The sequence below is a fragment of the Pseudomonas sp. BP01 genome, from assembly GCF_022760795.1.
GTDB classification, from domain to species: domain Bacteria; phylum Pseudomonadota; class Gammaproteobacteria; order Pseudomonadales; family Pseudomonadaceae; genus Aquipseudomonas; species Aquipseudomonas putida_Q.
This window is the reverse complement of sequence record NZ_JAFBKA010000021.1, coordinates 1-101,564: the sequence shown is the minus strand read 5'-3', so window position 1 is coordinate 101,564 and position 101,564 is coordinate 1. Positions and strand designations below refer to the sequence as shown.

At 63.6% G+C, this 101,564-nt stretch carries 73 protein-coding genes; 21 read left to right on the top strand and 52 right to left on the bottom strand.

Translation table 11 applies throughout. From position 1 onward, the window contains the following. Positions 1-139: 139 nt before the first annotated feature. The 3 genes from JOY50_RS19220 to JOY50_RS19210 all read left to right on the top strand — a co-directional run bounded on the left by JOY50_RS19220 (position 140) and on the right by JOY50_RS19210 (position 4,184). Positions 140-637 (top strand): RNA polymerase sigma factor, encoded by a 498-nt coding sequence (locus tag JOY50_RS19220; RefSeq protein WP_019470155.1) that lies wholly within the window; start codon positions 140-142, stop codon positions 635-637. A 54-nt stretch (positions 638-691) separates the two neighbouring features. After that, positions 692-1,666, top strand: coding sequence for a FecR domain-containing protein (locus JOY50_RS19215; RefSeq protein WP_138737731.1), 975 nt, complete (start codon positions 692-694; stop codon positions 1,664-1,666). Between the two features lie 97 nt (positions 1,667-1,763). Further along, positions 1,764-4,184 (top strand): TonB-dependent receptor, encoded by a 2,421-nt coding sequence (locus tag JOY50_RS19210; RefSeq protein WP_243055643.1) that lies wholly within the window; start codon positions 1,764-1,766, stop codon positions 4,182-4,184. 54 nt (positions 4,185-4,238) lie between these two features. On the opposite strand, the gene JOY50_RS19205 is transcribed toward JOY50_RS19210, so the two are convergent. The 8 genes from JOY50_RS19205 to JOY50_RS19170 form a co-directional block, all read right to left on the bottom strand. After that, entirely contained in the window at positions 4,239-5,291 is a 1,053-nt protein-coding gene (locus tag JOY50_RS19205; protein ID WP_138737733.1) for an AI-2E family transporter, read from the bottom strand. 12 nt (positions 5,292-5,303) lie between these two features. Next, on the bottom strand, positions 5,304-6,098 hold the full coding sequence (locus JOY50_RS19200) for a DUF4892 domain-containing protein (protein WP_132841999.1): 795 nt from the start codon (positions 6,096-6,098) through the stop codon (positions 5,304-5,306). A 109-nt stretch (positions 6,099-6,207) separates the two neighbouring features. Beyond that, a complete protein-coding gene (locus JOY50_RS19195; RefSeq protein WP_132842001.1) occupies positions 6,208-7,062 on the bottom strand; it encodes an alpha/beta hydrolase in 855 nt (284 codons plus the stop codon). After that, complete coding sequence (locus JOY50_RS19190) at positions 7,059-7,847, bottom strand: alpha/beta fold hydrolase (RefSeq protein WP_243055642.1); 789 nt, start codon at positions 7,845-7,847, stop codon at positions 7,059-7,061. Before JOY50_RS19190 ends, JOY50_RS19195 begins: the two co-directional genes overlap by 4 nt. A 93-nt stretch (positions 7,848-7,940) precedes the next feature. Beyond that, positions 7,941-8,315 (bottom strand): hypothetical protein, encoded by a 375-nt coding sequence (locus JOY50_RS19185; protein WP_132842138.1) that lies wholly within the window; start codon positions 8,313-8,315, stop codon positions 7,941-7,943. Positions 8,316-8,427: 112 nt separating this feature from the next. Continuing rightward, complete coding sequence (gene sixA, locus JOY50_RS19180; protein ID WP_243055641.1) at positions 8,428-8,886, bottom strand: phosphohistidine phosphatase SixA; 459 nt, start codon at positions 8,884-8,886, stop codon at positions 8,428-8,430. Continuing rightward, entirely contained in the window at positions 8,883-9,230 is a 348-nt protein-coding gene (locus tag JOY50_RS19175) for a DUF4389 domain-containing protein (protein WP_016498711.1), read from the bottom strand. The genes sixA and JOY50_RS19175 overlap by 4 nt, the downstream gene beginning before the upstream one ends. Positions 9,231-9,266: 36 nt before the next feature. Next, positions 9,267-10,292, bottom strand: a complete 1,026-nt coding sequence (locus JOY50_RS19170) for an NAD(P)H-dependent glycerol-3-phosphate dehydrogenase (protein ID WP_132842007.1) — start codon at positions 10,290-10,292, stop codon at positions 9,267-9,269. Positions 10,293-10,532: 240 nt separating this feature from the next. Here JOY50_RS19170 and JOY50_RS19165 point away from each other — a divergent pair, with 240 nt between their 5' ends. The 5 genes from JOY50_RS19165 to fabB all read left to right on the top strand — a co-directional run bounded on the left by JOY50_RS19165 (position 10,533) and on the right by fabB (position 17,453). After that, complete coding sequence (locus JOY50_RS19165; RefSeq protein ID WP_243055640.1) at positions 10,533-12,680, top strand: TonB-dependent siderophore receptor; 2,148 nt, start codon at positions 10,533-10,535, stop codon at positions 12,678-12,680. Beyond that, positions 12,680-13,570, top strand: coding sequence for an ABC transporter substrate-binding protein (locus tag JOY50_RS19160; RefSeq protein ID WP_243055639.1), 891 nt, complete (start codon positions 12,680-12,682; stop codon positions 13,568-13,570). The genes JOY50_RS19165 and JOY50_RS19160 overlap by 1 nt, the downstream gene beginning before the upstream one ends. Then, on the top strand, positions 13,567-15,498 hold the full coding sequence (locus tag JOY50_RS19155) for an ATP-binding protein (RefSeq protein ID WP_243055638.1): 1,932 nt from the start codon (positions 13,567-13,569) through the stop codon (positions 15,496-15,498). Before JOY50_RS19160 ends, JOY50_RS19155 begins: the two co-directional genes overlap by 4 nt. Positions 15,499-15,705: 207 nt before the next feature. Beyond that, entirely contained in the window at positions 15,706-16,221 is a 516-nt protein-coding gene (gene fabA, locus JOY50_RS19150; RefSeq protein WP_016488267.1) for a 3-hydroxyacyl-[acyl-carrier-protein] dehydratase FabA, read from the top strand. A gap of 11 nt (positions 16,222-16,232) precedes the next feature. Then, complete coding sequence (gene fabB, locus JOY50_RS19145; protein WP_016488268.1) at positions 16,233-17,453, top strand: beta-ketoacyl-ACP synthase I; 1,221 nt, start codon at positions 16,233-16,235, stop codon at positions 17,451-17,453. 91 nt (positions 17,454-17,544) lie between these two features. Here fabB and JOY50_RS19140 read toward each other — a convergent pair whose 3' ends face one another. Then, positions 17,545-18,549, bottom strand: coding sequence for an amidohydrolase family protein (locus tag JOY50_RS19140; RefSeq protein WP_243055637.1), 1,005 nt, complete (start codon positions 18,547-18,549; stop codon positions 17,545-17,547). Between the two features lie 117 nt (positions 18,550-18,666). On the opposite strand from JOY50_RS19140, the gene JOY50_RS19135 reads away from it, so the two are divergent. Continuing rightward, positions 18,667-19,530, top strand: a complete 864-nt coding sequence (locus tag JOY50_RS19135; protein WP_132842016.1) for a pirin family protein — start codon at positions 18,667-18,669, stop codon at positions 19,528-19,530. Positions 19,531-19,646: 116 nt separating this feature from the next. Here the strand turns inward: JOY50_RS19135 and JOY50_RS19130 are convergent, their stop codons facing one another. The 4 genes from JOY50_RS19130 to JOY50_RS19115 form a co-directional block, all read right to left on the bottom strand. Next, positions 19,647-20,372, bottom strand: a complete 726-nt coding sequence (locus JOY50_RS19130) for a dienelactone hydrolase family protein (RefSeq protein ID WP_132842018.1) — start codon at positions 20,370-20,372, stop codon at positions 19,647-19,649. A gap of 78 nt (positions 20,373-20,450) precedes the next feature. Beyond that, positions 20,451-22,355 (bottom strand): molecular chaperone HtpG, encoded by a 1,905-nt coding sequence (gene htpG, locus JOY50_RS19125; protein ID WP_132842021.1) that lies wholly within the window; start codon positions 22,353-22,355, stop codon positions 20,451-20,453. Between the two features lie 70 nt (positions 22,356-22,425). Beyond that, a complete protein-coding gene (locus JOY50_RS19120; protein WP_019472032.1) occupies positions 22,426-22,908 on the bottom strand; it encodes a PaaI family thioesterase in 483 nt (160 codons plus the stop codon). Then, positions 22,905-23,381, bottom strand: a complete 477-nt coding sequence (locus JOY50_RS19115) for a PaaI family thioesterase (RefSeq protein ID WP_019472033.1) — start codon at positions 23,379-23,381, stop codon at positions 22,905-22,907. Before JOY50_RS19115 ends, JOY50_RS19120 begins: the two co-directional genes overlap by 4 nt. Before the next feature lie 153 nt (positions 23,382-23,534). On the opposite strand from JOY50_RS19115, the gene JOY50_RS19110 reads away from it, so the two are divergent. Continuing rightward, the gene (locus JOY50_RS19110) at positions 23,535-23,819 is read left to right on the top strand and encodes a hypothetical protein (protein WP_019472034.1); all 285 of its coding nucleotides are present in this window, start codon (positions 23,535-23,537) and stop codon (positions 23,817-23,819) included. A 67-nt stretch (positions 23,820-23,886) separates the two neighbouring features. Here the strand turns inward: JOY50_RS19110 and JOY50_RS19105 are convergent, their stop codons facing one another. The 11 genes from JOY50_RS19105 to sdhC all read right to left on the bottom strand — a co-directional run bounded on the left by JOY50_RS19105 (position 23,887) and on the right by sdhC (position 38,052). Next, complete coding sequence (locus JOY50_RS19105; protein WP_132842023.1) at positions 23,887-24,636, bottom strand: DUF599 domain-containing protein; 750 nt, start codon at positions 24,634-24,636, stop codon at positions 23,887-23,889. A 374-nt stretch (positions 24,637-25,010) separates the two neighbouring features. Beyond that, the gene (gene brnQ / locus JOY50_RS19100; protein ID WP_019472036.1) at positions 25,011-26,324 is read right to left on the bottom strand and encodes a branched-chain amino acid transport system II carrier protein; all 1,314 of its coding nucleotides are present in this window, start codon (positions 26,322-26,324) and stop codon (positions 25,011-25,013) included. A 390-nt stretch (positions 26,325-26,714) separates the two neighbouring features. Further along, positions 26,715-27,599, bottom strand: a complete 885-nt coding sequence (gene sucD / locus JOY50_RS19095; RefSeq protein ID WP_003254203.1) for a succinate--CoA ligase subunit alpha — start codon at positions 27,597-27,599, stop codon at positions 26,715-26,717. Continuing rightward, positions 27,599-28,765, bottom strand: a complete 1,167-nt coding sequence (sucC, locus tag JOY50_RS19090; protein WP_008091914.1) for an ADP-forming succinate--CoA ligase subunit beta — start codon at positions 28,763-28,765, stop codon at positions 27,599-27,601. Before sucC ends, sucD begins: the two co-directional genes overlap by 1 nt. A 172-nt stretch (positions 28,766-28,937) precedes the next feature. Further along, entirely contained in the window at positions 28,938-30,374 is a 1,437-nt protein-coding gene (lpdA, locus tag JOY50_RS19085) for a dihydrolipoyl dehydrogenase (protein ID WP_019472037.1), read from the bottom strand. 95 nt (positions 30,375-30,469) lie between these two features. Continuing rightward, the gene (gene odhB, locus JOY50_RS19080; RefSeq protein WP_132842026.1) at positions 30,470-31,693 is read right to left on the bottom strand and encodes a 2-oxoglutarate dehydrogenase complex dihydrolipoyllysine-residue succinyltransferase; all 1,224 of its coding nucleotides are present in this window, start codon (positions 31,691-31,693) and stop codon (positions 30,470-30,472) included. 42 nt (positions 31,694-31,735) lie between these two features. Beyond that, on the bottom strand, positions 31,736-34,567 hold the full coding sequence (locus JOY50_RS19075) for a 2-oxoglutarate dehydrogenase E1 component (protein WP_019472039.1): 2,832 nt from the start codon (positions 34,565-34,567) through the stop codon (positions 31,736-31,738). 244 nt (positions 34,568-34,811) lie between these two features. After that, the gene (locus JOY50_RS19070) at positions 34,812-35,516 is read right to left on the bottom strand and encodes a succinate dehydrogenase iron-sulfur subunit (protein WP_019472040.1); all 705 of its coding nucleotides are present in this window, start codon (positions 35,514-35,516) and stop codon (positions 34,812-34,814) included. Between the two features lie 11 nt (positions 35,517-35,527). After that, a complete protein-coding gene (gene sdhA, locus JOY50_RS19065) occupies positions 35,528-37,300 on the bottom strand; it encodes a succinate dehydrogenase flavoprotein subunit (RefSeq protein ID WP_016488281.1) in 1,773 nt (590 codons plus the stop codon). 3 nt (positions 37,301-37,303) lie between these two features. Beyond that, positions 37,304-37,672 carry a succinate dehydrogenase, hydrophobic membrane anchor protein gene (sdhD, locus tag JOY50_RS19060; RefSeq protein ID WP_003254214.1) on the bottom strand — a complete coding sequence of 123 codons (369 nt, stop codon included), beginning with the start codon at positions 37,670-37,672 and terminating at the stop codon, positions 37,304-37,306. After that, on the bottom strand, positions 37,666-38,052 hold the full coding sequence (sdhC, locus tag JOY50_RS19055; RefSeq protein ID WP_008091902.1) for a succinate dehydrogenase, cytochrome b556 subunit: 387 nt from the start codon (positions 38,050-38,052) through the stop codon (positions 37,666-37,668). The genes sdhD and sdhC overlap by 7 nt, the downstream gene beginning before the upstream one ends. Positions 38,053-38,404: 352 nt before the next feature. Between sdhC and gltA the strand changes: the two genes are divergently transcribed. Continuing rightward, positions 38,405-39,694 carry a citrate synthase gene (gene gltA, locus JOY50_RS19050; RefSeq protein ID WP_019472041.1) on the top strand — a complete coding sequence of 430 codons (1,290 nt, stop codon included), beginning with the start codon at positions 38,405-38,407 and terminating at the stop codon, positions 39,692-39,694. A gap of 104 nt (positions 39,695-39,798) precedes the next feature. Here gltA and JOY50_RS19045 read toward each other — a convergent pair whose 3' ends face one another. The 9 genes from JOY50_RS19045 to JOY50_RS19005 form a co-directional block, all read right to left on the bottom strand. Beyond that, positions 39,799-40,404: an START domain-containing protein gene (locus JOY50_RS19045; RefSeq protein WP_243055644.1), complete on the bottom strand. Its 606-nt coding sequence runs from the start codon at positions 40,402-40,404 to the stop codon at positions 39,799-39,801. A gap of 33 nt (positions 40,405-40,437) precedes the next feature. Then, the gene (locus JOY50_RS19040) at positions 40,438-40,692 is read right to left on the bottom strand and encodes a YkgJ family cysteine cluster protein (protein WP_009684718.1); all 255 of its coding nucleotides are present in this window, start codon (positions 40,690-40,692) and stop codon (positions 40,438-40,440) included. Between the two features lie 129 nt (positions 40,693-40,821). Next, positions 40,822-41,298, bottom strand: a complete 477-nt coding sequence (locus JOY50_RS19035) for a hypothetical protein (protein ID WP_243055636.1) — start codon at positions 41,296-41,298, stop codon at positions 40,822-40,824. 64 nt (positions 41,299-41,362) lie between these two features. Continuing rightward, on the bottom strand, positions 41,363-42,805 hold the full coding sequence (locus tag JOY50_RS19030) for a PLP-dependent aminotransferase family protein (RefSeq protein ID WP_132847007.1): 1,443 nt from the start codon (positions 42,803-42,805) through the stop codon (positions 41,363-41,365). A 281-nt stretch (positions 42,806-43,086) separates the two neighbouring features. Next, positions 43,087-43,899, bottom strand: coding sequence for an OmpA family protein (locus JOY50_RS19025; RefSeq protein ID WP_132847008.1), 813 nt, complete (start codon positions 43,897-43,899; stop codon positions 43,087-43,089). Then, entirely contained in the window at positions 43,896-44,249 is a 354-nt protein-coding gene (locus tag JOY50_RS19020; protein ID WP_019472047.1) for a DUF4398 domain-containing protein, read from the bottom strand. Before JOY50_RS19020 ends, JOY50_RS19025 begins: the two co-directional genes overlap by 4 nt. 9 nt (positions 44,250-44,258) lie before the next feature. Beyond that, positions 44,259-45,080: an ABC transporter substrate-binding protein gene (locus tag JOY50_RS19015; RefSeq protein ID WP_132847009.1), complete on the bottom strand. Its 822-nt coding sequence runs from the start codon at positions 45,078-45,080 to the stop codon at positions 44,259-44,261. A gap of 75 nt (positions 45,081-45,155) precedes the next feature. Beyond that, positions 45,156-46,085: an electron transfer flavoprotein subunit alpha/FixB family protein gene (locus tag JOY50_RS19010; protein ID WP_028613362.1), complete on the bottom strand. Its 930-nt coding sequence runs from the start codon at positions 46,083-46,085 to the stop codon at positions 45,156-45,158. Then, positions 46,086-46,835, bottom strand: a complete 750-nt coding sequence (locus tag JOY50_RS19005; protein ID WP_132847011.1) for an electron transfer flavoprotein subunit beta/FixA family protein — start codon at positions 46,833-46,835, stop codon at positions 46,086-46,088. Between the two features lie 532 nt (positions 46,836-47,367). On the opposite strand from JOY50_RS19005, the gene JOY50_RS19000 reads away from it, so the two are divergent. Then, a complete protein-coding gene (locus JOY50_RS19000; protein ID WP_080956764.1) occupies positions 47,368-49,050 on the top strand; it encodes an electron transfer flavoprotein-ubiquinone oxidoreductase in 1,683 nt (560 codons plus the stop codon). Positions 49,051-49,120: 70 nt separating this feature from the next. Here JOY50_RS19000 and JOY50_RS18995 read toward each other — a convergent pair whose 3' ends face one another. From JOY50_RS18995 to JOY50_RS18980, 4 genes are all read right to left on the bottom strand, one after another. After that, complete coding sequence (locus tag JOY50_RS18995) at positions 49,121-49,522, bottom strand: type II TA system antitoxin MqsA family protein (RefSeq protein WP_132847013.1); 402 nt, start codon at positions 49,520-49,522, stop codon at positions 49,121-49,123. A 2-nt stretch (positions 49,523-49,524) separates the two neighbouring features. After that, entirely contained in the window at positions 49,525-49,821 is a 297-nt protein-coding gene (locus tag JOY50_RS18990; protein WP_243055635.1) for a type II toxin-antitoxin system MqsR family toxin, read from the bottom strand. 94 nt (positions 49,822-49,915) lie between these two features. After that, a complete protein-coding gene (locus JOY50_RS18985) occupies positions 49,916-51,241 on the bottom strand; it encodes an MFS transporter (protein WP_132847015.1) in 1,326 nt (441 codons plus the stop codon). 73 nt (positions 51,242-51,314) lie between these two features. Next, a complete protein-coding gene (locus tag JOY50_RS18980) occupies positions 51,315-51,794 on the bottom strand; it encodes a histidine kinase (protein ID WP_132847016.1) in 480 nt (159 codons plus the stop codon). Positions 51,795-52,055: 261 nt separating this feature from the next. Between JOY50_RS18980 and azu the strand changes: the two genes are divergently transcribed. Next, positions 52,056-52,517, top strand: a complete 462-nt coding sequence (azu, locus tag JOY50_RS18975) for an azurin (RefSeq protein ID WP_063423103.1) — start codon at positions 52,056-52,058, stop codon at positions 52,515-52,517. 37 nt (positions 52,518-52,554) lie between these two features. Here azu and JOY50_RS18970 read toward each other — a convergent pair whose 3' ends face one another. Beyond that, positions 52,555-53,055, bottom strand: coding sequence for a sigma-70 family RNA polymerase sigma factor (locus JOY50_RS18970; RefSeq protein ID WP_132847017.1), 501 nt, complete (start codon positions 53,053-53,055; stop codon positions 52,555-52,557). Between the two features lie 231 nt (positions 53,056-53,286). Between JOY50_RS18970 and JOY50_RS18965 the strand changes: the two genes are divergently transcribed. Genes JOY50_RS18965 through JOY50_RS18955 form a run of 3 tightly spaced genes read left to right on the top strand, consistent with a single transcriptional unit; the run spans position 53,287 to position 57,852 of the window. Next, the gene (locus JOY50_RS18965; protein ID WP_243055634.1) at positions 53,287-54,468 is read left to right on the top strand and encodes an efflux RND transporter periplasmic adaptor subunit; all 1,182 of its coding nucleotides are present in this window, start codon (positions 53,287-53,289) and stop codon (positions 54,466-54,468) included. Position 54,469: 1 nt separating this feature from the next. Further along, complete coding sequence (locus JOY50_RS18960) at positions 54,470-56,437, top strand: MacB family efflux pump subunit (protein WP_243055633.1); 1,968 nt, start codon at positions 54,470-54,472, stop codon at positions 56,435-56,437. Further along, complete coding sequence (locus JOY50_RS18955; protein WP_138737683.1) at positions 56,434-57,852, top strand: efflux transporter outer membrane subunit; 1,419 nt, start codon at positions 56,434-56,436, stop codon at positions 57,850-57,852. Before JOY50_RS18960 ends, JOY50_RS18955 begins: the two co-directional genes overlap by 4 nt. Positions 57,853-57,910: 58 nt before the next feature. On the opposite strand, the gene JOY50_RS18950 is transcribed toward JOY50_RS18955, so the two are convergent. Next, entirely contained in the window at positions 57,911-59,521 is a 1,611-nt protein-coding gene (locus JOY50_RS18950) for a PvdJ/PvdD/PvdP-like protein (RefSeq protein ID WP_243055632.1), read from the bottom strand. Between the two features lie 146 nt (positions 59,522-59,667). On the opposite strand from JOY50_RS18950, the gene JOY50_RS18945 reads away from it, so the two are divergent. Genes JOY50_RS18945 through JOY50_RS18930 form a run of 4 tightly spaced genes read left to right on the top strand, consistent with a single transcriptional unit; the run spans position 59,668 to position 64,977 of the window. Next, a complete protein-coding gene (locus JOY50_RS18945) occupies positions 59,668-61,050 on the top strand; it encodes a dipeptidase (protein WP_243055631.1) in 1,383 nt (460 codons plus the stop codon). Further along, entirely contained in the window at positions 61,047-61,922 is an 876-nt protein-coding gene (locus JOY50_RS18940) for a formylglycine-generating enzyme family protein (protein ID WP_138737686.1), read from the top strand. Before JOY50_RS18945 ends, JOY50_RS18940 begins: the two co-directional genes overlap by 4 nt. A gap of 58 nt (positions 61,923-61,980) precedes the next feature. Then, positions 61,981-63,309, top strand: coding sequence for a lysine N(6)-hydroxylase/L-ornithine N(5)-oxygenase family protein (locus tag JOY50_RS18935; protein ID WP_138737687.1), 1,329 nt, complete (start codon positions 61,981-61,983; stop codon positions 63,307-63,309). 18 nt (positions 63,310-63,327) lie between these two features. Further along, a complete protein-coding gene (locus tag JOY50_RS18930; RefSeq protein ID WP_138737688.1) occupies positions 63,328-64,977 on the top strand; it encodes a cyclic peptide export ABC transporter in 1,650 nt (549 codons plus the stop codon). A gap of 1 nt (position 64,978) precedes the next feature. Here JOY50_RS18930 and JOY50_RS18925 read toward each other — a convergent pair whose 3' ends face one another. From JOY50_RS18925 to JOY50_RS18905, 5 genes are all read right to left on the bottom strand, one after another. Beyond that, positions 64,979-65,188, bottom strand: a complete 210-nt coding sequence (locus JOY50_RS18925; protein WP_243055630.1) for a hypothetical protein — start codon at positions 65,186-65,188, stop codon at positions 64,979-64,981. Between the two features lie 116 nt (positions 65,189-65,304). After that, on the bottom strand, positions 65,305-67,683 hold the full coding sequence (locus tag JOY50_RS18920) for a TonB-dependent siderophore receptor (protein WP_063423112.1): 2,379 nt from the start codon (positions 67,681-67,683) through the stop codon (positions 65,305-65,307). A gap of 158 nt (positions 67,684-67,841) precedes the next feature. Beyond that, entirely contained in the window at positions 67,842-68,795 is a 954-nt protein-coding gene (locus JOY50_RS18915; protein WP_138737690.1) for an alpha/beta hydrolase, read from the bottom strand. 52 nt (positions 68,796-68,847) lie between these two features. Continuing rightward, the gene (locus JOY50_RS18910; RefSeq protein ID WP_243055629.1) at positions 68,848-83,580 is read right to left on the bottom strand and encodes a non-ribosomal peptide synthase/polyketide synthase; all 14,733 of its coding nucleotides are present in this window, start codon (positions 83,578-83,580) and stop codon (positions 68,848-68,850) included. A gap of 165 nt (positions 83,581-83,745) precedes the next feature. Beyond that, positions 83,746-90,156 carry a non-ribosomal peptide synthetase gene (locus JOY50_RS18905; protein WP_243055628.1) on the bottom strand — a complete coding sequence of 2,137 codons (6,411 nt, stop codon included), beginning with the start codon at positions 90,154-90,156 and terminating at the stop codon, positions 83,746-83,748. Between the two features lie 175 nt (positions 90,157-90,331). Here JOY50_RS18905 and JOY50_RS18900 point away from each other — a divergent pair, with 175 nt between their 5' ends. Next, a complete protein-coding gene (locus JOY50_RS18900; protein ID WP_138737693.1) occupies positions 90,332-91,285 on the top strand; it encodes a siderophore-interacting protein in 954 nt (317 codons plus the stop codon). 141 nt (positions 91,286-91,426) lie between these two features. Here JOY50_RS18900 and JOY50_RS18895 read toward each other — a convergent pair whose 3' ends face one another. The 8 genes from JOY50_RS18895 to JOY50_RS18860 form a co-directional block, all read right to left on the bottom strand. Next, a complete protein-coding gene (locus JOY50_RS18895; RefSeq protein WP_243055627.1) occupies positions 91,427-92,818 on the bottom strand; it encodes an aspartate aminotransferase family protein in 1,392 nt (463 codons plus the stop codon). 213 nt (positions 92,819-93,031) lie between these two features. Next, complete coding sequence (locus JOY50_RS18890; RefSeq protein WP_132845252.1) at positions 93,032-94,354, bottom strand: ATP-binding protein; 1,323 nt, start codon at positions 94,352-94,354, stop codon at positions 93,032-93,034. Next, positions 94,351-95,034 (bottom strand): response regulator transcription factor, encoded by a 684-nt coding sequence (locus tag JOY50_RS18885; protein ID WP_028613374.1) that lies wholly within the window; start codon positions 95,032-95,034, stop codon positions 94,351-94,353. The genes JOY50_RS18890 and JOY50_RS18885 overlap by 4 nt, the downstream gene beginning before the upstream one ends. Positions 95,035-95,284: 250 nt before the next feature. Then, positions 95,285-95,851 carry an NTP transferase domain-containing protein gene (locus JOY50_RS18880; protein WP_132845255.1) on the bottom strand — a complete coding sequence of 189 codons (567 nt, stop codon included), beginning with the start codon at positions 95,849-95,851 and terminating at the stop codon, positions 95,285-95,287. Beyond that, on the bottom strand, positions 95,848-96,819 hold the full coding sequence (locus JOY50_RS18875) for an XdhC family protein (RefSeq protein ID WP_243055626.1): 972 nt from the start codon (positions 96,817-96,819) through the stop codon (positions 95,848-95,850). Before JOY50_RS18875 ends, JOY50_RS18880 begins: the two co-directional genes overlap by 4 nt. Before the next feature lie 2 nt (positions 96,820-96,821). Next, complete coding sequence (locus tag JOY50_RS18870) at positions 96,822-98,048, bottom strand: cytochrome c (protein WP_132845259.1); 1,227 nt, start codon at positions 98,046-98,048, stop codon at positions 96,822-96,824. A gap of 2 nt (positions 98,049-98,050) precedes the next feature. Continuing rightward, positions 98,051-98,587, bottom strand: coding sequence for a (2Fe-2S)-binding protein (locus JOY50_RS18865; protein ID WP_243055625.1), 537 nt, complete (start codon positions 98,585-98,587; stop codon positions 98,051-98,053). Then, positions 98,580-101,411, bottom strand: a complete 2,832-nt coding sequence (locus tag JOY50_RS18860) for a xanthine dehydrogenase family protein molybdopterin-binding subunit (RefSeq protein ID WP_132845264.1) — start codon at positions 101,409-101,411, stop codon at positions 98,580-98,582. Before JOY50_RS18860 ends, JOY50_RS18865 begins: the two co-directional genes overlap by 8 nt. Positions 101,412-101,564: the final 153 nt, after the last annotated feature.

The window sequence follows — 101,564 nt, the reverse complement described above, 5'->3', positions numbered from 1 at the left end:
GTCGGGGGATGGGGATGGCTATAAAGAATGCGTAAAGATCAGGTTTTTTGGGCTGATGCCCGGGCAAAAAGACCAATCAAAACAATTCTCATTTATGGTATTTTGCCGTCCTCGCTCAAATCCCTGCCAAGGTGGCTTCATGTCCGGCTCAGATCTCAAGGCACTCTACCTCGCCCACCGCGAAGAGATTCAGGAGTACCTGGACCGTCGCCTGCGCTGCAAGGAAACCGCCGCCGACCTGACCCAGGACACGTTCATTCGCCTTTCCGAGCAAATGGGCCGCAGCCGCATCGAGAACTTTCGTGCCTACCTGTTTTCCAGCGCGCGCAACCTGTTCATCGACCACACCCGTCGCCAGCAGCACCGCAAGAGCGAGCCACTGGACTCGCCCGAAGCCAGCGCAGTGGCCCAGCCAACGGCCACCCTGGAACAGGCCGCCATCGCCAACCAGCAGCTTGCAGCCTTGAACACGGTGATCCAGAACATGCCTGAGCCCTGCCGCGAGGTGTTCCTGATGGTGCGGGTCGAAGGCATGACCTACGTGGAAATCGGCGAGCGCTTGAGCATTTCCCCCAAGACGGCCTACAGCCGCATGGTCAAGGCACTGGAACTGTTGAAACAGGGCATGTCACAGTGACGCCCTGCCTGCCACAATGCACCGACTGTGCTGCCCTTGTGAAGCGTTGAAGCCATGAATCGCGAACCGCCGTCAAACGACCACGCCGCCCCGACTGCCGATGACATTGGTCATCAGGCCAGTGCCTGGTTCGCGCTGTTTCATGGCGGCGCGCCCTCCCCCGCACAGCGCATAGCGTGGGAAACGTGGATGGCAGCCGATGCGCGCCACGCCCAGGCCTATGCCGAAGTGGAGAACCTGTGGGCCGTCTCAGCCCTGCTGTGCCAGCCCGCCCCGGTTGCGCCACGCGTGCCCGCGCGCCTGTCCCGTCGCCGGTTCATGGGCATGGGGCTTGCCGCCAGTGCAGCGGCGGCAAGTGCTGGCGCCGGCCTGTTCTGGCTCAAGGGCATGGACGCCCCATTCGCCGATTTGCGCACGGCAGTCGGTGAACGGCGTATCGCCCGCCTGCCAGACGGTTCGACGGTGGAAATGGCCGGGCACACGGCGATGAACCTGGACTTCTCAACCACCCGCCGCACGGTAGAGCTTTTGCACGGCCAAGCGTTTTTCACGGTACGCCCAAGCACTGCAGGCGATTTCACGGTCATTACCCAAGCCGGCCGACTGCGCGCGGACGAGGCCGAGTTTTGCCTGTCGTGCAACCACGATACAGCGCAGGTCGCGGTTCATCGGCGCCGTGTACAGGTGCTGAGTGCCAGCCAGCAGACTGACCTGGAAGAAGGCCTGTCGCTGCGGTTCAGCCCGCGCTCGACCGGTGAGATCCAGCGTGCGGAGCTGGAGCAGTTGCTGGCCTGGCGCAGTGGCCGTCTGGTGTTTTTCAACGAGCCTTTGCAAGCGGTAGTCGAGGAATTGCAGCGCTGGCGCGAAGGGCGCATTTTCATCATGGACAAGCAACTGGCCGCTCGGCGAGTCAGCCTGATCCTGAACCTGGAGCAGCCCGAGCAGATGCTCGACGTGATGTCCAGGGCACTGGCCGTGCGCACGGCGCAATACACCGACCTGGTTACCCTGCTCTACCCCGCTGCCTGAAAAAACTTGCAGGCTCCATCAGATATTCAAATGCCTCATGCGTCTTAACGGCACTGAGAGTTATTCGCATATCTGCACTTGCATGGGGCACGCCTGAATGGCCAAGCGACACGACCAACACTCCACCCTTACCCTACGCTGGCAACAGGGCGCCCTGGGCGCAGCAATGGCGTGCTGCTTGCTGGCCGGGGCAACCCAGGCGCATGCAGCGCCGGGCCAGCCTGCCACGCGCACAGCGCAAAAGCTGGCCCTGAACATTCCTGCCCAGCCCCTGCGTCAGGCCCTGTTGGTATTCAGCCAGCAGTCCGGGCAAAACGTGCTGTTAGACGGTAATGTCGATGAAAGCCTGCGCAGCACAGCAGTGGTCGGTAGCTACTCGCTGGAAGAAGGCCTGGCCAGGTTGCTGCAAGGCAGCGGTTACAACTTTGCCCGCACCGACGCCAGCACACTCTACTTGCTGCCAGGCGCTGCACAAGGCGTCAGCAACGAAGTCACCCTGGCCCCGACGCAGGTGCAGTACCAACTGACCCAGGCCGATGGCCAGAGCCGTGGTTATCAGGCCAGGCCCGCGTCCAGCACCACGCGCCTGGGCCTGAGCAACCGTGAAACGCCACAGGCCGTGTCGACTGTCACCCGCGAGCAGCTCGACGACTTCAAGCTCAACAGCGTGAAAGACGCGTTGCGCAATGCACCCACCGTTACGGTCGAACAGTTCGAAACCGACCGCACGGCCTTCACTTCGCGCGGTTTCACCATCGACAACTTCGAGTACGATGGCATGGGCATGCCCTTCTCGTCCGGCGTGCTGCTGGGCGACCAGGACCTGGCAGAGTTCGAGCAGATCGATGTGCTGCACGGCGCCAACGGCCTGATGAGCGGCGCGGGCAACCCATCGGCCACCGTCAATTTCGTGCGTAAACGGCCGACTGATACCTTGCAGGCCAAGCTCGGCACCAGCATCGGCGCCTGGGACAACCGCCGGGCAGACTTTGATGTCAGCGGCCCGCTGACCGACGACGGCAACGTGCGTGGGCGCTTGATCTACGCACATGACAAAGGCAATTCATACCTCGACCGTTACAGCCATGAACTGAATGTCACCGCAGGCCTGCTGGCTTTTGACCTGTCCTCCGCCGATACCCTCACCGTGGGATTCTCGGAACAGAAGAGCGACGCCAACGGCAGTACCTGGGGCGCGCTGCCGATGGCCGACTACCTCGGCAACCCGATCCACTACAGCAGCCGCAGTTCCAGCATCGGCCAGCCCTGGACCTACTGGAACATCCACACGCAGCGGGCCTTTGCGGAGCTGGCACATGACTTTGGCGAGGGTTGGCGAGGCACGGTCACCGTAACCGGGGTCAACCAGCATCAGGATACCCAGATGCTCTATGCCATCCCTTTCACGGCCGACGACGTGCTTGCCTACATCAACCGTACCACCAGTACCGAGCATCAGGTAATCGGTGAAGCACAGCTTTCGGGCCCGTTCGCACTGTTTGGCCGCCAGCATGAGCTGACCCTGGGCGCCAACTACGGGCGTAGCCGTCATGATGAACGTGGCTACTACCGCAACAGTTCGGGCAGCGAAGTGGTCAGCCTCGGCGATGCCCTGGCCGGTGCTGTGCAGAAGCCGCCGCTGACCTACACCGACGAACTCAACACCCAGCACTTCACCGACCGCCAGAAAAGCCTGTATGCCGGCGCCCGCTTCAGCCTGACCGACGACCTGCACTGGATTGCCGGGGCCCGCATGCTCAGCGCCGATGGTGAAGGGATGGGATACGGCTCGGCCCACGACACCCGGGTACATGGCAAAGTCACGCCTTACACCGGCCTGGTGTATGACCTGAACGCGCAATGGAGTGTGTATGCCAGCTGGACAGAGATCTTCAAGCCCCAGTACCTGCGCAGTACTGCAGGGGGGGTGATCGAACCTCTGGAAGGCAAGAGCACCGAGGTGGGTGTGAAAGGCAACCTGCTCGAAGAGCGTCTGACCGTGAGCGCTGCGTTGTTCAAAACCGAGCAACAGAACGTGGCCGTGACTACCGGCGAGATCATCGGCGGGCAGTATGCCTACCGTGGCGAGGACAACAAGAGTCACGGCGTGGAGCTGGAAGCGTCCGGTGAAGCCATGCCCGGCCTGGACCTGGCAGCGGGCTATACCTACGTGCACATCGAGGATGGCGACGGCGAAAAGACCCGCCGCTACGTACCCAGCCATAGCCTGCGCGGCAGTGTCACCTATCGCCTGCCCGCGTTGCCACAGGCCAAGGTCGGGACGCGAGTGCAGTGGCAGAGCGCGACCAAGGCTGACGGCAACCACCAGGTACGCCAGGAGGCTTATGCCCTGATGGACCTGATGGGCAGTTTCGACTTCGACGAGCACTGGAGTGCGTCACTGAACCTGAACAACGTGTTCGACCGCAAATACCTGTTGTCGCTGTATCAGTCGGCTGGGTCTACCAACTATGGCGCGCCGCGCAACCTCACGGCGTCGGTAACCTGGAAGTACTGAATGTGGCGCCGCTGCCTGCTTCGCGGGCGTGCCCGCGAAGAGACCCTTACAGGATTAACACTGAGGCGGCTGTTGCACCGCGTTACGGCTCCAGTCCAGCAGCAGGCTGTAGCCTACCGCCAGCAAGGTCGGCCCGATGAACAGCCCAATGAAGCCAAAGGCGAGCAAGCCACCGAATACACCCAACAGCACGATCACCAGCGGCAGGTTGCCGCCTCGGCTGATCAGGTAAGGTTTGAGCACGTTGTCCACGCCGCTGATGACGAAGGTGCCCCAGATACCCAGGAACACCGCCATGCCGTATTCGCCCTTCCACACCAGCCAGGCGGTGGCCGGGATCCAGGCCAGTGGCGGGCCCATGGGGATCAGGCTGAGCATGAAAGTCACCAGGCCCAGCACGATCGCCCCGGGCACCCCCGCGATCAGGAAGCCGATCAGCGCCAGCAGGGCCTGCGCGGCCGCCGTGCCGATCACCCCGTTGACCACCCGCTGCACGGTACCGGCTACCAGCTCCAGGTAATACTCGGCGCGCTCGCCCACCAGGCGGTGCAGCAAGCGCAACACGAAGGCTGCCAGGCGCGGCCCGTCCCGGTAGAAGAAGAACACGAAGACCAGGCTCAGGGTCAGTTCCAGCACGCCGCTGCCAATCTGCGCACTGCGCGCCAGCAACCAGTTACCCACCTGCCCGAAGTATGGCTTGGCCGAGGCCAGCAAGGCCGCGCCCTGCTGGTCCAGCGATTGCCACCCGTTGACCAGGCGCTCGCCCACGAATGGAATGCCACCCAGCCAGGCCGGCGCGTCGGGCAGGCCGTCGACCTGCACGTCACGCACAAACGCCGTAGCATCGCGAATGTGATCGGCCAGGTTGAACCCCAGCCACACCAGCGGCAGTGCCACAATCAGGATCCAGGCCGTGGTCAGCAGGCTGGCCGCCAGGGTTTCACGCCCACCCAGCAGGCGCGTAAGCAAGCGCATCAACGGCCAGCTGGCAAAGGCAAGAATGGCCCCCCACAGCAATGCCGAAATGAACGGTGCCATCACCCAAAGGCCCGCACCCAGCAAGGCGAGCAGCAGAATCTGGATCAGCAGGCGGTCATTGTTAACCATGGTGGCGCTCGTTCAACGGATCAACTCAAGGTGCAGGCCCTTGGTGGGTGCGCTGCCGACCTCAAGGCGGCCATTGCGCACCCCGGCCTTGACCAGCGCCTCGCGCCAGGCTTCGGCCTGGGCGCCACTGAGGCTGGCGCGCAGGGTGCTGTCGAGGTTCAGGCTGCGGGCCAGCAGGTTCACCCAGGTGTCTTGCGGCGCAGCAAGGTCAGGGTAGTCGAGCTTGCCGGTGTCGCGCATTTCGCGCAGCACCGTGGCGGCGGTTGGCAGCAGCTCGCCCAGCGGGCTGGCGGCGACGAACTCCTCCACATGCAGGTAGGCGCGGCGGTTGCCACGGGTAACGCTGTACAGAGCGACCAGCGTGTCGGCCTCCTCTGCCGAGCGGCGTAGCAGGATGAACGCCTGCTGCTCGTCACCACCGTTGAGGCGGGCATTGGCGAACACATCGTTGCCCCACAGGCTGGCCTCGCCGCAATCGCGGCCCTGGCACCAGAACAACGGGTAACCACCCTCGCGCTGCAGTGCTTCGCGGGCACTGGTAAAGGCTTCACGGGCCGTACGTTCGACCGGCAGTTCGTAGGTTATCGAGCTGACCTGGCCACGGCTCTCGACCTTGTTTTCGACCCGCAGGCGGCCGCTGATCTTGCGCAGCGGGCCCATGGGGTAGACGCGCTCCTGCTCCACGGCCGGACGCTGCTCAACGACCTTGCCGTCCACCGGCACCGGCAGGCTGCCAGCCCACAACACAGGGCTGGCCAGCGCCAGGCAGGCGGCGACAGCATTACGGATGGCAACAGGCGCGCTCATTGGCGAACCAGGCGGCGCACTGCGCCGAAATGAAGCTCCAGGATGTCTGGCAGTTGCATGGTTGTCTCCCTGTTCAACCCGCCAAGCCTCGACACTTGTCCGGTGCAAGTCAAGCAAAGCCAAAGAAGCGATTGATACAGTCTGCGACAAGCACCGCGCCGTGCTCGTCATTCAGGTGCAGGTGATGGCCACCGGGCAGCGTCGCCAGTTCAAAGGGTAGCTGCTCCAGCAACGCGGCGTGGCGCGCCAGCATGCCGTCGGCGGCCACTACCAACAGCGCCGGGCAACTCACCCGGCGCACATGGGCCATGGCCTGGGCTTCACTCAGGCGTACCGGCGATGGCAGGGTGAGGCGGCTGTCACTGCGCCAGCTGTAACCTCCAGGCACCGGCATCAGGCCACGTTGCGCCAGCAATTCGGCAGCCTCGCGGCTGACCGCGACCATGCCTTTCATCCGGGCCTGCACGCCTTCCTCCAGCGTGGCGTACACCGACTTGCGTTTGCCATCCAGCCGCAGCTGGGCTTGCAGTGCCATCCCTAAACGCTCGCCGGCGTCCTGCTCGGCACCGGTCGGCGGGATGACACCGTCGATCAACGCCAGGTGGCTGACCCGGTCGGGCAAGGCACCGGCCAGTTGTACCGAAATGATTGCGCCCAGCGAATGGCCTAACAGGGCGAAACGCTGCCAACCCAGCTGCTCGGCAACCCGCAGCACGTCGTGGGCATAGTCGGCCAGGGCATAGCCCGCGCCAGGCGGGCGGTGTTCCGAGTAACCGTGCCCGGCCAGGTCCAGGGCGACGATGCGCAGGCCCTTCAGTTGCGGCGCCAGGCGGGCGAAACTGTTGGCGTTATCCAGCCAGCCATGCAGGGCAATCACCGGCAGCCCGTCCTCAGGGCCGAACAGGTGAGCCGCCAGTTCGATATGGCCCAGGCTCAGGCGCACTTCCTGCACCTGCGCGCTCATGCCTGGCTCCAGCGGTCGAACAGGCCCTTGATCAGGCTGGCGGTGTCGGTCGGGCGCTCCAACGGGAACATGTGGCCGCCGGGCACACTGTGATATTCGCCTTTGGGCATACCGCGCACCGCCAGGGTGTGGTGGCGGCGAATGACGTTGCTGCGCTCGCCGCGCACCATGGCCAGCGGCACCTGCAACTGCCGCGCAGGCGCGGGGCTGGTGTGCGGGATGCTGCGGTAGATACTGATTTCGGTAGCAGGATCGAAGCGCAATTGCAGCCCCTGCGCCATCGCCTGCAGGCCATGTTCTACATAGGCTTCGAGGCAGTCGGGGTCAAAATGGCGAAACAGCGATTTGCCGGCAAAATAGCGCCAGGCACTGTCGCGGTCATTGAACACTTCGCGGCGCCCCAACGTGCGGCCGGCCGGGGTGATGCGGTCAATGAAACCGAAACGCTTGGCGGTGCGCAGCAGCCACTGGTCGGCACGGGTGAGCACCGGCGAGTCGAGCATCACCACCCCGCGGTAGTACTCGGGGCGACGCAAGGCAGCGTGCAGGTGCAACACACCCCCCAGCGAATGCCCGACACCCCAGATGGGCTGGTCCTGCTGCGCCAGATGATGCAGCAGCTCATCCACCAGGCTCTGCCAGTTGTCGTCCACCGGAAAGCGCGGATCGTGCCCGTGCTGGGCCAGGTGCTGCACCTGGTAGTCCGGCGCCAGGGCAGCGAACAGCTTGCCGTAGGTGGCCGAGGGGAAACCGTTGGCATGAGCGAAGAAGATCTGCTGCGACATGGCGCCTGGTCCGGACGGAAAATGATGGCTCATTGTCGGCATCGGGGCGCCATTCAGCAACATCCGGAAAGGTCATCGCCGAGGGCTATCAGGTCATGCCGACCGGTCGAAGCTGGCCAAAGACCGGCGCAAGCAGGCCTGCATGTAGGCCAACTGGCTTTCCAGCGCCTCACGGGCCAGGCGCTGGTCCTGAAAGTCGAGTTGCAGCCGGCGCAAGGCCAGGCAACTGGTTTGCAGCAGGTGGGAGACCCGCAGGCAGGCGTCGTGTAGCGTGCGCAGGTCTTGCTCGCTTTGCTGCCGGGCAACAGGCTCCAGGGTGCCGTTGCTGTTGACCTTGTGCAGCAGTTGGTAGAGCTTGGCGTCGGCCGAGTCGCGCAGCAGGCTGTACTGAGCAAAGTCCAGGGTAATGCCTTGCCCCACCTTGTCTACGGTGGTTTGCAAGTCCAGGGAACTCAACAGTACCCGCATTCCATCGCTCATCCGCTGCTCCCTGACTGATTGCTTTGAGCAACGCTAGCAAGAGGCAATCCAGTGCGACAACTGACAAAAATGCCAGTTGCCTTATCGATTTACCGGGAGATCACACCGGTGGGTGGATCGCCCGAAGGGTCATCAGCCCAGCCAGTGGCCACTCCCCTTCCAGCTCCGCCAGGCTGGCAGTACTCATGGCCGCTGGCTGCTGTAGATGACCCTGCTCCAGCGCCCCGACCAAGGTCCCCACCAGCGGCTGATGGCTGACCAGCAGTACATGCTCCAGGCCCAGCCGTTCGATTTCGCCGATCACCTGCTGCACATCACTCTCTGGCGTCAACCACGTTACGGTGCGCACGGGTTCCCTGAAACCCAGGGTGTCGTGCACCAGCGCAGCCGTTTGCTGGGCGCGCACGTACGGGCTGGCGATAATCGCCTGCAGCGGCTGGCCCAGCAGGCGAGCAGCGCTGCGCAGCACCTGCTCGCGGCCATGCCCGGTCAGGCGGCGCTCGGCATCGGTATTGGCCCGCGGCTCTGCCTCACCGTGGCGCAGCACCCACAGCTTCACAGCTTGGGTTCCTCGTCCCGCACCGGGTGCGGGGCCGGGGCCACGGCATGCGGCGCCTCGCCTTCCGGGGCACGCGGTGCTGGCCAGTCGGCAAACGGCCAGGGCTTCTGCTCAGTGTGAAAGCTGCCGTAGCGGCCGATCTGCGCCAGGTACTGGCTCAGGCTATCGCCGAAGTTCATCAGGCTGGCGCTGGGCGCGCCATACACCAGGCGGTAGATCAGTTGCACCAGCACCAGGCCGCCGAGCAGCAACTCGGCCAGTTGCCAGACCACCAGGAACACCAGCATCCACAGGACCCGCAGGATGATCGACTCACGCTGGGCGCGTTCGGGCGTATCGTTCATGTGTTGCTCCTTGCTCGTGTCAGAGCCGCCAAGGGCTCAGTTGAAACCGCTGATGGAAATGAAATCGACATCGGTCTTGGGCTCGGCGCGCATCAAGTGCTCGATCACCTGGTTCAACGTGCGACCTTCGAACAGAATGGCATGCAGGCCCGCTACCAGCGGCATGTACACCTGCACCTCCTGCGCCTTGGCCTTGAGCACCTTGAGGGTGTTGACACCTTCGGCCACTTCGCCCAGGCGGTTGACCGCCTCGTCCAGGCTCAGGCCCTGGCCCAGCGCATGGCCCACCTGGTAGTTGCGGCTCTTGGGCGAGGAGCAGGTGACGATCAGGTCACCGACACCGGCCAAGCCAAGGAAGGTCATGGGGTTGGCGCCCTGGCTGACGGCAAAGCGGGTCATCTCGGCCAAGGCCCGGGTAATCAGCATGCTCTTGGTGTTCTCGCCCATCCCCAAGGCCACAGCCATGCCTGCGATGATGGCGTAGACGTTTTTCAGCGCCCCGCCCAACTCGACGCCGAAGCGGTCGGCGCTGGCGTAGACACGGAAGGTGCGCCCGTGCAGTACAGCCTGCACTTGCTGGCAGAGTTGTTCGTCCTCGCTGGCGACCACCGTGGCGGTCAGCGCATGTTCGGCGATCTCGCGGGCCAGGTTGGGGCCCGACAGCACGCCGATGCGGGCATCGGGGGCGATTTCTTCAAGGATCTGGCTCATCAGCTTGAAGCTTTGCGCCTCGATACCTTTGGTCAGGCTGACCAGGCCCTTGCCCCGCAACAGCTCGGCGTGGGGCGCCAGCACACTGCGCAAGGCGCTTGATGGCAGGGCGACGAAAATCAGCTGGCTGGCCTGCAAGGTGCCTAGCAGGTCGTTGACCGGTTCCACGCCATCATGCAGGCGGATGCCCTTGAGGTAGCGCGGGTTCTCGCGGTTGACGCGCATGGCCTCGGCCTGCGCCGGGTCGCGCATCCATTGGCGCACCGGCACACCATTTTGCGCCAGCAGGTTCGCCACGGCGGTGCCGAAGCTGCCGCCTCCCAGAACTGCAACAGGTTGCTGTTCAGTCATATTCAATCCGTTAAAGCCAAAAGTTAAGTGGCGACGCCGCCATTATACGGCTCGCCTGCCTTGCGCCAAGGCCAGCAACGCAGATGACACTGTCATGGCCACGTCGCAACAACTGTAGGAGCGAGCTTGCTCGCGATGCGCCGCCCAAGGGGCTCTCGATTTCCGCCCCCATGAAGCGTCAAGGCAGACACGCTGCAAAACCGCCGCAGATCACTGGAAAATACGCCAAGGTCAGTTACCATGCCTGTTTCAATCCTGATACAAGGCCGCCCCGTGTTCTCTGGCTCGCCCCCGTTCCCGCGCCTGCTGATAGTGACTGCCCTGCTCGCAGGCCCAGCCATGGCCGACGACCTGTTCATCGACAACAGCGACCTGCCGCAGGTTCTGACCGCCACGCGCCTGAAACAATCCCCGGCGGCAGTCCCGGGCAGCATGACCGTGCTCGACAGCGAACTGATCCGCGCCAGCGGCGCGCGCGACATCCCCGAACTGCTGCGCCTGGTACCGGGCATGATGATCGGCTACGGCGCCGGCAACCAGCCGACGGTCAACTACCACGGCAGCAACGCCAGCGAAGCGCGGCGCATGCAGGTGCTGATCGATGGCCGTTCAGTGTACCGCGCTGGCCTGGCCACGGTGGACTGGAGCGACATCCCCCTGGCTATGGAAGACATCGAGCGCATCGAGGTGTTCCGCGGCCCCAATACGGTCAGCTACGGCGCCAACGCGCTGATGGCGGTGGTCAACATTCTCACCCGCAACCCCGCCGACAGCCATGGCACACGGCTGAAGGTGACCCGCGGCGAGGACGGCATCAACGACTTCTATGCCAGCCACGGCTTCGGCTGGGACGGCGGCGACATGCGCCTGTCGCTGTCAGGCCAGCAGGACGACGGTTTCGACCGCGACCAGTTCGGCCAGGATTACCGGGACAGCCGCCGGCTGACCCGTTTCAACCTCAGTGCCAGCCACAACCTGTCGCTGAACCAGACCCTGGAGTGGCAACTGGCGGCAAAAGAAGGCAGCAACCAGCGGCCCTATACCTACCAGCCGGTATTCCCCTACGTCACCCAGCGCGGCGACAATGCCGACGTCAATGCCAAGGACTACGCAGGGTCGGTTCGCTGGAACATCGATTTCAACCCCGATCACAGCCTGTATGTGCAGGGTTCGGCACAACACTTCGACCGCCAACAGGTCTGGCGGGCCTGTGATGCCGCACTGTCGTTCAGCCCCGAACTGACCCGGCTGTGGCAGATGAACCCCAATTACGCCGAGCTGGTAGCACGCGGTGCCAACAATCCACCGCCCAGCAACAACCCGGCAGAACAAGCGCTGGTCGATGCCATCAAGGATCAGTGGAACAACCAGGGCGGCAGCAGTGTGGTGTGCGGCGATGTCGACCAGAGCACCCGCGAAACCCGCTATGACCTGGAAATCCAGGACACCCTCAGCCTGACCGACAGCCTGCGCCTGCTCAGCGGCGTGAACTACCGCTATGATCGTGCCGACTCGCAGACTTACTTCAACGGCAGCCTCGACGACCAGACCTGGCGCCTGTTCGGCCAACTGGAATGGCGCGCCGACGAACACTGGATCCTGCAGGGTGGCGCCATGTTCGAGGATTCGCGGCTGTCTGGCAGTTCGCTGACCCCGCGCGTCGCGGTCAACTACCTGATCACCCCGCGCCACGGCCTGCGCGCAGTGTATTCCGAGGCGGTGCGCTCGCCCGACATGTTCGAGAACAACATCAACTGGAGCTACACGGTCAAAAACCTCAGCCCCAACGCGTTCGGCCAGCAGCACGGCGAGTATTTCGTCAAGACCCGCGGCCCGGGCGACCTCGACCAAGAGCGCATGCGCTCGCGCGAACTGGGCTACAACGGCTACTTCAGCGACATTGACCTGAGCATGGATGTGAAGCTGTTCTACGACGAGATCACCGGCATGATCAGCGAGCCCCTGAAGAACAACCAGTACGTCGCCAGCAACGCCAACAAGGCGCGGTTCAGCGGTAGCGAGACGCAACTGGACTGGCGCCCCACCCTGCGTGACCGCCTGCGTCTGACCTATGCCTATGTCGATGCCTGGGCCAGCAACCCCGAAGACCGCCGCCTCAGCGCCCGCAACAGCGGCTCGGTCGGGTGGATGCGCGAATGGGGCGATGGCTGGTCGAGTGCGCTGTTCTACTACGGTGACGATGCGCTCAACCAGTACCGCTACGAGCGCCTGGACCTGCGACTGGCCAAGCGCTTCAAGGTACAGGGCAGCAACCTGGAACTGGCGGCGTTGTGGCAGCAGCGCCTGGACGACGAGCCGACCACAACCGTTCAGAACCGCTACGACAGCCGCCACCGTTTCAGCTTCAGCGCGGAGCTGGCGTTCTGATGGCTCTGGTGCTGCGCCTGTTGCTGCTGTGCCTGTGGCCATTGGGGCCGTTGTCCGCCAGTGAAATTCTGCTGGTCGGCGCGCAAGACCAGCCCGGCATCCGCAGCTTCGTCGCCGCCCTCGAAAACCGTCGGCCGCACGATCATGTGCGTTTCCAGACCACGGCCGACCTGCCAACCCCTGGCCAGCTCAAGACTGACCAGCGCCTGATTCTGCTGGACAATGCCGCCCTGGAATGGCGCCTGGGTGAAAACGCCGGCCCGCCCGCCCTGGCCATGCGGGTAACCCGTGTGCAGGCTGAACAGCGCCTGGGAAAGTCGCGCCCAGCGTTTCTCACCCTGCTGTGGAGCGACCCGCCGCTGGGCCGTCAACTGCGCCTGGCGCGTTACCTGCTGCCACAGGCACAGCGCATTGGTGTGCTGTACGGCGAGCACAGTGGCTTCCTGCTTGAAGAGCTGCGCCATGCGGCCCGCCCCTTGGGCCTTCAGATCATCGCCCAGGACTGGCCCGACCTGCGTGACAGCCGGCCCCTGCAGCACCTGCTGGGTAACAGCGATGTGCTGCTGGGCCTGGATGACCCGGACCTGTACAACTCCAAGACAGTAAAGAACCTGCTGTTGAGCAGTTATGGCCGGCAGATGGCGCTGATCGGCCCGAACGCCGGCTTTGTTCGCGCCGGCGCCCTGGCCAGCACCTACAGCGACCAGGACGACTGGCTGGCGGTACTGGACCAGTTGCTCGACCAGCCGCCGGGGCGCTGGCCGCGCAGCCTGTACCCGGCACGTTTCGGGGTCAGTGGCAACCAGCAGGTGGCACGTGCCCTTGGCCTGGAACCGATCGATCCGAACGCCGCCGCCAAGGCCCTGGCAGAAGGAGAGCCCACGCCATGAGCAAAGGCCTGAGTTGGGACATCCATACCCGCACGCAGATCATCAGCCTGGGCCCTGCCCTGCTGCTGACCTTGCTGCTGATCAGCTTCTTCACCTTCGTGCGCATCCAGGACCTGCGCCAGGAGCTCAACCACACCGGGCAGCTGATCGCCAACCAGTTGGCCCCGGCTTCGGAGTACGGGGTGATCTCGGGCAACAACGAAGTGCTCGAAGGCCTGATGCGCGCCACCCTTAGCATCCCGCACGTGCGCTTCCTCGAGGTACAGGACAGCCGCAACCACATACTCGTGTACGTCGAGCAGTCCGACGAAAGCGCCAACCGCGCGCAACGCGTCGAGGTGTTCCAGGCGCCCATACGCCTGCAGCAAATCCGCCTGGACAGCGACTTCCTGCAGCAGGGCAAGGCCGCCACACCCGCCATCGGCGATGACTACCTGGGCCGGGTGATCGTCGGCATGTCCGATGACGCCTTCAGCCAACGCCAACAGGAAATCGTGATCAAGGCAGGCATCCTGGCGCTGTTCGCCTTGCTGTTCACCTTTTTGCTGGCGCGCCGCCTGGCCGTGAGCCTGGCCAAGCCGATCAGTGACATGGGGCATGCGGTCAAGGCCATCCAGCAAGGCGAGTACAACACCCCCTTGCCGGTGGTCGACGACAGCGAACTGGGCCACCTGGCGCGCCACATCAACAACCTGGCCAGCGCCCTGGAACAAGCCAGTGATGAACAGAAGCAGGCCATTGCCGAACTGATCCAGGCCCGCGAGGAGGCCGAACAGGCCAACCGTGCCAAATCGGACTTCCTGGCGATGATGAGCCATGAGCTGCGCACCCCGATGAATGGCGTGCTGGGCATGCTGCAACTGCTGGAAACTACCACGCTGAGCAACGAACAGGCCGACTACACCGCAGTGGCCAGCGAGTCCACCGGGCATTTGCTGAAAGTCATCAATGACATCCTCGATTTCTCGCGTATCGAGCGCGCCGCACTGCAACTGGAACACATCGACTTCAACCTCGGCGAGCTGATCACCAGCAGTGTCCAGTCGTTCCAGCACAGCGCCCAGCACCGCGGCCTTGGGCTGCACCTGCAACTGCCGGCTGATATCGCGCAGCTGCAGGTGAACGGCGACCCCACGCGCATCCGCCAGATCCTGCTGAACCTGGTAGGTAATGCCCTGAAGTTCACCGAACGCGGGCAGGTGCAGGTCGAAGCGCGATGGCAGGTACTCGACCGGCACCTGATCTGGTTGACCTGCAGCGTACGCGACACCGGCATAGGCATTGACAGCGCCCGCCTTGAGATGATGTTCGTAGCCTTCCAGCAGGCCGACAGCTCCATCTCCCGCCGTTATGGCGGTACCGGGTTGGGGCTGTCCATCGCCCGCACCTTGGCCGAGCGCATGGGCGGCAAGCTGCGCGGTGAAAGCCGTGAAGGCATGGGTTCGACCTTTACCCTGGAGATGCCGCTGGCCCTCGCCGGCCCTGCCCCCATGCCGCTGGCGCCGCCAACGGCTGCGCTGCCCACGGCATCCGACAATGACCAGGTACTGCTGGTAGAGGACAATCCGGTCAACCAGAGTGTCATCGAAGCCATGCTGCGCAGCCTGGGCCTGGCGGTATGCACGGCCGAGGATGGCCTCGAGGCGGTAGATCTGGTCGGCCGGCAGCGCTTTGCCGCCGTGCTGATGGACTGCCGCCTGCCGCACCTGGATGGCTACGAAGCTACCCGGCGCATACGCCAGCTGCCCAATGGCGCCGGGCTACCGATCATCGCCCTGACGGCCAACGCCTTGCAGGGCGATCGCGAGCGTTGCATGGCTGCCGGCATGGACGACTACCTGAGCAAACCCTTGCGCCGCACCGAACTGCAGCGGGTGCTGCAACGCTGGTTACCCGGTCAGACAACCGCGACTGGCGATAAATGCTAAAGTGCGGCAGTCTTAAACACTGGACAGGACCTTCATCGGACCTGAAAATAGACGTTTCAGTGCACACCTGTACTTCTTTCGGCAGGTGCGCTGTGACTTTCACCACAACGCAATAGTCTACCTGTAGGCTGCCGTCTCGAAGCCGTTGGTTTTCGGGCCGGCCGGGAAGATTCATCCCCTGCCACAGGGGGTTATTGAGGAGCTCGCATGACCAAACAACACGCCTTTACTCGGGAAGACCTGCTGCGCTGCAGTCGCGGTGAGCTGTTCGGCCCAGGTAATGCGCAACTGCCCGCGCCGAACATGCTGATGGTCGATCGCATCACCCATATCAGCGAAGAAGGCGGCAAGTACGGCAAAGGTGAATTGGTCGCCGAGCTGGATATCACCCCGGACCTGTGGTTCTTCGCCTGCCACTTCGAAGGCGATCCGGTCATGCCGGGCTGCCTGGGCCTCGACGCCATGTGGCAGCTGGTAGGCTTCTTCCTCGGCTGGCAAGGCCTGCCGGGCCGTGGCCGCGCCCTGGGCTCGGGCGAGGTGAAATTCTTCGGTCAGGTACTGCCCGAAGCCAAGAAAGTCACCTACAACATTCAGATCAAGCGTGTCCTGAAGGGCAAGCTGAACATGGCCATCGCCGATGGCTCGGTCAGCGTCGACGGCCGTGAGATCTACACTGCCGAAGGCCTGCGGGTCGGCGTGTTCACTTCCACTGACAATTTCTAAGGGTTATTCGCATGCGCCGCGTCGTTATCACTGGTCTGGGCATCGTATCGTGCCTGGGCAATGACAAAGCTACCGTCACCGAAAACCTGCGCAACAGCCGTCCGGGTATCCGTTTCAACCCGGATTACAAGGAAATGGGGCTGCGTAGCCAGGTTTCCGGGTCCATCGACCTCAACCTCGAAGAACTGATCGACCGCAAGGTCTACCGCTTCGTCGGCCATGCCGCTGCCTATGCCTACCTGGCAATGCAGGACGCGATCAAGGACGCTGGCCTGACCGAAGAGCAGGTTTCCAGCCCGCGTACCGGCCTGGTGGCGGGCTCCGGCGGCGCCTCGACCCTGAACCAGATGGAAGCGCTGGACACCCTGCGCGAGAAAGGCGTCAAGCGCGTCGGCCCATACCGCGTTACCCGCACCATGGGCAGCACCGTTTCGGCGTGCCTGGCGACTCCGTTCAAGATCAAGGGCATCAACTACTCGATCTCGTCGGCTTGCGCCACCTCGGCACACTGCATCGGTACCGCCCTGGAGCAGATCCAGTGGGGCAAGCAGGACATCGTCTTCGCCGGTGGCGGTGAAGAAGAACACTGGAGCCAGTCGTTCCTGTTCGATGCCATGGGCGCCCTGTCGACCAAGCGCAACGAGACCCCGGAACTGGCCTCCCGCGCCTACGACGCCGACCGTGATGGCTTCGTCATCGCTGGCGGTGGCGGCATGGTGGTGGTCGAGGAGCTGGAACACGCCCTGGCCCGTGGCGCCAAGATCTACGCCGAAATCGTTGGTTACGGCGCTACTTCCGACGGCTACGACATGGTTGCCCCGAGCGGCGAAGGTGCCATCCGCTGCATGCAGCAGGCATTGTCCACCGTCGACACCCCGATCGACTACCTGAACACCCACGGCACCTCGACCCCGGTGGGTGACGTTGCCGAGATCAAGGGCGTTCGCGCAGTATTCGGCGACAAGGCACCGAAAATCAGCTCGACCAAGAGCTTGTCGGGCCACTCGCTGGGCGCCGCTGGCGTGCACGAGGCGATCTACTGCCTGCTGATGATGGAAAACAACTTCATCGCCGGCTCTGCCAACATCGACGAGCTGGACCCGGAGGTCGCTGACCTGCCGATCCTGCGCAAGACCGAAGAAAACGCCAAGATCGACACGGTCATGAGCAACAGCTTCGGCTTCGGCGGCACCAACGCCACCCTGGTGCTCAAGCGCTGGGAAGGCAAGTAAGACGCTGATGCGGTAATCGAAAACGCCCCGACTGGTTCGGGGCGTTTTCATTTGTAGCCTGTGCCGGCGATAGGGCCAGTACAGGTAACCCTTATTTTTGCCTGGGCAGTACAGCCAGAAAGTTATCGCGGGCTACTTTGGTCGCCACATTCTCAGGCAAAGCATCCAGAAACGGCCTGAACCCGTGCATCTGCTCCCCCAGGCTGCCAAAGCGCCCCACCACATCCGACCCCAGCATGAACCGCTCCGGGTATCGCTCGACCAATGCCAGCCATTCCTTGCGCGGCACACCCTTGTCATCCAGCAGATAAGGCTGCAGCACGCTCCACGACAGGTCGACATACAGGTTCGGGTAGTCTTCCAGCAACCGCGTCAGCACGGGTAGCAAAAAGTCCATTTGCGTCTGGTGCCGGTGGATCTCCATGCTGCTGCCGGCGTGCGCCCAGATAAACCGCGTGTGCGGGTGATTGCGCAGCGGCTCTTCGATCTCCGCCAGGTAAAGCGGATTGCGCTCGCGCTTGGAGGTGATGTTGGAATGCAGGAGTACCAGCAGGTCGCGCTCGGCCGCCAGGTGGTAGATACGTGTCATGGCTTCGTTGTTGGCGCGTGGCGTGTCACCACTGGTCAGCGCCGTCAGGTCATCATGGCGGGTAAATACCTCGCCAATGCCCTGCCATAGCCCTGGATACATGTCGAGCATGCGCTCGATATGACTGACGGCATTCTTGTCCACCGGGTTGAAACCGGTCAGGAACGGATGAAAGCGTTTGCGCTGCTCGATCGGCAACTGCTGCAGGGCTGCGGCCACGTAAGTGTCGGTGGCGCTGTACCAGTAGGCATCGGCATCGTCACCTGCGTAATAGCGCGGGCGCTTGGGCTCGTCTTCATGCCATTTCTTGGCCACCGGTATGCCAGAAATCATCGACTGCTCGATGCCCGCGGCATCCATGGCTTTGAGCAACGCCGGCATGCCTTCGCTTTCCTGGAAGAAGTCGACGTAGTGCAGGTGGGCATCGCTGTAGCGGTAGTCGCGCGCCAGTGCCACCTGGCACAGCCAGCCAGACAACAACACGCAGGCCAGCGCTCGGGCAATCATGGGCAGCTTCCTTCTACGAGTATGGAAACAGTAGACCGGCCGGCAAACGAGACGGTTCAGCCGCTGCGGGCAAACCGCTATGCTTGAGGCATTCCCACCTCGCCTGGAGCCCACCGCATGAGCCGCCCCCTGATCATCCGCCCACGCGCCGAATCAGTCGAGGGCCAGCCGATCCTGCGCCCGCTGCCGGCAGCCCAGTGCCGTAGCGTCGGCCCATTCGTGTTTTTCGACCATATGCTCGAAACCGACTATGCCCCAGGGCATGGCATGGACATCCGCCAGCACCCGCACATCGGTCTTTCGACGCTGACCTATCTGTTCGAGGGGGCGATCCTGCACAAGGACAGCCTCGGCTCGGAGCAGCGGGTACTCCCTGGCGATGTCAGCTGGATGACGGCTGGCAGCGGCGTGGCCCATGTCGAGCGTACCCCTGCAGATGCCCTGGCCCACGGCTCGCGCCTGCACGGCTTGCAAGTGTGGCTGGCGTCGCCGCGCGCGCATGAGCAAGGCCCCGCGAGCTACAGCCATCATCCGGCGGCGAGCCTGCCGGTCAGTGACAACCTGGGGGTGCGTATCTGCATGATTGCCGGCACCGGGTTCTGCCTGAAGTCACCGGTGCCGGTGCTCTCCCCTACCCTTTATGCGCTTGTACAGATGCAGCCGGCGACGACACTGCTGATACCAAGTGACCACGTGCAGCGGGCGGTTTACCTGCTGGATGGCGAGTTGTTGCTGGGCGATGAGGACGTGGAGCCTTGCAGCCTGGCGGTGCTGCCGGGAGGTGAGGACGTGATGCTGTATGCAGAGGGAGAATGCCAGTTGGTGCTGATTGGCGGGGAGCCACTGGATGGGCCCCGGCGGATGAACTGGAATTTCGTGGCCAGTGACCCGGAACTGATCGAGCAAGCCAGGGCCCGGTGGGCTGCGGGGGATTGGCCGGTGGTACCGGGGGAAACCTCAAGAATCGAGTTGCCCCGGTAATTTCGGGGCTGCTGTGCAGCCCATCGCCGGCAAGCCAGCTCCCACAAAGAGCGGCGTACGCTGTACCAGTGGGAGCTGGCTTGCCGGCGATGGGGCGCAAAGCGCCCCCTGCTATATCAGCGCTGGAACACTTCAGTCAGCAGATTGTGCATCGAGCGGAAGGCCCGCTCCGAAGTGCGACGGTCATACTGCATCTTGCCCGGTACATTGGCATTCGGGTCGGTAAACGAGTGCACCGCCCCGCCATAGCTCAGCAACTGCCAGTCGACCTTGGCCGCGTTCATCTCCTCCTCGAACGCTGGCAACTGCTCCTTAGGCACCAGCGGGTCGGAGGCACCATGCAACACCAGCACCGAGCCCTTGATATGCTTGGCATCTTCAGGGTTCGGCGTGTCCAGCGTGCCATGGAACGACACCGCCGCACGCAGGTCGGCGCCGCTACGGGCCAGCTCCAGGGCACAGCAGCCACCAAAGCAGAAGCCGAACGTGGCAACTTTGCCAGGTTCCAGCAGCGCCTTGGACTGGCCCAGCAGTTGCGCCAGGGCTTCCTGCATACGCTTGCGCAGCTCGCCACGGTCGTTCTTCAACGGCATCATCGCCGCACCGGCCTCGTCGGCATTGGACGGTCGCACCGATTGGCCATACAGGTCGGCAATCAGCACCACATAGCCCTTCTCGGCCACTTCCTTGGCGATGCGCTCGGCACCTTCGCCAATCCCCATCCAGTTCGGCGCCATCACCAGGCCTGGGCGGCCCAGCGCCCCAGGCTCATAGACCAGGCGGCTTTCGTAAGCCTTGCCGGACAGGTGATAAACCAGCGATTCGACGATTACCTTGCTCATCAAGCACTCCTTAGGCACTTTGTATAAAAAGCCCGCCATGAAAAAAGCCCGCCGAAGCGGGCTTTCCTTGACATCAACTCAAGCAGACAGCTCGACCAGCAGCTTGTTCAGGCGACGAACGTAGGCCGCCGGGTCCTTCAAGCTGTCACCGGCCGCCAGGGCCGCCTGATCGAACAGGATGTGCGAGAGCTCGGCGAAACGGTCTTCGCTCTGTTCGTTGTCCAGCTTCTCGATCAGCGGGTGGCTCGGGTTGAACTCGAAGATCGGCTTGGACTCCGGCACCTTCTGCCCACTGGCCTCCAGAATCTGGCGCATCTGCAAGCCCAGGTCCTGCTCGCCAATGGCCAGGATCGCCGGCGAGTCGGTCAGACGGTGCGACACGCGCACGTCGGCCACGCTGTCACCCAGCGCGCCTTTCAGGCGCTCTACCAGGCCTTCCTTGTTCTTGGCGACTTCTTCCTGGGCTTTCTTGTCTTCTTCCGAATCCAGGTTGCCCAGGTCCAGGTCGCCACGGGCGACGTCGACAAAAGCCTTGCCGTCGAACTCGTTGAGGTAGCTCATCAGCCACTCATCGATACGGTCGGTGAGCAGCAGCACTTCGATGCCTTTCTTGCGGAAGACTTCCAGGTGTGGGCTGTTCTTGACCTGCGCGTACGACTCGCCGGTGAGGTAGTAGATCTTGTCCTGGCCTTCTTTGGCGCGGGCCAGGTAGTCGGCCAGGGCCACGCTCTGCTCGCCGCTGTCGTCCTGGGTGGAGGCGAAGCGCAGCAGGCCGGCGATTTTCTCCTTGTTGGCGAAATCTTCGGCCGGGCCTTCCTTCAGCACCTGGCCGAAGTTCTTCCAGAAGCCTTTGTACTGCTCGGGTTCGTTTTTAGCGAGCTTCTCCAGCATGTCCAGCACGCGCTTGGTCAGCGCAGTCTTCATCGACTCGATGATCGGGTCTTTCTGCAGGATTTCGCGGGACACGTTCAGCGACAGGTCGTTAGAGTCGACCACACCTTTGATAAAGCGCAGGTACAGCGGCAGGAACGATTCGGCCTGCTCCATGATGAACACGCGCTGCACGTACAGTTTCAGGCCGCGCGACGCTTCGCGCTGATACAGGTCGAACGGTGCGCGGGCCGGCACGTACAGCAGCGAGTTGTATTCGAGCTTGCCTTCGACCTTGTTGTGGCTCCAGGCCAGCGGGTTTTCAAAGTCATGGCCAATGTGCTTGTAGAACTCCTGGTATTCCTCGTCCTTGATCTCGGTACGCGGACGGGTCCACAGGGCACTGGCGCGGTTGACGGTTTCCCACTCTTCGGCTGGCTGCTCTTCGCCTTCGGCGGCAGCCTGCTCCTTCGGCAACTGGATAGGCAGGGCGATGTGGTCGGAGTACTTCTTGACCACGTTGCGCAGGCGCCAGCCATCGGCGAACTCCTTCTCTTCCTGCTTCAGGTGCAGGACGATGCGGGTACCGCGCTGTGGCTTGTCGATGGTGGCCACCTCGAACTCGCCCTCGCCTTTCGACGACCAGTGCACGCCTTCGGCAGCAGGCTGACCGGCGCGACGGCTATACACGTCGACCTTGTCGGCCACGATGAACGCGGAGTAGAAGCCCACACCGAACTGACCGATCAGGTGCGAGTCCTTTTTCTGGTCACCGGTGAGGTTCTTCATGAAGTCAGCGGTGCCGGACTTGGCGATAGTGCCCAGGTGGGCGATAACGTCTTCACGGCTCATGCCGATGCCGTTGTCTTCAAGGGTAACGGTACCGGCGTCCTTGTCGAAGCTCAGGCGAATCTTCAGTTCATCGCCACCTTCAAGCAACTCTGGCTTGGCCAGGGCTTCGAACCGCAGTTTATCCACCGCGTCGGAGGCGTTGGAAATCAGTTCCCGCAGGAAGATTTCCTTGTTCGAGTACAGCGAATGAATCATGAGGTGCAGCAGTTGCTTTACCTCGGTCTGGAAGCCCAACGTTTCCTTTTGTGTTTCCACAGTCATGGTCTTCGAAACTCCGATCTGATTGCAGTGGCGCCTGGCGGCCGGTTTGGCCTGCGTTAAATGGCGGATGTCATTCAGATGGGGGCTGCCCGGATGATTTCAAGGGCTTTTCCGGCTCGATCTTGAAATGCGCACGGGCGGTGGCGATTGGCGCCTGCCTATCGCCCTGCCAGGCCGTAATGGCTACGTTGGTGACCCGGCGGCCCTGGCGCCACAGCTGGCACTGGGCGTAGGTATCGCGAAAATGCCCAGCACGCAGGTAGTCGATGGAAAAGTCGATAATCTTCGGAATGCTCGCGCTTTCGCTGTAGATCAGCAGGTACAGCGCGGCGGAAAGCTCCATGAAACCCGCAATTACGCCACCATGGATGGCGGGCAGCAATGGGTTGCCGATGTTGTCGGGGTTGGCTGGGAGGCGGAACAGAAGGTCATCGCCCTGGCGCTCGCATTCGATGCCGATCAGCCCTGCGTAGGGGATCAGCGCCAGTAATGGCCGGTAATCACCGACCGCGTGGGCGGCGTTCAGTTGCTGGCGAACCGCGTGCGGAATCATGCGCCGCCCTCCTTCAGGCTGTTGCCGAAACGGATACCGCCCTTGATTTCCTGGCCCAGACGCATGAACGTCCCCACCACTTGGCAGATAGGCTGGTCAGGGTCGTCCTGATAGGCGGTGCCGCGGGTGAAGATCACGTCACGGGTAACGCGGTAGCACTGGGCGTGACCGTAGATGTCCTTACCGGCTTCGGCCGGGTGCATATAGTCGATGCGCAGGTCCAGCGTGGGGCACACTTCGAAGCGCGGCAACACGCACAGCGTAGCCATGCCGCAGGTGGTGTCCATCAGCGTGGTCAGCGCACCGCCGTGCACCGCGCCGGTTTGTGGGTTGCCGACAATGGCGGGTGACCAGGGCAGGACCAAGGTCATGCCATCAGCGTCGGCCTGCGCCACACGCACCTGCAAAAGCTGACAATGTTTTAACGCCGAGAGAAAACGCTCGGCCCTCGCCATCAAGGTTGAATCGCTCATGGGCTGTTCCACCGGCCGCCACGCGGCTGCATAAATTCGTTAAAAAATCCATATAGAACACGGCGTTATATATCTGTAATCTTCGTGGAACTTATTCCGTGTAGTTAGACTCGAAGGAACAAGTCACTTATTCCACCAAGGAGAAACACACCCATGCGTAAACCTTTTGCTTTTGCTCTGATGCTGGCTGCTGCGATGGGCCTGGCCGCTTGCGATAAAGCGAGCGAAGACAAAGCCCAAGACGCACAGGAACACGCCGAGCAAGCCCAGGAAAAGATGGGCGAAGCTCAGGATAAAATGAACGATGCTGCCAAGGAAAACGCCGAAGCCGCCAAAGATCAGGCCGAAGCTGAGCAGAAGGCTGCCGAAGAAGCCGCACCGGCTACTCCGGCGCCAGAAGCCGCGCCCGCTACTCCGGCCGAACCAGCCAAGCAGTAATTGGCTAAAACAAAAAAACCCGACGATGTCGGGTTTTTTTGTGCCTGCAACTTTTCGATTAAACGTTTCAGTTTCCGACGGCGGCACTTTCCTTGGCAGGCTCCGCCGATACACTTTCGGTCGGCGTGAACACCATCACATCCAGTACATCCGAATGGAACTCTCGACGGTACAGAATCAGCACTACTCCCACACTCATCGCCATGAACAACCACGGGCTGATGAACCAGCTCAACATGGCCATGCCAAAGTAATACGAACGCAGGCCCAGGTTGAACTGGTTGGCGGCAAGTGACAGTACCCGTGCCGCCCGCGAGGCGAATGCCTTGCGCTCCAGCTCGTTGACCAGCCGCTCCCCGATCATGGGCGCCGACCCCACCAGCACTGCGGCAAAGTTGTATTGGCGCATGCACCAGCTGAACGTGAAAAAGGCGTAAACGAAGACCGTGGCCAGGCACAGCAGCTTGATCTCAGACATGCCCTGGGAGGTCTGCTGCACCAGCGGCAGGTCGGCCAGCAGCGACAGCGCCCGGTCGGAGGCACCGAGCACGGTAAGGATGCCGGCGAGGATGATCAGCGTGCTGGAAGCAAAGAACGACGCGTTGCGCTCAAGGTTGCCGATCACGCTCGCATCGGCAATGCGGTTGTCGCGCAGCAGCATGCGCCGCATCCAGTCCTCGCGGTACAGGTGCAACACACTGGCAAGGCACGCAGTGTCGCGGCCCTTCCAGATGGCATAGCGGGTATAGCCACCCCAGCACAGGGCGAACCAGACGATGGCCAGCAGGTTGTTGAGGTTGCTTTGGATGAAGTTCATGCAGGGTTCCCGAAAGGGCCAGGTGCCTAGAGGATAGGGACCAGGTTTCGACGCTGGCAAGCGGCAAAAGACACAGCTGCACTGTGAAATATGCTTACACAGCTTTTGAGCTGACGCGGTCTGTGCAGGAGCGGCCTTGCGTCGCGATAGGGGTGCGCAGCGCCCCCAGGAATTCAGCTTCGCAGGATAGATTGCCGGGGCCGCTTTGCGGCCCTTTCGCGACGCAAGGCCGCTCCTACACAGGCTGCGCAAGGCAAAGAGGGTGGCACAAAAAAGCCCCGTATCCTTGCGGATACGGGGCTTTCCAGTCTAGACCTTTGGCGAGCACCCTTCGGCTTGTGGCCGGTGCCGCCCTCAGGCTTCAACTTGCCAGGTCAGGCCAGCGCCTCGCGCGGCTTGCCAAGCATGCGGTCGCAGGCCACGGCACCAACCAGGGTCACCACCGAAGGTACCAGCCAGGCAAGGCCCTGGTCGCTCAGCGGCAAGTGCGCCATGAAGTCTGGCAGCACGTGGGCGATGCTGCTGCCCTTGATTGCGTCGACCATGCCGAACAGCAGCGACACCAGCATCACTGGCGCCAGGATGCGGGCTGGCGAGTTCCACAGGTCTTTCACGAAGCTCAGGCCGACTACCACGATGCAGGGTGGGTAGATGGCGGTGAGCACCGGAATGGAGAACATGATCAGCTTGGTCAGGCCCAGGTTGGAGATCAGCAGCGAGAAGCCTGCAAGGATCACCACCAGCGCACGGTACGACAGCGGCAGCACCTGACTGAAATACTCGGCGCAGGCGCAGGTCAGGCCAACCGCGGTCACCAGGCAAGCCAGCGCGATGAGGACGGCGAGGAAGCCGCTACCCAGCGAGCCGAAGGTGTGCTGCACGTAGGCATGCAGTACCGCCGCACCGTTGGTGGCGTCAGCCGCGATGTCGTGGCTGCCGGCCCCCAGACGGAACAGGCTGATGTACACCAGCGCCAGGCCAACACCCGCGATCAGGCCGGCGATGATGGCATAGCGGGTGATCAGCTTAGGCGACTCGACACCGCGCGAGCGGATGGCGTTGACGATGACAATGCCGAACACCAGGGCGCCCAGGGTATCCATGGTCAGGTAGCCATCGGAGAAGCCCTTGGAGAAGGCGGCGGCGGCATAGGCCGGCTGTGCCTCACCAATGGTGCCGGCGGGCAGCGCGAAGGCAGCGATGCCCAGCACGGCTAAGGCAATGATCTTCAACGGTGCCAGGAAGCGGCCGACGGTGTCGAGCAGCTTGCCCGGGTACATGGACACGGCCAGCACCACGGCGAAGTACACCAGGCTGTAGATGAACAGTGCCAGTGGGCTTTCACCGGTCAGCGGTGCAACGCCCACTTCGAACGACACGGTTGCCGTACGCGGAGTGGCGAACAGCGGGCCGACCGACAGGTAACACACAGCCGCCAGCAGGCCGCCGAAGAACTTGCCGATCGGGCTGCTCAGTGCATCCATGCCGCCACCGACCTTGGCCAAAGCGACCACGGTGATGACCGGCAGGCCCACGGCGGTCACCAGGAAGCCCAGTGCTGCCATCCATACGTGCGGGCCAGACTGCAGACCGACGATAGGCGGGAAGATGATATTGCCCGCGCCAACGAAAAGCGCAAACGTCATAAAGCCAAGCGCCAGGATATCCTGGCCTTTGAGAACTTTCATTTAAGGTAGTACCACACTGCTGAAATCGGGATTCGAGAGGGGATTTCCCTTTGGATGAGGGGAAATGCTGCCCGGCTTGATAGGCCAGACCCGTTTAGCGTGTCGTTCCCTTTTGGGGTACGGGCACAGAGTGAACGCGTAATGTAACTGTTTTGTCAGTCAAACGCACTGGCACAGTGCTGCTTGTCCGATGTGCGTACATGTTTGTCGTCTGTGCGACCGAGGACAGTGGGAATTATCCTCGGATTGAAACATTAGTCTGTGTGAAAATTCCTATCAAACCCATCGAAAAATCCCGCCGCGAAGAGGTCGACATAGAAATACACAACCCCCGAAACGACAAAGGCCACCCGAAGGTGGCCTCTGTGCGCGTGGGGGGGTGTAGCAGTATTACTTCTTGGCTTCCCAGCCAGTCAGCTCGGCCAGGGCCTTGCCGATATCAGCCAGGGAACGCACGGTCTTCACACCAGCGTCCTGCAGGGCGGCGAACTTCTCGTCCGCAGTACCCTTGCCGCCGGAAATGATGGCGCCAGCGTGGCCCATGCGCTTGCCCGCAGGTGCGGTAACACCAGCGATGTAGGAAACGACAGGCTTGGTCACGTGGGCCTTGATGTAGGCTGCGGCTTCTTCTTCTGCCGAACCGCCGATCTCACCGATCATCACGATCGCTTCGGTCTTCGGGTCTTCCTGGAACAGCTTCAGGATGTCGATGAAGTTGGAGCCCGGGATTGGGTCACCGCCGATGCCGACGCAGGTCGACTGGCCGAAGCCGGCGTCGGTGGTCTGCTTCACAGCTTCGTAGGTCAGGGTGCCGGAACGCGAAACGATACCGACCTTGCCTGGCAGGTGGATATGGCCTGGCATGATGCCGATCTTGCACTCGCCTGGGGTAATCACACCTGGGCAGTTAGGGCCGATCAGGGTCACGCCCAGCTCGTCGCACTTGACCTTGGCATCCAGCATGTCCAGGGTAGGAATGCCTTCGGTGATGCAGACGATCAGCTTGATGCCGCCGAAGGCAGCTTCCAGGATCGAGTCTTTGCAGAAAGGAGCCGGTACGTAGATGACCGAAGCGTCAGCGCCGGTAGCTTCCACGGCTTCCTTGACGGTGTTGAACACCGGCAGGCCCAGGTGGGTGGTGCCACCCTTGCCTGGGGTTACGCCGCCAACCATCTTGGTGCCGTAGGCGATGGCTTGTTCGGAGTGGAAAGTACCCTGCGAGCCGGTGAAGCCCTGGCAGATGACTTTGGTGTCTTTATTGATCAGGACGCTCATTACTTGCCCTCCGCAGCTTTGACAACTTGTTGAGCAGCGTCGGTCAGGCTGGTTGCCGCAATGATGTTCAAACCGCTTTCTGCCAGTACTTTAGCGCCCAGTTCGGCGTTGTTGCCTTCGAGGCGAACCACAACCGGAACTTTGACGCCGACTTCTTTCACTGCACCGATGATGCCTTCGGCAATCATGTCGCAGCGAACGATGCCGCCGAAGATGTTGACCAGGACGGCCGCGACATTGCTGTCGGACAGGATGATCTTGAAGGCTTCGGTAACGCGCTCTTTGGTAGCACCGCCGCCAACGTCGAGGAAGTTCGCTGGCTTGCCGCCATGCAGGTTGACGATGTCCATGGTACCCATGGCCAGGCCGGCACCGTTGACCATGCAGCCGATGTTGCCTTCCAGGGCCACGTAGTTCAGCTCGAAGCTGGCAGCGTGGGCTTCACGAGGATCGTCCTGCGACGGGTCGTGGAAGGTTTTCAGCTTAGGCTGACGGTACATGGCGTTTGCGTCGATGTTGATCTTCGCATCCAGGCAGTGCAGGTCGCCGTCGGCCTTGATGACCAGCGGGTTGACTTCCAGCAGGGCCAGGTCGTGTTCTTTGAACAGCTTGGCCAGGCCTACGAAAATCTTGGCGAACTGTGCAACTTGCTTGCCTTCCAGACCCAGCTGGAATGCCAGTTCACGACCCTGGAACGGCTGAGCGCCGACCAGTGGATCGATAGTAGCCTTGATGATCTTCTCAGGAGTTTCGTGAGCGACTTTCTCGATGTCCACGCCACCTTCGGTGGAGGCCATGAACACGATACGGCGGCTCGAGCGATCGACTACAGCGCCCAGGTACAGCTCTTTGGCGATGTCAGTGCAGGATTCGACCAGGATCTTGGTCACTGGCTGACCGTTGGCGTCGGTCTGGTAGGTTACCAGGCGCTTGCCCAACCATTGCGCAGCGAACGCCTTGGCGTCTTCCTTGCTGCGAACCAGCTTGACGCCGCCCGCTTTACCGCGACCACCTGCGTGAACCTGGGCTTTTACAACCCACTCGGAACCGCCGATCTTGTCGCAAGCTTCTGCTGCAGCTTCAGGGGTATCGACTGCGAAACCCTTGGAAACTGGCAGGCCGTATTCAGCGAACAGCTGCTTACCCTGATACTCGTGAAGATTCATGCTTTTTACCGTCTTCGTTAGGTACTGCGCTTCGGCGCTGCGCCATTACTGGCGCCGCACCACCTGTGACCGTTGACCCCGGGTTTTCCCGTGTGATCCGGTCCGGCGGACGTTCCGCGGTGAGTCATGCACGCAAGACTCACGACGGGCTGCCCGCCGTGGTTTCTTATAATTAACGCTTCTTACGGTTGGCCACGTGAATGGCGCCGCCATTCACCGCCAGCGCTGCTTCATGCAACGCTTCGGACAGGGTTGGATGGCTGAAGACCATCATGCCCAGATCCTCGGCACTGGTGCCGAATTCCATTGCGATTGCACCCTGCTGCACCAGTTCGGCAGCCGATGGGCCAATCACGTGTACACCCAGAACGCGGTCGGTCTTGGCATCGGCGATGACCTTGACGAAACCACCGGTGTCGTTGGCTGCCATCGCACGGCCGCTGGCCGCGAACGGGAAGGTGCCTACGTTAACCTCAACACCCTCGGCCTTCAAGGACTGTTCGGTCTTGCCGACCCATGCAATTTCCGGGTGGGTGTAGATAACCGACGGGATCAGGTCATAGTTCATCTGGGCCTTGTGGCCCTTGATGCGCTCGACGACCATGATGCCCTCTTCCGAGGCCTTGTGGGCCAGCATCATGCCGCGTACCACGTCACCGATGGCGAACACGCCCGGAACGCTGGTGGCGCAGTGATCGTCGACGAAGATGTAGCCACGCTCGTCGATGGTCACGCCGCTGTCGGAAGCCAGCAGGTCGGTGGTGACAGGGCGACGGCCGACCGCAACGATCAGCTTGTCGAAGGTGATCTTCTGCTCGCCTTCGGCGTTGGTGTAGGTCACTTCGACTTCGTTGCCGTTGACTTTCGAGCCGGTGACGCGAGCGCCCAGCTTGATGTCCAGGCCTTGCTTGGTCAGGGTCTTCTGGGCTTCTTTCGACACGGCAGTGTCGGCAGCCATCAGGAAGGTGTCCAGCGCTTCCAGGACGGTGACTTCAGCACCCAGGCGAGCCCATACCGAGCCCAGCTCCAGGCCGATCACGCCGGCACCAATAACCCCCAGGCGCTTCGGTACGGTCTGGAATTCCAGGGCGCCGGTGGAGTCGACGATGACGTTCTGGTCGACCGGAGCCGGCGGAATGTCGATCGGGCGCGAGCCGGAAGCCAGGATCACGTTGTCGGCTTCGATGACTTCGGTGGTGCCGTCAGCCTTGGTGACTTCGACTTTCTTGCCAGCCAGCAGCTTGCCGTGGCCCTGGATCGAAGTAACGCCGTTGGCCTTGAACAGGGTGGCAACGCCACCGGTCAGGTTCTTGACGATGCCAGCCTTGCGGCCGACCATCGCAGCAACGTCCATCTTCACTTCGCCAGTGGAGATACCGTGGACGTTGAAGCTCTCTTTGGCTTCCTTGTACTTCCAGGAGCTGTCCAGCAGCGCCTTGGAAGGAATGCAACCTACGTTAAGGCAGGTGCCGCCCAGGGCCAGTTTACCCTCGGCGTCAGTGTACTTCTCGATACAGGCAGTCTTCAGACCAAGTTGGGCAGCCTTGATGGCAGCAACATAGCCGCCAGGACCTGCACCAATCACCACTACGTCGAATTTCTGGGTCATAAAAGATTCCTTATCAGCAACTAGCTACAAGCCAAAAGCTGCAAGCCTACACGCTTCTACTTGAAGCTTGCAGCTTGCAACTCGTGGCTGTTTGATTAGATGTCCAGCAGCAGGCGGGACGGATCTTCCAGAAGGTTCTTGATAGTGACCAGGAAGGTTACCGCTTCCTTGCCGTCGATCAGGCGGTGATCGTACGACAGCGCCAGGTACATCATCGGGCGAATCACGACTTGGCCATTGATGGCCATCGGGCGCTGGATGATGTTGTGCATGCCGAGAATGGCGGCCTGCGGCGGGTTGACGATCGGGGTCGACATCATCGAACCGAAGGTACCACCGTTGGTGATGGTGAAGGTGCCACCGGTCATCTCTTCGATGGACAGTTTGCCGTCACGGGCCTTCTTGCCGAAGGTAGCGATGCCGTTCTCGATTTCAGCCAGGCTCATCGACTCGGCGTTACGCAGCACCGGTACCACCAGGCCACGGTCGCTGGACACGGCAACACCGACGTCGGCGAAACCGTGGTAGACGATGTCGTTGCCATCGATCGAGGCATTGACAGCCGGGAAGCGCTTCAGCGCTTCGGTAGCCGCCTTGACGAAGAACGACATGAAGCCCAGGCGCACGCCATTGTGGGTCTTCTCGAACAGGTCCTTGTACTTCGAACGCAGGGCCATGACTTCGGTCATGTCCACTTCGTTGAAGGTGGTCAGCATCGCCATGTTGGACTGGGCTTCGACCAGACGCTCGGCAATCTTGGCACGCAGGCGGGTCATCGGCACGCGTTTCTCGGTGCGGTCGCCAGCAGCGACGACAACCGGCGCAGCAGCGGCAGCTGCAGGCTTGGCAGCCGGTGCAGCGGCAGGTGCCGACTTCTTGTTGGCTACAGCAGCAACCACGTCTTCCTTGGTGATGCGGCCACCTTTACCAGTACCCGCAACGGTAGCCAGGTCGATACCGTTTTCTTCAGCCAGCTTGCGCGCGGCCGGAGCAGCAACCGGGTCATCTTCGCCAGCGTCGGCGGCGGCGGCAGCCGGAGCTGCAGCAGGCGCGGCTGCCGCAGCAGGAGCAGCGGCAGCACCGCCTTCAACGATCGAACCCAGCAACTCGTCGGACAGGACGGTGTCGCCCTCGCCCTTGACGATGTCGCCCAGCACGCCATCGGCAGTAGCCAGTACTTCCAGGACCACCTTGTCGGTCTCGATGTCGACGATCAGCTCGTCACGCTTGACGGCTTCGCCCGGCTTCTTGTGCCAGGTGGCAACGGTGCCATCGGCAACCGATTCCGGGAAGGTTGGGGCTTTGATCTCGATAGCCATTATCTGTGTTTCCTTAAATTCGGTTTCAGGTGCGCGAAGGCGTTAGACAGTGAAGGCGTCTTGCAGCAGTTTTTCCTGCTGTTCGGCGTGCTTCGAAGCGTAACCACAGGCTGGCGCGGCAGAAGCGTCGCGACCGGCGTATTCCAGGACCAGTGCCTTGTTGTGGCGGCCCAGGATACGGCGCATGTGGTGCTGGCTGCTGTACCAGGCGCCCTGGTTCATCGGCTCTTCTTGGCACCATACGGCATGCTTGAGGTTGCTGTATTGCGCCAGGATTTCGACCAGGTCGTCCTCCGGGAACGGGTACAGCTGCTCGAGACGCAGGATGGCGATGTCTTCGCGGCCTTCGGCACGGCGTTTTTCCAGCAGGTCGTAGTAGACCTTGCCGCTGCACAGCACCAGGCGCTCGACCTTGGCCGGATCGATTGCGTCGATTTCCGGGATCACGGTCTGGAACGAGCCTTCTGCCAGGTCTTCCAGCGTCGAGATGGCCAGCTTGTGGCGCAGCAGCGACTTCGGCGTCAGGACCACCAGCGGCTTGCGCAGCGGGCGAATGACCTGGCGACGCAGCAAGTGGTAGATCTGTGCCGGGGTAGTCGGTACGCAGACCTGGATGTTGTGCTCGGCGCACAGCTGCAGGTAACGCTCCAGACGCGCGGAGGAGTGCTCCGGGCCCTGCCCTTCGTAACCGTGTGGCAGCAGCATGGTCAGACCGCACAGGCGGCCCCACTTGTGCTCACCGCTGGTGATGAACTGGTCGATCACCACTTGCGCACCGTTGGCGAAGTCGCCGAACTGGGCTTCCCAGATCACCAGCGCGTTCGGCATGGTGGTGGAATAGCCGTATTCGAAGGCCAGTACCGCTTCCTCGGAAAGGAACGAATCGTACAGGTCGAACCGTGGCTGGCCCGGGAACAGGTTCTGCAGCGGAATGTAGGTGCTGGCGTCCTTCTGGTTGTGCAACACCGCGTGACGGTGCGAGAAGGTGCCACGGCCGATGTCCTGGCCGGTCATGCGGATCGGGTGACCTTCGAACTGCAGGGTGGCGTAAGCCATGGTCTCTGCATAACCCCAGTTGATCGGCAAGCCACCGGCCTGCATCTTCTGACGGTCTTCGTAGATCTTCGACACCTGACGCTGGACCACGAAACCTTCCGGCAGCTCGAGCAGCTTGGCCGACAGGTCCTGCAGGGTCTTGAGGTCGAAACGGGTGTCGTGACGCGCGGTCCAGGCATGGCCCAGGTACGGACGCCAGTCGACGAACAGCTCGCGGTTCGGCTCCTTGACCAGGCTTTTCACCACGTGCAGGCCATTGTCCAGCGCGTTGCGGTACTCGTCGATCTTGGCCTGAGCGCGATCGGCATCGATGCGACCCGCCTGGATCAGTGCCTCGGCATACAGCTCACGGGTAGTGCGCTGCTTGCTGATCTGCTGGTACATCAGCGGCTGGGTGCCGTTCGGCTCGTCAGCCTCGTTGTGGCCGCGACGACGGTAGCAGACCAGGTCGATGACCACGTCACGCTTGAACTGCATGCGGTAGTCGATGGCCAACTGCGTAACGAACAGCACTGCTTCCGGGTCATCGCCGTTCACGTGCAGGATCGGCGCCTGGATCATCTTGGCAACGTCGGTGGCGTACTCGGTGGAGCGCGCGTCCAGCGGGTTGCTGATGGTGAAACCGACCTGGTTGTTGATCACGATGTGCACGGTACCGCCGGTCTTGAAACCGCGGGTCTGCGACATCTGGAAGGTTTCCATGACCACGCCCTGGCCGGCGAAAGCTGCGTCGCCGTGGATCGAGATCGGCAGCACCTTGTCGCCAACGGTGTCGTTGCGGCGATCCTGACGGGCGCGCACCGAACCCTCGACCACCGGCGAAACGATTTCCAGGTGGGACGGGTTGAACGCCATGGCCAGGTGAACTTCGCCACCGGAGGTCATCACGTTCGAGGAGAAGCCCTGGTGATACTTCACGTCACCGGAGCCCAGCTCGTTCATCTTCTTGCCTTCGAACTCGTCGAACAGCTCGCGCGGGTTCTTGCCGAAGGTGTTCACCAGCACGTTCAGACGGCCACGGTGGGCCATGCCGATCACAACTTCCTTGGTGCCGTAGGAGCCGGAACGCTGGATCATTTCATCCAGCATCGGGATCAGGCTCTCGCCGCCCTCAAGGCCGAAGCGCTTGGTGCCCGGGTACTTGGTGCCCAGGTACTTTTCCAGGCCCTCACCGGCGGTCACGCGCTCGAGCAGGTGGGCCTGCACGTCAGCGGAAAACTCCGGACGGCCGCGCACGCTTTCGAGGCGCTGCTGGAACCAGCTGCGCTGCTCGGAATCGACGATGTGGGTGAATTCGGCGCCAATGGTGCGACAATATGTCTTCTGGAGTGCATCGAAGATGTCGCGTAGGCTCGCCTCCTCTTTGCCGATGAACAGGTCGCCGGCACGGAAGGTCGTATCAAGATCGGCATTGGTCAAGCCGTAGTGATTGATCGACAGGTCTACGGGCGCAGGGCGCTGCCACAACCCCAACGGGTCGAGCTTGGCAGCCTGATGGCCGCGCATACGATAGGCCTGGATCAGTCGCAGAACTTCAACCTGCTTCTTCTCGTGTTCACTGCTCACGCTCCCGGCGGATACCGGTTGGGCGCGGCGCTGGTTCTTTGCCAGCAGTACGAAATGGTCGCGGATTGTCGAGTGCGATACATCAGTAGCGGTGCTGCCGTCGGCTGGCAACTTCTGGAAGTAAGTGCGCCACTCTTCTGGCACAGCGTTAGGGTCGTGCAGGTAGAGTTCGTAGAGCTCTTCCACATATGCAGCGTTACCACCTGAAAGGTGGGCGCTATCCCACATGCGCTGCATCACGCTTTCTTGCATGCTTGGTCACCCTCGATTAGGGGACTGATCGACAAGAGCCACAGCAAACCTGGAAAAGTCCGAATAAAGCGACTGAACCACGCCACTTGGATCCTGCTGATTTTCCGGGTACCAGCCCGGAAAGCCCCTGCTGGTCTCATATCTTCATAGGTATGAACGCGGGCTTTGTGGGCCCTTGTTCGGGTTTTACCTCAGTGCGGGCTCACACCCGCACCTCGGCATACTGCAGGTACAACACGTTGTATCAGGTGCCGCTTTGCAGCAGCATGTTACGTACGTGACCGATCGCCTTGGTCGGGTTCAGACCTTTCGGGCAAACGTTTACGCAGTTCATGATCCCGCGGCAGCGGAATACGCTGAACGGGTCATCCAGGGACGCCAGGCGCTCCTGAGTCTTGGTGTCACGGCTATCGGCCAGGAAGCGGTAGGCCTGCAGCAGTGCTGCGGGGCCCAGGAACTTGTCGGGGTTCCACCAGAACGACGGGCAGGAAGTCGAGCAGCAAGCGCACAGGATGCACTCGTACAGACCATCCAGCTTGTCACGCTCTTCAGGCGACTGCAGACGCTCGATGGCCGGTGCTGGCGTATCGTTCTGCAGGAATGGCTTCACCTTCTCGTACTGCTTGTAGAAGATGCTCATGTCGACCACCAGGTCACGAATGACCGGCAGGCCTGGCAGCGGGCGCAGGATCAGCTTGTTGCCTTTGACCACACCCGACAGCGGGGTGATGCAGGCCAGGCCGTTCTTGCCGTTCATGTTCATGCCATCGGAACCGCACACGCCTTCACGGCACGAGCGACGATACGAGAAACCCTCGTCCTTTTCCTTGATCAGCGCCAATACATCGAGAACCATCAGGTCCTTGCCGCCGGTATCGACGTCGAACGACTCCATCTTGGGCGCCGAGTCGGTGTCGGGGTTGTAACGATAAACTTCGACTTTCAACATAGCAGCCACCCTTAGTAAGTCCGGATTTTTGGCTCGAAGGCCGGTACGGTCTTCGGCGCAAAGTTGACGCCGCGCTTGGCAACGCGCTTCTCACCCGGGTAGTACAGGGTGTGGCACAGCCAGTTTTCGTCGTCACGGTCTTCGAAGTCTTCACGGGCGTGAGCACCGCGGGACTCTTTACGGGCTTCGGCCGCGATGGCGGTAGCTTCGGCGACTTCCAGCAGGTTCTGCAGCTCCAGCGCTTCGATACGCGCGGTGTTGAAGGCCTGGGACTTGTCGTTGATCTTGACGTTGGCGATGCGGTCACGCAGGCCGGCCAGTTGCTCGATACCCTTCAGCATGTATTCGCCGGTACGGAATACACCGAAGTAGTTCTGCATGCAGCTCTGCAGTTCGCGCTTGAGGCTGGCAACGTCTTCGCCAGTGGAGCGCTCGTTGAGCTTGTTCAGGCGGTTCAGGGCAACTTCGATGTCTGTGTCGCTGGCGTCGAGATGCTCGATGCCGTCGCTCAGCGCCTTCTCCAGGTGCAGGCCGGCAGCACGGCCGAACACCACCAGGTCGAGCAGCGAGTTGCCGCCCAGGCGGTTGGCACCGTGAACCGATACACACGCCACTTCACCTACGGCGAACAGGCCAGGAATGATGTGATCCTTGCCTTCTTCGTCCATGGTGATGGCCTGGCCATGAATGTTGGTGGCAACGCCGCCCATCATGTAGTGGCAGGTCGGGACAACAGGAACTGGCGCGACGACCGGGTCGACGTGGGCGAAGGTCTTGGACAGTTCGCAGATACCTGGCAGGCGGCTGTGCAGCACTTCCTCGCCCAGGTGGTCCAGCTTCAGCAGTACGTGGTCCTTGTTCGGGCCCACGCCGTTGCCGGCGATGATTTCCTTGACCATGGAACGGGCAACCACGTCGCGGCCGGCCAGGTCTTTCGCGTTCGGCGCGTAACGCTCCATGAAACGCTCGCCATGGGCGTTGATCAGGTAGCCACCCTCACCGCGGCAGCCCTCGGTGACCAGTACACCGGCGCCGGCGATGCCGGTTGGGTGGAACTGCCACATCTCGATGTCCTGCACCGGCACACCGGCACGCAGGGCCATGCCGATACCGTCGCCGGTATTGATCAGGGCGTTGGTGGTGGAGGCGTAGATACGGCCCGCACCGCCAGTGGCCAGAACGGTGGCCTTGGACTTGATGTACATGGTTTCGCCGGTTTCGATGCAGATCGCGATCACACCGACGAAGGCGCCTTCCTGGTTTTTCACCAGGTCAACGGCGTAGTACTCGTTGAGGAACGTGGTACCGGCTTTCAGGTTACCCTGATACAGGGTGTGCAGCAGCGCGTGACCGGTACGGTCGGAAGCGGCACAGGTACGGGCGGCCTGGCCACCTTTACCGAAGTCCTTGGACTGGCCACCGAACGGACGCTGGTAGATACGGCCGGTTTCGGTACGCGAGAACGGCAGGCCCATGTGGTCCAGCTCGAAGACCGCAGCAGGGCCTTCCTGACACATGTATTCGATAGCGTCCTGGTCACCGATGTAGTCGGAACCTTTGACGGTATCGTACATGTGCCAGCGCCAGTCGTCGTTCGGGTCAGCCGAAGCGATGGCGCAGGTGATGCCGCCCTGGGCGGATACAGTGTGCGAGCGGGTCGGGAAGACCTTGGTGACTACGGCAGTCTTGTGGCCGCCTTGAGCCAGTTGCAGCGCAGCACGCATGCCGGCGCCGCCGCCACCGATGATGATGGCGTCGAAGGAAATGGTTGGAATGCTAGCCATGGATCAGATACCCCAGAGAATCTGCACACCCCAGACGAAGTAAGCGAACATCGCAACGCCGCATACCGCCTGGAACAGGAAACGAATCGCAGTTGCCGACTTGCCGAACGACATAGGCGTCAGGTAGTCGGTTGCAATGGTCCACATGCCGACCCAGGCGTGAGCGCCCAGGGCAACGAGGGCCAGCAGACTGAAGATCCGCATCGCGTTATTGGAGAACAGACCATGCCACTGGGTGTAGTCGATGCCTGGGTGGGCGACCACGTAGCCGATCAGGAAGAGGAAGTAAGCCGCGAGAACGACCGCAGAAACGCGCTGCGCCATCCAGTCATAGAGGCCCGAACGCGACAGGTTCGTGACATTGGTTACCATACCCAAACTCCCACCAGAACGATCAGCACCACGGAGATGACAATCACGATTTTCGAGCCCAGCTTGCCGCCTTCCAGCGTCTCACCGATGCCCATGTCCATGATCAGGTGGCGTACACCTGCCACGAGGTGATAAAGCAGGGCGGACAGCAGGCCCCAGGTCACGAATTTGGCCAGCGGGCTGGTCAGACACGCCTTCACCTCACCGAAGCCTTCCTCGGAACCCAGCGACTTGCCCAGTGCATAAAGCATGATGGCAAGGCCGATGAACAGGATGACGCCGGAGATACGATGCAGGATGGACGTGTACGCAGTGACAGGGAGCTTGATGGTCCTTAGGTCTAGGTTTACAGGTCGTTGGCTTTTCACGGCTTTTTTCACACTGAAGAGCCCCTAGCGAATCAGGGCAAAGTTGTTGGTAAGTGTACTGGTCAGGTACCCACCACCCAGGGAACGGCGACCCCCAGCAGTTCGGGCTTGCAAGCCCCTGGCGGTCGGGTGCCGAGTATAGACAGTTAGGCTGCTTATGACAACGTGACGGGGTAGCCCAAATAGCGCATTGCCTTTAACGGACAAAAGGCGTAAATGGGCGAGAATTTCGGGAAAAATCAGGCTTGAAAGCCTGATTCAACAAGCCTTTAGGCAAATTGACATCTGAATTTATCCCTCTATAGTGGTGCGGGCCCTGCGTGGGGGGTCTGTCTGATGATTTCTAGCATTAATAGGAGGCCACATGGCTGACAAAAAAGCGCAGTTGGTCATCGAGGGCGCTGCCCCCGTCGAGCTGCCCATTTTAACCGGCACCGTTGGTCCTGATGTAATCGACGTCCGCGGGTTGGGGGCCACAGGTCACTTCACCTTCGACCCTGGTTTCATGGCGACTGCCTCGTGCGAGTCGAAGATCACCTACATTGACGGCGACAAAGGTATCCTGCTGCACCGCGGCTACCCGATCGAGCAACTCGCCGAACAATCCGACTACCTCGAAACCTGCTACCTGCTGCTCAACGGCGAACTGCCGAATGCCGAGCAGAAGGCCCAGTTCGTCAGCACCGTAAAGAACCACACCATGGTTCACGAGCAGCTGAAGTCCTTCTTCAACGGCTTCCGCCGCGACGCTCACCCGATGGCGGTGATGTGCGGCGTGGTCGGCGCCCTGTCGGCGTTCTATCACGACTCCCTGGATATCAATAACCCGCAACACCGCGAAATTTCCGCGGTGCGCCTGGTCGCCAAGATGCCGACCCTGGCCGCGATGGTTTACAAGTACTCCATGGGCCAGCCGATGATGTACCCGCGCAACGACCTGTCGTACGCGGAAAACTTCCTGCACATGATGTTCAACACCCCGTGCGAGATCAAACCGATCAGCCCTGTGCTGGCCAAGGCAATGGACCGGATCTTCATCCTCCACGCCGACCACGAGCAGAACGCCTCCACCTCCACCGTTCGTCTGGCCGGCTCGTCGGGTGCCAACCCGTTCGCCTGTATCGCCGCCGGTATCGCTGCACTGTGGGGCCCGGCCCACGGCGGTGCGAACGAAGCCGTACTGACCATGCTCGATGAAATCGGCGATGTCTCGAACATCGACACCTTCATCGCCAAGGCCAAGGACAAGAACGACCCGTTCAAGCTGATGGGCTTCGGTCACCGCGTGTACAAGAACCGCGACCCGCGTGCCACCGTGATGAAGCAGACCTGCGACGAAGTCCTGCGCGAGCTGGGCATCAAGAACGACCCGCAGCTGGAACTGGCCATGCGCCTCGAAGAGATCGCCCTGACCGATCCGTACTTCATCGAGCGCTCGCTGTACCCGAACGTCGACTTCTACTCGGGGATCATCCTCAAGGCGATCGGCATTCCGACCAGCATGTTCACCGTGATCTTTGCCCTGGCACGTACCGTGGGCTGGATCTCGCACTGGAAAGAAATGCTCTCCAGCCCGTACAAGATCGGCCGTCCGCGCCAGCTGTACACCGGCGAGCAAAAACGCGACATCGCTGCACTGAAAGACCGCAAGTAAGCTTTTTAGCCGAACGCAAAGAAGGCTGCCCTCGGGCAGCCTTCTTTATTCCAGGTCCTGTGGCCGCAGCTCGATCGTTGTGGGAGCGAGCACCGCGTTGAACCTCAGTTTTTCTCAGCCCGCTCCCGCAGCGCTTTCAGGGTATTGAACGGCGCATCCACCACGAACTTGTTGGCCACCATCGCCGGCACGCTACCACCCGGCTCGGTGTGCACCTGGTAGGTCACTTCCGTGCTGTCGCCCTTGGGCACCAGCTTCCAGAAGCCCTCAACCTTGGATACCCGCACAAAGCCCTTCTCTTCCGGCAGATAGGTCGGCTCTTCCTTCAGGTTACGCACCAGGCTGCCGTCCGCTCCCTTGACAGTGGTCACGTGCAGAATCGAATCTCGCGGCGTTACCGGCCATGGCGTATTGAACTGGGTGTAGGTCCAGCTCTGCTCACCGTCATGCTTGAGCAGCTTCTGCGACTTGCACTCGTGAATCCATGCGCAGGCCCCGACCACGTCTTCCTGCAACGCCTGCACCTTGGCCAGCGGCGCCTTGATCACGGTGACACCCTGATAAGCCTTGTACTTGGAGCCCGCCACTTCGCTGAGGGATACCTTGATCCCCTCCTCGTCCTTGGCCACCTGCCAGTTTTCGGCCCAGGCCGCAGGCGACAGCAGAACACCCACGCCACACAGCAGTGCAATACGCTTGAACGATCTCATCATGTTTATCCTTGTTGTCGAAGATCCAGCCTGTCACGCCGCCGTCATCTGCTCCCACCAGCCAAGAATCCTGATTGCCTCGTCACGGTCACTGCCGCACACCTCGACATCCGCCTTGAAGCCGCCACATACCGCCGGCCGCTCGGGCTTGCCAAACAGGTCGCAAAGGTTGGCAGCCGTCAGGTGCAGGCAGCGCTCGCCAGCCGGCTTGCCATTGGGCATGCGCGGCATCGCAGAAGTGATGGACGGGGCGATGCAGCAGGCACCACAACCCTCACGGCAGTTCATGGTTATTCACCAAAATCAGGACTCCCTGGAACAAAACGGGACGAACGTCCCTGGATAGTAACCGCTCAAACAGGCGTTTGAAATTGCTGGCACGATGAAATCTGCCGTGACCCGGCAGTCAGTTCCCGGCTACTGCCGATACTCGAAATCGATCGCCGCCCCTTCCACGTCATGACGGCTGTCATTGCGCAACTGCAGCTGCATTTCGTTATTGATCAACCGGCCATTGAGCTGGAACGGGCTGTCGGTTTCCGGCTTTTCGGTGAACATGGGCGGCAGCAAAGGCTTGCGCCGCTGGATGGGCGACGGGGTGCCCACATTCGGCTCGAGGGTATCGACCATATCGACTGGCAGGCTGAGGTCCAGCTTTGCCTTGGGCAATGGTTTGGCAACCGCCTTGCTTACCGGTTTATGCGCCTTGGCCTTGCTACTGCCGGCCTTTTTCACCACCGGCTGCGGCGCGGGCTTGGCTGCCACTTTTTTTTGCACGTGCTTGCCCTGGGTTGCCTGCGCCTGGCTTGCCGGCTGCGCAGCCGTAGCTGGACTGCCCGGGTAGCAGAGCGGTGCAAGGCACAAGATCAGGGCAAAACGGCGCAAAGCAATCATGGCAAATGGACAGACCGGCATTAAAGGTGCGTATGCTCCATGTTCCACAGGCGGCTGGCAAGCCTTACAAAAGTGTGAGCGCAGGCTCCCTGCACAACTGCTGAGCCAGCAAACCGAGCGTAATCACTGCCCGCTCGGCCTCCTTGTTCCACGGAATGCCGCAATTAAGACGGATGCAGTGGTTGAACTGTTCTGTGTTACTGAATATCAGCCCCGGCGCAATGCTGATGCCCTGCTCCAGCGCACGCACATGCAGCTCTTGGGTATTGACCCGCCCCGGCAGGCTTATCCAAAGGATGAAACCGCCCGTCGGCCGAGTCATCTGGGTGCCCTCGGGGAAGTGCTGCTGCACCGCCAACTGATAGGCGCTGAGGTTCTTGCGATACTCCTGACGGATGTAACGCAGGTGCCGGTCGTAACCGCCATTTTCCAGGTAGGCCGCCACCCCCATCTGCGTCACGCTGCAGGCCGAATGAGTGGTAAAGGTCTGCAGACGCTGAATTTCGTCCTGATAGCGCCCAGCGATCATCCAGCCTACGCGCACACCGGGGGACAGGGTCTTGGAGAAGCTTGAACAGTAGATCACCCGGTCCAGCCGGTCGAATGCCTTCAGCGCCTTGGTCTTGCCTTGCTCGAACATCAACTCGCCGTAGATGTCGTCCTCGACGATCTGGATGTCAAAGTCCGATGCCAGGCGCAGCAGCTGCTTTTGCCGTTCTTCCGGAACAGTGCCGCCCAACGGGTTGCTCAGGCGGGCGGTCAGTACCAGGGCCTTGATCGACCACTGGTTGGCCGCCAGTTGCAAGGCTTCAAGGCTGATCCCGGTGGACGGGTCGCTGGGGATTTCAATCACTTTCAGGCCCAGCAGGTCGGCCAGTTGCAGCAAGCCGTAATACGTCGGCGACTCGGCAGCGATCAGGTCGCCCGGGCGGGTCAGCACGCGCAGTGACATTTGCAGGGCATCGACGCAGCCATGGGTCACGATCACTTCACGAGGGTCGACCAGCACCCCGGCATCGCGCATGCGAATGGCGATCTGCCGGCGCAACGGCTCAAAGCCGGGGCTGAACATGTAGCTGAACGCGCGCGGGCTGTGAAAGCGGGTGACCTTGGCAATTTGCTGATGCAGGGCACGGACCGGCAGGTAGTCTACATGCGGCACCGCAGCGCCGAACGGGAACACGCCGTCCCGGCGCGCCTCGGTCAGCACTTGCTGGATAATGCTGGCGCGGGTGACCAGGCCGGGGCGCTCCACCCGGGCAATGTCCGGGGTTTGCGCGGTCAGGGCCGGCGTCTGGTGCACGTAGTAGCCCGATTGCGGCCGCGCGCGGATCAGCCCCTGGTCCTCGAGGTTGGCATAGGCCTGCAGCACCGTGGCATGGCTGACATTGAGCTGGGCACTCATCTTGCGCACGGAGGGTACCCGCTCGCCTGGCTGGTAGACACCGCGACGGATGTCATCGGCCAGTTGCTGGGCGATACGCTGGTACAGCAGCAGGTTGGTCATGGCGGCAGGCTCGTTGTTCTTGTGCGGCTCAGTGACGGTAGAGGATACCGTAACAGTTGCAAAGTGTACTGGGACAGAATGCAACATAGTCGACAATACAACAGCGTGACAGCTATCGAAACGACTAAGCCGACAAAAAGCGGGGCCGCATTGCGGCCCTTTCGCAGCACAAGGCCGCCCCTACAGGTTCTGCACATGTCTTGGGCTTGACACTACCCCTGTGGGAGCGGCTTTAGCCGTGAACACCGGCAAAGCCGGTGCCATCCTCCGCACGCCAGCGATCAGCGCGCAGGCGCGAGCCTGCCCTTGTCGTCGGAGAAGACGATCTCCACCCGGCGGTTCTGCGCCCTGCCCCGCTCAGAGGCATTGGCCTCGATCGGGTACTGGTCGCCATAGCCCTCGACCTGCAGGCGCTTTTCGTCGATACCAAGGTCCACCAACATGTCGGCCACGGCCTGCGCCCGGTCGCGAGACAGTTTCAGGTTGTCTTCGGCTGCGCCAGTGCTGTCGGTATAACCCTCGATACGCACCACCCTTCGCGGGTTGAGCTGAAGAAACTGCACCAGCTTGAGCACGGTACGGCTGGCCGAATTCTTCAGGTCGGCACGGCCAGTATCGAACAGCACATCCCCCAGGGTCATCACCAGGCCACGGTCGGTCTGCTCCGAAGCCAGTGCAGCGATCTGCGACTCGACCCACTTGCCCTGCTGCTGCACGCTGGCCAGCTTGGCCTCACGCAAAGCCAGCTGCAGGCGCTGACGCTCGAGGTCAAGCTTGGCCTGGCGCTCCTGGTTCAGCGCCAGCTTGGCATGCTCACTGGCAATCTCGCTGTAGCGCTGGCTCAGGTAAGCGTAATGACGCACATCGGAACCGGTGCCGATGTAGCTGGACAGGCGCTCGGCACGGGCCAGCGACTCGCCCGCGCGAATCACGTCCCGCGGCGCACTGCGCAGCACATCGGAATCATCCTTGACCTTTGCGAAGGTGGCACTGGCTTCATCCAGTGCTGCAGCGCTGCGTTGGCTAGCGCAACCTTGCAAGCCTGCTGCCAGCGCCAGCAGCGCCAGCGCGGCCAATGGCGTGCGACGGATCATGGCTGCACCTCCAGTTGCTTGCGCAAGCGCTTGACCCGCGACTGCAGCAGTTGCAGCTGCTCTTCGCTCTTCAGGTTCAGTACCTGGGCCTCGGCCAGGCGAGCATCCAGTTCGGCCTGCTCGGCGCGCATGCGCGCATCACGGTAGTCTTGGGTCAGCATGTTGGCCTTGGCACGGTCCAGCTTGTCTTCAGCCAGCTTCAGCGTTTCGACCTGCTCGGTGGCACCTACGGCCCTGGCCTGCTCCAGTGCCTGCTCGGAAATGCGCATCTGCTCGTCAGGGGCCGGATCGTTGGCGCAGCCAGCCAGGCCGAGCACGGCCAAGGCAAGGATTAGTGGTTGGGTTCTCACGCAATCTTCCTAGTGTTTGGGGGCGTCCGCCGGCACCTGCAGTTGCGCTTTCCAGCGCTCGACATTACGTTGCAGGACAGCCTCGGACGCACCGGAGATCGGCAATTCTGTCAGTTTTTTTGCGAGTTGCCCACGCAACCAGCTGTCATTGCATGCCGAGTTGTGCGAAAGCGCCAGGTACAGGCCTGGCCGATCCACCGGCAGGCCGCGGGCAATCAGGTCATTGCTCATACCCAGGCTCTGGGCCATGGCCATGCCCGAATAGCGGCCGGCGAGTACATAATCCACCTGGCCAAGCACCAGTTTCTGGAACGCCTGGGTCAGGTTCTGCGCCGGCATCAGCTTCAACTGGGCCTTGGCAAACGCGGTAAAGGCCGGGGTCAGGCGCGCGCGCTCGGACAAGCTGCCCTGATATCTGGCCAGGTCTGCCGGGCCCTCGAAGGTCAGCTCGGCGTCGTGGCGTGTCCACACCAGGTACTCGTTGAGCTGAAGGGGTGGGTGGATGTAGTCCAGCGCGGTCAGTTGCTCGACCTGCAGGGGCGTATCGAGCAGCAGGTCCATTCGCCCGCTGCGCACTTCCTCAAGGGCCTGATCGCGACGGCCGGCATTCAGCACCTCCACCTTCACACCCAGCTCGCCTGCCACCTGGCGCAACAGGTCCACGTTGGCACCGATCAGGTGTTTCGGGTCTTTCGGGTCCTGCCACGAATAGGGCGGTGCATCAGGGCTGCCGGTTGCCACCAGGCGCTCGCACTTGCCTGCTGCCATGGCCAGTGGCGACACCAACGCCGCCATGCATGCCAGCACCCTGCCCGTTCCGCGCAACGTCATCCCTCACTCCTCAACCCATAAAAAAACCCGACCCTCAATGCGAGGGCCGGGTTCTTTATAAGTGAAGCAGGCGGATCAGACCAGCTTTTCCAGCTCCGGAACCGCTTCGAACAGGTCGGCGACCAGGCCGTAGTCGGCTACCTGGAAGATCGGCGCTTCTTCGTCCTTGTTGATCGCAACGATCACTTTGGAGTCTTTCATGCCGGCCAGGTGCTGGATCGCGCCGGAGATACCGACGGCGATGTACAGCTGTGGCGCAACGATCTTGCCGGTCTGGCCGACCTGCATGTCGTTCGGCACGAAGCCTGCGTCGACTGCGGCGCGCGACGCACCCACAGCAGCGCCAAGTTTGTCGGCCAGGCTGTACAGGTGCTTGAAGTTGTCACCGTTGCCCATGCCGCGGCCGCCGGAAACGACGATCTTGGCAGCGGTCAGCTCTGGGCGGTCGGACTTGGCCAGCTCTTCACCGACAAAGGCCGAGATACCGGCGTTGTGCGCGGCACTCACCGCTTCAACAGCCGCCGAGCCACCTTCGGCGGCGACTGGGTCGAAGCCGGTGGTACGCACGGTGATGACCTTGATCGAAGCGCTCGATTGCACGGTGGCAATGGCGTTACCGGCATAGATCGGGCGCTTGAAGGTGTCGGCGGACTCGACCGAGATGATCTCGGAGATCTGGTCCACGTCCAGCAGCGCGGCAACGCGCGGCAGGATGTTCTTGCCATTGGTGGTGGCCGGGGCCAGCACGTGGCTGTAGCCCTTTGCCAGCTCGACGATCAGCGGCGCGACGTTTTCCGGCAAGGCGTGGGCGTAGGCGGCGTTATCGGCAACCAGCACCTTGGCCACACCAGCAATCTTGGCAGCGGATTCAGCAACGCCGCCGACGTTCTGGCCAGCGACCAGCACGTGCACATCACCACCAATCTTGGCGGCTGCAGCGACAGTGTTCAGGGTGGCCGGGGCAACGGCGCCGGCTTCGTATTCAGCGACAACCAGGATAGTCATTTAGATTACCTTCGCTTCGTTCTTCAGCTTCTCGACCAGTTCGGCCACCGACTTGACCTTGATGCCCGCGCTGCGGGCAGCCGGCGCTTCGACTTTCAGGGTCTTGTTGGTGGAGGCGAGGGAAACGCCCAGATCGTCAGGCTTGACGATCTCCAGCGGCTTCTTCTTGGCCTTCATGATGTTCGGCAGCGACGCATAGCGTGGCTCGTTCAGGCGCAGGTCGGTGGTGACGATGGCTGGCAGGTTCAGCGATACGGTCTGCAGGCCGCCATCGATTTCACGGGTGACGTTCAGCTTGTCGCCAGCAACGATGACCTTGGAGGCGAAGGTGCCCTGGGCGTAGCCGGTCAGCGCGGCCAGCATCTGGCCGGTCTGGTTGTTGTCGCTGTCGATGGCCTGCTTGCCAAGGATGACCAGCTGCGGCTGCTCCTTGTCGACAACGGCTTTCAGGGCCTTGGCTACAGCCAGGGAGTTCAGCTCGTCAGCGGCCTCTACCAGGATGGCACGGTCGGCACCCAGGGCCAGGGCGGTACGCAGTTGCTCCTGGGCAGTGGTCGGGCCGACGGAAACGACGACGATCTCGGTCGCAACGCCTTTTTCCTTCAAGCGTACGGCCTCTTCCACGGCGATTTCGCAGAAGGGGTTCATGGACATCTTGACGTTAGCAAGGTCGACGCCGGAGTTGTCCGCTTTGACGCGAACCTTGACGTTGTAGTCGACCACTCGTTTGACAGCTACAAGAACCTTCATGGATTCCTCGTTACTCTCCGGTGAATAGATAGTCGCCTGGGGCTGAGCCCGGCGATGCGCGTGGGTACAAGGGCACCTCTAAAAACGTACCGGGAGCCAGCATCTTCACAGTGACCGAACAGTCTTGTCCGGACTCTTGCGACAAATACTCACGGGTGATTTTCTGTCGTGGCGTGTAAACTCCACTACAAACCGGCCCAAGGCCGCAAAACCCTGCTCCACACCTGGTCTTTAGAGGTGTACCTGCGCCCGGCTGCAAGCCTACGGCGAACGTAAAACCGCTCGTATCTTGACCGTAACACCCCATCCGGTCAATACGGCAAATCGGTCACCCTCCAGCCGCGTTCCTGTGATTTTACTGGCCTGCGGCAAATTCAAACAAACGTTTGTATTGGACCCGCCAAGTGGTGTAGATATAATGCGCGGCCAAGACAAAACGGTGTAGTCCGTCATTTGCGCAGCTACAGTTTCGCTCCCGTGATGAGCCACTGCGCGCAAGCACCCATAAGACAAAGCAACAGCACGAGCCTTGATGAGTAGGAGAGAACCAGTGGAACGCGAATACATGGAATTCGACGTGGTCATCGTCGGCGCCGGCCCGGCAGGCCTGTCCGCCGCCTGCCGCCTGAAGCAGAAGGCCGCCGAAGCCGGTAGCGAAATCAGCGTCTGCGTGGTGGAAAAAGGCTCTGAAGTCGGCGCCCACATCCTCTCTGGCGCGGTGTTCGAACCCCGCGCCCTGAACGAACTGTTCCCCGACTGGAAAGCGCTCGGCGCCCCGCTGAACACCGAAGTGAAACGCGACGACATCTATGTGCTCAAGGATGCCGGCAGCGCGACCAAGGTGCCTGACCTGTTCGTGCCCAAGACCATGCACAACCATGGCAACTACATCATCTCGCTGGGCAACCTGTGCCGCTGGCTGGCCCAGCAGGCCGAGAACCTGGGCGTTGAGATCTACCCGGGCTTCGCCGCCCAGGAAGCGCTGTTCGACGACAACGGCGTGGTCCGCGGCATCGTCACCGGTGACCTGGGTGTCGACCGCGAAGGCAACCCGAAGGACGGCCTGTACACCCCGGGCATGGAACTGCGCGCCAAGTACACCCTGTTTGCCGAAGGCTGCCGCGGCCACATCGGCAAGCAGCTGATCAAGCGCTTCAACCTCGACAGCGAGTCCGACGTTCAGCACTACGGCATCGGCCTGAAGGAAATCTGGGAAATCGACCCGGCCAAGCACGAGCAGGGCCTGGTGGTGCACACCGCCGGCTGGCCGCTGGACGTGGTGGCCAAGGACAACACCGGTGGCTCGTTCCTCTATCACCTGGAAAACAACCAGGTGGTGGTCGGCCTGATCGTCGACCTGTCCTACGCCAACCCTTACCTGTCCCCGTTCGATGAATTCCAGCGCCTTAAGCACCACCCGGTGATGAGCCAGTACCTCGAAGGTGGCAAGCGCATCAGCTACGGCGCCCGGGCCATTTGCAAGGGCGGCCTGAACTCGTTGCCGAAGATGGTGTTCAACGGTGGCGCGTTGATCGGTTGCGATCTGGGCACCCTTAATTTCTCCAAGATCAAGGGCAGCCACACCGCGATGAAGTCCGGCATGCTTGCCGCTGAAGCGGTGGCCGATGCCTTGGCCGCTGGCCGCGAAGGCGGTGACCAGCTCGACGGTTATGTCAGCGCCTTCAAGGCCAGCTGGCTGTATGAGGAATTGTTTGCCAGCCGTAACTTCGGCCCTGCCCTGCACAAGTTCGGGCCACTGCTGGGCGGTGCGTTCAACTACGTCGACCAGAACTGGTTCGGCGGCAAGCTGCCGTTCACCCTGCACGATACCAAGCCGGACTACGCCTGCCTCAAGCTGGCCGCGGATTCGAAAAAGATCGACTACCCGAAACCGGACGGCAAGCTCAGCTTCGACAAGCTCAGCTCGGTATTCCTCTCCAGCACCAACCACGAAGAGGAACAGCCCTGCCACCTGAAGCTGACCGACCCGAGTATCCCGATCGCCAGCAACCTGCCGCTGTACGACGAGCCGGCCCAGCGCTACTGCCCGGCGGGCGTGTACGAAGTGGTCACCCAGGAAGACGGCAACAAGCGCTTCCAGATCAACGCGCAGAACTGCGTGCACTGCAAGACTTGCGACATCAAGGACCCGGCCCAGAACATCACCTGGGTCACCCCTGAAGGCGCTGGCGGGCCGAACTACCCGAACATGTAAGGCCCTGCCCTTGCCGTAACAACAAGCCCCCGGCTCTCATGAGCCGGGGGCTTTTTGTTACGTGCCAAAATCAGGCAGTACGCACTTCCTCGAAGAGTTCTGGATGGCGATCCAGCAGCTTGAGCAGTTTCACCAACGCCACGGGTGGTGTGGTCTTGCCGTTTTCATAACGGGAGAAGGCGTTGACGCCACCACCGAAAATTTCCCCCGCTTCACGCTGGTCGAGGTCGAACTTCCGGCGCATTGAAGCAATGAAGGAAGGATCTACAACAGTTGCGTTGACTTGGCGCTCGAATGCCGTCATCAGGTTACTGATACGCATGGCTTCATCGTGGCTAAGTACACATTCACCACATGCGGAACAGTAATCGCCACTTACGTCAGGGATGACGGTCGCCTCGCCTTTATAGCTATAGGGCATGCCCTGAACATCAGGTGCAAGCTCCGCTCCGCCGCATATTGGACATCTCATGGTTACAACCCCTTGAAAGACACGATGAGCACGTCGTCTACCACGGACACTTTTAGATAAACGTACCCAACTGCTGTAAGCGGACGATAGACGTCCTGCCAAACCCGGTGATCCATATGGCTGGTCATGCTCTTGTAAAAATCAGTGCGCTCCAAACTGGAGATCACTTCAAGCATGCCCGGATAATCTATACCCAGCGCTTTGGCGCCTCTCAGTGCAGCGCCTGTAGGGCTGATGCGCCTTGCAGCAGCCAAGACTTTTACCCGTTCCAGCGGACAATGAGGCGTTCTCTTTTCCATGAGAAATTAACCTTCCAGGTTAAATTTGGCCAATAGGTTATTCCAATAACCCCCGCCTGGAAGTCTGCCTCAGCGCCCCAATAGCGTTACCCTCTCATTTGTCACCACACATGATCGGCATCGGCTCTGCCGTAAACGCCAATGGCTCTCGGCGCCCGAAATACAAGGCCGTCAGCAGCCCCACCGTGCCCATGATCAGACAAAACCCGACACACACCCACGGGCTCCACGGCATCAGCGCAATCAGCGCCAGCGGCGTGGTGCTGGCCCACAGTGCGTAGGCTACGTTGTAGGTGAATGAAATGCCCGAAACCCGGATCTCGGCCGGGAACAGCCCGACCATCACCGACGGCACCACCCCCACCACACCGCAACTCAACCCCGCCAGCGCGTAGGCCAGCCAGGTCATGCCCCACTGCCCGTTCAGGCTGGCGTACAACGTGCCGATGCCCAGCGGCAGCAGCACGCTGTACAGCATCAGCGCACGCCAGGCGCCCACGCGGTCAACCAGCAAGCCGGCCAGCACGCAGCCAATATTGAGGAAGACAATACCCACACTGCTCAGGGCAAAGGTGTGCCCGGCGCTCATGCCAAAGCGTTGCTGCATCACCGTTGGGGTAATGACCACCAGCACCACCACGGCAGAGGTCAGCACACAGGTCAACAGCGCTGCCGGGATCAGCGCCCGGCGGTGTTCGCCCAGTACCCGTCGCAGCGGGAACTTCACCGGCTGCTCCTGACGTGCGCGCAGGGCAAGGAACACTGGCGTTTCGCTGAGCCAGCGGCGCAGCCACACGCCAATCACACCGAACACCCCACCCAGCAGGAACGGGTAACGCCAGGCATAATCGAGGATTTCCTGCGGGGTATACAGCTGCGCCAGCAAGGTTGCGGTCAGCGCCCCCAGCAGGTAGCCGAAGGTCAGCCCGGCCTGCAGGAAGCCCAAGGCGTAGCCGCGTCGCCCGGCGGGGGCATGTTCGGCGACGAAGGTCCAGGCGCTCGGCACTTCCCCCCCCACGGCCGCGCCCTGCAGGATACGCAAGGCCAGCAGAATCAGCGGCGCGGCATAACCGATGTCGGCATAGGTCGGCATCACCCCGATCAACAGGCACGGCAGGGCCATCATCAGGATGCTCAGGCTGAACACCCGTTTACGCCCCAGGTGGTCCGCAAAGTGCGCCATCAGGATGCCGCCCAGCGGCCGCGCCAGGTAACCGGTGACGAAGATGCCGAAGCTTTGCAGCAGGCGCAGCCACTCGGGCATTTCGGGCGGGAAGAACAGCTGGCTGAGGGTCAGCGCAAAGAACACGAAAATGATGAAGTCGTAGATTTCCAGCGCGCCGCCCAGTGCCGCCAGGCCCAGGGTCCGGTGATCGCCGCGGCTGAACCGGGGCGGGCGAGCGGTATCGATGGCAGTCATGGCAGGGGTCCGCAAATCGGCAAAGGGCAAGAGGATAACAAATAGCTGCCCCGTTGCCCTGCCCGCTGCGCCGCTAGCGGTTGAACACCGTGTGCGCGTAGTTGGCCCGCGGCCGTGGCCGCGCCGCGGTAGCCGGCATGCTGCCCGGCAGCGGCAACTTGCCGACCAGCAGTGGCGCGTCGATGATCGCCATGAACGACTCCAGCGCCTCGTTATCAGGCACCTGCGGCAGGCTCAGGCTGACGGCCTGGCGTTCGGTCTGCGGCACTGAAGGCACTTTCAGCTGACTGGAGTGGTAAAGCAGGGCGTGCTGGATCTGGGTGCTGACGCGGCAGAAGCGCTCAAGGTCAACCCCTGCATGGTTTGCCAGCTCGATATTGCCCAGCAGCAGATGAAAAGGCTGCAAGGCGCAATGCACCAAGCGCTGCAGCTCCTCGAAGCTCTCCACGGGGGCTATCCGGTAATAGCCCAGGCCATTGAGCAACCGTTCCAGCTGCAGCCGCTGGCACGGGTGTGCGTCGGCGATGAGGATGCGCAGGGTCTTGTTTGCCATGGTGGGACCTGGGCAGTTGGGTAATGGGTACGCTCCATGACCATACTGCGCCGGTAAAGGCTACTGCCAAGGCCATGCCTGGCAGCGGTCTTCTTTGATAGAAGTCGGGAACCCCGCATAAATCAAGTGATTGACTGACGGAATTTGCATTTACCTTTAAGCCGGGCAGCGAACCGCAGGCCCTAAACCCTGACGCTCGGGCTTCGTATAAAAAAGGCGCATGCCCCAAGGCATCGCCTCATACCTTTTCGGAGTACCCAGATGTTTCGCCCTGCCCTAGCCTTTTTCGCCCTGACCCTGTCCAGCGTCGCGTGGTCCGACGAGCCCTGCTCGGTGGACATTCACAGCACCGACCAGATGACCTACAACCTGAAGACGATCAGCGTCCCGCAAACCTGCCAACGCTTCACGGTGAACTTGCGGCACACGGGCACGATGCCCAGGAACATCATGGGCCACAACTGGGTGCTGGCCAAAAAGGAAGACATCAAAGGCGTGACCACCGATGGCGCCGCGGCGGGTGAAGCCAACAACTACATCCAGCCGGGAGACAAGCGCGTGCTCGCCCATACCCGGCTGATCGGAGGTGGAGAAAAAGACTCGGTCACCTTCGACACCCGCGTGCTGCAGGCAGGCCAGGCGTATGAGTTCTTCTGCTCCTACCCGTTCCATTCGACCATGATGAAAGGTGCCCTGACGTTCGGTACATCGTCAGGCAACTGAAGCTATCGGAAAGTGGGCTGCGCTGCCGGGCACGTGCTCAGGTCTCGGCCCACTCGCGCATGCGCAGGCGGCAATGTTTCATGGCGTTGACGATGTGCTTTTCTACCGTGGCCTTGGACAACCCCATACGCGTGGCAATCTCGCCATGGGACAGGCCTTCGAGCTTACGCAGCAAAAAGCACTCCCGGCAGGTGGTGCCCAGTTCCGCCAGCGCACGCTGCAGCAACTCCAGGCGTTCTTCCTGACGACAGACGCCGTGCACGGGCGTGACGAAGAATCGCTCGTCGGTTTCCAGTATTTCGAGGGGCTCGGCGCGACGGGCCTTGCTACGCCGATGGCCATCGGTCACCAGGTTCAGGGCCGTGCGATAAAGGAAAGCGCGCGGATGGGAAATCTGTGTGTCGTCACACCGCTCGATTATCCGCAGATAGGCTTCCTGAGCGATATCCTCGGCCGCATGGCGGCTGCCGAGACGCGAACGAAGGTACCGGACCAGTTCCTGGTAGTAATGCTCTAGCAATACACCCGAAGACGGCATCGAAGCGCTTTCCCTGTTTTCCGATGATGATAGAAATCTGATGCAGGCCAAGTAGTGGCATTGCCGGCGCTTAAATTATAATAATTCTCATCAAGTTTAAAGACGTTGTTACATTTCCCCCGCCCGCAACAGGCGTTTACCGCTAAATCCGTCCTTGTCGCTTTCGTTTAATCGGCAGCCTCCCTAGCTGTTCCCTGGTGACAGCGGCCCTCTCATGGTCGGAACCCCTGCATGATGCCTCAACGCCTTCCCCGTCGCGCTGTAACCCTCGTGCTGTGCCTGATCCCGCTGGCCGCATTCGCCACCTGGCAATTGTTGCCAGGCGAGGCTGATCAGCGGCCTTCCGTCAGCGTCAGCCGTGGCAACATCGAAGCCAGCGTCACCGCGCTGGGCACCCTGCAGCCCCGCCAGTACGTCGATGTCGGCGCGCAGGCCTCTGGGCAGATCCGCACCTTGCACGTCGAGGTAGGCGACACCGTCAAGCAGGGGCAGTTGCTGGTGGAAATCGACCCTGCCACGCAACAGGCCCGGCTGGATGCCGAGCGCTATGCCATCCAGACCCTGAAAGCACAGGTCAAGGAGCAACGCGCCGAACATGTCCTGGCCGAGCAGCAGTTGCGTCGCCAGCAGCGGATGGCCACCGACGGCGCCACCCGCGAAGAGGATGTGCAAACAGCCCAGGCCAAGGTGCTGACGACCCAGGCGCGTATCGACATGTATGAGGCGCAGATTCTCCAGGCGCAGGCCACGTTGCGCAGCGCAGAGGCCGAGCTTGGCTACACACGTATCTATGCCCCGATTGGCGGCACGGTGGTGGCTGTCGATGCACGTCAAGGGCAGACCTTGAACGCGCAACAGCGCACCCCGCTGATCCTGCGGATCGCCAAGCTGTCGCCGATGACGGTGTGGGCCGAGGTCTCGGAAGCTGATATCGGCCAGGTCAAGACCGGCATGCAGGCCTACTTCACCACCTTGGGCAGTGGCGGCAGGCGCTGGACCGGTACCGTCAGGCAAATATTACCGATTCCGCCAAAGCCGCTGGACCAGCTCAGTCAAGGCGGCGGCAGCCCGGTTGCCGCCGGTGGCGCAAGCGGCAGCGGGACCGGCCGCGTGGTGCTCTACACCGTGCTGCTGGACGTCGACAACGATGACAACGCGCTGATGGCCGACATGACCGCACAGGTGTTCTTCGTCGCCGGATCTGCCAAGGATGTATTGACGGTACCGATCGCCGCGCTTCAGGGGCGCGGCCAGGGCGAGGCGCTGCAGACTGCCCACGTCTTGACCGGCAAGGGCGACGTGCAGACGCGCCAGGTACGCACCGGGCTCAGCGACCGGCTGCGCGTGCAGATCCTCGACGGCCTTGAAGAAGGTGACAAGCTGCTGATCGGCCCTGTCGGCGGCGAGGGCTGACATGAGCACCCCGCTGATAGAACTGATCGGTATCCGTAAATCCTATGGTGGCGGCGACAGCCCCCAGGTCGATGTGTTGCGTGGCATCGACCTGAAGATCCATGCCGGGGAGTTCATCGCCATCGTCGGCACCTCAGGCTCCGGCAAGTCGACCCTGATGAACATCCTCGGTTGCCTCGACCGCCCAAGCGCCGGGCATTATCGCTTCGCGGGCCAGGACGTTGCCGGCCTGAACAATGACGAACTGGCCTGGTTGCGCCGCGAAGCGTTCGGGTTCGTGTTTCAGGGCTATCACCTGATCCCTTCCGCCTCTGCGCAGGAGAACGTGGAGATGCCGGCTATCTATGCCGGGACCACCGCCGACCCACGGGCCGAAAGGGCCCAGGCGCTGCTGCAACGCCTGGGCCTGGGAGAACGCACCGGCAATCGCCCGCGCCAGCTTTCCGGTGGCCAGCAACAACGGGTATCCATTGCCCGGGCGTTGATGAACGGCGGCCATATCATCCTCGCGGACGAGCCAACGGGCGCGCTGGACAGCCACAGTGGCACCGAGGTCATGCGCCTGCTGGATGAGCTGGCCGAGCAAGGCCATGTGGTGATCCTGATCACCCACGACCGCGATGTGGCCGCTCGCGCGCACCGCATCATCGAGATCCGCGACGGTGAAGTGATCAGCGACAGCGGCGCCGACCAGGCGCCGCCACAGGCTCGCCCGGGGGCGCTGCAAGCCGAAGATCTGGCCCGGCGCCTGGTCCGCGCCGACAACCAGAGCAGCCCCTGGCTGGGCGAAACCCGGGACGCCCTGCAGGCCGCCTGGCGGGTGATGTGGAGCAACCGCACACGCACCGCGCTGACCCTGCTGGGGATCATCATCGGCGTCGCGTCGGTGGTGGTGATGCTGGCGGTGGGCGAAGGCAGCAAGCGTCAGGTCATGGCCCAGATGGGCGCGTTCGGCTCAAACATCATCTTCATGAACGGCGCCTCTCCCGCTCCGCGCGCCCCACCCGGCGACGTTCGCCTCAGCGACGTACAGGCGCTGGCCGAGCTGCCCCAGGTGAAGTCCATCATGCCGGCCATGACGGTTGAGGTTCAGGTGCGCTTCGGCAATCGCGACCTGGAGTCGACCATCGGTGGCTATACGCCTGTGTTCCCGACCCTCATGAGCTGGCCCGTCAGCGAAGGCAGCTTCTTTACCGACAACGACCTGGCCACGGCCGCGGCCGTGGCCGTGATCGGCTCGGAAGTACGCAAGAAACTGTTCGTCGACGGCCAGGACCCGATCGGCCAGTACATCCTCATCGAGAACGTGCCTTTCCAGGTGATCGGAGTGCTGGCCAGCAAAGGCTCCAGCGGTGCAAACCAGCGCAACGATCTGCGTATCGCCGTCCCGTACTCAGCGGCATCCATCCGCCTGTCCGGCACGCAACACCCGGAATACGTGATCATCGGCGCCGCCGACAGTACCCAGGTGCATGAAGCCGAACGGGCGATACGCCAACTGATGCTGAGCCTGCACGATGGCATGGAAGACTTCGAGATCGACAACAGCGCGGCGATGATCCAGGCCGAAGCTGCGACGCGCAACGGGCTGTCCCTGATGCTTGGCGCCATCGCCGCCATTTCGCTGCTGGTCGGCGGGATCGGCGTGATGAATGTGATGCTGATGACCGTCCGCGAACGCACCCGCGAGATCGGCATCCGCATTGCCACCGGTGCCCGACAGCGGGACATCCTGCGCCAGTTTCTGACCGAAGCCGTGGTGCTTTCGTTGACCGGCGGCCTTATCGGCGTCTGCCTGGCGCTGCTGATCGGCTTGGTACTCAGCCTGGCCCAGGTGGCCGTGGCGTTTTCCGCCCTGGCGATAGTGGGTGCCTTCGCCTGCTCGGTAGCCACCGGCGTCATCTTCGGCTTCATGCCCGCGCGCAAGGCTGCCGCCCTCGACCCTGTCGCCGCCCTGACCAGTGAATGACCATGACCAGAACCGCTCTTTTTATGCTGCCGCTGCTGACCTTGCTTGGCGCTTGCAGCCACACTGCTGCCCCCCTGGACAGCGGCATCGTTGCGCCCACCAACTGGCAAGGCCCGACTGGCGGCACGGCGGCCTCGGCGCAATGGTGGACAACCTTCAACAGCGCTCAACTGAGCCAGCTGATTGAGCAGGCGCGCCAAGGCAGCCATGACCTGCGCGCCGCCATGGCCAGGGTCAGGCAGGCACGGGCCGACCTGCGCATTGCCGGCGGCCCTCTGCTGCCGCGCCTCGATGCCAGTGCCGACGCCTATCAGCAGCGCTTGCTGCGAGGCCAAGGCTACAGCGAACAGGATACTTCGAGCAGTAAACGGACTTACCGCTACTTCAACACCGCCCTGACGGCCAGCTACGAGCTGGACTTCTGGGGCAAGAATGCGGCTGCTCGTGACAGTGCCCGTCTGGGCCTGCAAGCCACTGCACTTGATCGTGACACGCTCGAGCTGAGCCTGACGAGCAGCCTTGCCGATACCTATCTGAGCGCCCTCGCCGCTCGTGAGCAGGCGCGCATCGCCGCGCTCAACCTGGAAAACGCCGAAAAGATCCTCAAACTGGTGCGCACGCGCTTCCAGGCGGGGTCATCGACTGCCCTTGAACTGGCCCAGCAAGAAAGCCTTGTAGCCAATCAGCAACGCCAGTTGCCGCTCTACCAGCAAGAAGCCCGGGATGCGCAGATCACCCTGGCAACCTTGCTTGGTGTGCCGGTGCAGGCACTCGCGCTTGCCGATCAACCTTTCGATCAACTGAGCGGCCCGAGCATTGCCGCCGGCATCCCCAGCCAGTTGCTGACCCGCCGCCCGGACATCGCCGGCGCAGAGGCGCGCCTGGCGGCGGCTCAGGCGGATGTCAGCGTTGCGCGGGCGGCACTGTTCCCCACGGTGAGCCTGACGGCCAGCCTGGCCACCGGCGACAGAAAGGCCATCGACCTGCTGCGCAATCCGGCGTTCAACCTCGGTGCCGGCCTGACAGCCCCCATTTTCAACAATGGCGCCTTGCGCGCCGAGCGCGATCGCGCCATCGCTCGCCAGGACGAACTGCTCGAAGCCTATCGCAGCGTGCTGATCACCAGCTTCGGCGAAGTCGAGAAGGCGCTGAACAATGTCGATGGCCTGGACCGCCAGACACGCTGGCAGAATGAAGAGCTTGCCCAGGCCCAGCGCGCCTTCGATCTGGCAGAGAACCGCTATCGGGCCGGCGCCGAGGACCTGCTCAGCGTGCTGGAGGCGCAACGCAGCCTGTTCACCGCACAGTCCGAGCGGGTACGACTGCGCGAGGCGCGCCTGCAGGCCAGTGTTGCCCTTTACAAGGCACTGGGCGGCGGCTGGACAGCGTCCGACACGCTGATGACGGCGAAGTAGGCATGCCCCCTGTCCGGGGGCCTATCTGGCACAAAACCAGCAAATAGCGCCAGGTGCGCTACAAACCGTCACGTCTCGGGCCGGGTGCCAGATGGCGAGCGTACCAGGGCCGCTGTGGCACCCTGTCGGCCAGGCGATCGGCATCTTCTTCCGGGCTGAAGATGGCCTGCAAGGCAAGCTTCATGGTCTCGATGTCCAGTTTCCCGGTGCCGCCACCATTGCCCAGCCCCCAGGCGCCGCAACCGTCACGGGTGGGCCCCAGCCAAGGCTCGGCCACACGCACCCAGCGCCCCGGGGCAAACCATGGAACGCCATCGATCATCCGCAGTTTCACTTCCCCCGGGTGCGCCTGCTGGTGGGCCAGGTACCAGTCGTTCAGGCGGTCGTCGATCCAGCCGTGAAAGGCCCAGAACACCGGGTTCACGTGGGAGGAAAACGGATCGCCAAGGAAGTCGTTCTCGGCGCGGAACCAGCGTTCGGAGAAATCATAGTTGCGACGCCCGTAGGGCATTGGAAGATCCGAGTTCGGATCGCGCCCCAGGGATGCCCAGCGCATGTGCAGCCAGTCGTGGACCCCCAACTCGATGCGCGACCCCAACTCCCCCAGACACAAGCTGCTGAGGTATTGCGGGTCATGCAGCTGGGCTTCCCACAGCTGGAAGTTGGCGTGCAGCCCCTGACTGCTCTTGACGTAGTACAGCCACTGGCTGAAAGCATCATCGCCGGCCGCCTGCCAATTGGGCGGGACGCTGTAGCCGTCTCGGTTATCGAGGTAATCGAAGAACGCCTGGGTACCCTGCCCGATCGATGGACGTGCCGCGGGCAGGCTTATCCAGGAGCGCAGGTCCTGGACCTCGCGCACGCCATGCAGCATGTGCCGGTGCATGAACAGAAAATCCTCGCCGGAGCCGTTGCGATGGCGATCATGCCCGCGGGCGTTGCGCTCCTTGCCCAGGGGGCCGACCTGCCAGCCCAGCGCACGCACCATCTGCCGTCGAGACTCATCAATGCGGTGCCAGCGATCACGGCTGGCATGCCAGAGCTGATGATAGTAACGACGCTGCGGCGAAATCAGGTCCTCGTGCAGGGCCGCCACGAACGGCAACCGCTCACGCGCCAGCACGAAGGGTCGGCGCACAGCGACAAAGCCCGCCATTGCTCCGGAATGCCCTGCCTGGGTCCCTGCCAGGCGTACTTGCCCGCTAAGGGTCGCGCTGCCTCCGCCCTGGCTCCAGTCGCCCCATATCTCATCCAGCACGGCATCGCAGTCATAGGCCTCGCCAGAGCCGGCAATCATCTTCAACCGCACGTTCGGCAATCGGTCGGCCGCTAGCGGACCGTAAACCTGCAAGCCCTGGTCGCCATATGGCGCAGTGCCCAGGTAACCGCGCACGGCACGGGCACCCTGCCCTACGTCGAGCAACAGCTGTTGCGGCCCGGCCAGCTCTGCCAGCGCCGGGTGATCGCCCACCAGGCGCCAGTCCCAGATCCCGACCAGGCGCTCACCCAACAGCGCATTGGGCAGGTCGTCGACCGGCACCGCTGGTTCGTCACTGCTCAGCTCCGCTTCCTGGGCCCGCTCCCACTCCTGCCGTGCGTAATAGGCGGCAGGCAGTGCAACACCAGCGGCCACCAGGCCGGCCAGGATCTTTCGACGTGACACTTTCATCCACTGTACTCATGACGTGACTCCTGCTGCAAAAACGAATGGTTGAGGAAGCGATTTAGAGGGACGCTAAATTCTCTTGGCGTCTGCTCGTTTCACCCAACAAGTTCGAACGGCATGGGGCCGTCGTGCAGGCGACCGAGTACGCAATGAAGAAACAGGCTTTGTTTTCGCGCAGATGGCCATGGGCATTGGCACTTCTGCTTCTGCTCCTGCTCCTGGTAGCCGCAGGTGCCTGGGGGTATCGGGCCTACCTTGCCAAGCACCCGTACAGCCGCGAAATCGAAGAGCGAGCCAACGCCCTGCAGGCGCGCATCCCGGCGCTGGATGCACACCTTGACGTGCCGTTGAACTACGGCGCCAGTGGCAGGGAAGCGAATCGTGACGGCCCGACCCAGTTCGACCTGGTGAAAGCTGCCAAGGGCCGCCTGAGTGGCGCGTCGATCGCGATCTGGTCATGGCCGGAGTTCTGGCGCGGGCCCAATTGGCCGCACCGGCCCACCCCCGGGTTCAAGGCTGCGATGGCCAACGAACTGGAAGTGCGCTATCGGATCATCACCAGCATCGCCAAGGATTTCCCGGCACAGGCGGGGATCGCCTACACACCTGCCGACTTCCGCCGACTGGCCAGTGAAGGCAAGTTCGCCATCATCATCAGCCTGCTCAACGCCGCGCCCCTTGGCGATGACATCGACAAGCTCGACCACTGGGCCGCACGCGGCATGCGGGTGTTCGGCCCGGGCTACGTCGGCAACAACAGCTGGGCCGACTCGGCACGCCCCTTGCCCTTCCTGGGGGATTCGGTGGACCCGCTGGGCGGGCTCTCCGACATTGGTCGGCGCGCCATCACCCGGCTCAACGACCTCGGCGTGGTCATCGATGTCTCGCAGATGTCCAGCCAGGCCCTGACCCAGGTCACCGAACTGAGCCGGGCACCGGTGATGGCTTCGCACACCGGCGTGCAAGGCCTGATGGACATCCGCCGCAACCTCAGCGACGTCGACCTGGCACACATCAAGGCTACCGGCGGGCTGGTCAATATCGTGGCCTACTCCCACTACCTCAAGCCGTTCTCGCGCCCGACCATCGAGAAGATGAATGCCTTGCGCGCCAGGTATGGTTTGCCCGACATACAAAGCCAGACCCAGATGGGCACCACCACCGACCCGGTGTTCTCGATCTGGTCGGAGAAGAAGTTCGGCGAATACCTCACGCCCTTTTACGACATCGTCGGCGCCGAGCCCAAGGCAACCCTGGCCGACTATGTCGACTCGATCGATTACGCGGTGAAGAAGATCGGTATCGACCATGTCGGCATCAGTTCGGACTTCAACGACGGCGGCGGTGTGGTCGGCTGGGAAGATGCCAGCCAGAGCCGCAACGTCACCGCCGAACTGATACAGCGTGGCTATTCCGATGAAGACATCGCCAAGCTCTGGGGAGCCAACTTCCTGCGTGTGTGGGAAGCCGCCCAGAAGGCCGCCAGGCCGACCCCTCCTCCCGTTGCCCACAACCTGCAAGGAACCCCATGAAACGGCTGACCTCACTGATTGCCATCGGTTGCCTCTCGCTTTCGCTCGAAGCCCTCGCTGCCGACCCGGCGGTACCGGGCAAGGTTTTCAAGGACTGCAAGGATTGCCCGGAAATGGTCGTACTGCCCGCCGGCAGCTACGTGATGGGCACGCCCGATGACGAACTGGGCAAACAGGACGATGAAGGTCCGCTGCACACCGTGACATTCGCCAAGGCTTTCGCCATGAGTCGCTTCCATGTGACCGCCGGGCAATGGCAGGCCTATGCCAGGGAAACCCACACTGTGCTGCCCGACGGCGACAACCGCCCGGGCCGTTTGTGCAAGAACGGCAAGCCCAGCTACCCGCAAGGCCCGAGCCAGCCTGCAGTCTGCATGACCTGGGAGGAAGCACGCGGCTACATCGGCTGGCTCGCGAAGAAAACCGGCAAGCCCTACCGCATGGTCAGCGAAGCCGAACGCGAGTACGCCGGTCGCGCCGGCTCCACCGGCCCCTTCCCGTTCCCCTTCGACGAGGAAGGCGAGTATCAGATCAGCAAGCATGCCAACACCTACGGGCCGCGCGATGGCTTCACCTATACGGCACCGGTCGGCAGCTTCCCGGCCAATGCGTTCGGCATGTATGACACGCATGGCAATGTCTACGAGTGGGTCGAGGACTGCTGGCATACCGATTATGTCGGCGCGCCCACCGACGGTAGCGCCTGGACCACCGGTGACACCTGCACGCACCGGCAGATCCGCGGTAACGACTACCTGGAACCCCCGATCTTCTCGCGTTCGGGCAACCGTAACGAGCGCAAACCTGAAGTGCGCGGTGACTGGCTGGGCTTTCGCGTAGCGCGCGCGCTCGAGGACGGCGAATACAACTGACCCACTGCAGAGAAGGATCTTTACCCACCTCTGCCCCCCCGCACAAGGAGTCAACGACATGAGCGCCTCAACTCTCCACGACCTGATCGGCGTAGGCTTCGGCCCGTCCAACCTGGCGCTGGCCATCGCCCTGCAAGAGCTTTCCCAGAGCCATGGCAAGGCCATTGATGCCTTGTTCATGGATAAACAGGAGCACTATCGCTGGCATGGCGATACCTTGTCCTCGCAGAGCGAACTGCAGATTTCGTTCCTCAAGGACCTGGTTTCACTGCGCAACCCCACCAGCCCGTACAGCTTCGTCAACTACCTCAAGCAGCAGGGCCGCCTGGTCGACTTCGTCAACCTGGGTACCTTCTACCCGTGCCGACTGGAGTACAACGACTACCTGGGCTGGGTCGCCGGGCAGTTCGCCGAGCAGGCACTGTATGGCGAAGAAGTGCTGCGCATCGAGCCCGAACTCGATAACGGGGTCATTCATCACCTCAGACTGATCTCGCGCAATGCACAAGGCATGCAGCGGACCCGTCGCACCCGTTCGGTGGTGATCAGCACCGGTGGCTCACCGAAGATTCCAGCCATTTTCGCGCCGCTGCGCAACGATGCCAGGGTTTTCCACCATTCTCGCTATCTCTCCGGCATGCAGAACCTGGCCCCCGGCCATGGCAAGCCGATGCGTGTCGCGATCATCGGTTCCGGGCAGAGTGCCGCCGAGGCGTTCATCGACCTGAACGACAGCTTTCCTTCGGTGCAGGCTGAAATGATCCTGCGCAGCTCAGCCCTCAAGCCCGCCGACGACTCGCCTTTCGTCAACGAGATCTTCGCCCCAGCCTACACCGACCTGGTGTTCCAGCAAGCACCGGCAGACCGCGAAAAGTTGATCGGCGAATACCACAATACCAACTACTCCGTCGTCGATCTGGAGCTGATCGAGCGCATCTATGCCGTGTTGTACCGGCAGAAGATCACCCGTCAGCCCCGCCACGCGGTGCTCTGCCGGCAGCACGTGGCGGCGGCGGTCGACGTCGGGGGTGGCATCGAACTGACCCTGCGCGACCTCGCCACCGGGCAGCAGCAGACCCACCGCTACGATGCCGTGATCCTGGCCACAGGCTACGAGCGCAAGAGCCATCAGCACCTGCTCGAGCCGCTTCTGCCTTACCTGCATGGCCTGGAAGTGGACCGTACCTACCGCGCCCTGGCCACCCCACAGCTCAAGGCGCCAGTGTTCCTGCAAGGTTTCTGCGAGGCCACCCACGGCTTGAGCGACACCTTGCTTTCGGTGCTGCCAATGCGAAGCGAAGAGATCGGGCAAGCACTCTATGCCGCCCTGAATCTTTCCAGCAGCGCTCACAAGGCGCCGAGCAAATCCCTTGCCAGCGTCGGCTGATCAATCCAGGAGCCCATCATGTCCCAGCCCACCCGCGGCGCCGTGCAGGATCTTTTCGCCCTGCTCAAGCCGTTCAAATATACCGTCGCGCTGTCCGTCATCCTGGGCATAGTCGGCGGCCTCAGCATCACCTTCCTTCTGGCCACCATCAACCGGGCCCTGAACGACGACACCGGCCTGACCCAGGGCGTGGTCTGGGGATTCGCCGGGCTTTGCCTGGTGGCCCTGGCCAGCTCGGTGTTTTCCGACATCGGTAGCAACCGGGTGGGCCAGAACATCATCGCCGCCTTGCGCAAGGAACTGGGCGAGAAGGTGCTGTCGGCCCCCATCGAACAGATCGAGCGCTATCGCAGCCATCGACTCATCCCGGTGCTGACCCACGACGTGGACACCGTCAGCGATTTCGCTTTCGCCTTCGCACCACTGGCAATTGCCTTGACCGTTACCCTGGGCTGCCTGGGCTATCTGGCAGTGCTGTCCTGGCCGATGTTCCTGCTGATGCTGGCAGCCATCGCACTGGGTACCGCCGTGCAGTACATCGCCCGAGCCAAGGGCATTCGAGGGTTCGTCGCGGCACGGGATGCCGAAGATGAACTGCAACGGCACTACAATGCAATTGCCGGCGGCGCCAAGGAGCTGCGTATCCACCGCACACGCCGTCAGCGCATGTTCAGCCGCAACATCCAAGGGACGGCCGACAAGATACGCGACACCCAGATCCGCTCCATCAATACCTTCGTCATCGCCAAGACCTTCGGCTCGATGCTGTTCTTCGTGGTCATCGGCCTGGCACTCGCTCTGCAATCCTTGTGGCCTAGCGGCGACAAGGCAGTGATGAGCGGTTTCGTGCTGGTGCTGCTGTACATGAAGGGCCCGCTGGAATACCTGATAGGCACGTTGCCCATCGTCAGCCGGGCTCAGATCGCCTTTCGCCGGATTGCCGAGTTGTCGGAGCAGTTCTCCTCCCCCGAGCCGCACTTGCTGCTCGAAGACAAGGCCAGCCAGCTGCCCGCCTTGCGCACCCTCGAACTGCATGACGTGCGCTTTGCCTTCCCGCCGGTCGACAGCAACGCACCGTTTACCCTGGGGCCGGTGGACCTGCAGATCCGCCAGGGCGACATCGTCTTCATTGTTGGCGAGAACGGCTGTGGCAAGACCACACTGATCAAGCTGCTGCTAGGGCTGTACCCGCCGCAAAAAGGCGAGATACGCATCAACGACCAGGCGATCACCGCGCTGAACCGCGATGATTATCGCCAGCTCTTCACTACCATCTTTTCCGATTACTACCTGTTCGACGACCCCTTCCTGGGGGCCCAGCAGGTGCCGGAAAGCGCCGAGGTCTATCTCAAGCGACTGGAAATCGCACACAAGGTGAGCATTCGCGACGGCAGTTTCACCACCACCGACTTGTCGACCGGGCAACGCAAGCGACTGGCGCTGATAAACGCCTGGCTGGAAGAGCGCCCGGTGCTGGTGTTCGATGAATGGGCTGCGGACCAGGACCCGACCTTCCGACGCATTTTCTATACCGAGCTGCTCCCCGAGCTGAAGCGCCTGGGCAAGACAATCATCGTCATCAGCCATGATGACCGCTATTTTGATGTCGCCGACCAGCTGGTGCGCATGGAAGCCGGCAAGGTGGTGGTCGAGGCGTGTGTCGCCTGATTCACTGGAAGCGGGGGACTTGACTGGCGTCCCCCTGCATCACATTTCCCTTCCCCTCCAACTTCCTCTTCCTCTTCCTCTTCCTCTTCCTCTTCCTCTTCCTCTTCCTCTTCCTCTTCCTCTTCCTCTTCCTCTTCCTCTTCCTCTTCCCCTTCACCTTCCCCTTCACCTTCACCTTCACCTTCCCCTTCACCTTCACCTTCCCCTTCACCAACCTGACCTCTAGATGTTGTGGCAAGCCCTGCCAGCCCGATCCAGATTTCAAGACATACGCGCATAAAAAACCCCACCCGACAACGCCGGGCAGGGCTGGTAAAGGCAGTTGACTCAGTACTGATAACGCAAGGTCACCGAGAAGTTGCGCGGGTCGCCGTAGTACAAGCCACCCCAGTTGTTGGAGGTCGGCAACGACTGGTAGTAGACCTTGTCCAGGGCATTGTTCAAGTTGTACTGAACGCTGAACTGGCGGTTGATCTGGTAGTTGGCGTGCAGATTCAGCAAGGCGTAGCCGCCCTGCTTGATATCATAGCCGGTGGTGTCGGCGGAGGTACGGCTCTGGGCGTAGACATCGCCACCCACATTCCATTGGTCCAACACGCCAGGCAGACGGTAGTCAGTAGAGACTTTCAGCAAACGGCGGGGGATCTTGCTGTAATAGTCGCTACCCTTGCTGCTGCCAGCCACATACTCCGGGTCGCTGTAGGTGTAGCCGGCACTGACGTTCCAACCTTGTACGGGTTCACCCGAGACCTCCAGTTCGAAACCGCGGTTGCGAACCTTGGCGCCGGTCTTGTAGCACTTGCTGGTACCGGTCACGCCACAAGTCGGCGCAACCGACAGTGCCTCCGGCATGTTCTGCAAGTCGGTCTGGAAGATCGCGAAGGAGGTATTGAGGGCACCATCGAAATACTCGCTCTTGATACCGGTCTCGTAGTTCTCGCCTTCGATCGGATCCAGCAGCGTGTTCCCCGCACCATAGTAGCTCTGAGTCTTGTAGATCTCGGTGTAGCTGGCATACCAGGTGTGGTTCTTGTTGAGGTCATACACCAGGCCGGCATAGGGCACCATACGACCGTTTTCTTTGTATTGGTCGTTTGTATACGGGCTGCTGACCTTATAGTCGGACCAACTGAAACGGGTACCCAGAATCAGGCTCAAATCGTCCGTAACGCTGAAGCGCGAGGCTAGGTAGAGCCCGCGTTCTTTGCGAATGTAGTTGTAATCGCTCCCGGTGGCAGAAAGGATCGGGTGCGGCAGCGAGCTGTAGTCGAAATCGGTGATATCGACGACCGGGTTGTTGGTCGCAGTCTTGATGACCGCGTCGAAATCGTCCTTGCGGGTGTTGGCGCCGAACATCAGTTGGTGCTCGCGGCCAAACAGCTGGAACGGCCCGGTGGCGTACAAATCCACACCAAACTGGGTGTCTTTGTAGTCTGCTTGCGAAACAGTCAACCTGGTGTTGTCACCGGATACCCGGTTCGGGTAGGACGACAGAAAGTCCGCGTTCGACCAGATCGAGTTCATCGCCAGCGTCACCTTCCACTCGTTGTCGAAGTAGTGGGTGATGTCGCTGAACAGGTTGTAGTTGTTGCGGTCCAGATGCGCCCACTTGCCATTGAGGTTGGTGGAACGCGACAGCGGGTAGAACGAGCCGTCGGCGCGGGTATTCAAGCCGCCCCAGTCATAGCCATTCTGGTTGTCCTTCTGGATGGTGGCGCCCAGGGTGAGGACGGTGGAATCATTCAGGTCTGCTTCGCCGATCAGGTACAGCAGCTGGTTGTCGCGCTGGGCACCATCACGGTAACTGTCGGCAGTGTTGTAGTAGGCCACCGCTCGGCCACGGATGTTGCCCTCATCGGTCAGCGGGCCGGATACGTCCACCTGGCTGCGATAGTTGTCCCAGGAGCCAGCCCCCAGTTCCGCGCCCAGGCGAAAGTCGCGCGTCGGGCGCTTGCGAATCAGGTTGATGGCCGCCGAGGGGTTGCCGGTGCCCTGCATCAGGCCATTGGCACCGCGCACAACTTCAACCCGGTCGTAGATGGCCATGTTCGCCGTGGACATGACGTCCATGGAGTAGTTTTCCGAGATGTTGGTCGGAATGCCGTCGTACTGCAGGTCGTTGATCTCGAAGCCGCGCGCGTAGTAGGTGGAGCGATCGGTGCCGAGCTTGGTCAGGGTGATCCCGGTGACAGTGCGGGCAATGTCGTCGAGGTTCTGGACGTTCTGATCGTCCATCTTCTTGCGGGTCACAACGGTCACCGACTGCGGCGTCTCGCGCAGGCTCATGGCCATTTTGGTGGCGGTGGTGCTGACACCGGTGGTGTAGGTGCCGGTGCCTTCGGTGGTGGCGCCGAGGGCTACGGCGCTGACGGCTGTGGGGTTCAGTTCCATCACTGAGGAGTCGACCGCGTGAATCATCAGCACCCCGTCCTGCAGGCTGTAGCGCACACCGGTGCCCGCCAGCATCTGGGCGATGGCGTCCCGCACTTCCAGGCTACCGCGCACGGCGGTGCTGCGCTTGCCGTCGACGTCGGTCGGGTTGAACAGCACCTGGATATTGGCTTGCTGGCCCAGGGCCTGGATCGCCGAGGAGAGTCTCTGCGACGGAATGTCGAACGCCAAAGCTTGCGCGTAGCTGACGCTGGAGGCCATCAGGCCGAGGGTCAGGGCGCTGAGGTGGAAAGGTGAACGCAGAGCCCGCCGCATGCAGAGCGCCTTGAGCAGGGACCGGTTCTGTTGTTGAGTCGGCATGATTTTATAAAGTCCTGAGAGCGAATAGCGGATAACAATGCTTCGTATTTCTAAATAAGACGGAACATCGTGAAAAACCGGATGAACTTTTTGAAAAAAGTTATCCAGCCCCCTCAGTGGCTTCCCAGGGCCTGAGCTAGACGCTCGCCGAGATCGGTCTGGATGGCCACAACGTCTTCGACCACCGCGTCCATGCGCATGAAGTCGTGGGTCATGCCCTCGTGGACCTGAAGCTGCACCGGCGCGCCCGACTCACGCAGGTGCGCGGCATAGGCCACGCCCTCGTCCAGCAGCGGGTCGTGGCCGGCCAGCAGCAGCCAGGTGGGTGCCAGGCCCGCCGGCAGCGCCCCCAGCAGTGGCGACAAGCGCGGGTCGGCGCGGTCCTCGGGGCGACGCTGGTAGTGGCTGTAGAACCACTCGAGGCTCTGCCGCTCGAGCAGGTAGCCGCTGGCATAGCGCTGGTGGGATTCGCGCCAGCAACTGGCATCGGTCACCGGGTACAGCAGCACTTGCAGGCAAGGCCGCACCAGCGCCTGACCAAGGCTGTTGGCCAAGGCTGCGGCCAGGCTGCCCCCGACGCTGTCGCCGCCGACCGCCAGCCGGGCCCGGTCCAGGTTCAGCTCGCGCTGTTCCAGCAGCCAGGCCCAGGCGTCCTCGGCATCTTCGAAGGCGGTGGGGAAGCGCCATTGCGGCGCCAATCGGTACTCCACCGCGATCACCACCTGCCCGGACTGCTGAGCCAGCGTCCGGCACAGGTTGTCATGGGAATCGAGGCTGCCAACCACATAGCCGCCGCCATGGAAATACAGCAAGGCGCCCTGCTCCGTGATGCCCGGCGCCTGCCGGGCGTACAGCCGGCCTTGCAGCCAGTGACCGTCACGGGTCTGAAAACGCAGGGGCTGGACGTGCTCGATCTCCACCGGGACCAGGTTCATCAGCAGCGATGATTCGTCAAACTGGGCGCGCGCCTGTTCCGGGCTCATCTGGTGCATGGCAATGCTTTTGCCAACATCGCGGCCAGCCTCCACCAGCTCCAGGTAAGCGGCGATATCCGGGTTCAAGGTCATGGGAACATCCTGAGAATCAGAGAAAGGCGCCCTTGCGGGCGCCGAAAGGGGTTCAAGACAGGCTGGTGACCGGCGCATCCAGCAGTTGCAGCAAGGCGTCCAGTACCTGGCGATGGTGCGGCACCTCATAGTGACCGCAGTCGAGCCAGACACTCGCCGCCGGCCCCTGGCCCAGCTGCTGATACAGCGCCTGGGCCTCGGCCTCTCGGCCATGGACCCACCAACAGTGAGCACGGGCCTGGACCGGTGCACAGGCCGTCAGGGCCGAGGACAATCCACGCAAGTGCCGGCCGGTGGCCAGGCCCAGGGCCAGGTCCTCGGTACTAAGGCCTGCCGGCAATTGCCGCGGCTGTTCCTGCGCCTCGGCTCGGGCAACCGGCTCGGCCCCCGGAACGAACCCGTCAAGCATCCCCAGAAACGCCACCTGCTGGCCTTGGAGCTCCAGCTCCGCAGCCATCAGCGCCGCCAGGGTCGCACCCAGCGACCAACCGGCCAGCCAGTAAGGCCCCAGGGGCTGACGCTCGCGCACATAGCCGACGTAGTCCTGGGCCATGGCCAGCAACGACTCGTCGCTCCAGCCTGGATCCAGCAGCATCCGCGACTGGATCGCCAGCACTTGGCGCTGTCCATCGAGGCTACGGGCCAATGGCTCGTAGTCGAACACCGTGCCGTAGCCGGCATGCACGCAGAACAGCGGCGGCTGCCCCGGCGCCGGGCCGTTGAGCGCCAGCACCGCGTTGGCACCGGCCGTGGCAGCCGATTCGCCGCTGAGCTCGGCGATGGTCGGCTTCTGAATCAGGTCTCGCAGCTTCAGGGTCAGGCCCAGGGCCTTCAGCGGTCGGCTGCGGGCCACCACTTGCAAGCTGAGGATCGAATCGCCACCCAGCTCGAAGAAGTTGTCGTGCAGGCCGACCCGCTCGACCTTGAGCACCTTGGCCCAGATTTCGGCCAGTGCGATCTGCAACTCGGTCCGGGGTGCCACGTAGCCACCCGTCGCCTGGGCCAATTGCGGGTCGGGCAAGGCCCGGCGATCAAGCTTGCCGTTGGGGTTCAGCGGCATCGCCGCCAGCACGCTGATCTGCCAAGGCACCATGAACTCCGGCAAGGCCTGCTTGAGGGCCTCGCGCAGGCCCGGGCCGATGGACGGGTCGGCCAGCCACTCGGGCGCACCCACCACATAAGCGAGCAGGCGCTTGCCGCCAGGCAGCTCCCGGGCGATCACCGCCGCCTCGCGGACCCCGGGCTGGGCCAGCAGGCGGGCTTCAATCTCGCCCAGCTCGATGCGCAGGCCCCGGATCTTGACCTGGTTATCGACCCGCCCCAAGTAATGGAAGGTGCCGTCGGCGTCCTCGCGCACCAGGTCGCCGGTGCGGTACAGCCGCTCGCCACGGCCGTACGGGTCGGCGACGAACCGTTCGGCGCTCAACCCCGGACGGTGCAGGTAGCCGCGAGCGAGGAACTCGCCGCCCAGGTACAGCTCGCCGGCCACGCCCGGCGGCAGCGGATTGAGGTCGCTGTCCAGCACCAGCGCCCGGCGCGGCCCCACAGGCTCGCCGATCGGTGCATACGCGCTGGTGCAGCGGCGTCGGGCGTCGGCGCGCCAGAGCAGTGGAGTGACCACGGTTTCGGTGGGGCCGTAGCCGTTGATCAGGTACTGGGCCCCCAGTACCTCCCGGGCTTGCTCATAAGTGGCCTGGGGCAAGGCGTCGCCACCAAAGCAGTAGACCCGCATGGACGCTGGCGCACCATCGAGGCGGGCCTGCTCGATCAGTTGCTGCAGGTAGGCCGGCGGGAAAGCCGCCACCGTCACTTGATGCTGATCCAGGGCGCGCAAGGTCTGTTCCGGGGTCCAGAGTTGCTCGTCACGCACCAGCAGGCGGGCCCCGTGAGTCAACGCAGTCAACCAGCGCTCATGGGCGCCGTCGAAGGCGAACGACATGAAATGCAGCTCGCAATCGACCGGACTCATCTCGTAGCGCAGGCCGATGGCGTGGCAATGTCGGGCCAACGGGCCGTGGCTGACCGCCACGCCCTTGGGCAACCCGGTGGAGCCGGAGGTGTAGATCACATAGGCAAGGTTATCGGCATGCAAGTTCACGCTCGGGGCCTGCTCCACCTCGGGCATGGATGCCAGCGTCCCCAGCTCCAGGCAGGCCAGCCCGGGCGGAACCGGCAGGCTGGCACGGGCCGCGCTATCGGTGATCAACAATTGCGCGGCGCAGTCCTCGAGCAGGTAGGCCAGGCGCTCGCGGGGGTAGTTCAGGTCCAGCGGCACATAGGCGCCGCCGGCCTTGAGCACCGCCAGCAGGCTGACCAGCAGACCGGCGCTGCGTGGCAACGCAACTGCCACCCGCCCTTCCGGGCCGACGCCGGCGGCGATCAGTCGGTGGGCCAGGGCGTTGCTGCGCCGGTCCAGCTCGGCATAGCTCAGGGATTGCCCGGCGCAGCTCAGGGCCAAGGCCTGAGGCTGCTGGCGAGCCAAGCCTTCGATACGCTGGTGCACCCACTGCGCCGGGGCCGCTTCGACCGCCAGGGGTTGCGGCGCCGACACCGGCAGGCCAAGCTGGCCCAAGCGCTGGTCGGGGCTGTCGCACAGGCGTTGCAGCAGGCTTTCCATGGCGGCGCGGATGGCCAGCACGGTCTCGTCCTCGAAGCAGCGACGCAAGTACATGTACTCGATCGACAGGCACCCCTGTTCCACGGTGACCATCAAGTCCATGGGGAAGTCGGTCAGGCCGCTGCCCGTACTCGGGCCGAACTCCAGGGAGGCGTCGCTGAACTGGCGCAAAGCCTCATCCACCGGTTGGTTCTCGAACACGATGATGCTGTCGAACAGCGCCCGCCCGGCCTGCCCGGCCCAGCGCTGGATGTCGGCCAGGGCCACGTACTCGTGATCGCGCATGCCCAGGTTGCAGTCCTGCAGCTCGCGCAGCCAAGCACCGACATGGGCCTCGGGGTGTAGCTCGCGCACCACCGGCAGGGTATTGATGAACAGCCCCATGATCCGTTCGGCGCCGGGCAACGTCGGTGAACGCCCGGCCACAGTGGAGCCGAAGGCCACGCTGCGCTGGCCGCTGAAGCGGCTAAGCAGGATCAGCCAGGCGCCTTGCACCAGCGTGTTGAGGGTCACGTGCTGGGATCGCGCGAAGGCGCTCAGGGGCTCGGCGTCCAGGTGGCTATAAAGGGCTTCGTGGCCCTGGCGTCCGGCTTGCACTGGCACGGTGCTGGCCAGCAGGCAGGGCTCCTCCAGGCTCGCCAGCTGCTCACGCCAGAAGCGCTCGCCAGCGCCGGCATCCTGGCGTTGCAGCCATGCGATATAGTCCCGGTACGGGGTGGCTGCGACCAGGTCGCGCCCGGCATACAGGCCCAGCACCTCGCCGATCAGCTGCGAGAGGCTCCAGCCGTCCACCAGGATATGGTGGTAGGTCCAGATCAACTGGTGCTGGTGCTCGCCCGTGCGCACCAGCAGCACCCGCTGCAGGGATGGCTGGTCCAGGGCAATGCCCTGTGCCCGCTCTTGGGCGGCAAGCTCGGCAACGCCCTGCTCCTGGTCTGTCCATTCGCGGCCATCGACTACCCGCAGCGGGGTGCACACGCTGTCGAGCACGAACTGCAGCGGTTCATTCAGCTCCTGCCAGATAAAGCCAGTGCGCAGAATGCTGTGGCGTCGGCACACCTCAGCCAGTGCGGCGCCGAAGCGCTCGCTGTCCAGGCCCTTGACCGAGATGCTGAGCTGGTTGACGTACACGCCGCCGGCCTGTTCGTTCAGGCACTGGAACAGCATGCCCTGCTGCATCGGCGACAGCGGATAAAGGTCAGCCAACTGTGCGTGGGACACCGGCAGCCGTGCCACCTGCTCATCGTTCAGGCGATGTAGCACAGCCGGGACCTCGATTACCGGTTGCTCCCGCGCCTCGCTGGCCTGGGCCGCCAGTTGACGCACGGTGGGGAACTGGAACACCAGCCGGGGGTTGATCTCCAGCCCCGCCTGACGGGCCCGGGCCACCACCTGGATCGACAAGATCGAGTCACCGCCCAGTTCGAAGAAATTGTCCAGCGCGCCGACCTGAGGCACCCGCAACACCTGCGCCCAGATCTCGCCCAACAGGGTTTCCACCGGGCCGCACAGGCCGACGTGCTCGGCGCTGGCCTGGCGCTCAGGCGCCGGCAGGGCCTTGCGGTCGAGCTTGCCACTGGGGCTCAGGGGCATGCGTTCGAGCGCCAGCCAGTACGCCGGCACCATGTACTCGGGCAGTTGCGCCGCCAGGTGCACCTGCAACAGCGCCTTCCAGTCATCCCGCTGTTCGGTCAGCACCAGCCAGGCCACCAGTTGGCTGGCATCAAGCACCTGCACGCAGACATCCTGGACCAACTCATGCTCCAACAGCCGCGCCTGGATTTCCCCCAGTTCGATGCGCAGGCCGCGCAGCTTGACCTGATGGTCGGTGCGCCCCAGGTACTCAATCACCCCATCGTCCCGGTAGCGTGCCAGATCGCCTGTGCGGTACATGCGTTGACCGGGGTTGAACGGGTCCGCCGGGAAACGCTCGGCGGTCAGGCCCGGGCGGCGGTGATAGCCGCGGGCCAGGCCGATGCCACTGAGGTACAGCTCGCCACGGGCGCCCACTGGTAACGGCTGCAGGCTGTCGTCCAGTATGTAGCAGGCCAGGTTGTCGATCGGCTGGCCGATCGGCACGCTGTCGCGGCCCTCTTCCCGGCAGGTCCAGTGGGTAACGTCGATGGCCGCCTCCGTGGGGCCATATAGGTTGTACAGCCCGGTGTCAGGCAGCTTGTCGAAGACCTGGGCCTGGGTATCGGCCAGCAGCGCTTCGCCGCTGCAGAACAGCCGGCGGACCGAGGCGCAACGGTCGACCTGCGGCTCCTGCAGGAACACCTGCAACATCGACGGCACGAAATGCAGGGTGGTGACTTGCTCACGCTCGATCAACTCGATCAGCCGCGCCGGGTCGCGGTGGTCGCCGGGGGCGGCGAGCACCAGGCGGGCGCCGACCATCAGCGGCCAGAAGAACTCCCAGACCGAAACGTCGAAGCTGAACGGCGTTTTCTGCAGTACCACATCACCGCTGTGCAAGGCATACGCCCGCTGCATCCAGCCAATACGGTTGATCAGCGCCCCGTGCCAGTTGCCGGCGCCCTTGGGCCGGCCGGTGGAACCAGAGGTGTAGAGCAGGTACATCAGCCCCTCGCCGTCCAGGCCGGCGATGGCCGGGCGCTGTGGGGTCCGCCCCTGCAGGGCCTCCAGTTGCAAGCACTTGACCCCATCGAAGGCGCCGAGTCGCTGCAGCACCGACGCCTGCCCCAGCAGCACGCGAATGCCGCTGTCCTCGGCCATGTAGGCCAGGCGCTCGGCCGGGTAGTCCGGGTCCAGCGGCACATACGCGGCGCCGGCCTTGAGCACCGCCAGCAGGCTGACCACCAGTTCCAGGCTGCGCTCGGCGCAAACCCCGACCAAGGTCTGTGTCCCGACGCCGGCATCGATCAATTGCCAGGCCAGGTGGTTGGCGCGTTCGTCGAGCTGGCGGTAACTCAGGCGCTGGCCCTCGAAGACAACAGCGATGGCATCCGGCGTGCGCTCGACCTGGGCCTCGATGATGGCGTGCAGGGGTTGTTGCACGGGGTAGTCATGGCCGGTGCGGTTGAAGTCCGCCAGCACGTGCTGGTGCTGGACCGCTGGCAAGACCCCGAGCTGGCCCAATGGCCGCTGCGGCAGCAAGGCGAGGGACTCGGCCAGGTGCACCCACTGCTGCAGCAACCCGGCGATGCTGGCCGGCGTGAAGCGCGCGCGCTCGTAGCTGGCGTGAATCTTCAAAGTCTGGCCCTGATGGACCAGCAGGGTCAGCGGATAGCTGGTGCGCTCCTCGTTGATCAGCCCGTCGAAGGCCAGGCCGTGCGGGGCCTTCTCCTGCAGAGCCTGGGATACCGGGTAGTTCTCGAACACCAGCAAGGTATCGAACAGGGCCATGCCATTGCTGCCGGCCCAGCGCTGTATATCCGCCAGGCGCGTGTGCTCCTGCTCGCGCAGGGCCAGGTTCAGGGCCTGGACCTGGCGCAACCAGTCGCTGCCAGTCTGCCTCGGGTCCGGGCTGCTGATCACCGGCAGGGTGTTGATGAACAGGCCGATCTGCTGTTCGATGCCGTCCAGCTCCGCCGGGCGGCCGGACACGGTGGCGCCGAAGGCCACGCAATCCTGGCCGCTCAAGCGCTGCAACAGCACGGCCCAAGCGCCCTGGAGCAGGCTGTTGAAGGTCACTTTCATGTCCCGGGCAGCCTGGGCCAGCCGGGTGCAACGGGCCTCGTCGAGCAGTTCGAAGGCATCGCCATAACCCTCCGCGGCTTCGAGCAGCGGCGGTTGCAACTGGGCCAGCAGGGTCGGTTCGGCCAGTGGTGCCAGCTGGGCTTTCCAGAAGCCCTCGCTGGCCTGCGGATCCTGACGCTTCAGCCAGTCGATGTAGTCGCGGTAGCGCCCGGCACCGGCCGTAAGGGCCTTGCCGCTGTAGCGCTGCAGCACTTCGCCGAGCAGTTGGGAGTTGCTCCAGCCATCCATCAGGATGTGGTGGACGGTGTAGATCAGGTGGTGCCGGCCCGGTGCCGTGGCGACCAGGGTCAGGCGCAGCAGCGGCGGCCGCTGCAGGTCGAAACCTTGAGCTCGTTGGTCCAGGGCCAGCGCCTCCAGGGCGCCTGGCAGGTCCTCGCGACCCTGCCAGTCAAGCACCTGCAACGGCAGCGGCAGCGGCTTGCAGACCACCTGCAGCGGCTCGGCCAGGTCGTTCTGCCAGATGAACCCGGTACGCAGAATGGCATGGCCGTCCAGGGCCGCCTGCCAACTGTCGACGAAACGCTGCAGATCCAGGCCGCTGACATCCATGCGCAGCTGGTTAACGTACTGGGCGCGCTGCTGCTCGTACAGCGTGTGGAACAGCATGCCATGCTGCATCGGCGCCAGCTCGTAGATATCCTCGATGTCCCGGGCCGCGACCGGGAGTTGATCCAGTTGTGCCTGTGTCAGTTGCAGAGCGGGGAAGTCGGAGGGCGTCAACCCTTGGTGTTCGACCTGGCAGCAATGCTGGACGATCTGTTGCAACTGGTCGATGAAGGCGTCGGCCAGGCGGCCGATGGCCTCGGGCTCGAACTGATGCCGGCTGAAGCTCCAGCCGAAGCTGAGCACGCCCTTGAACACCTGGCCGTTGAGGGTCAGCCAGTTGCTCAGGCCGGCTTGCTGGCTCTGATCGGCGCCACGGGCATGGGCACTGGCGCTGAACAGGTTGTCGCTGGCGTCCAGGCTGCTGTCGAACTGGCCCAGGTAGTTGAAGGTGACGCGCGGCAGTGGCCCGGCCAGGCGCTCGCGGGCCTCGTCGCTGCCCAGGTAGCGCAGGGCACCGAAGCCCAGGCCATTGTCCGGCAGACTGCGCAGTTGTTCCTTGACTTGCTTGATCGACTCGGCCAGGTCTGGGCCGGCGCTCAGGCGCAGCGGATAGACGCTGGTGAACCAGCCGACCGTGCGGGTCAGGTCGAGGTTGCCACCAAGGTCTTCGCGGCCATGCCCTTCAAGCAGCACCGGCAACGCCGGCAACCCAAGTTCCTGAGCGAACGCCCGGACAAGGGCGGTCAGCAGCAAGTCATTGATGCGCGTGCGATAGGCCGCAGGCGCCTGTTGCAGCAGGCGCCGGGTGGTCTCGGCGTCCAGGGCAACCCCGAGCTTGCAGGCGTCCTGGTTAAGCCCGCTGGCGCCAGTGCGAGCCATCGGCAAGGCCGCGTCGACGTCCTGCAGTTGCGCGTGCCAGAATTCCAGCTGGCTGCTTGCGCGGCCACGGGCATAGTCCTGCAGATGCAGGGCCCAGGCCTGCACCGAGCTGGTTCGCGCCGGCAACGCCGGGGCCTGGCCCTGGCACAGGCGGGTGTAGGTGTTCTGCAGGTCTTCGAGCAGGATACGCCAGGAGACCCCGTCCACCACCAGATGATGGATAACCAGCAACAGGCGCTGGCCGCCATCGGCGCCCTGCCCCAGCAAGGCCCGCAGCAATGGGCCCCGTTCGATGTCGAGGCTGCGCTGGGCCTGCTCGCACAGTTCGAGCCACTGGGCCTCGTCGGCGAAGTCCCGGCACCAGAGCAATGGATTGTCCTCGGCAGTGGCACCCAGGCAGGCGTGCCAGCCGTCAACACCCTCGAGGAAGCGGCAGCGCAGGGCATCGTGATGAGCCAGCAGGGCTGCCAGGGCCTGGCGCAAGGGTTCGGACTCGACCCGCTGGGCCGGCTCCAGGACGATGGACTGGTTCCAGTGCTGGCGCTGGCTCATCGGCCGGGCGAAGAACAGTTGCTGGATCGGCAGCAGTTCCACGGCCCCCTGGGGTACTTCGGTGCCGACAGCAAGGTTCTGCTCGCTGAGCTGCGCAACCCGTGCCAGGGCTCGCACCGTCTGGTGCTGGAACAGGTCACGGGCACTGAAGTGCAGGCCGGCCTGACGGGCGCGGCTGACTACCTGGATGGTAACGATCGAGTCGCCGCCGAGTTCGAAGAAGTTGTCCTGCACGCCGACCCGGGGCAACCCCAGCACCGCCGCCCAAATCTGCGCCAACATTTGTTCGTGGGCGTTGGCCGGGGCTTCGTGGGCCTGCTGGCCAACGCTGGCATCGGCTTTGGGCAACGCTTTGCGGTCGAGCTTACCGTTGGCGGTCAGGGGCCAGGAACCCAGGAATACGACGAAGGCCGGGACCATGTAGTCCGGCAGTTCGGCGCCCAAGGCGGCGCGCAGGGCCTCGCGCAACTCGCTCTGGCGCGCCTCGCTGTCGAGCACCCCTGCATCGGCGGCGATCACGTGGGCCACCAGTTGCTTGCCGCTGGCGCCCTCCTGAACAGAAGCTACCGCGTCGGCAACCCCTTCCAAGCGGTTCAACCGGGCTTCCACTTCGCCCAGCTCGATGCGGAAACCACGGACCTTGACCTGATTGTCGGCACGCCCCAGGTACTCAAGGTTGCCATCATGCTCGCGCACCAGGTCGCCACTGCGGTACATCCGCGCCCCCGGCTCGCCGTAAGGGTCCGGCACAAAGCGCTCCGCAGTCAGGCCCGGGCGGTCGAGATAGCCACGGGCCAGGCCATGGCCGCCCAGATACAGCTCGCCGGCACAGTTGAGCGGCTTGGGCGCCAGGTAGTCGTCCAGCAGCATGGCGCTGCGCTCGCCGACACACTCACCAATCGGCGCGTAGGTAGCATCGCAGCGGTCATCGGCACCGGTCTTCCAGATCAACGGGGTGACCACTGCCTCGGTGGGACCATAGCCGTTGATCATGATCTGCGGCGCCAGCACCCGCTGGACCTTGTCGAAACCCGCCTTGGGCATCGCGTCGCCACCGTAGCAGCAGACCCGCAGGGCCGGCCTGTTGCCGGCGCGCTCGACCTGCTCGGCCAGCGCCATCAGGTACACCGGCGGCAGCGCGACAACGCTGACGGCGTGGCGCTGCATCTCTTCGCACAGCCGCTCCGGGCTCCACACCTCGTCGTCGCGCAGCAGCAGGCTGGCGCCGTGGATCAGCGCGGTGAGCCAGCGCTCGTGGGCGCCATCGAAGGCAAACGAGAGGAAATGCAGTTCGCAGTCGGTTGCGCGCATCTCGTAGACCTGACCGGTGGCCAGGCAGTGCATGGCCGCCGGCCCATGGTTGACTGCCACGCCCTTGGGCTGGCCGGTGGAACCGGAGGTGTAGATCACATAGGCGAGGTTGTGCATCGACAGCTCCACCACCGGCGCATCGCTGCGCAGAGCCCCCCCATGAGGCTGGTCCAGGCACAGGACCGGCAGCGCGCCGCTATCGAGCAGCCCGGTCTGGCTCAACACCAGGCTGGCGCGGCTGTCTGCAAGCATGTAGGCCAGGCGCTGGGGCGGGTAGTTCAGGTCCAGCGGCACATAGGCGCCACCGGCCTTGAGCACTGCCAGGTAGGCGACCAGGCTCAGCGAATGACGCGGCAAGGCCACCGCCACTCGAGTCTCTGGGCCAACACCGGCCTCGATCAGGCGCCAGGCCAGCTGGTTGGCCTCTACCTCCAGTTCGGCGAACGTCAGCCGCCGGTCACACGCGATCAGTGCGGTGGCATCGGGTTGCAGCTCGGCCTGACGGGCAACCAGTTCATGCACCAGGGCCGGCACCGTCAAGCGGCTGGCCAGCGCCCCAGCGGCGCGGGTCGGCTCCAGTTCCAGGGTGCAGAGCCGGGCATCCGGTTGCGCCAGCAGCGCGTCGAGCAGTGCCAGCCAATGCCCGGCCAGGCGCTCTATGGTGGCCGCCTCGAACAGGCTGGTCGCATAGGTGAAGGACGCACGCAGGCCAGCGGCATCCTCGACGGTGTTCAGGGTCAGGTCGAAGTGGGTATTGCCGTTGTCCCAGTCCAGGCTGCGCAATTGCAGGCCGGCCGCGCGCAGGTGCTCGGAGGCCTGTTCGGCAACGCCGGACTGGTGATTGAACATCACCTGGAACAGCGGGTTCAGGCTCAGGCTGCGTTCCGGGCGCACAGCATCGACCAGCTGTTCGAACGGCAGGTCCTGACAGCTCTGGGCCTGCACCACCGAATCGCGGACCTGGGCCAGCAGCCCCTGGACGCTGTCGAGGCCATTGAGGTCGGTGCGGATCACCTGGGTGTTGACGAAAAAACCCACCAGGTTTTCGGTTTCCAGGCGGTTGCGGTTGGCGGTGGGAATCCCGACGCGAATGTCCCCTGCCCCGCTGTAGCGGTGCAGCAGCAGGTTGAACGAGGCCAGCAGCAGCATGAACATCGTCACCTTTTCCTGGCGGGCCAAGGCCTGCAGGGCCGCCAGGCGCTCCGGGCCGAGCGCCAGCTTGAAGGTGGCCCCCGCCGCATCGCGCACGGCTGGGCGCGGGTGATCCAGGGGCAGCTCCAGGGCGGGTTGTTCACCGCCCAGGCGCTTGCGCCAGTAGACCAGCTGCCGGCGGTATTCCTCGGTCTGCTCCGGTTCGCGCTGCCACAGTGCGTAGTCGGCGTACTGGATCGGCATCGCCGGCAGCGCCACGGGCTGGCCGTTGCGCTGGGCGCTGTAGGCCTGCAACAGCTCACCGACCAGCAGCGGAATCGACCAGCCATCGGCGACGATGTGGTGCAGGGTCAGGGTCAGCACATGCCGCTCGGCGCCACAGTGCAACACCCGTACCCGCAGTAGCGGGCCGCGTTCCAGGTCGAAGGGCCGGTGCAGTTCATGCTCCACACGCTGACGGATCCGCGCCTCGCTGGCGCCCGTGCAATCCTCGACCTCCAGGGCCACTGGCGCGGGCTCCTCAATCACCTGCAGCAACGCCTCGTCAGCCTGCTCGAAGCGGGTGCGCAGCACCTCATGGCGCTCGGCGAGGCTGTCGAAGGCCCGCTGCAGGGCCATCAGGTCCAGTTCGCCTGACACCTGGAACGCCATCGGCAGGTTATACGCCGAACTATCGCGGTCCATCTGCCAGATGAACCACTGGCGCTGCTGCGCATAGGACAACGGCACCCGCCGCTGCCCGGCAGGGCGCGGCGCGATGCGCCCGGCGGTGACCACCTGTTGGCCAGCGGCGGCCACGAAGGCGGCCAGGTCCGGCGTGTCGAACAGGCTGTGTAACCCCAGGTCCAGGCCTAGTTGCTGGCGCAGCCGGGCGATCACCGAGATCGCCAGCAGCGAATGCCCGCCCAGTTCGAAGAAGTTGTCGTCGAGCCCGACCCGCTCGACCTTGAGCACCTCGGCCCAGACCTGCGCCACTTGCTGCTCAAGCGGGCCCTGGGGTGCCCGGTAGGCCTTGTGGGTGCCTTGCAGGTCAGGCGCCGGCAGGGCCTGGCGGTCGAGCTTGCCGTTGCTGGTCAGCGGCAGTTGTGCCAGCCACACTAGCGCCGCCGGCTGCATGTAGTCCGGCAGTTGCCCCGCCAGGCCTTGGCGCAACTGCTCACTCAGGGCCTGAGCACGGAAAGGATCATCGAGCAGGCTGTTGTCCACCGGCACCCCATAGGCCACCAGTCGCGGCCCCGACGGGCTCGGCCAGGCCACGACACAGAGGTCACGAACCTGACCGCTCTGGTGCAGACGCGCCGCCACTTCTTCTGGTTCCACCCGGAAGCCGCGGATCTTGATCTGCTGGTCGGCGCGGCCAAGGTAGCGCAAGCTGCCATCGGCCTGGCACAGCGCCAGGTCACCGCTGCGGTACATGCGTGCACCCGCCTCGGTGGCGAACGGGTCCGGCACGAAGCGCTCGGCCGTCAGCCCCGGTTGGTTCAGGTAACCCCTTGCCAGGCCGCTCCCCCCGATATACAGCTCGCCCTGGGCGCCGGCGGGCATCGCCAGCAGCCAGGGCGAAGCCACCTGCACGTGGCTGCCGGCCAAGGCACGGCCCAGCAACACCGGCTGGCCTGCCGCCAGTTCGGCGGTGAGCACCCCTACCGTTGTTTCGGTGGGGCCGTAGTGGTTGATCACCGTCAACCGTGGCGCAACCCTGGCCAGCGTGCCTAGCAAGGCCTCAGAGGCGCTCTCGCCACCCAGTATCACGCAACGCCGTGGCAGCACCGGCTGCTGGCACTGGGCATTGACCAGGCTTTCCAGGTGCGACGGGACGATCTTCAGCCCGTCGATTTGCTCGCGTTCCAGATACTCGGCGAAACGCAGGGCGTCCACCGCCGTTTCGGCGGCCACCAGGTGCAGGGCCTTGCCTGCGCACAGGGCACCGAAGAACACGGTATGGCCAAGGTCTGCCGCCGGGGTCGAGACCATGGCCAGGCTGGACATGCCGGCCAGCGGCAAGCGCGCCGAAACACCCTGGACATAGTTGCCCAGCGCGCCATGGGACACCCCCACGCCCTTTGGCAGGCCAGTGGTCCCGGAGGTGTAGATCACATAGGCCAGTTGCTCGGCCGCTACCACCACGTGGGGGCGTTTTGCGCTCGGCCGCTCGACCTCGCGCAACTCCAGCCGCCCTACCCCTTCAGGCAACGGGCCGTCGAAACCGGGCTCGACCAGGGCCCGGCGCACGCCCGCATCGTTCAAGCGAAACGCCAGGCGCTCGGGGTTTTCCTGCGGGTCCAGCGGCACATAGGCACCCCCGGCCTTGAGCACTGCCAACACCCCCACCGCGAAGGCTACCGAACGGCTCGCGATTACCGCTACCCGCTCCTCGGCCTGCAGCCCCTCGACCAGCAGGCGTTGAGCCCAGTGGTTCGCCTGTTGCTCCAGCTGGCCGTAGCTCAGCCGCCGGCCCTGGGCCACCAGTGCCAAGGCCTCGGGGTCACGGTCGACCTGCGCTTCGATCAGTCGATGCACCTGCGGCGCGGCCTGCCGGGCTTCCAGCCGTTGTGGCGGCTGCGCAGGCTGCAGTGGCAGCTCGCAGAGGGCGGCCTTAGGGTTGGCCCAAAGCCCATGCAGCAGGCCCGCCCAATCGCTGGCCAGGCGCTCGATGGTGGCTCGCTGGAACAGGTCGGTGGCGTAGAGCAAGGAGGCGCTCAGGCCCTGGGCCTGCTCCTGGGTTTCCAGGGTCAGGTCGAACTTGACCGTTTCGCTGGTGAGTTCCAGGGGCGTCAGGCTCAAGCCGGGCAGCGCCAGCGACGGGCCTTGGCGGCCCTGATGGTTGTAGCTGACCTGGAACAGCGGGCTGTGGCCGGCGCTGCGCTGGGGCTGCAGGGCTTCGACCAGCTGCTCGAACGGCAGGTCTTGATGGCTCTGGGCCTCGGCCACGCTGGCACGCACCTGCTCGAGCAGGTCCAGGAAACTCATCTGTGGTGTGAGTTGCGCCTGCAGCACCTGAGTGTTGACGAAGAAGCCGATCAGGCCTTGGGTTTCCTGGCGGTGACGGTTGGCGATCGGTACACCGACCCGTACCTGGTCCTGGCCGCTGTAGCGCTGCAACAGAGCCTGGAACGACGCCAGCAGGACCATGAACACGCTCGCCCCTTGCTCACGGGCGAGCTGCTGCAAGCCCTGGCCCAACGCTGACGGCAACCGCACCTTGACCCGTTCGCCGCGGTGACTGGCGCGCAGTGGGCGCGGGTGGTCCAGGGGCAGTTGCAGCGGGCCTGGGTCCATACCCAACCGCTCGCGCCAATACTTCAACTGGCGCTCACGCTCGCCGGCCTCCATCCAGCAGCGCTGCCAGATCGCGTAGTCGCCGTACTGGATCGGCAGGGCCGCCAGCGCCGGAACCTGGCCTGCAAGGTGAGCAGCGTAGAGGCTCAGCCACTCCTGGACCATCACCTGCATGGAAGCGGCATCGGAAATGATATGGTGCTGTACCAGCACCAGCACATGCTCACGGGCACTGCGGCGCAGCAGCAGGCCGCGCAACAGCTGGCCCTGGTCCAGCTCGAAGGGCTGGCGTGCCCACTGGCCGACAAAGGCATCCAGCTCGGTATCCGAACCGTTCCAAGGCTGCTGTTCGATGCTGATCTTCGCCTTTGCGTCGACCTGCGCGAACACCTGGCCGTTGTCCTCGACGAAGCGGGTACGCAGGCCCTCGTGGCGCGCCACCAAGGCATCCAGGCTGGCCTGCAGCGCTGCGCCGTCCAGCTCGCCATCGAGGCTCAGGGCAGTACGGATGTGATAGGCCGGGCTAAGCGGGTCCAGGCGCCAGAGGAACCACAGGCGTTCCTGGGCATAGGACAGGGGCACGGCCTCGAACGCGTGGCGCACCACGGGAATGGGAAACTGCGACAGGTTCATGCCCTTGGCCTGGAGCCTTTCGAAGAACACTCGGCGCTGCTGCATGGGCAGCCGAATGAACCGCTGTACTAGTTCCACATTCTGGTCAGAAAGCATGGAAAAACGCCCCTCCTCAAATCCGTATTGGCGCCGACGCGGCGGGCCTTGCTGGCTGGCGCACGTCAGAATGTACTTGGGAGAACGAGCAAGGCCGCCGGGGATTTAGCCAATCCGCCGGCGGCCTTCGAGGGGGTGGGAATTGCGCCCGGAACCCGCCCGGAATCAGCTGGTTTCCAGGTCGCTGAGCAGGTCCTCCAGCTCGTCCAGATCGGCTCGGCTGCCGGGCAGGCAGGCAGCCACCACTTCGGCATAGGCGGCCAGATCCCTGGCCTGGAACAACGCCGAAAGCGGCAGGTCCATCCCCAGTTGTGCCTGTACCTGGGCACTGACCCGGGTGGCCAGCAAGGAGTGCCCGCCGAGCTCGAAGAAGTTGTCGTCCAGGCCCACCCGCTCCAGGCCCAGCACCTGAGACCAGACAGCCGCCAGCTGGCACTCCAGCTCGCTGGCGGGCGCCCGGTAGCGGCGCGCCCCGGCGTCCAGTTCCGGCGCGGGCAAGGCCTTGCGGTCGAGCTTGCCATTGGGGGTCTGCGGCAGCCTGTCGAGCAGCACCCACTGGCTTGGGAGCATGTACTCGGGCAAGGTCTGCTGCAGGTGCTGGCGTATCTGCTGGAACAACGCCAGACGCTGTTCGCCGGCGGCCTGCAACCAGGCCGGGTCGCGAGGCACCAGGTAGGCCACCAGTTGCTTGCCGGTGGGCGTGTCGACGGCCAGCAGGGTCGACTCGGCCAACACTGGCAGGGCCGCCAGGCGGCTCTCGATCTCGCCCAGTTCTATGCGGAAGCCGCGAATCTTAACCTGGTGGTCCAGGCGCCCGAGGTACTCCAGCACGCCTTCGGCATTGCGCCGGACCTGATCGCCGGTGCGGTACACGCGCTGCCCGGGTTGAGCCGAGAACGGATCGGGTACGAACTTCTCGGCGGTCAGCGCCGCACGCCCCAGATAGCCCCTGGACAACCCGGCACCGCCCAGGTACAGCTCGCCTGGCCAGCCGGCCTGCACCACCTGGCCGCCCTGGTCGAGGATGTAGCCGACGGTATTGTCGATCGGCGTCCCGATATTGGCTTGGCCCCCAGCCTGGCGCAGGGTGCAGGTGGAATAGGTGGTGTCCTCCGATGGCCCGTACAGGTCGAACACCCGCTCCACCCCGGGCAGCCGGTAGAGGTCCTCCACAAGGCCCTGGGCCAGGGGTTCCCCCGCCAGGTTGATTACCCGCACCGAGGCGGGAATCTGCCCGGCCTCGGATAGGGCGCGAATCGCCGAGGGTACGGTGTTGACCAGCCGCACCCGCTCACGTGCCGGCAGTTGCGGCAGGTGCAGGGCGTTGTCGGCCAGCACCAAGGAGCCGCCCAGGGCCAAGGTCACGAATAGCTCCCAGGCCGACAGGTCGAAACAGATCGAGGTGCTGGCCAGTACCCCTTGCAGGTCCTCATAGACGCTGGCACTCCAGCCGATCAGGGCACAAAGGTTGCGGTGCTCGATCATCACGCCCTTGGGCCGGCCCGTGGAGCCTGAGGTGTAGATTACATAGGCCAGGCTCTCGGGGCCGGCAGCCGCCGGCAGGTTGTCGACATCCAGGTGGCTGACCTCCAGGCGTTCAAGCGCCAGCACCTCCAGGCCCGCTTGCAGCGCCAGGCTATCGACCACGTGCTGACTGGTCAGCAGCAGCCCCGCCTGACTGTCTTCGAGCATGTAGGCCAGGCGCTCCTGGGGATAGGCCAGGTCCAGCGGAATATAGGCCGCGCCCAGCTTGAAGATCGCCAGCAGCGCGGCGACCAGGTCCGGGGTGCGCGGTAACGCCACCGCGACCTTGCTGCCGGCCCCCACGCCCCGGGCCTGCAGGCCCCGGGCCAGCTGGTTGGCCCGGGCATTGAGCTGGGCGTAGCTGCAGTGGCGGTCCTGGTACCACAGGGCCAGGGCCTCGGGGTTGGCCGCTGCCCGCTCTTCGATGAGCCCGTGAATGGTCGCCTGCTGACGCCAGCCGGCGGGCTGGGCGCGGTAGACGCTGGCCTCCAGGCCTGGCTCGCCCAACAGCAGCCACTCACCGATGGCCTGCCCTGGGCTGGCGAGCGCCGCGCGCAAGGCATTGAGCCAGTGCTCGGCCAGTTGCTCGATGCGAGCGCGGTCGAACAGGTCGAGGGCGAAGTTGAACGACGCCAGCACCCCATCGCTGCGCTCCAGGGTATCCAGCGTCAGGTCGAACTGGGCGGTGCGCTCCGGCAGCGGCACTTCTTCAATACGCAGGCCCGTGGCGCTGCCACCGTCGACCCGGGCGCCAACATCGCGCAGATGGTTGTACATCACCTGGAACAACGGGTTGTGGTCCAGGCCACGCTCCGGCTGCAACTGCTCGACCACCTGATCGAAGGGCACGTCCTTGTTGGCCTGTGCTTGCAGGGCCTGTTCCTTGACCCGCGCCAGCAAGTCGTCGAACGAGCGCGCGTTGTCCAGCTCGATACGGTGCACCACGGAATTGACGAAGAAGCCGATCAGGCCTTCGAGCTCCAGGCGGTTGCGGTTGGTCATCGGTACGCCGATGTTGAGGCGCTCACGCCCGGCGTGGCGGCCGAGGACCACGGCGAAGGCGCCGAGGAACACATGGAAAAGGGTGGCGTTGGCCTGCACTGCGAGCTGGCGCAAGCCCTGCACCAGCTCGGCGGGCACCCGCACCTCGACGCGCTCGCCCCGATGGCTCTGGCGCGGCGGCCGCGGCCGGTCGGCAGGCAGGTCGAGCAACGCCAGGTCATCCTGCAGCAGCGCTTTCCAGTAATCCAACTGCTCGCGCAAAGCCGGGCTGGCCAATTGCTCACGCTGCCAGGCAGCGTAGTCGGCGTAGTGCACCGCCAACGGCACCGGCTGCAGCGGCTGGCCGCTGACAACCGCGTTGTAACGCGCCAGGCACTCGCGCACCATCACCCCCATGGACCAGCCATCGGAGACGATATGGTGCAATACCAGCACCATCAGGGCCTGGTCGGCCCCCTGACGCAGCAACGTGGCGCGGATCAGTGGGCCCCGGGCCAGGTCGAACGGTTCACGGACCAGCGCTTCGATCTGCTCGTGCAGGGCGCTCTCGTCGCGGGCCGCGGCCTGCTGCGCCAGCACCAGGTTCACACGGGGCAGTACCCGTTGCATGGGTACGCCGGCCTGCTCCTCGAACAGCGTGCGCAGGGTTTCGTGGCGGTCCACCAGGGCCTGCAAGGATTGCTCCAGGGCAGGCACATCGAGCACCCCGCTCAAGCGCACCAACAAAGGCGTGTGGTAGGCACTGCTCTCGGGTTGCAGCTTCCAGAACAGCCATTGCCGATGCTGGGCGTGGGACAGCGGCAACGCCTGCTCGCGACTCAGCCGCGGGATATCGGAAGCCGCCCGGCCCTGCCCGGACAGGCCTTGCACTACCGCGCAGAAGCCTTTCAGGTCGGGGCTGTCGAACAGGCTGCGCAGGGGGATTTCCAGCCCCAGCGCCCGCCGGGCCCGGGAAATGACCTGGGTGGCCAGCAACGAATGCCCGCCCAGCTCGAAGAAGCCATCGTCCAGGCCCACCTCAGGGCGTTCCAGCACTTCGGCCCAGATGTGCGCCAGGCATTGCTGCAAGGGCGTTTCAGCAGGCCGATGACGAGCCGCGCCGGCATCCTGTTCGGGCAGGGGCAAGGCTTTGCCGTTGACCTTGCCATTGGCGGTCAACGGCAGGCAGGCCAGTTCAATCACCTGTTCCGGGACCATGGCCTGAGGCAGGCAGGCGGCCAGGGCCTGGCGCACCCGCGCGGCAAAATCAGGCACTGCCAACGCAGGCACGGCCCAGGCCAGCAGGCGGCCTTCATGAACGCGGACACAGCCGCTGGCAACCTCCGCAAGGGCCAGCAGGCGACTGTTGACCTCGCCCAGTTCAACCCGGTACCCACGAATCTTCACCTGGCCATCGCCGCGCCCATCGAACCTCAATCCAGCAGCCCGACGGATGCGGTCGCCGCTGCGATAGAGGCGCTCGCCCTGGCCCTGGGGATCGGGTACGAAGCGTTCGGCGGTCAGCCCCGGCTGGCCCAGATACCCTCGAGCCAGGCAAGCGCCGCCGATGTAGAGTTCGCCATGGCCCTGCTCCGGCACCTGAGCCAGGCCGGCATCGAGCACCCGGGCGCAAGTGCCAGGCAGCGCCTTACCCAGCTCGACCACCGCATCGGCCGCGCTCAGGTTGGCGGTCAGCACCCCGACAGTGGTTTCGGTGGGGCCGTAGTGGTTGACCAATTCAAGGTTCGGCGCCAAGGCCCGGACACTGGCCAGCAGGCCCTGCCCTGGCGCCTCGCCGCCGAGCACCAGGCAGCGGCGTGGCAGCACTTTTGCGCTGCCCTCGGCCCGTAGCAAGGCCTGCAGGTGGGACGGCACAATCTTCAGCAGGTCGACGGCCTGCTCGCTCAGGTAGGCAGCCATGGCGTCGGCATCGGTGGCCTGCTCCTTGCCCAGCAGGTGCAGGGTCTTGCCCTGGCACAGGGCGCTGAAGAATACCGTATGGCCAAGGTCCGCCGCCGGGGTGGAGACCATCGCCAGTTGCTCGACTTCAGCCAGCGGCAGTCGGCCGGCGATGCCCTCCAGGTAATTCACCAATGCGCCATGGGAAACCCCCACTCCCTTGGGCTGCCCGGTGCTGCCTGAGGTGTAGATGACATAGGCCAGTTGCGCCGGCCAACGGGCCGGCAGCGGCTGTAAGCGGGCGGTGGTTTCGCCAAGCGGCTGGTCCAGGGCCACCCGGGTGCAGCCCAGGTCGACATCGGCGTTGGCGATCAGCACCTTGACCCCGGCGCCACGCAGCAGCTCAAGCTGACGCTGACGGGGCAGCTCCGGGTCCAGGGGCAGGTACGCCGCGCCGGCCTTGAGCACGGCCAGGATCGCTGCAACCATCTGCACCGAGCGGTCGGCCAGCACCGCCACCAGGGTTTCCGGGCCAACGCCCAGGCCTTGCAGTTCGATGGCCAGGCGCTCGGCGCGCTTGGCCAGGGCCGAATAGCTCAGGGATTGCCCGGCGCTCACCACAGCCAGCCGCTGTGGCTGCCGGCGGGCCGCCTGATCGATGAGCTGGTCAACCATCACCTCGGCAAGGGTGCTCGATACCGCTGGCGTCTCGGCCGTCGCCAATGCCCAGTCACCCACCGGGCCAGGTGTGGCGGCGACCAGTTGCTCCAGCAATTGCCGCCAGTGGCCGGCCATCTGCTCAATGGTGGCAGGTTCGAACAGCTCGGCGGCATAGGTGAAGCGGGCCTGCAACTGGTCGCCGCGCTCATGGCTCTCCAGCATCAGTTCGCAGTGACAGGTACGCCGCTGCGCCGGCAGCGCTTCGAGCACCAGCCCGGTAGCAGTCTGCAGCCGGGTGACGTCGAGCACCTGGGCCTGGTGGTTGAACAGGGCCTGGAAGGGCTCGCCATGGCGCTCATTGCCCATGGCCCGCACCAGGGTCTCGAATGGCAGGTCCTGATGGGCCTGGGCCCCCAGAGCGGTGGCCTTGATCCGCGCCAGCAAGGCCCGACGGTCCAGCTCCGGGTCCAGCTCGGTCTGCAGCAGCTGGGTGTTGATGAAACAGCCGATCAGGCCTTCGACCTCGGCGCGGTTGCGGTTGGCCACCGGCACCGCGACACGGATCGAACGCTGGCCGCCATAACGCTGCAGTAGCAGTTTGTAGGCGGCTAGCAAGAGCATGAACAAGGTCACCTGCTCCTGTCCGGCAAGGGCCTTCAAGCGTGCCGTCAGCGTCGGATCAAGGTCGATTTCCAGGCGCGCCGCTTGCAGCTCTTCGCCAGCAGAGCGGGCTCGGCGCAGGGGCAGTCGCAGGGCGCCATCGGTGTCACCCAAGTGTGCCAGCCAGTAATCCAGGTCGGCCTGGCGACCACCGGCTTCCAGCCACTGGCGCTGCCACAGGGCAAAGTCCCGGTACTGGATAGGCAAGACCGCAGGCTCGGACCGGGCCACGCCACAGGCTCGCTCGTACGCACCGATCAGCTCACTGATCAAAAGGTTCATCGACCAGCCGTCGGCAACGATATGGTGCAGCGTCAGCAGCAACACCTGCTCGTCGCTGCCCAGACGTACCAGCGCAGCCCGCAGCAGCGGTGGCTGCGCCAGGTCGAAGGGGCTGTCGCCCTGCGCCTGGCTCAGGGCCGCCAGACGCGACTCACGCTCGGCGGGCTCGAGGGCGGACAGGTCGAATGCCTGCATGCTCAGTTGGGCTTTCGGCAGAACCTGTTGGTACACCCCCTGTTCATCCTCGAAGAAACCCGTGCGCAGGCTTTCATGACGCTGCAGCAGCTCATCGAAGGCCCGCTGCAACGCAGCCCGGTCGAGGGGGCCGAGCAGGCGCACGGCCATGGGAATATGGTAGGCGCTGCCGGTCGGCGCCAGTTGCCAGGCGAACCACATGCGCTGCTGGGCGTAGGAAAGCTCGGCACGCCCAGGCTCGCTGGCCCCCGAAGGGATCGGAAACACCGCGAAGTCGATGGCCTCCCGGCGCAGACCGTCAAGGAACATCCTGCGCTTTTCAAGGGGCAACCTGACAAAGCGGCTGGCGAGTTTCATGGCGTGTTCTGGGTTCATCGGCGATTTTCCGTCACGTGGGCGTGGAGCTGGGCTCGGTGGTCTCCAATGAACGGATCGTGGTCGGCGAAAATTAGCGGCCGCCACCAACGATGCCCCCAGGCCGCCCGATTAAATCGGCGGGCGGGCGACTCGTCTGTACGTCATACCCATCCTCCAGAAGGCGGCCCTCGCGATGCTCTCCACCCTGGCCAACACCCTGCGCAAGCGGGTCACTCAAGCGCTCCCCGGCAAACGCCCCAGCTATCGGATGTTCGATGTCCAGCTGAAGCGGCGGATCGCACTCAGCCCTTCGCTGACCCGGCTGGTGTTCGGCGGCCCGGACATTGCCGAAATGACCACCCTGGCGCCGGACCAGCGCGTCAAGCTGCTGTTTCCCGCGCCCGACGGCTCACCGCCAAACCTGAGGAACGATCTGCACTGGAAGACCGCACACAGCGCCTTGCCGCCAGACCAGCGCCCGCCAATGCGCACCTATACCATCCGCACCTTGCGCCGCGAGGCGCTGGAGGTGGATATCGACTTCGTGCTGCATGGCGTCAACGGCCCTGCTTCGGCCTGGGCCACCCACGCGCAGGTGGGTGACAGCTTGCAGATGGTGGCGCCCAACCTGGCCTATGAGGGTGACAACGGCGGCTATGAATGGAAACCGCCGCAGGGAGTGCGCAACATTCTGCTGGTCGGTGACGAAACCGCGCTGCCGGCCATTGCCGGCATTCTTGAGCAACTGGCCGACGACCAGCCCGAGCTGGCCGTGCAGGCGTTCATCGAGGTACCGCTGGAGGCTGACTGCCTGCCTTTGCGCCATGGCAATGCTAGCCACATTCACTGGTTGCCGCGCGAGTTGCTCAATTGCGAGCATGGCCAGGCCATGCAACAGGCGGTGCGCGAACTGGCCAGCCTGCCGCAGGGGCAAGCCGCGCCGCAGGTAAAGCTGGAAGCGGTGGATATCGACACGCGGATACTGTGGGAGCAGGCCAGTAGCGCCAACAGTGCGTTCCATGCCTGGGTGGCGGGGGAATCGGCGACAGTCATGGATATTCGCCGCTACCTGATCAAGGAACGCGGGCTGCAGCGCGAGTGCCTGACCTTGATGGGCTATTGGCGGGCCGGGCGGACCTTTGATTGACTGGAAATAGCCGGGGGCGCTTTGCGCCCCTTTCGCCGGCAAGCCAGCTCCCACAGGAACAGCGCCGACCAGAAGGCTTACGCTGTAGCTGTGGGAGCTGGCTTGCCGGCGAAAGGGCCGCAAGGCGGCCCCCGCCATGGTTCAGACCGCCGCGATCAATGCCTCGGCAAAACGCTGCGCCACTTCATCGACCTGCTCGCCGCTGATGATCAGTGGCGGCAGGAAGCGCACCACAGCACCATGGCGCCCGCCCAGCTCCAGGATCAGGCCGCGCTTGAGGCACTCACGCTGAACCTTGGCCGCCAGCTCGCGGTTGGCCAGCGGGCAACCCAATGCATCCGTTTTGCCCTGTGGGTCCACCAGTTCGACCCCAAGCATCAAGCCACGCCCGCGCACATCACCCAGTTGCGGATAATCGCGCTGCAACTGCAGCAGGTGCTGGCGCAAGCGCTGCCCCATGGCCTCGGCATGTTCGGCCAGGCGATGCTCGACCAGGTAGTTGATTACCGCCGACCCCGCCGCCATGGCCATCTGGTTGCCACGGAAGGTGCCGGCATGTGCGCCCGGCTTCCAGGTATCCAGCCAGTCGCGGTACACCACCACCGCCAACGGCAGGCTGCCGCCAATGGCCTTGGACAAGGTGACCACGTCCGGCACGATGCCGGCATGCTCGAAGGCAAACATGCGCCCGGTGCGGGCAAAGCCGCTCTGGATCTCGTCGATGATCAGCGCGACACCGGCCTGCTCGGTGATACGGCGCACCCCCCTCAGCCATTCGATATCGGCCGGGATCACCCCACCCTCGCCCTGCACCACCTCGAGGATCACCGCTGCCGGCAGCGGCACACCGCTTTCTGGGTCGAGCAGCAGGTTTTCAAGGTAATGCAGGTTGGCCTTGACCCCAGCTTCGCCGCCCAAGCCGAACGGGCAGCGGTAGTCGTAGGGGTACGGCATGAACTGCACGCCGTTGCCGAGCAAGGCGCCCAGCGGCTGCTTCGGCCCGGTGCTGCCCATCAGGCTCAGCGCGCCCTGGCTCATGCCGTGGTAGGCGCCATGGAAGGCCAGCACCGTGCTGCGGCCGGTGGCCGTGCGCACAAGCTTGAGCGCCGCCTCCACGGCATCGGTGCCGGTCGGGCCGCAGAACTGCACCTTGGCCTCGCGGCGCAGCGCCTCGGGCAGGATACCGAACAGGTCCTGGACGAAGCGGTCCTTGACCGGCGTGGTCAGGTCCAGAGTGTGCAGGGGCAGCTCATCGGCCAGCACACGCTGGATTGCCTCGACCACCACCGGGTGGTTGTGGCCCAACGCGAGCGTACCGGCGCCGGCCAGGCAATCGATGAACTGGCGGCCTTCGACATCCTCCACGTAGATGCCACGGGCGCGTTTGAGCGCCAGCGGAATGCGCCGCGGGTAGCTGCGGGCGTTGGACTCCTGCTGTTGCTGGCGTTGCAGCAGGGGTGATTCGGTAAACTCGTACAAAGGTTGCGACGCGCTGGCCGGTGCAACCTGGGCAAGGCTGGAAGCGGTGGACATGGGTAAATCCTCGCAAGCAAGCGAATGGGCAGTTATCGCTTGGAAAACGCTTGAGTGCCGGGAGGATTTAGCGGTTGTTACTGGATTTTACTTTGCCTGCACCGGCCCTTTCGCGGATAAACCCGCTCCTACAGGAACTGCATAGGGCTGAGGTGCGTACGATCCCTGTGGGAGCGGGCATGCCCGCGAAAGGGCCGGTGCAGACAGTAAAGATCAATGCCCGGATCGCGCCGGTACTTGCAAGAGCACCCGCAACCCATCGCTACGGCTGTCAAAGCGCAGGCTACCCGCACACCGCTGCACGATCGCCTGGACAATCGCCAGCCCCAAACCGCAACCACCACTCTGCCCATTTCGCCAGAAGCGCTCCGTCAAGTGCTCAAGGTCGCCTTCGGCAATCCCTGGCCCGTGGTCGCGGACCATGAAGCCCACCTGGCCGTCAGCCATCTGCACCTCCAGCTCCACCGCCTCGTCGCCGCCATGGCGCAGTGCGTTGTCCAGCAGGTTGCGCAGCGCGGCCACCGCCAACGGTGCGGGCATGCCCAGGTAGATCTGCGTGGCTGCTTCAGGCAGACGTAGCACGATACGGCGGTTGTCACCCCCACCGGCGTCCTGCACGGCCTGGCGGGCCACCTGCTCGGCGCTGCACTGCACGCCATCCTCGAACGACAGGCTGCCTTCCACCCGCGCCAGCATCAGCAATTGCTCCAGCGTGCGGTGCATGCGGTCGGTGCCTTGCTCGGCATGCTCCAGCGCCTGCTCGCGCACGGCGCCATCGGTCATGCGTGCCACCTGCAGGTGGGTTTTGATCGCGGTCAACGGGCTGCGCAATTCATGGGCCGCATCGTCGGTCAGGCGCCGCTCACGCTCGATGGTCTGGGCAATACGCAGGAACAGCTGGTTCTGGGTTTCCAGCAAGGGCTGCAACTCGCTGGGCATACCCGCCACCTGCAACGGCTCGACACTGTCCGCGCGCCTTCGGCGCAAGGCGTCGCGCATGCGGTTGAGGGGTTCCAGGCCTTTGCCCAGGCCGATCCACAACAGGCCCAGGCTGCCGAGCAAGGCCATCAGCACGGGTGCCGAAGCCGCCAGCAGAATCGACTGGTTCAACGCCTCGCGCTCCATGTGCCGGTCAGCCGTGGTGATGCGCACATCGCCGTGGTTGTAGGTGAAGGTGCGCCAAAGCGCATCGTCGATGGTCTGGTCACGGAAGCCACTGCGCTCGTCGTCCATGGCCCCATCGTGTTTGTGGTTGCTGGCGAGGATCTCGCCACGCAGCGAACTGACCTGGCAGGCCATGCCGTCCGGCACACTGAACTGGTCGGCGGAAAAGTGCGCCTCCCCGCCCTTGGCGGTCAGCGGTTGTGGCAACTGGTCGATCAGCCCGGCGACCATGCGCGCCGATGCCACCAGGCGCTGGTCGAGGGAAAACATCATCTGCTGGCGCAGGTCACGCAGCATCCACGCGGCAGCCAGTACCCAGATGATCACGAAAGCACTGCCCAGGATCAGGCTCAGGCGTACCCGCAGGCTCATGATGCGGCCTCCTCCGGTGCCTGCGCGGGGCCCAGCCGGTAACCCAGGCCACGCACGGTCTCGACGATGCCGTTGCCCAACTTGCGCCGCAGGTGGTGGATATGCACGTTCAGGGCGTTGCTTTCGACTTCGTCGCTGAAGCCGTACACGCAGTCTTTCAGTTGCTCGCTGGACAGCACCCGCCCGGGGTTCTGCAGCAGCGCCTGGAGCAAGGCCTGCTCACGGCGGGACAGGTCGACCGCTTGGCCGGCCAGGGTCGCCTCGCAGCTGCTCGGGTCATAGCGCAACGGCCCGTGCTCGATCACGTTCACCGCCCGCCCGGCCACCCGCCGCAGCAGGGTGTGCAGGCGAGCGGCCAGCTCGCGCAGGTCGAACGGCTTGAGCAGGTAGTCGTCGGCGCCGGCCTGCAGGCCATCGACGCGGTCGGTGACGGCATCGCGGGCAGTGAGCACCAGCACTGGCAGGTCTACCCCCTGCTGGCGCAGGCGGCGCAGCAGTTTGAGGCCGTCTTCGTCGGGTAGGCCGAGGTCGAGGATCATCACGTCGAACTGCGCGGCCTGCAGCATCGCCCGCGCATCGGCGGCGTTGCCCACCCGGTCCACGGTCAGGCCCTGGGCGGTAAGGCCGGCGCAGATGCCGGCGGCGATCAGGTCGTCGTCCTCGCAGAGCAGAACGTGCATGGTGGGGCTCCCGGAATGGTATGGCTGGCATTGCACCTTGGGCGGATTAAGGGGGCATTATGGACCTTTGGCGGGAGTTGGGGGACGGCCAGTTGGTAAAGGTCGCCAGGCCAGCGCGATCCTGTGTAGGAGCGGCCTTGTGTCGCGAAAGGGGTGCGAAGCACCCCCGGGATCTTCGCAACCCTTCAAGATTGCCGGGGCCGCTTTGCGGCCCTTTCGCGACGCAAGGCCGCTCCTACAAAGGGCCGCGTCAACCGGTCAGAACTTGCGGTGTGTCCACATCCAGCAGCACCGCCGCATCCTCCAGTTCGATTACCACACAACTGCCCTGGTTGGCCTGTACCACCGCCCGCGCCCCTTCATCGCCGGACAATTGCCCCAGCGCAGGCCAGAAATCACGCCCGAAAATCACCGGATGCCCCTGCTGCCCCGCATGGCGTGGCAACACGATGGTGGAAGCCGAGGCCGCCGCGGCCAGCTGACGCAAGGTCGCCGACTCGATCCACGGCATGTCACCCAGCAAAATCGCCACTGCCTGGGCCGGGCTGTCGAGCAAAGACCGAGCGCCGGCGGCCAGGCTATGCCCCATGCCTGACGCAGCTTCGGGGCTGATGATTACCCGGCAATCACCTGGCAAGCCAAAATCCTCCCCCCGTTCACCCTCGCGCAACACCACACGCACGTCATCGAACACCGCTCGGGCCCGCCCCACGCTGTGCGCCAGCAGGCTGCGGCCATCGGCCAGGGTCGCCCGGCGCTTGTCGGAACCGAAACGCGTACCGCGCCCTGCCGCCAGCACCAGGGCGACCACGCTCACAGCGCCACCCGCGCAATGCCGTTGCGCACCCGCAGGATATCGGCCAACACTGCCAGAGCGATCTCGGCCGGGGTCTTGGCGCCCAGGTTGAGGCCGATCGGGGCATGGATACGGCCCAACTCGACTGCACCCAGGCCGCCGATGCGCTGCAAGCGCTCGCGGCGCTTGTCGGAGGTCACACGGGAGCCCATCACGCCAATATAGAAGGCCTCGGTGCGCACCGCTTCAAGCATCGCCAGGTCGTCGATCTTCGGGTCATGGGTCAATGCCACCACCGCCGTGTCGGCATGGCAACCACCCTGGTGGATAAACTCCGACGGCAACTCGCGGCGCACTTCGATACCGTCTAACCGCACGCCGTCCAGCACTTCGTCCCGCGGCTCGCAAAGGATGACCTCAAACCCCATGGCTTTGCCGAACTCGGCGCAAAAATGCGCCACGCTGGAATAGCCGGCCAGCAGCAGACGCTGGGCAGCGCCGACACGCAGGCGAACACGGACGTTATCCCGCTCGACGCGTGGCCCCTGACAATGGTCATCGGCCAGCTGGCGGGTACCGTCGGGCAAGCTCACTTCACGCAGCAGCCGACGCTGGCCCAGCAGCGCGCTTTCCAGCTCACGCAAGTGCGCCTGCACCTCGCACTCGGCCGGCAGGTTCTCCACCAGCACTTCAAGCACGCCGCCACACGGCAAGCGGATGCTCGAACGCGAGTCGCTGCCATCGCCGTAACGCACGATGGCAACCGGCTCAGGGAATTCACCCAGGGCCACGCGTTCGAGGAAATCGTCTTCGACACAGCCACCGGACAGCGACCCCAGCCATTGGCCGCTGGCATTGACAGCCAGCAGCGAGCCCGGCGCGCGAGGCGCCGAGCCGTAGGTGGCGAGCACCGTGCATAACCACACCCGCTGACCGTTGCACGACCACTGCAAGGCCCGGCGAACCACCTGTAGATCGAGATGCTGCACGTTTACTCCACCTTCAGCTCGGCGAGCTGCTGTACGTTCAGGTCACCGGGCAATCCACCCCAGGCCTGGCGCAGGTAGTTGACCATATCCGTCACCTGTTGGTCATCGAGCTTGTCGGCAAAGCCCGGCATCGGCTGCATGCGCTCGAAGCCGGTGAACTGCTGTTCACGGATGCCTTCGAGGATGACCTTGACCAGGTTGCGCGAGTCATCCTGGCGCAGCACGGTGTTGCCTTGCATGGCCACGGCGATGTGCGGCTTGCCCTCGCCGTCGACTCCATGGCAACCGGCGCAGACGTTCAGGTACTGCTGGTGGCCGCGCTTGGCGCTGTCGCTCATCTGTTCCAGGGCAACCGCCTGGATGGCCTTTGCCGGCGGTGGCTGGTCGCCCAGCAGGTAGGTGGCCATGGCCGCCAGGTCTGCGTCTTCCAGGTGCTGGGTGCTGTGGTGCACCACCGGGAACATCTCGTTGAACATGCTGCCCTGGGCACTGATGCCGTGCTTGAGGAAGGTGGTCAGGTCCGGCTGTGTCCAGCCGCGTTCGGCCAGGTCCTGGGCCAGCAGGCTCGGCGCCAGGTAGCCGCCAAGCAGGCCACCGATCAGGCGCTGGTCCTGCTGCAGCGCGCCGATGGGGTTGCGCGGGGTATGGCATTCGCCGCAATGGCCCATGACCTCGACCATGTACTGGCCACGCTGCCAGGCCGGGCTTTTGCCTTCGGTTGGCTGCAGCTGCACGCTCTTGCCATACAACATGTTCCAGCCGCTCAGCCCCATGCGCACGTTGAACGGGAAGCGCAACGCGGTCTGTGGCGCCGGGCGATTGATCGGCGGGATAGTCATCAGATAGGCGAGGATCGCGTCCGAATCTTCACGCTTGATCAGGTGGTAGGAGGTGTAAGGCATCGCAGGATAAAGGTTGGCGCCGTCCTTGCGCTTGCCCTCAGTGACTGCGGCGAAGAACTCGTCGGCGCTGTAGTTGCCGATGCCGTACTGTTTGTCCGGGGTGATGTTGCTGCCATAAATGGTGCCGAATGGTGAATGGATCGGCAAGCCGCCGGCATACGGCGCGCCGCCTTCAGCGGTATGGCAGGCCATGCAATCGGCCGCGCGTGCCAGGTACTCACCGCGCTTGACCTGAGCCTCGTCGGCCGCTTGGGCAACCGAGCTGACGGCCAGGGCCATTGAGCTGACGGCCAAGGCCAATGCCAGTGCGTTACGAACGAAGCCCATGCTCACCCCTCCTTGACCAGGCCAAGATCGTTGAGCACCTTGCGGGTGGCGTCGTAATAACGCACGTAGCCGGTGCAGCGGCAGATGTGGTGCCCGAGGCTGGCCTCGATGCGGGCTTCCACTTCGCTCTTCTTCAATGGCTGGCGCTGGGCGGTTTCCACCAGCACGGTAGCGGCGTTGACAAAGCCCGGCGCGCAGTAGCTGCACTGGAAGGCGAACAGGTCGACGAACTTCTGCTGGATCGGGTTCAGCGTGAGGTTACCGGCCTCGTCCGGTTTGGCGTGGCCCTCGATGGTGCGTACCTTCTTGCCCTCAAAGTAGTGGGCGCCGGTGATGCAGGTGCGCACTTCTTCGCTGGTGCCGTCGGGGTTGTCGACGATCACCACACAGGCATGGCAGATCCCCTGGCCACAGCCCAGGCGCGAGCCGGTGAGGTTCTGGTGTTCGTGCAGGTATTCGATCATCGCCAGGTCAGCAGGGACCTCGACCGGGCCGACCGGTTGACCGTTGAGGGTCAGTTGCAGTGGACGGTTAGCCATTGAGGGCCTCCTTGATACGGGCTGGGGTGATGGGAAGGTCGCGCACGCGCTTGCCGATGGCATGGGCAACGGCATTGCCGATGGCCCCAACGACCGGGATCATCACCACTTCGGCGATGCCCTTGGACGGGTCGGTCGGTGACAGCGGCGGGAGGATTTCGCTGGTCTGCTGCCACACCGCCACGTCGCGCGCATGCGGCAGGCGGTAGCGGTTGAAGTTCCAGTCGCCCTCCCCGGGCCCGCCCTCGTACATCGGCATTTCTTCGGTCAGCGCGTGGCCGATGCCCATGGCGATACCGCCCTCAAGCTGGCCCTTGACCAGCTCCGGTACCAACACTCGGCCGCACTCGACCCAGCTGTGGTGGTTGAGCACCTGCACTTCATGGGTGCCCTTGTTGACCTTGACTTCAACGATGGTCGCCACCGGGCTGTAGTAGGTAACCATGGCGTTGTTCAGCTGGGTGTCGGGATAGGCGGCGTTCTGCCGGTCGAGCAGGTGGTAACCGTGGCTGTTCATCTGCGCCTTCTTGGCGTTCACCGCGCCATCGCCGTATTTCACCGCCACGGCGTCGAGCGGGAAGCGCTCGCGCACGCCGTCGATGACGAAGTCAGCCTCGGCCCAGCTCCAGCGGTTGAAACCGTGCACACTGGCGCCGGTGACCAGGCCCATGTCGTGGGCCTTCTGTGCCAGCTGGGCAAACGGGATCGGCTGCAGGCCGTTACCGGTCAGCTCGCCGTTGACCCACACCGCGTTCTCGCGGCGCACCACCAGCGGGTTGGCCTGGCCGCCATGCGGGCCCTGGCGCCAGATGGCCATGGCCGCCGGCCACAGGCCGTGGTTGAACAGCACGCGCGCCGCTTCGCGGGTGGCATGGCTGAAGTAGAAGGCCGAGTTGGTTGCCGACGATGGCGATGCCAACTTGCCGACCCATCGCGGGTTGCGCAGCGCGGCGTCCTGCTCGGGCTGGCTGATCAGGTACGGGTTGCCGCTGGTGCTCAGTTGCAGCTCTGGCCATTGGGTGACCGCAGTCCTGACCTCGTCAGCCGAGCGGCCCAGGAAGTCGCTGACTACCAGGGCCTGGGAGGTAGACATGCCGGTGCCCAGCTCGGTGCCGATGTGGCGCAGGCTGATGCGGCCGTCGCGGCTGAACTCGATGCTGGCCATCGGTGCCTCGGAGCCGGTGCCGAAGTCCTTCTGGCAAATCGCAAAGCCCACGCCGTACCAGTGGTCCTGGTCTTGCGCATCCATCTGCTGCTTGCGTGCGTCGCGGTTGCGCCACCAGTCGTGCACGGCGGCCTTGTCGAGAATCTCGTACAGACGCAGCGCGCCCGCCGGGACCGCGCCCTGGGTGTTCTTCATGCCCGATTTCAGCGCGTTGGCGCGGCGCAGGTCGATGGCATCGACGCCCAGACGGCCGGCGATTTCATCCACCATCATTTCGGTGGCCGCCATGCTCTGCAAGGTGCCGTAGCCGCGCATGGAGCCGGCCTCGACACCGCGGGAATGGTAGGCGGTAACCGACAGGTCGTTCTGCGGCATGTAATAGATCGACTGCGCAGCAGTGGCGCCTACCGCTGCCACCGACGGGCTGTAGTTGATGCGCCCGCCGCCGTCGCAGCTCATGTCGGCGCGGAAGATCTTGAAGCTGTTGTCCTTCTTGTCGACGGCCAGCTGGTAGCGGATATCGAAGGCATGGCGCTTGATGCCGCTCTGGAACTGCTCGTAACGGTCGTTGGCCAGGCGGATCGGCACGCCGGCGCCATACAGCGCGGCCACGGCGGCGTAGAAGACGAAGATGTTGTTGTCTTTCGAGCCGTAGCCCACGGTGTAGCCCGGGTGCATGTTCAGCGTGTTCAGGGCGAAACGCGACGGCTTGATCATGTGCACGCATTCCTGCGCCACTTCGAACGGGCACTGGGTGGCAACCACAAAGTGCAGCGTGCCGCTGGCCGGGTCGTACCAGCCGTTGCCGTTGTCCGGCTCCAGCGCGGCGGGTTCGATGGACGGCGTCTTGTAGCGCTCATCGAACACCAGCCAGTCCTCGGGCGGGTTGTCCAGCTGCTGGGCCATGCGATTGGCGTAGAACAGCCCCTGCTCGGTCAGGTCGCCGTGCTGGTTGGGCTGCTTCGACCACACCGGCTTGCGGTTGAGAATGCTCGGGAACAGCATGGAATTCTTCAGGCTGGAGAACTCATCGTCGTCGAACGGCGTGGCACCGCCCACCCGCACGAAGCGGAAGCTGCCGTACGGGTCGCGCTGGTACAGCGGCGCTTGGGCGCCGTAACGGATCGCTTGTTCGTTGAACTGCAGCTTGCGCTTGGCCTGGCGGAAGCGCTCGAAGTCGTGCCAGATCAGGATCGCCACCGGGTGACCGATGAACATTGGCACCTTGCCCGGCGGCAGCAGCGGGTCGGGCGAGTGCGCCTCGGGCCAGGCAATGCCGTCTTTCTCGAGGTCGGCGGCGGTAACGATACGGTCCGGCTGCAGCTCGGCACCGAGCAGGCTGAGGTCGTGACCGGCATAGATACGGTCGGCTTTGGTCGCCTTGAGCAGCAGCGCATGGCCCTGCTGCGTGGGCCAGCCGGGCATGTCCTTGGCGCGGATATCGCGGGCGAACACCTTGTCGCCGCACACCTTGGACAGGGCATCGTTACGAAAGCGCGCCTTGCCGTCATGGTTCATCCACTTCTGCGGCGAGGTGGTGACGCGGTCCTCCATCAGGGCGGCGAATGCCTGGCTGCCGAGTGGCGCCATGGTCACGCCGACACCAGCTATCAGCCCGCCTTGCAAGAAGGCGCGCCGGGAAATATCACGGTTGGACATGCTTGATCCTCTGGGCAGTTGGGGGGCCTGCCCTATTTTGATTCTAGTGCTAGCGGGGAAAAGCTGACTTGTACGTCAACTTTACAGCAAGTGATTGGGAATAGGCAAAGTCAAGCCGACAATATGTCGCGGTGTGTCTGGGGTGATGGGGGG

Excerpts from the sequence above, each read along its gene's own strand:
- JOY50_RS19210 (WP_243055643.1), top strand. The coding sequence starts at position 1,764 with ATGGCCAAGCGACACGACCAACACTCCACCCTTACCCTACGCTGGCAA.
- JOY50_RS18950 (WP_243055632.1), bottom strand. The coding sequence starts at position 59,521 with ATGAAAGTGTCACGTCGAAAGATCCTGGCCGGCCTGGTGGCCGCTGGT.
- JOY50_RS19120 (WP_019472032.1), bottom strand. The coding sequence starts at position 22,908 with ATGATTCCGCACGCGGTTCGCCAGCAACTGAACGCCGCCCACGCGGTC.
- JOY50_RS19190 (WP_243055642.1), bottom strand. The coding sequence starts at position 7,847 with ATGTCGCAGCAGATCTTCTTCGCTCATGCCAACGGTTTCCCCTCGGCC.
- JOY50_RS18985 (WP_132847015.1), bottom strand. The coding sequence starts at position 51,241 with ATGACTGCCATCGATACCGCTCGCCCGCCCCGGTTCAGCCGCGGCGAT.
- JOY50_RS18960 (WP_243055633.1), top strand. The coding sequence starts at position 54,470 with ATGAGCACCCCGCTGATAGAACTGATCGGTATCCGTAAATCCTATGGT.
- JOY50_RS19205 (WP_138737733.1), bottom strand. The coding sequence starts at position 5,291 with ATGGTTAACAATGACCGCCTGCTGATCCAGATTCTGCTGCTCGCCTTG.
- JOY50_RS18910 (WP_243055629.1), bottom strand. The coding sequence starts at position 83,580 with ATGCTTTCTGACCAGAATGTGGAACTAGTACAGCGGTTCATTCGGCTG.
- JOY50_RS19010 (WP_028613362.1), bottom strand. The coding sequence starts at position 46,085 with ATGACTATCCTGGTTGTCGCTGAATACGAAGCCGGCGCCGTTGCCCCG.
- JOY50_RS19140 (WP_243055637.1), bottom strand. The coding sequence starts at position 18,549 with ATGATTGCCCGAGCGCTGGCCTGCGTGTTGTTGTCTGGCTGGCTGTGC.
- JOY50_RS18885 (WP_028613374.1), bottom strand. The coding sequence starts at position 95,034 with ATGCACGTTCTGCTCTGCGAGGACGACGACCTGATCGCCGCCGGCATC.
- JOY50_RS18990 (WP_243055635.1), bottom strand. The coding sequence starts at position 49,821 with ATGGAAAAGAGAACGCCTCATTGTCCGCTGGAACGGGTAAAAGTCTTG.
- JOY50_RS19005 (WP_132847011.1), bottom strand. The coding sequence starts at position 46,835 with ATGAAGGTTCTTGTAGCTGTCAAACGAGTGGTCGACTACAACGTCAAG.
- JOY50_RS19035 (WP_243055636.1), bottom strand. The coding sequence starts at position 41,298 with ATGATTGCTTTGCGCCGTTTTGCCCTGATCTTGTGCCTTGCACCGCTC.
- JOY50_RS19165 (WP_243055640.1), top strand. The coding sequence starts at position 10,533 with ATGCCTGTTTCAATCCTGATACAAGGCCGCCCCGTGTTCTCTGGCTCG.
- gltA (WP_019472041.1), top strand. The coding sequence starts at position 38,405 with ATGGCTGACAAAAAAGCGCAGTTGGTCATCGAGGGCGCTGCCCCCGTC.
- JOY50_RS18895 (WP_243055627.1), bottom strand. The coding sequence starts at position 92,818 with ATGTCCACCGCTTCCAGCCTTGCCCAGGTTGCACCGGCCAGCGCGTCG.
- JOY50_RS19130 (WP_132842018.1), bottom strand. The coding sequence starts at position 20,372 with ATGAGCAAGGTAATCGTCGAATCGCTGGTTTATCACCTGTCCGGCAAG.
- JOY50_RS19075 (WP_019472039.1), bottom strand. The coding sequence starts at position 34,567 with ATGCAAGAAAGCGTGATGCAGCGCATGTGGGATAGCGCCCACCTTTCA.
- JOY50_RS19185 (WP_132842138.1), bottom strand. The coding sequence starts at position 8,315 with ATGCGGGTACTGTTGAGTTCCCTGGACTTGCAAACCACCGTAGACAAG.
- JOY50_RS19155 (WP_243055638.1), top strand. The coding sequence starts at position 13,567 with ATGAGCAAAGGCCTGAGTTGGGACATCCATACCCGCACGCAGATCATC.
- JOY50_RS19175 (WP_016498711.1), bottom strand. The coding sequence starts at position 9,230 with ATGAACGATACGCCCGAACGCGCCCAGCGTGAGTCGATCATCCTGCGG.
- sucC (WP_008091914.1), bottom strand. The coding sequence starts at position 28,765 with ATGAATCTTCACGAGTATCAGGGTAAGCAGCTGTTCGCTGAATACGGC.
- JOY50_RS18920 (WP_063423112.1), bottom strand. The coding sequence starts at position 67,683 with ATGCGGCGGGCTCTGCGTTCACCTTTCCACCTCAGCGCCCTGACCCTC.
- JOY50_RS19115 (WP_019472033.1), bottom strand. The coding sequence starts at position 23,381 with ATGAGCGATTCAACCTTGATGGCGAGGGCCGAGCGTTTTCTCTCGGCG.
- htpG (WP_132842021.1), bottom strand. The coding sequence starts at position 22,355 with ATGACTGTGGAAACACAAAAGGAAACGTTGGGCTTCCAGACCGAGGTA.
- JOY50_RS18970 (WP_132847017.1), bottom strand. The coding sequence starts at position 53,055 with ATGCCGTCTTCGGGTGTATTGCTAGAGCATTACTACCAGGAACTGGTC.
- JOY50_RS19040 (WP_009684718.1), bottom strand. The coding sequence starts at position 40,692 with ATGAACTGCCGTGAGGGTTGTGGTGCCTGCTGCATCGCCCCGTCCATC.
- JOY50_RS19200 (WP_132841999.1), bottom strand. The coding sequence starts at position 6,098 with ATGAGCGCGCCTGTTGCCATCCGTAATGCTGTCGCCGCCTGCCTGGCG.
- JOY50_RS19215 (WP_138737731.1), top strand. The coding sequence starts at position 692 with ATGAATCGCGAACCGCCGTCAAACGACCACGCCGCCCCGACTGCCGAT.
- JOY50_RS18905 (WP_243055628.1), bottom strand. The coding sequence starts at position 90,156 with ATGAACCCAGAACACGCCATGAAACTCGCCAGCCGCTTTGTCAGGTTG.
- JOY50_RS19000 (WP_080956764.1), top strand. The coding sequence starts at position 47,368 with ATGAGTAGGAGAGAACCAGTGGAACGCGAATACATGGAATTCGACGTG.
- JOY50_RS19110 (WP_019472034.1), top strand. The coding sequence starts at position 23,535 with ATGCGTAAACCTTTTGCTTTTGCTCTGATGCTGGCTGCTGCGATGGGC.
- azu (WP_063423103.1), top strand. The coding sequence starts at position 52,056 with ATGTTTCGCCCTGCCCTAGCCTTTTTCGCCCTGACCCTGTCCAGCGTC.
- JOY50_RS18935 (WP_138737687.1), top strand. The coding sequence starts at position 61,981 with ATGAGCGCCTCAACTCTCCACGACCTGATCGGCGTAGGCTTCGGCCCG.
- JOY50_RS18995 (WP_132847013.1), bottom strand. The coding sequence starts at position 49,522 with ATGAGATGTCCAATATGCGGCGGAGCGGAGCTTGCACCTGATGTTCAG.
- JOY50_RS18900 (WP_138737693.1), top strand. The coding sequence starts at position 90,332 with ATGCTCTCCACCCTGGCCAACACCCTGCGCAAGCGGGTCACTCAAGCG.
- JOY50_RS18940 (WP_138737686.1), top strand. The coding sequence starts at position 61,047 with ATGAAACGGCTGACCTCACTGATTGCCATCGGTTGCCTCTCGCTTTCG.
- JOY50_RS18865 (WP_243055625.1), bottom strand. The coding sequence starts at position 98,587 with ATGGCTAACCGTCCACTGCAACTGACCCTCAACGGTCAACCGGTCGGC.
- fabA (WP_016488267.1), top strand. The coding sequence starts at position 15,706 with ATGACCAAACAACACGCCTTTACTCGGGAAGACCTGCTGCGCTGCAGT.
- JOY50_RS18915 (WP_138737690.1), bottom strand. The coding sequence starts at position 68,795 with ATGACCTTGAACCCGGATATCGCCGCTTACCTGGAGCTGGTGGAGGCT.
- JOY50_RS18955 (WP_138737683.1), top strand. The coding sequence starts at position 56,434 with ATGACCATGACCAGAACCGCTCTTTTTATGCTGCCGCTGCTGACCTTG.
- sdhA (WP_016488281.1), bottom strand. The coding sequence starts at position 37,300 with ATGGCTAGCATTCCAACCATTTCCTTCGACGCCATCATCATCGGTGGC.
- JOY50_RS18860 (WP_132845264.1), bottom strand. The coding sequence starts at position 101,411 with ATGTCCAACCGTGATATTTCCCGGCGCGCCTTCTTGCAAGGCGGGCTG.
- JOY50_RS18890 (WP_132845252.1), bottom strand. The coding sequence starts at position 94,354 with ATGAGCCTGCGGGTACGCCTGAGCCTGATCCTGGGCAGTGCTTTCGTG.
- JOY50_RS19015 (WP_132847009.1), bottom strand. The coding sequence starts at position 45,080 with ATGACGTTGCGCGGAACGGGCAGGGTGCTGGCATGCATGGCGGCGTTG.
- brnQ (WP_019472036.1), bottom strand. The coding sequence starts at position 26,324 with ATGAAAGTTCTCAAAGGCCAGGATATCCTGGCGCTTGGCTTTATGACG.
- JOY50_RS19170 (WP_132842007.1), bottom strand. The coding sequence starts at position 10,292 with ATGACTGAACAGCAACCTGTTGCAGTTCTGGGAGGCGGCAGCTTCGGC.
- JOY50_RS19070 (WP_019472040.1), bottom strand. The coding sequence starts at position 35,516 with ATGTTGAAAGTCGAAGTTTATCGTTACAACCCCGACACCGACTCGGCG.
- odhB (WP_132842026.1), bottom strand. The coding sequence starts at position 31,693 with ATGGCTATCGAGATCAAAGCCCCAACCTTCCCGGAATCGGTTGCCGAT.
- JOY50_RS18930 (WP_138737688.1), top strand. The coding sequence starts at position 63,328 with ATGTCCCAGCCCACCCGCGGCGCCGTGCAGGATCTTTTCGCCCTGCTC.
- sdhD (WP_003254214.1), bottom strand. The coding sequence starts at position 37,672 with ATGGTAACCAATGTCACGAACCTGTCGCGTTCGGGCCTCTATGACTGG.
- JOY50_RS18870 (WP_132845259.1), bottom strand. The coding sequence starts at position 98,048 with ATGGGCTTCGTTCGTAACGCACTGGCATTGGCCTTGGCCGTCAGCTCA.
- sucD (WP_003254203.1), bottom strand. The coding sequence starts at position 27,599 with ATGAGCGTCCTGATCAATAAAGACACCAAAGTCATCTGCCAGGGCTTC.
- JOY50_RS19160 (WP_243055639.1), top strand. The coding sequence starts at position 12,680 with ATGGCTCTGGTGCTGCGCCTGTTGCTGCTGTGCCTGTGGCCATTGGGG.
- JOY50_RS18980 (WP_132847016.1), bottom strand. The coding sequence starts at position 51,794 with ATGGCAAACAAGACCCTGCGCATCCTCATCGCCGACGCACACCCGTGC.
- JOY50_RS19105 (WP_132842023.1), bottom strand. The coding sequence starts at position 24,636 with ATGAACTTCATCCAAAGCAACCTCAACAACCTGCTGGCCATCGTCTGG.
- JOY50_RS19030 (WP_132847007.1), bottom strand. The coding sequence starts at position 42,805 with ATGACCAACCTGCTGCTGTACCAGCGTATCGCCCAGCAACTGGCCGAT.
- lpdA (WP_019472037.1), bottom strand. The coding sequence starts at position 30,374 with ATGACCCAGAAATTCGACGTAGTGGTGATTGGTGCAGGTCCTGGCGGC.
- JOY50_RS19025 (WP_132847008.1), bottom strand. The coding sequence starts at position 43,899 with ATGATCCGTCGCACGCCATTGGCCGCGCTGGCGCTGCTGGCGCTGGCA.
- JOY50_RS18965 (WP_243055634.1), top strand. The coding sequence starts at position 53,287 with ATGATGCCTCAACGCCTTCCCCGTCGCGCTGTAACCCTCGTGCTGTGC.
- JOY50_RS19045 (WP_243055644.1), bottom strand. The coding sequence starts at position 40,404 with ATGAGATCGTTCAAGCGTATTGCACTGCTGTGTGGCGTGGGTGTTCTG.
- JOY50_RS19195 (WP_132842001.1), bottom strand. The coding sequence starts at position 7,062 with ATGAGCGCGCAGGTGCAGGAAGTGCGCCTGAGCCTGGGCCATATCGAA.
- fabB (WP_016488268.1), top strand. The coding sequence starts at position 16,233 with ATGCGCCGCGTCGTTATCACTGGTCTGGGCATCGTATCGTGCCTGGGC.
- JOY50_RS18945 (WP_243055631.1), top strand. The coding sequence starts at position 59,668 with ATGAAGAAACAGGCTTTGTTTTCGCGCAGATGGCCATGGGCATTGGCA.
- JOY50_RS19220 (WP_019470155.1), top strand. The coding sequence starts at position 140 with ATGTCCGGCTCAGATCTCAAGGCACTCTACCTCGCCCACCGCGAAGAG.
- JOY50_RS19135 (WP_132842016.1), top strand. The coding sequence starts at position 18,667 with ATGAGCCGCCCCCTGATCATCCGCCCACGCGCCGAATCAGTCGAGGGC.